This window comes from Azomonas agilis, from assembly GCF_007830255.1.
In the GTDB taxonomy this organism is placed as follows: domain Bacteria; phylum Pseudomonadota; class Gammaproteobacteria; order Pseudomonadales; family Pseudomonadaceae; genus Azomonas; species Azomonas agilis.
This window is the reverse complement of sequence record NZ_VLKG01000012.1, coordinates 1-91,523: the sequence shown is the minus strand read 5'-3', so window position 1 is coordinate 91,523 and position 91,523 is coordinate 1. Positions and strand designations below refer to the sequence as shown.

General features: G+C 56.3%; 52 protein-coding genes and 9 pseudogenes. 25 read left to right on the top strand and 36 right to left on the bottom strand.

Features of this window, described 5'->3' with window-relative positions:
- Window positions 1–76 precede the first annotated feature (76 nt).
- A complete protein-coding gene (locus LX59_RS16000; RefSeq protein WP_246118768.1) occupies window positions 77–217 on the bottom strand; it encodes a zinc ribbon domain-containing protein in 141 nt (46 codons plus the stop codon).
- Between the two features lie 336 nt (window positions 218–553).
- On the opposite strand from LX59_RS16000, the gene LX59_RS13645 reads away from it, so the two are divergent.
- The 8 genes from LX59_RS13645 to LX59_RS13610 all read left to right on the top strand — a co-directional run bounded on the left by LX59_RS13645 (window position 554) and on the right by LX59_RS13610 (window position 23,215).
- Window positions 554–1,918 carry a dipeptidase gene (locus tag LX59_RS13645; protein ID WP_211354868.1) on the top strand — a complete coding sequence of 455 codons (1,365 nt, stop codon included), beginning with the start codon at window positions 554–556 and terminating at the stop codon, window positions 1,916–1,918.
- 47 nt (window positions 1,919–1,965) lie between these two features.
- Entirely contained in the window at window positions 1,966–2,832 is an 867-nt protein-coding gene (gene pvdO, locus LX59_RS13640; protein ID WP_246118764.1) for a dihydropyoverdine dehydrogenase, read from the top strand.
- 206 nt (window positions 2,833–3,038) lie between these two features.
- Entirely contained in the window at window positions 3,039–4,115 is a 1,077-nt protein-coding gene (locus tag LX59_RS13635; RefSeq protein ID WP_144572778.1) for a GNAT family N-acetyltransferase, read from the top strand.
- Window positions 4,112–5,437 carry a lysine N(6)-hydroxylase/L-ornithine N(5)-oxygenase family protein gene (locus tag LX59_RS13630; RefSeq protein ID WP_144572776.1) on the top strand — a complete coding sequence of 442 codons (1,326 nt, stop codon included), beginning with the start codon at window positions 4,112–4,114 and terminating at the stop codon, window positions 5,435–5,437. Before LX59_RS13635 ends, LX59_RS13630 begins: the two co-directional genes overlap by 4 nt.
- Window positions 5,438–5,456: 19 nt before the next feature.
- Window positions 5,457–7,112 (top strand): cyclic peptide export ABC transporter, encoded by a 1,656-nt coding sequence (locus tag LX59_RS13625; protein ID WP_144572773.1) that lies wholly within the window; start codon window positions 5,457–5,459, stop codon window positions 7,110–7,112.
- A gap of 105 nt (window positions 7,113–7,217) precedes the next feature.
- Window positions 7,218–13,640, top strand: a complete 6,423-nt coding sequence (locus LX59_RS13620) for a non-ribosomal peptide synthetase (RefSeq protein ID WP_144572770.1) — start codon at window positions 7,218–7,220, stop codon at window positions 13,638–13,640.
- Window positions 13,640–22,183 (top strand): non-ribosomal peptide synthetase, encoded by an 8,544-nt coding sequence (locus tag LX59_RS13615; protein WP_144572767.1) that lies wholly within the window; start codon window positions 13,640–13,642, stop codon window positions 22,181–22,183. The genes LX59_RS13620 and LX59_RS13615 overlap by 1 nt, the downstream gene beginning before the upstream one ends.
- Before the next feature lie 63 nt (window positions 22,184–22,246).
- Entirely contained in the window at window positions 22,247–23,215 is a 969-nt protein-coding gene (locus LX59_RS13610; protein WP_144572764.1) for an alpha/beta hydrolase, read from the top strand.
- 79 nt (window positions 23,216–23,294) lie between these two features.
- Here LX59_RS13610 and LX59_RS13605 read toward each other — a convergent pair whose 3' ends face one another.
- The 5 genes from LX59_RS13605 to LX59_RS13585 form a co-directional block, all read right to left on the bottom strand.
- Window positions 23,295–25,841 carry a TonB-dependent siderophore receptor gene (locus LX59_RS13605; RefSeq protein ID WP_144572761.1) on the bottom strand — a complete coding sequence of 849 codons (2,547 nt, stop codon included), beginning with the start codon at window positions 25,839–25,841 and terminating at the stop codon, window positions 23,295–23,297.
- Window positions 25,842–26,172: 331 nt separating this feature from the next.
- Window positions 26,173–29,259, bottom strand: a complete 3,087-nt coding sequence (locus LX59_RS13600) for an amino acid adenylation domain-containing protein (protein WP_144572758.1) — start codon at window positions 29,257–29,259, stop codon at window positions 26,173–26,175.
- On the bottom strand, window positions 29,256–39,503 hold the full coding sequence (locus LX59_RS13595; protein ID WP_144572755.1) for a non-ribosomal peptide synthetase: 10,248 nt from the start codon (window positions 39,501–39,503) through the stop codon (window positions 29,256–29,258). The genes LX59_RS13600 and LX59_RS13595 overlap by 4 nt, the downstream gene beginning before the upstream one ends.
- A 289-nt stretch (window positions 39,504–39,792) precedes the next feature.
- Entirely contained in the window at window positions 39,793–40,533 is a 741-nt protein-coding gene (locus LX59_RS13590) for a thioesterase II family protein (protein ID WP_144572752.1), read from the bottom strand.
- 2 nt (window positions 40,534–40,535) lie between these two features.
- Window positions 40,536–40,766, bottom strand: coding sequence for an MbtH family protein (locus tag LX59_RS13585; protein ID WP_144572749.1), 231 nt, complete (start codon window positions 40,764–40,766; stop codon window positions 40,536–40,538).
- A gap of 355 nt (window positions 40,767–41,121) precedes the next feature.
- Here LX59_RS13585 and LX59_RS13580 point away from each other — a divergent pair.
- A pseudogene (locus LX59_RS13580) lies at window positions 41,122–41,886 on the top strand (AAA family ATPase); the annotation flags it as partial.
- Between the two features lie 235 nt (window positions 41,887–42,121).
- Here LX59_RS13580 and LX59_RS13575 read toward each other — a convergent pair.
- Window positions 42,122–42,586 (bottom strand): RES family NAD+ phosphorylase, encoded by a 465-nt coding sequence (locus LX59_RS13575; RefSeq protein WP_170234384.1) that lies wholly within the window; start codon window positions 42,584–42,586, stop codon window positions 42,122–42,124.
- 14 nt (window positions 42,587–42,600) lie between these two features.
- Entirely contained in the window at window positions 42,601–43,026 is a 426-nt protein-coding gene (locus LX59_RS13570) for an antitoxin Xre/MbcA/ParS toxin-binding domain-containing protein (protein WP_170234383.1), read from the bottom strand.
- A gap of 366 nt (window positions 43,027–43,392) precedes the next feature.
- Here LX59_RS13570 and LX59_RS13565 point away from each other — a divergent pair, with 366 nt between their 5' ends.
- The 3 genes and pseudogenes from LX59_RS13565 to LX59_RS16200 all read left to right on the top strand — a co-directional run.
- Window positions 43,393–43,755, top strand: coding sequence for a hypothetical protein (locus tag LX59_RS13565; RefSeq protein ID WP_246118762.1), 363 nt, complete (start codon window positions 43,393–43,395; stop codon window positions 43,753–43,755).
- A gap of 68 nt (window positions 43,756–43,823) precedes the next feature.
- Window positions 43,824–43,992, top strand: a pseudogene (locus LX59_RS16205) (transposase); the annotation flags it as partial.
- 28 nt (window positions 43,993–44,020) lie between these two features.
- Window positions 44,021–44,155, top strand: a pseudogene (locus tag LX59_RS16200) (IS5/IS1182 family transposase); the annotation flags it as partial.
- A 2-nt stretch (window positions 44,156–44,157) separates the two neighbouring features.
- On the opposite strand, the gene LX59_RS13555 reads toward LX59_RS16200, so the two are convergent.
- Window positions 44,158–46,452 carry an OsmC domain/YcaO domain-containing protein gene (locus LX59_RS13555; RefSeq protein ID WP_144572741.1) on the bottom strand — a complete coding sequence of 765 codons (2,295 nt, stop codon included), beginning with the start codon at window positions 46,450–46,452 and terminating at the stop codon, window positions 44,158–44,160.
- A gap of 245 nt (window positions 46,453–46,697) precedes the next feature.
- Between LX59_RS13555 and LX59_RS16195 the strand changes: the two are divergent.
- Window positions 46,698–46,891 (top strand): annotated as a pseudogene (locus LX59_RS16195) (transposase); the annotation flags it as partial.
- Window positions 46,892–46,981: 90 nt separating this feature from the next.
- Here LX59_RS16195 and LX59_RS13550 read toward each other — a convergent pair.
- On the bottom strand, window positions 46,982–47,506 hold the full coding sequence (locus tag LX59_RS13550) for an RNA polymerase factor sigma-70 (protein ID WP_144572738.1): 525 nt from the start codon (window positions 47,504–47,506) through the stop codon (window positions 46,982–46,984).
- A 404-nt stretch (window positions 47,507–47,910) separates the two neighbouring features.
- Between LX59_RS13550 and LX59_RS13545 the strand changes: the two genes are divergently transcribed.
- Entirely contained in the window at window positions 47,911–60,936 is a 13,026-nt protein-coding gene (locus tag LX59_RS13545) for a non-ribosomal peptide synthetase (protein WP_144572735.1), read from the top strand.
- Between the two features lie 144 nt (window positions 60,937–61,080).
- Complete coding sequence (locus tag LX59_RS13540; RefSeq protein WP_144572732.1) at window positions 61,081–62,475, top strand: aspartate aminotransferase family protein; 1,395 nt, start codon at window positions 61,081–61,083, stop codon at window positions 62,473–62,475.
- A gap of 755 nt (window positions 62,476–63,230) precedes the next feature.
- Here the strand turns inward: LX59_RS13540 and LX59_RS15995 are convergent.
- The 12 genes and pseudogenes from LX59_RS15995 to LX59_RS13485 all read right to left on the bottom strand — a co-directional run bounded on the left by LX59_RS15995 (window position 63,231) and on the right by LX59_RS13485 (window position 70,961).
- On the bottom strand, window positions 63,231–63,953 hold the full coding sequence (locus LX59_RS15995) for a restriction endonuclease subunit S (protein ID WP_246118761.1): 723 nt from the start codon (window positions 63,951–63,953) through the stop codon (window positions 63,231–63,233).
- On the bottom strand, window positions 63,943–64,194 hold the full coding sequence (locus tag LX59_RS15990) for a hypothetical protein (protein ID WP_342779691.1): 252 nt from the start codon (window positions 64,192–64,194) through the stop codon (window positions 63,943–63,945). Before LX59_RS15990 ends, LX59_RS15995 begins: the two co-directional genes overlap by 11 nt.
- On the bottom strand, window positions 64,112–64,663 hold the full coding sequence (locus LX59_RS13525) for a Fic family protein (protein ID WP_246118759.1): 552 nt from the start codon (window positions 64,661–64,663) through the stop codon (window positions 64,112–64,114). Before LX59_RS13525 ends, LX59_RS15990 begins: the two co-directional genes overlap by 83 nt.
- A pseudogene (locus LX59_RS13520) lies at window positions 64,591–65,354 on the bottom strand (HsdM family class I SAM-dependent methyltransferase). Before LX59_RS13520 ends, LX59_RS13525 begins: the two are co-directional and overlap by 73 nt.
- Before the next feature lie 162 nt (window positions 65,355–65,516).
- Window positions 65,517–65,954, bottom strand: coding sequence for an RES family NAD+ phosphorylase (locus tag LX59_RS13515; protein ID WP_144572730.1), 438 nt, complete (start codon window positions 65,952–65,954; stop codon window positions 65,517–65,519).
- Window positions 65,951–66,400 (bottom strand): antitoxin Xre/MbcA/ParS toxin-binding domain-containing protein, encoded by a 450-nt coding sequence (locus tag LX59_RS13510; RefSeq protein WP_144572727.1) that lies wholly within the window; start codon window positions 66,398–66,400, stop codon window positions 65,951–65,953. The genes LX59_RS13515 and LX59_RS13510 overlap by 4 nt, the downstream gene beginning before the upstream one ends.
- A gap of 102 nt (window positions 66,401–66,502) precedes the next feature.
- On the bottom strand, window positions 66,503–66,736 hold the full coding sequence (locus LX59_RS13505) for a hypothetical protein (protein WP_144572724.1): 234 nt from the start codon (window positions 66,734–66,736) through the stop codon (window positions 66,503–66,505).
- Window positions 66,737–66,903: 167 nt separating this feature from the next.
- Window positions 66,904–67,110, bottom strand: a pseudogene (locus LX59_RS16105) (DUF86 domain-containing protein); the annotation flags it as partial.
- A gap of 204 nt (window positions 67,111–67,314) precedes the next feature.
- Window positions 67,315–67,560 (bottom strand): nucleotidyltransferase domain-containing protein, encoded by a 246-nt coding sequence (locus tag LX59_RS15775; RefSeq protein ID WP_211354864.1) that lies wholly within the window; start codon window positions 67,558–67,560, stop codon window positions 67,315–67,317.
- 94 nt (window positions 67,561–67,654) lie between these two features.
- Window positions 67,655–67,804, bottom strand: a complete 150-nt coding sequence (locus LX59_RS15635; protein WP_170234381.1) for a hypothetical protein — start codon at window positions 67,802–67,804, stop codon at window positions 67,655–67,657.
- 609 nt (window positions 67,805–68,413) lie between these two features.
- Entirely contained in the window at window positions 68,414–69,793 is a 1,380-nt protein-coding gene (gene dbpA / locus LX59_RS13490) for an ATP-dependent RNA helicase DbpA (protein WP_144572721.1), read from the bottom strand.
- Window positions 69,794–70,181: 388 nt separating this feature from the next.
- Window positions 70,182–70,961 carry an acetoin reductase gene (locus tag LX59_RS13485; protein WP_144572718.1) on the bottom strand — a complete coding sequence of 260 codons (780 nt, stop codon included), beginning with the start codon at window positions 70,959–70,961 and terminating at the stop codon, window positions 70,182–70,184.
- A 247-nt stretch (window positions 70,962–71,208) separates the two neighbouring features.
- Here LX59_RS13485 and LX59_RS15980 point away from each other — a divergent pair.
- From LX59_RS15980 to LX59_RS13475, 4 genes and pseudogenes are all read left to right on the top strand, one after another.
- Window positions 71,209–71,973 (top strand): annotated as a pseudogene (locus LX59_RS15980) (NAD(P)/FAD-dependent oxidoreductase); the annotation flags it as partial.
- Between the two features lie 60 nt (window positions 71,974–72,033).
- The gene (locus LX59_RS15975; protein ID WP_246118767.1) at window positions 72,034–72,390 is read left to right on the top strand and encodes an NAD(P)/FAD-dependent oxidoreductase; all 357 of its coding nucleotides are present in this window, start codon (window positions 72,034–72,036) and stop codon (window positions 72,388–72,390) included.
- 52 nt (window positions 72,391–72,442) lie between these two features.
- Entirely contained in the window at window positions 72,443–72,748 is a 306-nt protein-coding gene (locus LX59_RS15760; protein ID WP_211354861.1) for a rhodanese-like domain-containing protein, read from the top strand.
- A gap of 129 nt (window positions 72,749–72,877) precedes the next feature.
- Complete coding sequence (locus tag LX59_RS13475) at window positions 72,878–73,546, top strand: FAD-dependent oxidoreductase (RefSeq protein WP_211354860.1); 669 nt, start codon at window positions 72,878–72,880, stop codon at window positions 73,544–73,546.
- A gap of 319 nt (window positions 73,547–73,865) precedes the next feature.
- Here the strand turns inward: LX59_RS13475 and LX59_RS13470 are convergent, their stop codons facing one another.
- Together LX59_RS13470 and LX59_RS13465 are read right to left on the bottom strand one after the other, a co-directional pair.
- Window positions 73,866–74,411 carry a cytochrome b gene (locus LX59_RS13470; RefSeq protein WP_144572715.1) on the bottom strand — a complete coding sequence of 182 codons (546 nt, stop codon included), beginning with the start codon at window positions 74,409–74,411 and terminating at the stop codon, window positions 73,866–73,868.
- The gene (locus LX59_RS13465; RefSeq protein ID WP_144572712.1) at window positions 74,404–75,462 is read right to left on the bottom strand and encodes a catalase family peroxidase; all 1,059 of its coding nucleotides are present in this window, start codon (window positions 75,460–75,462) and stop codon (window positions 74,404–74,406) included. The genes LX59_RS13470 and LX59_RS13465 overlap by 8 nt, the downstream gene beginning before the upstream one ends.
- A gap of 136 nt (window positions 75,463–75,598) precedes the next feature.
- Here LX59_RS13465 and LX59_RS13460 point away from each other — a divergent pair, with 136 nt between their 5' ends.
- Both LX59_RS13460 and LX59_RS13455 read left to right on the top strand, forming a co-directional pair.
- Window positions 75,599–76,117, top strand: coding sequence for a sigma-70 family RNA polymerase sigma factor (locus tag LX59_RS13460; RefSeq protein WP_144572709.1), 519 nt, complete (start codon window positions 75,599–75,601; stop codon window positions 76,115–76,117).
- Complete coding sequence (locus tag LX59_RS13455) at window positions 76,114–76,818, top strand: anti-sigma factor family protein (protein ID WP_144572706.1); 705 nt, start codon at window positions 76,114–76,116, stop codon at window positions 76,816–76,818. Before LX59_RS13460 ends, LX59_RS13455 begins: the two co-directional genes overlap by 4 nt.
- A gap of 134 nt (window positions 76,819–76,952) precedes the next feature.
- Here the strand turns inward: LX59_RS13455 and LX59_RS13450 are convergent, their stop codons facing one another.
- A complete protein-coding gene (locus LX59_RS13450; RefSeq protein WP_246118766.1) occupies window positions 76,953–77,270 on the bottom strand; it encodes a TonB-dependent receptor in 318 nt (105 codons plus the stop codon).
- A gap of 180 nt (window positions 77,271–77,450) precedes the next feature.
- On the bottom strand, window positions 77,451–77,636 hold the full coding sequence (locus tag LX59_RS15755; RefSeq protein ID WP_211354859.1) for a hypothetical protein: 186 nt from the start codon (window positions 77,634–77,636) through the stop codon (window positions 77,451–77,453).
- Between the two features lie 455 nt (window positions 77,637–78,091).
- On the opposite strand from LX59_RS15755, the gene LX59_RS13440 reads away from it, so the two are divergent.
- Complete coding sequence (locus tag LX59_RS13440) at window positions 78,092–78,496, top strand: 5-fold beta-flower protein (protein WP_144572703.1); 405 nt, start codon at window positions 78,092–78,094, stop codon at window positions 78,494–78,496.
- A gap of 140 nt (window positions 78,497–78,636) precedes the next feature.
- A complete protein-coding gene (locus LX59_RS13435) occupies window positions 78,637–79,287 on the top strand; it encodes a hypothetical protein (protein WP_144572701.1) in 651 nt (216 codons plus the stop codon).
- On the opposite strand, the gene LX59_RS16190 is transcribed toward LX59_RS13435, so the two are convergent.
- The 7 genes and pseudogenes from LX59_RS16190 to LX59_RS13400 all read right to left on the bottom strand — a co-directional run bounded on the left by LX59_RS16190 (window position 79,237) and on the right by LX59_RS13400 (window position 86,049).
- Window positions 79,237–79,671 (bottom strand): metallophosphoesterase family protein, encoded by a 435-nt coding sequence (locus tag LX59_RS16190; RefSeq protein WP_170234382.1) that lies wholly within the window; start codon window positions 79,669–79,671, stop codon window positions 79,237–79,239. The genes LX59_RS13435 and LX59_RS16190 overlap by 51 nt on opposite strands.
- A 157-nt stretch (window positions 79,672–79,828) precedes the next feature.
- A pseudogene (locus LX59_RS13425) lies at window positions 79,829–79,948 on the bottom strand (transposase); the annotation flags it as partial.
- A 125-nt stretch (window positions 79,949–80,073) separates the two neighbouring features.
- The gene (locus tag LX59_RS13420; protein WP_246118765.1) at window positions 80,074–81,135 is read right to left on the bottom strand and encodes an AbrB family transcriptional regulator; all 1,062 of its coding nucleotides are present in this window, start codon (window positions 81,133–81,135) and stop codon (window positions 80,074–80,076) included.
- A gap of 133 nt (window positions 81,136–81,268) precedes the next feature.
- The gene (locus tag LX59_RS13415) at window positions 81,269–82,612 is read right to left on the bottom strand and encodes an OprD family porin (RefSeq protein WP_144572695.1); all 1,344 of its coding nucleotides are present in this window, start codon (window positions 82,610–82,612) and stop codon (window positions 81,269–81,271) included.
- Window positions 82,613–82,698: 86 nt separating this feature from the next.
- Window positions 82,699–83,445: a TerC family protein gene (locus tag LX59_RS13410; protein ID WP_144572692.1), complete on the bottom strand. Its 747-nt coding sequence runs from the start codon at window positions 83,443–83,445 to the stop codon at window positions 82,699–82,701.
- 54 nt (window positions 83,446–83,499) lie between these two features.
- A complete protein-coding gene (locus tag LX59_RS13405; RefSeq protein ID WP_144572689.1) occupies window positions 83,500–84,804 on the bottom strand; it encodes a CitMHS family transporter in 1,305 nt (434 codons plus the stop codon).
- A gap of 159 nt (window positions 84,805–84,963) precedes the next feature.
- Window positions 84,964–86,049 carry a 4-oxalomesaconate tautomerase gene (locus LX59_RS13400; protein WP_144572686.1) on the bottom strand — a complete coding sequence of 362 codons (1,086 nt, stop codon included), beginning with the start codon at window positions 86,047–86,049 and terminating at the stop codon, window positions 84,964–84,966.
- A 168-nt stretch (window positions 86,050–86,217) separates the two neighbouring features.
- On the opposite strand from LX59_RS13400, the gene LX59_RS13395 reads away from it, so the two are divergent.
- Window positions 86,218–87,108 carry a LysR family transcriptional regulator gene (locus LX59_RS13395; RefSeq protein WP_144572684.1) on the top strand — a complete coding sequence of 297 codons (891 nt, stop codon included), beginning with the start codon at window positions 86,218–86,220 and terminating at the stop codon, window positions 87,106–87,108.
- Window positions 87,109–87,128: 20 nt separating this feature from the next.
- Here LX59_RS13395 and tcuB read toward each other — a convergent pair whose 3' ends face one another.
- The 3 genes from tcuB to LX59_RS13380 form a co-directional block, all read right to left on the bottom strand.
- Entirely contained in the window at window positions 87,129–88,310 is a 1,182-nt protein-coding gene (gene tcuB, locus LX59_RS13390; protein WP_144572682.1) for a tricarballylate utilization 4Fe-4S protein TcuB, read from the bottom strand.
- Entirely contained in the window at window positions 88,297–89,751 is a 1,455-nt protein-coding gene (gene tcuA / locus LX59_RS13385; protein WP_144572679.1) for an FAD-dependent tricarballylate dehydrogenase TcuA, read from the bottom strand. Before tcuA ends, tcuB begins: the two co-directional genes overlap by 14 nt.
- 130 nt (window positions 89,752–89,881) lie before the next feature.
- Window positions 89,882–90,805, bottom strand: a complete 924-nt coding sequence (locus tag LX59_RS13380) for a LysR family transcriptional regulator (protein ID WP_144572676.1) — start codon at window positions 90,803–90,805, stop codon at window positions 89,882–89,884.
- Window positions 90,806–91,225: 420 nt separating this feature from the next.
- Here LX59_RS13380 and LX59_RS13375 point away from each other — a divergent pair.
- Window positions 91,226–91,523 (top strand): annotated as a pseudogene (locus LX59_RS13375) (bifunctional aconitate hydratase 2/2-methylisocitrate dehydratase); the annotation flags it as partial.

Genomic DNA, 91,523 nt, shown 5'->3' with positions numbered 1-91,523 from the left:
GGCCATGCCCGACCGCAAGCATGTTCTTAGCCGCGTTAATATCGCGGTCGTGCCTGACACCACAGGCATTGCAGGTTCATTCTCTTATTCCAAGCCCTGCGCTACCGTTCGGCCTCGAATCCGGCAAACAGCCGCAATTCAAGCAGGTTTGGGGGGTGTACGCCTCATTAACCGCTTTAAAAACAATGCCTGCGCTATCGCATTTATATTCCAGCATTGTCTTCAACATAGCCCATCCCGCATTCAATACGGATTTGGCGATCTTAGCTTTGGCTAACGAGGAGGATTTGATGTTTCCTACAATAGAGTTCACCGGTACGTTTTACAAGCTGTCGTGTGCATTTCGGCGGTGCCCCTCTTGCAGTGATCAAGTGATATATTGAGCAACAGATAAGGCAACTATCAGGGAGGCTACGCCTCCCGTGCTATCCATCCCTGCACTATAAGGTACGGGGTTTTTCGCGCAAAACTGATAAATTTCGTTTCCTTCCGCTCGTTCTCCCAACAATCGCCGGCGCTTCTGTCGGCGAAGCATCATCTACTGGGGAGTTCCATGAGTACGAGTCGCACCCTCTGGAAATGGCTGCTATTGATCCTACTGCCATTACTAGTGGCAGGAGCTGCATTGCTAGTCTGGTGGTTTCTGATCCGCGAGACGGCCCTTTACCCAAAGGAGATCATCGCACGAGCTAACGCACTACAGGAGCGTATCCTCTCCTTTGACGCTCACCTCGATATACCCCCCCAATTTGGAACTGAAGGCGCAGAAGCCAACCGTGAGGGCTCTGGCCAATTCGACCTTGTCAAAGCTGAGCGAGGCCGCTTGAGCGGAGCTGCATTGACCATTTTTGCTTGGCCTGAGTTCTGGACCGGTGCCAACAGTCCGCACCGCCCAACCGCTGGCTTCGTTGAAGCAGCACGCCATGAGCAGGAAACCCGTTACCGTGCCATTATCGGCATCGCCCGCGACTTTCCCGAACGTGCGGGTATTGCCTACACCCCCGCAGACTTTCGTCACTTAGCCCACGAAGGCAAGTTCGCTATTGTTATCAGCATGCTTAACGCTTACCCGCTGGGCGATGAGGTATCCCGGCTGGACGATTGGGCCGCGCGAGGCGTGCGTATCTTCGGCTTTAACTATGTCGCCAATAATGCTTGGTCTGATTCGTCGCGACCCATGCCCTTTTTCGGTGACTCGCCCGACGAACAGGGCGGTCTCTCGGAGCTAGGTCGCCAAGCAGTGCGCCGCCTCAATGAGCTGGGCGTAGTCATTGACGTATCACAAATGTCCACTGCTGCGCTGGAACAAACCGCTAAGCTGAGCCGTGCCCCCATCATTGCCTCCCACTCTGGGGTACGCAGTCTGGTAGATCTGCAACGCAACCTCACTGACAAGGAGATGCGCCTGATTCGGGATTCGGGTGGTGTGGTGCACATCGTCGGTTTTACCTCTCAGCTCAAGGCCTTCTCCAAAGAAACCTTGGATAAGGTTAACCGCATGCGCGCCGAATTCGACTTGCCCGCGGTACAGAACCTATCCCAAGCCAGCATGCCCGCTGACCCGGTTTTCTCCATCTGGCCGGAAAAACGCTTCGGCGAATACGCCAGCCGTCTCTATCCGATCTTAGAAGCCGACCCACGCGCTTCACTGAAGGAGCTCGGAGACAGCATTGACTACGCGGTGCAGAAAATCGGCATCGACCACGTGGGCATCAGTTCGGACTTTAACGACGGCGGCGGCTTGATCGGCTGGGAAAGCGTTGCCGATACACGCAACGTTACCGCCGAACTCATACAGCGCGGCTACTCGGATGAGGACATCGCCAAGCTGTGGGGCGGCAACTTCTTACGAGTCTGGGAAGTGGTGCAACAACAAGCTAAGCCGCAGACACCCCAGATAGGTAAGAACGGTAAGTAGGCTACATAGACCTTCTAACCCACTACTTTAATGAAAGGCCAAGCAAGATGCGCTGCACATATCGCCTTGGAAACCTCCTATTACTCTGCCTAGCTGCGGTCTCTACCGTCCAAGCATCAGATAAACCCGTAATGCCTGGAACCGTTTTTAAAGATTGCAAGGATTGTCCCGAAATGGTCGTACTGCCTGCTGGCAGCTACGTCATGGGTACTCCCGATGATGAACTGGGGCGCCAACCGGATGAAGGCCCACAGCACACTGTGACCTTTGCCAAGCCTTTTGCGATCAGCCGCTTTCAGGTGACTGCTGGGGAGCTAGATGCCTATATCAAAGCTACGGGTGTCGTCATTAAAAGTGGCGATGAACGTCCCGGCCGTTGGTGCGAAGCCAGCAAGCCAACCTACAAGCAAGAACCGAGACAACCGGCCGTTTGTGTCGATTACTACGAAGTTCAGGCCTATACGAGATGGCTGTCGGAAAAAACCGGGCAAACCTATCGGATGCTCAGTGAAGCTGAACGCGAGTACGGTGCACGAGCCGGTTCCACCGGCCCCTTCCCTTTTCCGTTCGATAAAGAAGGTGAGTACCAGATCAGCAAGCACGCCAATACCTATGGCCCCAAGGATGGCTTTAGTTACAGCTCTCCGGTAGGCAGCTACCCAGCCAATGCCTTTGGTGTCTACGACATGCATGGGAATGTGTATGAGTGGGTGGCTGATTGCCGGCATAACCACTACCAAGGTGCACCGACTGATGGCAGTCCGTGGATTGATGATGAGCAGTGCGAAGTGGCACAGATCCGTGGCAACGACTGGGGAGAACCACCGATTTTCTCCCGGTCGGGCAACCGTAACGCTTCACTCAAACGCAACCGAGGAGATTGGATAGGGTTTAGGGTTGCCCGCGAACTCTGACATCAAACAATCGTACGATTCATTGCCTTGTCGCCCATTTCTTTGGGCGGCTATGGGTTTAGCGCCCAAAGGCCCAGCATCTCAATGGATTTTACCCCGCCTATAGGAGATCTCATCGCCTCGCATCAGAAAGCTTGAGGAACTTACTAAATCCAAGGGCTCCATCCTCGTCTGACAGCTAAAGCCTTCTTAGTGTGGAAGCCCAGATGAACGGCCATGCAAATATCCCAGTACTCAACAGCCTTTACCCTGACCGTCAGTTGCGGGCACGCTGCACAAACGAGCAAATCACGATCTCGCTAAACGACCAGCCTCAGTTGGAGCTCTTCGTACAGCCAGCGTTTACACAAAAGTTGCTGGGCAGCATTAACCACTTGATAGGCGACGATGATTGGCAGGCGCGCTGTGTTCTAGCTGCATGCGAGGCAGCATTCACTCACACTCCAAATCTGGATGAGCTACGGCTTGTAACAACAACGCCCCACGCGGCGATCAATCCTTTGCTGGCCACAGGTCTATTGCATCAGATTGCGCCAGATACACTCATCTGCTCAGCTCATTCGTTGTGGCAACAATCCCTGCCTTGGCTGCACAAAGGCTACGCCACAGCATTCCCTCAGCATCACGTCAAGACGGGCTCCAGCCAACACCCTCTGCGCCCTACAGCACCAAATGGGGTGCTCTACAGCCGCTTTATTCCTTGGTTGGGTCAGACACTGACGCTGGAGCAGGCCGATCCCGATCACGACCTGCCCGCCTTTCACCGCTGGATGAACAGCCCCCGCGTCGCTCAATTCTGGGAAGAAGAAGGCAGCCTAGAACAGCATCGTGCCTACCTGCAAAAACAGCAGGATGATCCCCACACACTGCCTCTAATTGGTCGTTTCGACGGCCAAGCTTTTGGTTACTTCGAAGTTTACTGGGCCAAAGAAGACCGCATCGCCCCTTTCTACGATGCGGATGACTATGACAGAGGCCTGCATTTATTGGTGGGCGAAGAAGGCTTCCGTGGCAAAGCTTTTTACACCGCCTGGTTTTCTTCAATCTGCCACTACCTATTTCTCGACGATCCCCGCACCCAACGCATCGTTTGCGAACCCCGATACGACAATCATCGGCAGATCGCCAACTTCGACCGCAGCGGGTTTGCCAAGGTCAAGCACTTCGACTTCCCCCACAAACGTGCGCTGCTGGTGATGCTGTCTCGCGAGCGCTTCTTTTTCGATCGTTTGTATAACCCTCTGGACATTGTCCAACCCTCGCATGAAGGAACCATCGTATGAGCACTAGCAAGATTCATGATCTCATTGGCGTGGGCTTTGGCCCCTCCAATATCGCATTGGCCATCGCCCTCGAAGAGCTTGCACAGCACAGCGGCAGAGATCTGGATGCGCTGTTCATCGACAAGCAACTTCATTACCGCTGGCATGGTGATACGCTCTCCTCCCAGAGTGAGCTACAGATTTCCTTTCTCAAGGATCTGGTTTCTCTGCGTAACCCCACCAGCCCTTACAGCTTCATCAACTACCTGAAGCAACAGGATCGCCTGATCGACTTCATCAACCTCGGTACTTTCTACCCCTGTCGCTTGGAATTTAACGACTACCTAGGCTGGGTCGCCGAACACTTCGCCGACAAAGTCCTCTACGGCGAAGAGGTGGTGCGGGTTGAGCCAGAACTCGACAATGGCCACATTGATCATCTGAAACTGGTTTCCCGCACCGCCCAAGGTCAGGAACAGATACGCCGTGCGCGCTCAGTAGTCGTCAGTACCGGCAGTTGCCCGAAAATTCCTGAACTGTTCGCCCCGTTTAAAGACGACGCACGCGTCTTCCATCATTCCCAATATTTGACAGCCCTCAAGAATTTACCCTGCAGCGCAGGTCAACCCATGCGCATCGCCATCATTGGCTCTGGCCAAAGTGCTGCTGAAGCCTTTATCGACCTCAACGACAGTTACCCCTCGGTCAAGGTCGATATGATCTCACGTAGCAGCGCCCTTAAACCGGCCGACGATACGCCCTTCGTCAATGAAATTTTTGCGCCTAAATACACCGATATAGTGTTCCAACAAACGGCCCATGACCGCGAGCAGTTAATCAAGGAATACCACAACACGAACTATGCAGTGGTCGATCCAGAACTGATTGAGCGCATTTATCGCGTTATCTATCGTCAGAAAGTCGCCCGCCAATTCCGCCATGCCGTACTTTGTCGGCAACAGGTTGAAGCCGCATTGGCCACTGAACAGGGTATCGAACTCACCCTACAGGATCTGGCCACCCAGCAACGCCGTACCCATCGCTACGATGCGGTGATACTGGCCACCGGCTACGAGCGTTTCAGCCATCAGCGTCTACTGGCTCCCTTGCAGGCTTACCTGCCGGGTCTTGAGGTCGATCGCAACTACCGCGCCCTTGCCACTGCGCAATTGCGAGCGCCCGTTTTCCTTCAGGGGTTCTGTGAAGCAACCCATGGCCTCAGCGACACTCTGTTGTCGGTACTGCCCATGCGCAGCGAAGAAATTGGCCGAGCACTGTATCGAGCCCTAGATATCCCTACATCCGCCAAACAACCCAAAGTCAGTGTACTGGCCAGTGCCTGATAGGAAATAAGGATCAATCATGTCCCAGCCCGTAAAAGGCCCGCTGCACGAATTGTTCATTCTACTGCGACCGTTCAAGCTCATTGTGGCAGGCTCCATCGTACTGGGCATGGTCGGTGGCCTGAGCATTACCCTGTTGCTGGCCACCATCAACGATGCCTTGCACACTGAGAGCGGCCTGAACCAAGGGGTGATATGGGGATTTGCTGGGCTGTGTCTGCTGGCATTGTCCTGCTCAATCCTGTCTGACATCAGTACCAACCGAGTTGGCCAGAGCATCATCGCGGCGCTGCGCAAGGAGCTGGGCGAGAAGGTTCTATCCGCCCCAATCGAACAAATTGAGCGCTATCGCAGTCATCGGCTTATCCCCGTGCTGACCCATGACGTGGATACCATCAGCGATTTTGCTTTTGCTTTTGCCCCGCTGGCGATTTCACTGACGATCACCTTGGGCTGTCTTGGCTATCTGGCCGTACTGTCTTGGCCGATGTTCCTGCTGACACTGGTGGCAATAGGCATTGGCGCAGTAGTCCAGTACATTGCACGAGTCCGTGGCATACAGGGATTTATAAAAGCCCGGGATGCGGAAGACCAGTTGCAAAAGTACTACAACGCCATCGCCGAAGGCGCAAAGGAACTGCGCATCCATAGGCCACGACGCCAACGCATGTTTAGCAAGGGCATATGCCAGACAGCCGAGCTTATTCGAGACACTCAGATTCGCTCAATCAATACCTTTGTGATCGCCAAGAGCCTCGGCTCAATGCTGTTTTTCGTGGTCATCGGACTGACCCTCGCCCTGCATGCGCTGTGGCCAAGTACGAATCCGACAGCAATGAGCGGTTTCGTACTGGTACTGCTCTACATGAAAGGCCCGCTTGAACACCTGATCGGCACACTGCCAGTCGTCAGCCGTGCCCAAATTGCGTTTCGCCGTATTGCACAGTTATCGGAACAATTTTCTTCGCCAGAGCCACATTTGCTTCTTAGCGGAAAACCGATAGTCCCCTCTGAAGTTCACGACCTAACACTGAACAATGTCAGCTATACCTTCCCAGCAGTGGGTGATGCTCCACCGTTCCGGCTAGGCCCAGTGAACCTCAAAATTCAGCAAGGCGACATCCTTTTCATCGTCGGAGAGAATGGCTGTGGCAAGACGACTCTGATCAAGCTGTTGCTGGGTCTATACCCACCGCAACAGGGGCAAATCCTGCTCAACGGTCGAGCCATAGACGCCGAAGGCTACGACGACTACCGCCAGTTGTTCACTACAGTGTTTGCCGACTACTACCTGTTTGACGACATAGTACAGGGCGATACGCACATCCCGGACGATGCCAACCGCTACCTCAAGCGGTTGGAGATCGCCCATAAGGTCAGCGTCCAAGACGGCACCTTTACCACCACTGATCTATCTACCGGCCAGCGCAAGCGTTTAGCGCTGATTAATGCATGGTTGGAGGAGCGCCCAGTGCTGGTGTTCGACGAATGGGCCGCCGACCAAGATCCGACTTTCCGGCGCATCTTCTATACCGAGCTGCTACCCGACCTCAAGCGCTTAGGTAAAACCATCATCGTCATCTCCCACGATGACCGCTACTTCGACATCGCCGACCAGTTGGTACTCCTACAGGCTGGCAAGGTAGTGGTTGAGCAAGCCTCCGCCCTAGCCTGAACCCTAAATCCGCCTAGCGCGGCAGCTTCGCCGCGCGCCTAAATCGCACCTATGTCCTTTCGTCTCTCTCAGGACGCTTAATTTTCTAGTGATGGCGAGACCGAGATGACACCCCAGAACCAATCCATCGATGACGCGCTTCTGGCCCTGCTCTGCGAGCTTGACGAGGAAGTCGCCGCTCCTTCATGCATCGTCCCGCACTACGCCGATGACGCACCGTTGTCCTTCGCTCAAGAGCAGCTATGGCTGCTCAATCAGCTCGACACTGATGCCACCACCTACAATCAGCCGCGCGCCTTCCTAGTTCACGGCCTGTTACGGGCACAGGATCTGCAAAACGCCCTAGACCGGGTCGTCGACCGTCATGACATCCTGCGCACCCGCATCACTGAGGTGCAGGGCCAGCCCCGTCAGATCGTTGACCGCGAAGCGCGGCTGAACCTGCGTAGCGTTGATTTGCGCGGCCAGTCGTCTGAGGCGTTACACCGAGCACTAGGCCACGAAGCGGCCACCCCGTTCGACCTCGGCCAAGCACCACTGCTACGGGCTTGCCTGTATCAACTGGACGAACAGCGCCACGTCCTAGCACTAACCAACCACCACATCGTTAGCGATGCGTGGTCCAATCCGGTGCTGTTGCGTGACCTATGCCTAGCCTACAGCAACGCCTGCACCGGCCTCGACCGACACTTGCAACGTCCAGCCGTACAGTACACCGACTTCGCCCAGTGGCAACGCGGTGCCTACCTAGCCAGTCCAGCCCATGAGCGAGCCAAAGCCTACTGGCGCGACTACCTGCACGGTGGTATGCCGCTGCTCGAACTACCAACCGACTACCCACGCGGCAGCCGCCCAGCTACCACCGCTGGAACCTGTACCTTCGAGCTACCGGTAGCACTGTTCGAGCAGCTACAGGTCACCTGCCGCTCTAACGGCCTGACCCCCTTCATGGTGTTGCTAGCAGCTTGGCAATTGACGCTAGGCCGTTACAGCCGCCAAGACGATTTCATCCTTGGGGTGCCCAATGCCGGGCGTAACCAAGAACAGGTTCAAGATCTCATTGGTTTCTTCGTCAACAGCCAGATCCATCGAGCACGCCTAGACCCCCGCCAATCAGTGGCCGAGCTGCTCAATCAAGTGCGCCGCCATACTTTGGCCTGTTTGGAGCACGCTGATCATCCGCTGGAACAGGTCGTTGCTGAGCATCGCCAAGGCACGGGTAGCGCGCTGTTCCACTGCCTGTTCAACTGGACTAATGACCACACCGAACAAGCTGCACCAAGCTTCGCTAACCTGCGTATCGAATCACTTCCGAGCGCAGCTGCACCCGCCAAGTTCGACCTCAGCCTCAATGTCCAAGCGGGATATGAGCGACTTTACATCAGCCTCGACTACGACACCGCACTATTCGAAGTAGCCACGGCACAACGCCTAGGCCAAGACTGGCTGGCCGTCCTTCAAGCCATGCTCGACAATCCACAATGCGCGATTGGAGCCTTGCAGGTACAGTCTACCGAGCAGTGCGATCAATGGCTGGCCACCCACCAAGGCCCCGAAGGTGATGCTCTGGCCGGTCTAGCCGTACACCAGCAATTTACCCGCATGGCCCGCAGCCAAGGCGAGGCCATAGCCCTAGTCGCTGGTGACACACGCCTAAGCTACCAAGCCCTAGACGCTGCGGCCGAACGCCTCGCCTACCGCCTGCGAGCCGAGGGCATCCGCCCCGGCGATCGGGTGGCAGTGGCCCTCGAACGTGGCGCACCAATGATCATCACTCTGTTGGCCACGCTCAAGGCGGGCGGTGCTTACATACCACTGGATCCGCAATTTCCCGCCGAACGCCTGGCCTACATGCTCAAGGACTGTGGCGCTCTGCTGTTGGTAACTCAAACCTCAGTGCTGGCAACCCTACCCGCGCCGAGCCAAAATATACTGCTGCTTGATAGCCTCGACCTGCAAGCTGATGACCAGCCTGTGATACCGCTGGAGCTTGATTGCTTGCCGCAGCAGTTGGCTTACGTGCTCTATACCTCGGGTTCTACGGGCAATCCCAAGGGGGTAATGGTACCCCACGGTGCGTTATCCAACTTCATCGCTAGCATGGCCAAAGCTCCCGGTCTGAAGCCCGGGCAACGCCTGCTGAGTATTACCACCTGCTCATTCGATATCTTCGGCCTAGAACTGTACCTACCGCTGTGTACCGGTGCCTGTATGGTTTTGGCCAACAAGGACAGCGTACAAGACCCGGCAGCGATCATTGATCTATTGGTCAGTGAAGCCATTGATGTGCTACAGGCCACTCCCTCAACCTGGCGTATGCTGCTGGACAACGACCCTAACCAGCGCTTACCCGCACTGACCGCACTATGCGGCGGTGAAGCACTGAGCGATGAATTGACCACTCGCCTGCTGGCTCGCTGCAAGACGCTGTGGAACCTGTACGGCCCCACCGAGACCACCATCTGGTCAGCGCGCCACGCCCTCACCCGTAACAGCCCCCGCCCCGAACTGGGCCAGCCGATTGAGCGTACCGGCCTACTACTACTCGACAGCAATTTGCTACCTAGCCCGCTCGGCGTACCCGCCGACCTGTACATCAGCGGCGACGGCCTAGCCCAAGGCTACCACCAACGCCCCGGCCTGACGGCTGAGCGCTTCGTGCCCCACCCTTACGGCCAATCCGGCGAGCGCTTATACCGCACCGGCGACCTGACACGCCGTCACTTCAGCGGTAGCCTAGATTTCCTCGGTCGGGTCGATCACCAAGTGAAGATCCGTGGTTTCCGCATCGAACTGGGCGAGATTGAGTCCGGCTTACTGGCTCAGGATGCCGTGCGCGAAGCCGTAGTGATCGCCCGCGAAGGCATTGATGGCGCTCAGCTCATTGCCTACGTGGTTCCCATTACCTGGCCTGCTGACGCCCAAGCATTCACCGAGCACTGTTTGGCCCCTCTACGCGAGTATCTGCCGAACTACATGGTACCGGCGCGTCTGCAATTGCTGCATGCCATGCCACTAACACCTAACGGCAAGCTCGACCGCAAGGCTCTACCAGCAGTTGACGACATTCAGCCCCACCAAACCCAGTACCTAGCGCCAACCAACGATCTACAACGCCAAGTTGCGGCCATTTGGGCTGAATTACTCAAAGCCGAACGCGTGGGCCTAGCTGACGATTTCTTCGTCTTGGGCGGACATTCGCTGCTGGTGGCGCGTGTTGTCTCGCGCTTGCGTCATGAGCTAGGACTAGATTTTCCTCTACGCCTGCTGTTTGAGCAGCCACGTCTGAGCGATTTCTGTCAGGCCTTAGCCCACATCAAAAGCACTACACCGATAGTTCCACAGGCCCAAGCTACGGTTGCGCGAAACCAATTACCACTGTCCTTCGCCCAAGAGCGTCAGTGGCTACTGTGGAAACTAGCACCCACCAGTAGCGCCTACCATATTCCCAGCGTGCTACGTCTACGCGGCCCGCTAAACATCACCGCACTGAACCATGCCTTTGACCAGCTCATTGCCCGCCACGAATCGCTGCGCACCTGCTTCACCCTCGACAATGAGCAACTACACCAAAATATCCTCGCCCCCTGGTCACTGAACCTGCAAAGCCAAGAGCTTGATGAAAGCCAGATTGACACCTTTGTCGCTGAGCTGCGTGGCCAACCCTTCGACCTAGCCAGCGGCTTGCTACTGCGCGTGGGATTGGCACGCTTGGGGGCCAACGACCACCTACTGGTATTGGTGCAGCACCACATTGTCTCCGATGCTTGGTCGATGCAAGTGATGATCCGCGAGCTGTGTGCGCTGTACCAAGGCCAAGCACTGCCGCCGCTAACCCTGCAATATGCCGATTTCGCGAGCTGGCAACGCCGCTGGCTTGAGGCTGGCGAACGTGAGCGCCAGCTAACCTACTGGCGTTCACGCCTAGCCGGTGAGCCACCGGTGCTCGAACTGCCCTACGATCATCCGCGCCGTGATCACTCGCAGCGCCCGGCCGGTCGCCTATACCTAGTGTTACCCGAGACAACCGCTCAAGCCTTGCAAGACTTTGCTACGGCCTACCGAGCCACCATTCCTATGGTTTTGCTGAGTGCTTGGCAGGCCTTGCTGCACCGTTACACCGGCCAGTCAGATATCCGCATCGGCGTGCCGGTGGCCAATCGTAATCGGCTGGAAACCGAGCCACTGATTGGCTTTTTCGTCAATACCCTAGTACTACGCGCTGAGTGCAGCGCCGACCTGTCGTTCGAGGGGCTGCTGGCACAGACCCGCCAAGCCATGATAGAAGCCCAAGATCATCAAGACCTACCCTACGAGCAACTGCTCGAAGAGCTGCTACCCCGGCGAGACCCGCAACAGACGCTATTCCAAGTGCTCTATAACCACCATCAAGAAGCCGATACCGTGCACGTCGGCGAGCTGCATGTGCAAGCGCTGGACAGCCCACCGCTGGATGCCCAATTCGACCTAGCCCTGAGCACTGCCCAAGGTGAACACGGCCTGAGCGCCAGTTTCACCTACGACCGTGACCTATTCGATACCATCACCTTGCAACGCTTAACCCAGCACTGGCTTAACCTGCTCGAACAAGGCCTAGCACAACCTCAGTGGCCCCTCACTCGCCTAGCCTTGATGAACCCGGTCAAGCAACTCAAAGTGCAGGAGGCTTGGAACGGCCCGCTGATCTGCTACCCACAAACGCAAGCGCTCGCAGCCCGCATTGAGGCCCAAGCGCAACGCCAGCCACAAGCCATTGCGCTACGCTATCAAGGGCAGAGCCTCAGTTATGCCGAACTCAACCGACGCGCCAACCGCCTAGCCCACCGTCTGATCGCCGTGGGTGTCAATGCCGATGTTCCGGTTGGCCTAGTGGCCGAGCGCGGCTTCGAGATGATCCTTGGCCTGCTGGCTATTCTTAAAGCCGGTGGTGCCTATGTACCGCTTGATCCGGCACACCCAGTCGAGCGCTTGGCCTTCATGATTCGCGACAGCGGCATCAAGGTGCTCCTTGACCAACCTGGCCTGCTTGCCGAGCTGCCTGCCCAAGACAACCTACTGCGTCTGAATCTAAATGCCGATTATGACGACCAACCAATGGGCAACCCACCCGCCCGTAGTAGCGTTGATAACCTTGCCTACATTATCTACACCTCTGGCTCTACAGGTCTGCCCAAAGGCACGCTGCTCAGCCAACGCAATGTATTGCGGCTGTTCAGTGCCTGCGACCGCTGGTTCAGCTTCGACCACCAAGATGTCTGGACTCTTTTCCACTCTTTCGCCTTCGACTTTTCTGTGTGGGAGATCTTCGGTGCCTTGCTCCACGGTGGCCGTCTCGTCATTGTGCCTCAGGTGCTGAGCCGCGACCCCCAAAGCTTCCTGCAACTGTTGATGGATGAGCGCGTAACGGTGCTTAACCAGACACCATCGGCATTCAAGCCACTGATCCAAATGGCCTGTACCGCGTCTTCGGTGGATCTAGCCTTGCGCCTAGTCATCTTCGGAGGTGAAGCCCTTGACGTAGCGGCTTTACGCCCGTGGTTTGAGCGCTTCGGCGAGTACCGCCCACAGCTAGTAAATATGTACGGCATCACCGAGACCACCGTGCATGTCACGTACCGACCCATTGCTCTAAGCGACCTGAGCCGCTCTGTCAGTCCGATCGGTGAGTTGATCGACGACCTCAGCGGCTACCTGCTCGACGGCGAACTCAATCCGGTTCCGGTTGGCTGCATTGGCGAGTTGTACATCGGCCAAGCCGGCCTTGCCCGAGGCTATCTAAACCAAGCGGGGCTGACTGCCACACGCTTTATCGCCAACCCATACAGCCGCCAGCCCGGTAGCCGCTTGTACCGCACCGGCGACTTGGCACGCTACCGCAGCGATGGCTCCGTCGAATACATCGGTCGGATCGACCAGCAGGTGAAAATTCGCGGATTCCGCATTGAACTGGGTGAGATCAAAGCCAGACTGCTAGCACAACCGACAGTGGCCCAAGCGGTGGTAATCGCTGACCAAGAGCAGGCCGAAACCCGCTTGCTTGCCTACCTAGTGGCTAACCCCGGCCAGACTCCTGACACCGCCGCACTGCGCGCTTCACTCAAGACACAGATGCCCGACTATATGATTCCAACCCACTGTGTCTGGCTTGACCAGCTACCACTGACCCTCAACGGTAAGCTCGATTACAAGGCTCTACCGACACCCGCCGATACCAACGCTGAACGCCCATTCCGCTCCCCTCAATCACCATTGCAACAACAGCTAGCCGACCTCTGGCAGCAAGTACTAAAGGTGCGGGCCGTCGGCTTAGATGATGATTTCTTCGAATTGGGTGGCCATTCATTGCTGGTGATCAACGCCGTTTCGCGTATCCAACTGGAACTAGGCCGCGCACTGGCTCCACAGGACTTATTCCAGCACCCAACCCTCGAAGCCTTAGCACTTCACCTAGATACCCGTACAACGGCGATCGACGAGAGCAAGCTAGATACCCTCGAAGCTTGGCTCGACGAAATGGAGGAACATTGATGGACAGCACTACCGCTTCGAGAATCGCCAAGCGCTTTATCCTGCTGCCACTGGAAAAGCGTCGGCAATACCTGTTGAAGATGCGTGAGGAAGGTCTATCAGTCGCCAGCCTGCCGATCCCCCGTGTGCGCGACGAATTCCCCCGCCTACCGCTGTCATTCGCCCAGCAGCGCCAGTGGTTCCTTTGGCAATTCGACCGCCAGTCCACGGCTTACCATATCCCCTGTGCCCTGCGTCTACGCGGGCCGCTGGATCAAGCGGCGCTACAGGCTAGCTTGAACGAACTGGTGCGCCGTCACGACAGCCTGCGTACCCGTTTCGTCGAGGATGAGCAAGGTGTCGCGCAACAGGTCGATGCCGTCGCACCCCAGCCACTAACCCTGATAGCCCTCGACGAGCAGGCGCTGTATGCCTATATCCAAGCCCGAATCCATGACCCCTTCAACCTAGCCAGCGGTGCGTTGCTGCGTGCTGAATTGCTGCAACTGGGCCCCGAGGATCATGTGCTGCTGCTGGTACAGCACCATATCGTCAGCGACGGCCGTTCGATGCAGGTGATGATCCAAGAGCTGACCCATTGTTACACCCGCTTCAGCCAAGGCCTACCCAGCCAACTGCCCGAACCGCAACTGCAATATGCCGACTACGCTATCTGGCAACGCCACTGGATGGAGGCCGGTGAACAGGAACGTCAGCTCAACTACTGGTGCCAGCGTCTAGGCAGCCAAGAATCCGTGCTAGAGTTGCCGCTAAACCGCCCACGTCCGAGCGTGCAGCACTTTGAGGGTGCTCGCGTACCACTGGCGATCCCGCCCACCTTGAGCCATGCCATCCACCAGCTAGCCCAAGTACAGCAAGCCACGGTGTTTATGGTACTGCTGGCATCGTTCATGGTTCTGCTGCACCGCTACACCCGCCAGCAGGACATCCGCGTTGGCGTGCCCAGTGCTAACCGCAACCGAGTCGAGGCCGAAAACCTAATCGGCTTTTTCGTCAACACTCTGGTTATTGATGCTCAATGCCAGCCCAGCCTAGCTTTCACCCAACTGCTTGACCAAATCAAGGCCACGACTCTACAAGCCCAAGCCTACCAAGATCTGCCCTTTGAGCAATTGGTCGAAGCCTTGCAACCGGAGCGAAATCTCAGCCACAACCCGCTGTTCCAAGTGATGTTCAACCATCAGCTCAGTGCCCCGCCACAAAGCAAATCTACCCTTGGCCACGGTTTGGATATTGAGCCACTGGAGCTTGCCAGCGAGACCGCACAGTTGGATTTGACCCTCAACACCTACGAGGATGCCCAAGGTCTGGGCGCGAGCCTAATCTATGCCACTGCCCTATTTGATCATACCTTCATTGAGCGCTTGGGCGAGCACTGGCTCAGCCTGCTGGAGCAACTGGTCAATGCACCACAACAAGCCATCGGTGAGGCAAGGCTGTTAGCGGCTGATGAACGCCAGCAACTGTTAGAGCAATGGAACGCTACCGCCCAGACTTACCCCGCAGCACCGTCGATCCACGCCTTGGTCGAAGCTCAGGTACGTCGCACGCCTGATGCCATCGCCCTAGTGTTTGGCGATACACAGCTAAGCTACGCTCAGCTTAACCGCCAAGCCAACCAGTTAGCCCATGCCCTGATCGCCCAAGGCGTGCGCCAAGACACTCCGGTCGGTATTGCCGCCGAGCGCAGCTTGGAGCTAGTCATCGGGTTATTGGCTATCCTCAAGGCCGGGGGTGCCTATGTACCACTTGATCCAGAATACCCCAGCGAGCGTCTAAGCTACATGATTGAGGACAGTGGCATTAGCCTACTGCTGACCCAATCGCACCTAGTTGAACGCCTGCCAGTGCTGACCCACCTGTCCGTGCATCTGCTTGATACAGTGCAAGCAGCGCACCCCGAGCAGGATCCGCAACTGCCATGCTTGCCTGAACAACAGGCCTACGTTATTTACACCTCCGGCTCCACTGGCCGCCCTAAGGGAGCCGGTAACAGCCACCGTGCCCTAGCTAACCGCCTACAGTGGATGCAGGCTGAATATGGCCTAGATGCCCATGATACGGTCTTGCAAAAGACTCCATTCAGCTTCGATGTATCGGTATGGGAATTCTTCTGGCCACTGATTACCGGTGCCCGCTTAGCCATCGCCGCACCGGGCGACCACCGTGACCCTGAGCGTCTGGTACACCTGATCGGCCAACACCAAGTCACCACCCTCCATTTTGTTCCGTCGATGTTGCAGGCGTTCCTGCTCAACGACCAGATTACAAATTGCACTAGCCTGCAACGCATCCTTTGCAGTGGCGAAGCCCTCCCGGTGGAGGCTCAGCAGCAAGTGTTTATGCGCCTGCCGAGAGTACATTTATACAATCTATACGGCCCCACTGAAGCAGCTATTGATGTCACCCACTGGATCTGCCGTGACGAAGGTAAGACCTGCGTGCCGATTGGCACACCCATCGCTAACCTAGCTTGCTGGATCCTCGATGCCGGCCTACAACCTCAGCCCGTCGGAGTCATTGGTGAGCTGTACCTGAGCGGCGAAGGCTTGGCCCGTGGCTACCACCAACGCCCAGCGCTGACCGCCGAGCGTTTCGTCGCCTGTCCGTTTCAATCCGGGGCGCGCATGTACCGTACTGGTGATTTAGCACGCTACCGTGCCGATGGAGTGATCGAATACTGCGGGCGCATCGACCATCAAGTGAAAATTCGCGGCCTGCGCATCGAACTCGGCGAGATTGAAGCACGGTTGATGGAACAGCCAACAATCCACGAAGCAGCAGTACAGGTTGTGGACAACCAGTTGGTTGCCTATCTGGTGGCCAAGGCCGGACAGCCAGTACCGGAGCGCCAGCAACTGAGTCGAGCGCTACAAGCCCATCTGCCCGATTACATGCTGCCCAACCATTGGTTATTCCTCGACAGCATGCCGCTAAGCCCCAATGGCAAACTCGACCGTAAGGCCCTACCGCACCCCGGGGCAGCTCAGGCCCAAGCCGACTACTGCGTGGCTGAGGATGAGCTGCAAGCACGTTTAGTGCAGATTTGGCAGCGAGTACTCAAGCTTGAGCGCGTGGGTATCGACGACAACTTCTTTGAGCTAGGGGGCGACTCCATCGTCTCCATCCAACTAGTCAGCCAAGCGCGCCGCGATGGTCTGCACTTCACCCCCAAGGATCTGTTCAGCCATCAGACTGTGCGCACGCTGGCGCGCGTTACCCAAAGCCAGACCGAGCAGGCACAGACTGTATACCCGCCGGCCAGCGGTACAACCTTGCTACTGCCGATGCAACACCAATTTTTTAACCAAGCCATACCTGAGATGCAGCGCTGGAATCAGTCGGTGATGCTCAAGGCCAACCAAGCGCTGAATCCGACCCATCTGCGTCAAGCGCTGGCAGCTTTGGTGGCTAAGCATGATGCCTTACGCTTGCGCTTCAATGAGGTACAGGGCCAGTGGCAGGCGCACTTTACCGCGCAACCGGCACCTGCTGATCTGCTCTGGCAGTACGAAGCAAGCCAAGACGAAAACTGGCAAGCGCTGTGCGATCGAGCCCAAGGCAGCCTTGATTTAGCCAAGGGGCCACTGCTGCGTGCAGTACATGGCATGGTTGAAGGCGAGCAGCGCCTGTTACTGATAGTCCACCACCTCGCGGTTGACGGTGTATCTTGGCGCATCCTGCTCGAAGACCTGCACACGGCCTTCACCCAAGCCGCCGCCGGCCAAGTTTGTAACCTACCACCGCGCACCCTATCGGTACAGGACTGGGCCCTGCGCCTACAGGCCCACGCCCAGAGCCCTGCCGGTGAAGATGAAGCGCGCTTCTGGCTACAACAATGCGCCGGTATCGACGGCACACTGCCGGCTATCGACACTGAGACCGCCCTGCGTCTGCGCGACAGCCACAGCGTCACCACCCATCTGAATGCCGAAACCACGTCACGCCTACTTAAGGATTGCCCGGCGGCCTACCGTACCCAAATCAATGATCTACTGCTGGCTGCGTTGGCTCGCGTATTACAACGTTGGACGGGTACCCGCGACTACTTGGTGGAACTCGAAGGTCATGGCCGCGAAGCCTTTACTGACAACGAAGCCGATCTGACTCGTACCCTTGGCTGGCTGACCAGCCTTTACCCAGCACGTATCAGCGCCGGCAGTTCGCTGGCCGAGGCCATTATGCTTACTAAGGAGCACCTGCGTGCTCTACCGGCTAAGGGAGCCTTTTTCAGTGCCCTGCGCTGCTATGCCAGCCCAGCCGTGCGTCAGGCCTTAGCCGCTCTGCCAAAAGCACGTATCACCTTCAACTACCTAGGCCAGTTCGACAGTGGCAATGACGACACTGCCGTCTTGTTCCGGCCAATCCCGGCAGACAAGGGCCGTGAGCACAGCCTTGACGCACCACTACAGAACTGGCTGGCCATCAACGGTCAAGTGTTCGACGGCGAGCTGCGTCTGAACTGGAGCTTCAGCCGCCTGATGTTCGAGCCAGCGCACCTGCAACACCTAGCCGACGACTATGCCGATGAGCTACGCCAAGTTGTGGCTCTGTGCAGCCAAGGTATACGCCTTGGCCTAACCCCTTCAGACGTGCCGCTGGCCCGTTTGACCCAAGCTCAGTTGGATTTACTGCCATTTTCCTGCGATCAAGTTGAGGATATTTACCCGTTGTCTACGGTGCAGCAGGGCATGCTGTTCCACACCCAAGACACCGGTAGCGCGGATTTTTACATCAACCAGACCAGCGTCGAGGTACAGGGCCTTGAAGCTTCACGCTTCATCGCTGCTTGGGGCCAATTAGTACAGCGCCACGAGATGCTGCGTAGCGCCTTCTGGCAAGCGCCGCAACTGAGTGAACCGCTGCAAGTGGTATTACGTCAGGGCCAGCTCGATGCCCGTGAACAGGACTGGCGTGGCCAAGCTGTTGACTCCATGCGTCTGGCCACCACTGCCGAGGCCGAGCGCCGCCGACCCTTCGACCTACTCGCCCCGCCGCTGTTGCGTCTGCTGCTGGTACGCCTAGAGGATGATCGCCACCAACTGATCCTGACCAGTCATCACATCCTCATGGACGGCTGGAGCCAGTCGCGCCTGCTCGGTGAGCTATTCCAGTGCTACGCTGGCCAGCCACTGCCGCCCCTGCAAGGTCGTTACAGCGACTACATCCGCTGGTTGCAGGCACCGGCGCAACAAGCCAGCGAGGCTTTTTGGCGGCCACGCTTGGCCGAGTTACAAGGCCCGACCCAGCTAGCCGGTGCCATCGGTGCCCGACTCGTAACCGGCCAAGAAGGCCATAACGCGCTATATCTGCACTGGGACGAGCAGCGTACCGCTTGGCTACGCAAGCAAGCTCAGCGCCTACGCATCACCCCTAATACCTTGGTGCAGGCGGCTTGGTTGCTGTTATTACAGCGCTATACGGGCCAGCAGACTCTGTGCTTCGGTGCTACGGTGTCTGGCCGCCCAGCCAGCCTAGCGAATGCCGACAGCCTATTGGGACTGTTCATCAATACCTTGCCGATTATTCAGACACTGCACCCAGCACAAACAGTGCAGGACTGGCTGCAACAATTGCAGGCCTACAACCTAGAGGTGCGCAACCACGAGCACACGCCACTGGTGGATATCCAGCGCTGGGCTGAGAGCAACGGCCAAGCCTTGTTCGATAGCATCATCGTGTTTGAAAACTACCCCATTGACGAACGTCTACAGTCAGCCAGTACTACAGGCTTGCGCTTCGGCGATGCGCAGCTGCGGGACGTTACCAACTACCCAATGGACTTGGCTGTACACTTGAATACGCGCCTGCGTATCGAATTTCTCTACCGCTTAGACCACTTTGCAGCACATCAGGTCGAGGCTATTCGCGACCACTTCGAGACACTACTCGAACGTCTGCTAGACAGCCCAGAGGCCGCCATAGGTACTCTCGGCCTACTGGCTAATACACCACTCCTTCAAGTACAAGCCAGCCTTAATACACCGCCAGATATTGCGGCGCTGATCAGCCGCCACGCCCAAGAACGCCCACACCAAGTCGCAGTACGCTGCGATGGCATTGAGCTAACCTACGCGCAATTGGAGCAGCAAGCCAACCGTCTGGCTTGGACTTTAATCGAACGCGGCATCAGCCGTGAGCATCGGGTTGGCATTGCCCTAGAGCGCTCGGTGCGCACCATCGTCGCCTTCTACGCGGTCATGAAGGCCGGTGCTGCCTATGTACCACTGGACATCGACTACCCTGCCGAACGCCTACAGTGGATCATCGGCGATGCTGATGTAGCCCTACTGTTGACCGAGCGCGCCATCGGCGAGCGCCTAGGCATCGAACCGGCACAGCGCTTAGATTTAGACCTGTGCGTGCTGTCACAGCATGAACATGCTCCGAATCGCCAAGCTCTGGACGACCAGCTTAGCTACATGATCTACACCTCTGGCTCTACCGGCACCCCTAAGGGTGTGGCCGTAACCCGCGGCCCACTGCGCATGCATTGTCAAGCGATCATTGAATGCTACGAGATGAGCCCATCGACCCGCGAGCTGCTGTTTATGTCGTTCGCCTTCGACGGTGCCCAAGAGCGCTGGCTGTCTACTCTGATCAGTGGCGGCCAGTTGGTAATCCGTGGCAATACTCTGTGGACTCCACAGGAAACTTGGGATGTACTGCATGCCGAGGCAATTACCATCGCCTGTTTCCCGCCAGCCTACCTACAACAACTGGCCGAATATGGCCAAACTCAACCCAGCCCACCACCTGTACACACCTACTGCTTCGGCGGCGATGCGGTAGCCGATGCCCACTTCGAACGGGTCAAACAAGTGCTCAAGCCAAGGTTTTTTACCAACGGCTATGGCCCTACCGAGACGGTAGTCACTCCGTTGCTGTGGAGGGTGCCGGTGAATGCCCGTTGTGAAGCAGTGTATGCACCGATTGGCGTAGCGGTCGGCAACCGCACCCTGTACATTCTCGATGACTGCCTCAATCCACTGCCCGTAGGTTTGGCTGGGGAGCTGTACATCGGTGGCGAAGGCTTGGCACGCGGCTACCACCGCCGCCCCAGCTTAAGCGCTGAACACTTCATCGCTGATCCATTTAGCACCACGGGCGGACGGCTGTACCGCACCGGCGATTTGGTGCGCCAACGCTCAGACGGAATATTTGACTACTTAGGCCGTTTGGACAACCAAGTGAAGATCCGTGGCTTTCGTATCGAACTGGGTGAGATTGAGGCGCGCCTACGCGATATCGCCGGTGTACTTGATGCTGTGGTAGTGGCCCGAGAGGGTTGCAGTGGCAAGCGGCTGATTGGCTATGTGGTGCTTGAGGATAGCGCGGGCAACACCACGCCCATGCTTGAATATCTGCGTCAGGTGCTGCCGGACTATATGATTCCGACCCAACTGATGGTACTCGATGCCCTACCACTAACCCCCAACGGTAAGATCGACCGCCGTGCCCTGCCTGAGCCTGAATTGGCTCAGCGCCAGTACCAAGCACCCGTGGATCAGCGCCAACGTGCTCTAGCGGCGATCTGGGCCGAAGTGCTAGGAGTGGAGCAAGTCGGCGTGACCGATCACTTCTTCGAACTGGGCGGCGATTCGCTGGGCGTACTCAAGGTGCTCTCGCGCCTACGCAGCCAACCTGAACTGGGCCTGAACCTAAAACTGCGTGACCTGATCGCTCGACCAACCATCGCCGAGCTGTGTCCAGCCCAAGACCAAGAACAGACCAGGCTCAATCCACTGCTGTTGCTCAACTCTAAGGTCGAGCGCCAAGCCCCGCTATTTTGCCTACACGCTGGCTTCGGTACCGTGTTCGACTACCGGCCGTTAGCCCAACGCTTGGATGGTCTGTGCAGTGTCTATGGCTTGCAGAACCGCATGCTACTCGACCGTCACTGGCAAGATGAGTCGCTTGAGGCTATGGCCATCGACTATGCCCAGTACATTCGCCAGAAGCAGCCCCAAGGCCCATATCGCCTGCTGGGATGGTCACTGGGCGGCACCCTAGCGGTATTGGTGGCCCGCGAGCTAGAAAGCCAAGGCCAGCAGATTGAGCAACTGACTCTCGTCGATCCGTACCTACCCAGTGCGACCCATGAGCAATTAGAAAACGACTGTGGTAGCGATCTGCGCGCTTTCTTAGCCGTGGTCAGCGGCTGTCCCGCTGCTAGCCTGCCGTTGCTGTCAGTACCGGCCAACGCCGATACCACGCAGGTACTCGCTGTGATTGAACAAAGCCTAGCCAATATCGCCTCCGATGAGATACCGCCGAGCGAGGAGCTGGCACGAACCTTCAGCGTAGCCATGACCCTTAAGGCTCTCTCGCTCCAACTGCACACCCTGCCTAGGGTAGCCGCACGCCTAGATTGCTGGTGGGCTAAGGGTAGTGAAACTGGCCTCAGCCAAACCTTCGAAGCGAGCCAAGCCATACGCTCTAGCCAGCATCTAGCGGCAGACCACTACGCTATCGTTGGCCATGCCGAGCTGCTTAACGCCCTGCACCAACGCCTGCACACAGTGGCTGTGCAAACCGTCTAAGTCCGCGCTCGGCTGTCTGATGCAGCCGGGCTCTTTTTCTTCGACCTGTTAAGGAATACCTGAATGTCCCTAGATTGTGACCTAGAAGCCTTCCTAGAGCTGGCCGAGTTTGGCCGCTTGACCGGTAAGAGCCAGCCTATGCATCAACTGAGCGTCGCGCAAGCGCGTAAGGAGTTCGAAAATACTTCGCGTCTGCTTGACCCTGATCCCCCTGCCCAGGTCAAGCTCCGCGAGCTGCTGGTCGATTGCCGCGATGGTGCACGGTTGCCTGCCCGCCTTTACCAGCGCCCGGATATTACGCCCAAAGCCACGCTACTCTATCTGCATGGTGGAGGCTATGTAGTCGGCAGTCTCAACTCCCACGACTGTGTATGCCGCCGCCTAGCCTGTCTGGGAGACTATGCCGTCTTCGCCCCAGAGTACCGGCTGGCTCCAGAATATCCTTTCCCGACTGCGGTGCACGACGCTCAGGATGCCGTTAACTGGCTACGGTACAACGCCCTAGAACTGGGTTTGGACACCACGGTTCTGGTATTGGCTGGCGATAGTGTCGGCGCAACCCTAGCCACAGTGCTGGCAATTGAAGAAGCGGCTGGACAAACGCACATCCTGACACTCAAGGCACAGTTGCTGTTCTACCCAGTGACCGAAAGCAACACCCGGCGCACCTCACATCAGCATTATGCTGAGGGCTACCTGCTGGAGAGCAAGACTCTGGACTGGTTCTACGAACATTACCTAGGCCGCGCACAAGCGCGTGACGACTGGCGGGCCTCACCACTGCTGCATCCAGCGCTGCCAGCTATGACCCCGGCCTACGTCAACCTAGCTCAGTACGATCCATTATTCGACGAAGGGCTAGACTATGCAGGCAAACTTGAGGCCAGCGGCACCCCGACTACGTTACGTATTGAAGCGGGATTAACCCATGATTTTCTACGCATGTCGGGTATTACGGGGGCTACCGTTGAGGTGTACGCTGCTGCCGGGCGTTGGTTGGAGCAAACCTTAGGTCGTGAGTATTTAAAATAGCCCCCCATTCAGCACAGAACCGCCCGCCTGAAACGAAAAAACCGAGGCAAGCCCCGGTTTTTCAGACAATCCTCACCAATCAGTAGGTGGCCCGCACCGTCATCATGAAGTTTTTCGGATCGCCATAGTAGTTACAGCAGGTTGAGGTTCCGACCGTCTGATAGTATTTCTTATCAAACAAGTTGTTAGCGTTGAACGCCACGTTCCAATGCTCATCAATGCGATAGTCGACGAACGCATTCCAGACTGCATACCCACCTTGGGTGAACTCAAACGGCACGCCACTTTGAATCACGTTGCCCGCATTGTCGTAGGTGGATGCAGTGCCACTGACGTGTGTGTCGCTCTGGATATCAACACCACCTCCCACGCGGAAGTTTCTCAGCGCGCCCGGCAAGCGATAAGTGCTGAAGAACTTGGCCAAGTGTTTAGGTGTGATGGTGCTCAATGCTGAACCGCTGTCATGGTTCTTGTTAATGTTGAAGGTATAGCTAGCCATCGCCATCCAATCCGGCAGAACCTCGCCGGAGATTTCCATATCAATGCCTCTACTGACGGTTTCGCCACCGTTGAAGTAGCAGCAGTTACCGCCGAAGAGAACCGTGGTGGCATCGTAATTGGGATCTTGCACCGCTTGGTCTTCGCGCTTGGTGTAGTAGAACGCAAGGCTGGTGTTAACCGCACCACCAAACAGCTCGCCCTTAATACCAAACTCATAGGTTTTACCAATCATGGGATCAAGGGGGGTTCCTGAACCAATGGGGCCAGATAGCAGGTTCTGTTGTGGTTTGAAGATTTCAGCATAACTGGCATAGAGTGCCCATTCATCCGTCAGGTCATAGACAATACCGCCAAATGGGGTGACTTTGGTTGGCTCACGCATATCTACACGCGACTGCTCCGTCCAAACGGTGCCTGTAGCATTGGAGGTTTTATAAGTCTGGTCGAACTTATAGCGCTGCGCCCGTGCCCCCAGAACCAGATGCAGTGGCTCGGCCAGTTGCAGACGCAAGTTTGCGTACAAGCCATACTGAATCTGACTGTTGGGGCTGTAGTTACGGCTGAAGACTGGTCGGGTACCGGGATCGTTCCAAGCGGTAGAGTTAGGATCAAATACGTTAACCGTACCACCCGCAGTGGTAAAACGACCCGTACCGCGCCAACGGCTGTCAATCTCTTGGTAGTCACCACCGACCACCAAGCGATGCCTGAGTCCAAATAGATTGAAATCACCCGAAAGGTTGACGTCCCAGAGATCCTGTTCGCTCCATTGAGTTACATAGGTACCATAGCGGGTCACACCAGCGCCGGTTACTGGGTTAACCGAGCCTAGGGTGGTGGCGTTGTTGGTATTAATGGTGTCGTAGATGTTGGTGTAGGTGAAATTGAGCTTCCAATCGTCGTTTAAGCGATGGTCGATCTTGGCAAAGTATTCACGGGCGAAGCCATCGGCATAGGCCCATTTAGTAGACAATCCTGTGCTGCGTGACAGACCGAGGTCAGCGCCGTTACTGTAGCGCGGCACAGCCGAAGTAGTGCCGTTCTCGTGGATCTTATTGAAGCGTATGCCGGCAGTAAGCATGGTGTTGGCACTGACATCAGCCTCAAGCACACCATAAACTAAGGGTTTATCGGTAGCGCGGTTATCAACAAAGTATTGACGGTCTGTATAAGCCAGTACCAAGCGGCCCCGTAGTTTGCCATCAAAGCCTAGTGGGCCCGTCACGTCCAGCTCACTACGGTAATTATCCCAACTACCTGCCGAGGCGGTAAATTTGATCTGATAGAAGTCCAGAGGACGCTTGCGCACCAAGTTGATGATGCCCCCCGGATCACCGGTACCGCCAAATAACGCACTAGCACCTCGCAGCACTTCGACATGGTCGAACTCGGAGGTATCGTAAATGTTCGAAGAATAGAAGCTACCAGCGGTAGTGCCCAAAGCCATAGGCGCGGCACCGTCGAGCTGGATATTTTGAATCTGAAAGCCGCGCGAATAGAAGTCTTGGATACGGTATGTAGAGCTCTGCACGGTCACGCCGGGCACGGCTTTCATCGCATCGTTAAGGTCAGCAAACTGGCGATCCTCAATGACTTGGCGGGTGATCACCGATACGGACTGCGGGGTTTCCTTTAGTGAGGTCGGGGTTTTAGAGCCGACGCTGATTTTGCCTGGAGTGTAGGAGCCGGTGTTCTCGGTAGCTTGGCCCATCCCCTGCCCCATGATATTGGTTTCACCGATCACCATGGTATCGGCATCTATATCAATATCAGTGTCGCCGGTACGGGTGCTGATCAGCAGCACCGTGTTGTTCTCGATACGGAAGGTCAGGCCAGCACCGATCAGCAGTTGTGTCAGGGCTTGGTCAGGTTCCATAGTGCCATTAACTTTGGGTGCCCACTTGCCATTGACTAAATCTGCTGAGTAGACCATTTGTAGGCCGGTCTGCTGGCCAAGGGTAACCAGTGCCTGAGCCAACGACTGGGCCGGAATGTCCACGGCTATCGGCTTGGCGTAGGCATGAGCCACAACCAAACTCAGCACCAGTGCCGAAACTTGCTGGCTCCACCTCGCTGGCTTGACCTCTATGGCTGCTCCTTTGCTTCGCGTACGTTTGGACTTCATGAGTGCAACTAACTCCAACTATTCTGTAAATGTTTAGGTAACGGTCTCTAAGCACCGTTTTTGTGTGGAACCTAGCGCGTTCAGCCAACACGTTTATTGCGGTTCTTTAGTGAGACGTTTGAACTTGAAAAAAACTGATAACTTTTTTCATTTACACTTCAAAGAGGTATTTACGCAGGGGGATATCTTGGGTTTTTTGGTGTTCTGGAGGTCTTGCACGACCTAACACAGACCTTGCGGCTGGATGCACCTTGTGAGCCCTGATGCATGCCGCAATGAAGAAGGCAGCCTTAAGGGCTGCCTTCTTGTCTTGCCATACCCTCTACCTCGTTTACACCGTGGCGTTCTTCACCCTAGCGAGCATTTCGGCTTTCTCCTCCGGGCTCATCTGCTCTAGTTGCAGGCGCGCTTGGGCGATCTTGAGCAACTGCCCCTTGATCGCCTCACCTGCCTGCAACCTCTTGGCTAGCCCGGCTACGGTCGGATGCTCGAACACCAGAGCAGGTGTTACCTCGCAATTGAGCAACTTGCGGATACCTGCTACTAGCTTGATGATCAGCAATGAATGGCCACCTGCGGCAAAAAAGTCAGTGTGGATGCCAATACGTTCACGTCCAAGTAACTGTGCCATACGTTGGGCGAGCAAGGTCTGTAGGGCATCCTGTGGCTCGTCCTCTTGTCCGGCCTGCTCTGGTAATTGTGCCAAGGCACGGCGGTCGAGTTTGCCATTGGCTAGCCGTGGCAAACTCTGGAGGCGGCGCAGGTACGCCGGAACCATAGCCGCAGGCAAACACTCAGCCAAGCGCGCGCGCACCGAGGCCTCATCGAGATTCTGAGCATCACCCTGTACGGTATAGCAGGCCAGTAATTCCAACTGCCCCAGTTGGGGCTCGGTCGTCACTACCGCTACTTGGGCGATATCCTTGATCTCCAACAGGCGGGCCTCTACTTCAGCCAACTCAATGCGGAAACCTCGGATTTTCACCTGATGATCCTGACGTCCCTGCAACTGGATGCTGCCGTCGGGCTGGTAGCGAGCCAAGTCGCCGGTACGGTACAGACGCTCGCCCGGTTGTAGCGGGTTGTCAATGAAGCGTGGCGCGCCGGTGTCGCTACCAAGGTAGCCGCGACACAGCTGGCGACCTGCTAGGTAGATTTCGCCCAGCTCACCCACCGCCGCTAACTGGCGCTCGGCTGTCAGCAGATAGACACGGTTGCCCGCTAAAACCTCACCGAAGTTCAGCGCGGGTGCCTCAGTCCGCAGTGGTTGAACCAACACGCCAACGGTGGCTTCGGTCGGGCCATAGTGGTTGAACACCTGAATCTGCGGTGCCAACTGAACAATACGCTCAAGTAGCTGCACGCTCGGTGCCTCACCACCCAAGACTAGGGTTGTTGGCAGATAAGCTTCAGCAGAGTCAAGCAGTGCTGCCAGATGTGACGGCACGATCTTCAGGCAGTCGATACCCTCACCTCGTATAAAAGCGGCGAAAGCCGCTGGATTTTGCATTACCGCATCGCTGGCTACATGCAAGGTGGCACCAGTCTGTAAGGCACCAAATAAACTAGTGTGACCGAGATCCGCCGCTACCGTGCCACTGAAGGCAAAGTGTTTGCAGGTGGAGAGCTCAAGGGCTTGCTCGACCGCCTCCAAGTAACCGGCCAGTTGACCATGCTCAGTGACTACGCCCTTGGGCTCGCCGGTTGAGCCTGAGGTGAATAACACGTAAGCGGCGTTATTGGCTGCTAGTGGCCGAGCTTCAAAGGGGTGTGACAGGGTGCCAAGTTGGTCGAATAAGCTGGCATCAATTTGTACCTGCACACCTGCCAGACGGCTAACCTGCTCGCGCCGGGCGGCGGGCCAAGCCGGGTCTAAGGGCAAGTAGGCCGCCGCGCACTTCCAGCATGCCAGTACTGCCGCCAGCCAGTGCGCCGAACGCGGTAGAACCAGACCAACCACGCTGGCACTATCCACACCTTTAGCCTGTAGATAACCAGCCAGGGTACAAGCCAACTGGTCAAGCTGCTGCCAACTCCAACCTCGATCTTCTTCGACAATGGCCAGCGATTGTGGCCGCTCACGCACCCAGCGGTTAATCCGCTCGGGTAACAGCTCACGGGCTGGTACTAGTGCGCTTTCGGCATTGCGCCCAAGTACCAGACGACGCTGCCACTCGCCCACCAGCGGCAAGCTAGCCAACGCCGCATCAGGCGCTTGGGCGATACTCGCCAGCAGTGTGAGATATTGTTCAAGCAGTGATTGCACCAACAGCGGGCTATACGGAGAGGCCCAGTGATGCAGCAGCACCTGTGGCTTTACTGGGTCAGGATCAACCTGTAGCAATAGGTCGGGGCCAAATACCGGTGGTTGCCAGCCCAATACCTGCCAGCCACTCGCCAGTATCGGACGAGCAGGCGCTAAACTGAAACCAATGGCGGCTGGTACGAGTGCTGGGGTTAAGTCGGGGGTGAAGTATTCTTGCCAAGTGATGTGCTGCTCCAATTGCTCAACTAGATCTTGCAGCCAAGCACGCACAGGCTGCTCAGCTTGATAGTTGATAACCAGCGGTAACTGTTTTTGATAGACCCCTACGCTATTGGCGAAGTAGCCATAGTCACTGCGGCTGTCATGCCACCAGTTCAGTACCTGAGTCGACTGGCCATCGAGCCGTGCTAACAGCAGCCACCAGGCAGCCTGTAACACCGTCTCCAGCGGTAAGCCAAGACCTGCCAAAGGCTGTAGTACTGCCGGATCCAGTGCAGTGCTAGCGCACTCACGTTCGCTACGCGGGCCGCTCTGCGCTACACGCCAAGGCAGTTTTTGGGCGCTCGCTGCGGTGGCATTGAGCGTAGTCCAGTAAGCACGCGCGACAGCCGCGTCCTCGTCAACCAGTACCTCGTTACGCCATTGCACGTATTGCTCGAAATCACCCTGCTCAGCCTGCTCTAACTGGCCTTGGTAAGCCGCTGCGAGACTCATCGCCAACAGGGGCAGGCTGGCCTCATCAGCCTGCGCCGCAAGCACGCCCAGTACCAACTGGCAGCGGCCTTCGGCCTGTTCGCAGAGCAAAAGCGCCACTGAGGTATCGGCCTGCACATCCACCACCTGTTCGAACCAAGCTTGGTAGCCAGACTGATCCCCGACCACCAAGTGCGTCACAGCAATCGCCTCCCGCTCAGCATCGAAGAACTGGCGCAAGCCGCGATAGCCTACCGCTTGGCCAATGCGCACACGCAGAGCGTCATGGTGTGCCTGCCATTGCTGTAGCGCGGCCTGCAATAGCTCAGGTATCGGCATACTATCTAGCTGCAAGGTGATGAAACGTGCCACATCCTGCCAGCGGGCTGGCGCCTCCGGCAGGCTTAGCACCTGCATTGGCAACAAGGGCAGGCCGCTTGATTCGAAGGTTATGCTCATGCTTGCACTCCTGTGCGGTTTAAGGTGAAGGCTTCGAGATCCGCGCGCTCCATCATGTCGCCCATAGCAACGACGATCTTACGCGGCCCTTGAAATGGATCGCGGGCGTGGGCGGTAAGCATGTTGTCGACCAAAACCACATCACCGATCTGCCAGTCAAAACGCACGGCACAAGCCTCGTACAGTTCGCCAATCAAGGCCATATCAGCATCTTCGATTGGGCTACCATCACCGTAGTACACATGGCGCGGCATACGCTGCAAACCGTAGAGCGCTAGCAAGTCTTCGCGCACGTCGGCATCTAGGCAGTACACATGGTGTAGCTGCACTTGGTTGAAGAAGCTCTTTTGGCCAGTGATCGGGTGCTCAATCACCGCGGGACACCTTGTGCGGATCTGTAGCTCATCGTTATCCAACCAACGCCACTGAATTCCAGCCACTTGGCAACGGTACTCAACCTCAGCGCGCGACTCAGTCTTGAAAAAATGTTGCCAAGATACGTCCAGCTTGTCGGTAAAGGTGCGCACGTACAGCAAGCCCTTCTCCTCAAGGCGCTGACGTAGCGCGTCGGGCAGGCGTTGGTACATCATCCGGCAATCGACCACTGGGGTGGTGCCACCAATCGGCGACGGCAACTCGCAGAAGAATAGTTGTTTACGCGGCCAGCGATCTTGGTGGGCACCCTCGTTGTGGAATAGGATCATCTTCTGCTCTGGATACGGCGTGGAGCGGTAGGTGTTCTTACCGCCCTCCTTCTTCGGCAAGTCGCCATACTGACCGTATAACCCCGGCTGCACCGCCTCAGCAAAAGCCTCAAAATCCTGCGGAGTCTTAAGCCCAAAACCCCGGAAGATGATGCCGCCGTGCACCAGTAGCTTGCGCTCAAGATCGGCGCGATTGGCCGCCACCCAGTCGATCAGGTTCAGGCCAACATCAGCCGGTTCAATCATCAGTGGGAAGACTTGCCCCGGCACCATCGCAGTCTCGCGCACTGCATTGGCCGGTTTAGCCACCGTTACAGCGGCACTGCGTTTAAGAAAATTGGCCAACTTGTCCTTCTTAGGTTGCCCGCCGACAGCGGCAGGTGCCGCTACAATTTCGCTATGAACCGACATAGTGATCTCTCTCAGTTGAATGTGTGGGTTGCCCACCACTTGGTCTAGGATGTCCAGCCAACCACGCAGCAGCGCCTGTATGCGTTCGGCCTTGAACAGCTCTGTGGCGTATTGCCAAGTGACACGCCAGCCGTCCGCGACCGGATCAATGAACAGCGCCATGTCGAATTTCGAATAACCCCCCGCTTGGGGCAGCACTTGCACCTGTAAGCCGCCCAAGTCTGTGGGCGCTACGGGCATGTCGTTCATCACGAACAGCACCTGTACCAATGGGTTCATACCTAGATGGCGCGATGCCCCGACAGCCTCAACGATCAGGTCGAAGGGCAGCGCTTGGTGTTCACTGGCATCAAGTACGGTGGTGCGGGTGCGTGCCACCCAAGCGGCGAAGTCCAGTTGCTCGTCTAGCTGCGAACGTAACGGCAGAACATTGACAAAGAAGCCAATCAGCGCCTCCAAATCAGGATGCTCGCGACCGGCAACGTCAGCACCGAGTAACAGGTCTTGCTGGCCACTGACGCGGTGCATCAGTAACTGAAACGCAGCCAACAGCAACATGTAAGGTGTCACGCCCCATTGCACAGAACACTCGCGCACCGCCTTGACCGTAGCTTGGGGGAGATCAAATGTAAGGTTCTCACCGGCTTGAGAAGCTTGAGCCGGACGCGGTTGGTCGGTGGGTAACGCCAGCCGCCCGCTACTACCGTGCAAGGCTATCCGCCACCATTGCGCTGAAGCCTGTAGTAGCCCAGCCCGCTCGCGCTCGACTTGCCAGATGGCATAGTCAGAGTACTGCACCGCCAATGATTCCAGCTTGGGCACTTGGCCATGAACTAGGGCGCTGTAGCTGGCGATCAGTTCGTTGACCATCAGCGCCATCGACCAACCGTCAGAGATGATGTGATGCACATTCAGCAACAGTACATGGGCTTCGCCCGATAGACGCAGTAGGCGTGCACGCAACATCGGTGCCTGATCCAAGGCAATCGGCTGGTGTAGGTTGCCCAGTTGCGCTTCAAGCACGCGCAACTGCTGCTCGGCGGCATCCAAGGCTCTTAGATCCTCAAACGGTAGGTTGATGTCTACTGATGTTTGGATTAGCAGCAGCGGCTCACCCTCGTCATCGCAGTCCACGGCGCTGCGCAGTACCTCGTGGCGCTGCCCCAACATTTGTAGCGCTTGATGCAAACATTCAGCCCGCAAGGGGCCATCCAAGCGCAGGGCCAGTGGCATACCGTAGGCACCACTGCCTTGGGAAAATTGTTCCGCGATCCACAGCCGGCGCTGAGCTAGCGACAGTGGGGCACTAGACTTGTCGCCCAAGGCACGCAGTTGCGGCCCGTTATCGGTTACTGGCTGCACCTGACGTAGACGCGCTGCAAAATCGCATAGGCGTGGGTGATTAAACAAATCACGTACGCCAATACCGGTATGGCCGTCACCATTGAGCCGCGCCACTACTTGGGTAGCCAATAGCGAGTGACCGCCCATCTCGAAGAAATGCTCAAGACGCCCGACTTCAGCCACACCAAGTACATTAGCCCAAATCCGAGCAACCTGATGTTCGAGGGCATCCTGCGGCGCACTGAAAGCCACTGCTGTGTCAGCCTCAATCACGGGCAGGGCCTTACGATCGACCTTGCCATTGGGGTTTAGCGGCAAGCGGTCAAGTAATTGCAAACGCGCCGGTACCATGTAGGGCGGTAGGCGGGCGCGCAAGTCGTCAAGGATGTGTTGACCTAATCCAGCATCCGCCTCAAAGCCCTGAGCCGGAACCAACCAAGCCGCTAGGTGTAGATCGGCTCCTTGCCCACGCGGCATTACCACGGCCTCGCTTACATCCGGCCGAGCCCGTAGACAAGCTTCGACTTCACCGGGCTCAACGCGGAAACCGCGAATCTTCACCTGATGATCGAGGCGACCGAGGAATTCCAGCTCACCATTGACCTGCTGACGTACCAGATCCCCACTACGGTACAAACGCCCGCCACCGACTGGATCGAACGGATCGGGGACGAAACGTTCGGCAGTCAACGCCGCCTGACCAAAGTAGCCACGAGCCAAGCAGGGGCCGCCGATGTACAACTCGCCGGCACTACCAGCATCCAGTAGCTGTAGGGCTGAATCGAGCAGGTAGGCAGTGCGCCCCGGCACTGGGGTTCCGATGGGCGCATAGTTGGTATTGATGTGCGTGTTTCCATTAGCCTGCCACAACAGTGGCGTGATCACGGTCTCGGTCGGGCCATAACCGTTAACGATGCGTTGCGGCCGCACATAGGCCTGAAGCTGCTCAAAGCCCTCCCGTGGCAGTGCTTCACCCGCTACATTCAGGCAGCGTACCGATGATAACCACCGACCCTCTTGGCGTGCCCACTCAGCAAGCTGACAGGCGTATTGGGTGGGAAAGTAGACAACACTGGCGCGTTCACGCTCAATGACCTCAAAAGCTTGAGCGGCTGTCCATATCTCGTCGCCGCGCAGAATGCAGCAGGCACCTTGGCTCAGAGGCAGCAACCACTGTTCGGTGCCCCAGTCGAAGTTGATCGAGGCAAAGTGTACAAAGCGATCGTGCGCCGTGACCTGATACTGCTCGGCCATGGTGCGGATGTGGGCCGCGATGGTCCCCTGAGTTAAGGCCACGCCCTTGGGCCGGCCTGTAGAGCCTGAGGTGTAGATCAAGGCTAACAAGTTATCGGCGGTGGCCCGCAGTGTGGGGTTGTCCGCCACTGGTGCTAAGGGCTGATCCAGCCACAGCCACTGGGTCACACCCGCCAGATCCAGTGACTGAGCCGCTGTACAGGTACCTAAGACCAGCCTCACCCCACTGTCGTCAAGAATATCCTGCAAGCGTTGGCGCGGGTATTGCGGATCCAGCGGTACGTAGCCAGCCCCGGCTTTGAGGATTGCCAGCAAGCCGACGACCATTAGCAAACCGCGCTCGCTGCACAAGCCTACCAGGGTGTCAGGGCCTGCGCCCTGATCAATGAGTCTCTGCGCCCAAGCGTTAGCCAAACTGTTAAGTTCGCCATAGTCAAGGCGGCCCTCTTGGGAAAGCACTGCGGGAGCCCTTGGGGTAGATGCCGCCCGTTGTTCAATTAACCGATGCACCGCTACATAGGCTGTATCACCCTGGTTATTGGGCCATTGCTTAAGGGCTAACAGTCGCTGCGCCCCTGAGATCAAACTTAACTCACCCAGAGCAGTTGACTGTCCCTTACGAATGAAGGCCTCGAATACATTACCGAAATGTTGAGCAAGCCTTTGAACTGCCTCATGGCTCCAGTAAGCTCGGTCATATTTATAGTGGATCGACAAAACATCCCCGAGTCCGACTACTAAAGTCAGCGGATAGTTGGTCTGCTCATGACTCACTACTCTGCCGAACTTTAATCCACTCGGCCTACTTCTTTGCTGAAAAACCTCCGCGACCGGGTAGTTCTCAAACACAATAATGCTGTCGAACAGCGCTGCGCCCCCGAGCCCCGCCCAGCGTTGAATTTCGAACAGCGGCGTATACTCGTGCTCGCGCAGTACCAAATTCTGGCTCTGCACCGCTTGCAACCAATCCCCCAGCCGAATGTCTGGGCGCGGTGTGGCGATTATCGGTAATGTGTTGATGAACAGGCCGACCTGTTGCTCAATGCCCGGTAGATGTGCCGGACGGCCGGCTACTGTGGCACCAAACGCCACCCTTTCTTGCCCGGTGTAGCGTTGCAGCAACAGCAACCACGCGGCCTGCACTAGGGTATTCAGTGTTACTTTCTGCGACCGTGCAAACTCGCCTAGTCGGTGCGTCTGTTCAGTATCCAGCACCTGCAGGTGTTCGCCGTGACCTTCGCCCTCGCGCCGCTCGGCCCTGATGGCTTGGGCTAGGCGCGTCGGCTCGTCCAGCTCGGCCAATTGCGCCCGCCAAAACGTCTCGCTGGCTGCCTTATCCTGACTCTGTAGCCAAGCGATGTAGTCACGATAGCGGCCCACGGGAGCTTGGGGTGTCTGCCCTGCGTAGCGTTGCAACACTTCGCCCAACAGTTGCGCGTTGCTCCAGCCGTCCATCAGGATATGGTGGTGGGTATAGATCAGGTGATAGCGCTGCTCATCCGTACGCACGAGTACCAGACGCAGCAAGGGTGCTTGGGATAACTCGAAACGCTGGCCGCGCTCAGCCTCGGCCAGAGTATCCAGCGCCTGAGCCTGTAGAGGTTGGCCGCGCCAGTCATGGATGGCGAACGGTACCTCCACAGGCTGGCGCACCATCTGAACCGGGATTTCAAGTCCCTGCCAAACAAAGCCAGTACGCAAGATATCGTGGTTGGCGACCGTCGATTCCCAAGCGGCCCGGAAACGCTGTACATCCAACCCATCTATATCGACTCGCATTTGGTTGATATAGTCGCCACTGCCTCCTTCTTGTCCATAAAGGGTATGGAACAACATCCCCTGCTGCATCGGTGACAGAGGGTAGAGGTCTTCAATGTTTTGGGCAGAAACCGGCAGAGCGTCTAGTTGCGCTTGGGTCAATATCGCTAACGGGAAGTCGGAAGGCGTAACAGCAAAAGTATCCGTACTCGTGCAGTGCTCAATGACGGCATACAGCTCAGTCAGCAGCCCATCAGCCAGTTGTTGGATGGTTTCTCGCCGATACATCTCTGAGCTGTATCCCCACCGCAAGGACAACTCACCGCCATACACCCGACCCTCTACCGTCAACCAGTTGGCCAGCGGCGCATCATCGGCTTGCGCCTTACCACCCCCTTGGCCTGCCGGAACGAACAGCGCTTTTTCGTCGAACTGGCTGTCGAACTGGCCCAGATAGTTAAAGGTGACACGCGGTTGCGGCAATCCTGCTAGGAGCTGTTGCGTTTTAGGTGTACCGAGATAACGCAATACGCCATAGCCCAAGCCCTTATTAGGTACGCCCCGCAATTGCTCTTTTACGGCCTTAAGTGAGGCGGTGAGGTCATTGGCTGGAGTCAATTTCACCGGATAGAGGCTGGTAAACCAGCCCAGGGTTCGAGTCAGGTCGATGCCTTCGAACAGGTCTTCGCGGCCATGCCCTTCCATCTGTACCAGCACCGATTCATGGCCGCTCCAACGACACAGTACTCGTGCCAAGGCGCTCAGTAACAGGTCATTGACTTGAGTACGGTAGGCAGCAGGCGCATCTTTGAGCAGGCGCTCGGTATGCTCGGCATCCAGACGAGTTTCCAGCGCTGCGCCATGCCTGTTCAGCAAACCACCCTGTGGATTATCACGCGGTAGCTCCTGCACGGAGCCCTCTAGGCGGGACAGCCAGTCGCTTAGTTCAAACTGACGCTGCTCGACTTGGGCGTACTTCTCCAAACGCGCCGCCCAAGCTTGATAGGAGCTAGTCTTAGCGGGCAATAGGGGAACTTGGCCGGTTGCTAGGCTTTGATAAGCTACCTGCAAATCTTCGAGCAGAATTCGCCAAGATACGCCGTCCACCACTCCGTGATGGATAGCCAGCAATAAACGCTGGCCACCTTCTGGGCGTTGTAAAAGCGCGGCTCGTAGCAGTGGGCCTTGGGCAAGATCCAAGCTGCGCTGTACCTCATCGTAGAAAGCTGTGCTATCAGGCCCGTGCCAGAGCAGGTTCTGCTCGGCGGCCACATCGGCATACCACTGACGCCACTCACCCCTTTCTGACACAAAACGCAGCCGCAGAGCGTCATGGTGCCTCACCACTGATTGCACAGCCTTTTCCAGTATCTCTGGCACTATTGGCTGCTGTGCATCAAGCAACAGCGACTGATTCCAGTGACTCCGTCTGGACATCGGCAAGTCAAAAAACCAGCGCTGTATCGGAGTTAACACCACCTCACCTACCACCGGCCCTTGGGCGATGTGACTTTCATTACCAACCTTAGCCACCGCCGCCAGGCTGCGCACCGTCTGGTAACGGAACAGATCCTTGGGGGTGAAGCGGATACCGGCCTGGCGCGCCCGGCTGACCACCTGGATGGAGACGATGGAGTCGCCACCCAGCTCGAAGAAGTTGTCGTCGCGGCCGATGCGCTCGCGGCCCAGCACGTCTTGCCAGATCGCCGCGAGGCGCTGCTCGATTTCGTTCTGCGGCGCCACGTATTCGTGCTGCGCCATGCTGGCGTCGGGCCGTGGCAGCGCCTTGCGCTCCAGTTTGCCGTTGGCACTCAGCGGCATCCGCTCAAGTGCCAGCCACTGCGTCGGCACCATGTATTCCGGCAGATTGACCGCCAGGTGCGTGGCCAGGGTTTCGCGCCAGCCTTGGCTTTCCTCGGCCAGCACCACATAGCCGACCAGTTGCTTGCCATCCACCGCCAGCACCGCCGCTTCACGCACCTGCGGATGCTCCAGCAGACGCGCCTCGATCTCGCCCAGCTCGATACGCAAGCCATGCAGCTTGACCTGATGGTCGATACGCCCGGCGTATTCGATCACCCCGTCAGCCCGATAACGGGCCAGGTCGCCGCTGCGGTACAGGCGCTCGCCGGCGACGAACGGGCTGGCGACGAAGCGTTCGGCGGTCAGCGCCGGACGTTGGTGATAACCACGGGCCAGGCCCTGGCCGGCCAGGTACAGCTCGCCCAGCACACCCACCGGCACTGGCTCAAGGTTGCCGTCGAGGATGTAGCAGGCCAGGTTGGCAATCGGTTTGCCGATCGGCACCGCGTCCTTGCCCTCTTCCACGCAGGTCCAGTGGGTGACGTCGATGGCCGCTTCGGTGGGGCCGTAGAGGTTGTACAGCGCCGCCTGCGGCAGCCTGGCGAACACCTGCTGCTGGGCGTCGGTTGGCAGCGCCTCACCACTGCAGACGATGCGTTGCAGGCTGCTGCAGGAGGCGACGTTTTCGTCCTGCAGGAAGGCCTGCAGCATCGACGGCACGAAGTGCAGCGTGGTGACGCTTTCGCGGTTGATGGTTTCCACCAGTTTCGCCGGGTCGCGATGATCGCCCGGTGCGGCCACCACCAGGCGCGCACCGGTCATCAGCGGCCAGAAGAACTCCCAGACCGAGACGTCGAAGCTGAACGGCGTCTTCTGCAACACCGTGTCGCCAGCGCCCAGCGCGTAGGCCTGCTGCATCCAGCACAGGCGGTTGGTCAGTGCCGAGTGGCGGTTGCCGGCGCCTTTGGGCTTGCCGGTGGAACCGGAGGTGTAGATGACGTAGGCGAGGTTTTCGCCATCCAGTTCGATACCCGGATTGTCTTCGCCATAGCCGCGCAGCCAGTCGCCGGCCTGATCCAAGTCGATACGCTGCACGCCCTCGGCCAGCGGCAGTTGCAGGTGCGACTGGCTCAGCAGCAGCTTCACGCCGCTGTCTTCGAGCATATAGGCCTGGCGCTCGATGGGGTACTCGGGATCAACCGGCACGTAGGCACCGCCGGCCTTGAGGATGGCCAGCAGGGCGACGACCATCTCCACGGAACGCTCCATGGCCACGCCGACCAGGCTATCCGGGCTGACGCCACGCTCGATCAGGGCATGGGCCAGGCGGTTGGCCTGACGGTTCAGCGCGGCGTAATCCAGGCGTTGCTCACCGAAGGCCAAGGCCGGCGCCGTCGGTGTGCGTGCAGCCTGTTCCTCGAACAACTGGTGCACGCCGCGTTGCAGCGGGTAGTCGCTGGTGGTGGCGTTCCAGCCCTCGACCAGCAGATGGCGCTCGCCGTCGTCAAGCATCGGCAGGTCGGCGAGGCTGCGCGCGGGCTGCGCGACCATGGCCCGCCATAGGTTGCCCAGGTGGTGCGCCATACGCTCGATGCTGGCGGCATCGAACAGATCCTCGGCGTAGGTCAGCGCCGCGTGCAGCTTGCCGCCGCGCTCGTAGGTATCCAGGGTCAGGTCGAACTGGGTGGTGCGGCTGCGCCAGTCGATCTGGCTGAAGGTGAGCCCGGCTGCGGTTTGCAGCGCGCTGATATCGGCCACCTGCGGCTGGTGGTTGTACATCACCTGGAACAACGGGTTGTGGCTGAGGCTGCGCGCCAGGTCGAAAGTCTCGACCAGGCGCTCGAAGGGCAGTTCCTGATGATCCTGCGCGCCCAGAGTGATCTCGCGGATGCGCTGCAGGTAGGCATCCATTCCGAGCTGCTGATCCAGACGCAGGCGCAGCACCTGGGTGTTGACGAAGAAGCCGATCAGCCCTTCGGTTTCGCTGCGAGTGCGGTTGGCGATGGGCACGCCGACGCGGATGTCCGCCTGCCCGCTGTAGCGTTGCAGGAGGATGCCGAAGCTGCCCAGCAACAGCATGAACAGGCTGATGCCCTGCGCCCGGGCCAGGCCACGCAGGCCCTCGGCTAGCTCGGCATCGACGGCGAACTCATGGCGTGTGCCGCGATGGCTGGCCACAGCCGGGCGTGGGCGGTCGGCCGGCAGTGCCAGCGGGGTGTGATCATCGCCCAGGTGTACGCGCCAGTAGTCCAGTTGCCGCGTCTGCTCGCCGGCCTCCAGCCAGCGGCGCTGCCAGAGGGCGTAGTCGGCGTACTGGATCGGCAGCGCCGGCAACTCCACCGCCGCGCCCAGGGCATGGCCGTCGTAGAGGCGCGCCAGCTCGTCGATCAACAGGTTCATCGACCAGCCATCGGCGACGATGTGGTGCAAGGTCAGCAGCAGTACGTGCTCGTCATCGGCTAGGCGCAACAGGCGAATGCGCAGCAGCGGCCCGTGCTCCAGATCGAAGGGCAGCCAGGACTGGCACTCGGCCTCCTCACGCACACGCACCTCGCGCGCAGCCACCTCCAGTGCGCTCAGATCCTCGTGCTCGATCAGTGGCGCGTCCGCCAGTGGCGCCAGGTACAGGCTGTCGTCGGCACGCTGGCGGAATACCGTGCGCAGGGTTTCATGGCGCGCCACCAGGTCGGCGAAGGCGCGCTGCAGCGTGGCCTCGTCCAGCGCCCCGTGCAGGCGTACCGCGCACGGCAGGTTGTAGGCACCGCTCTGCGGCTCCAGTTGCCAGAGGAACCACATGCGGCGCTGGGCGTAGGACGGTGCGTCACGATCCTCGGCGGCGACACCGGCCGGAATCGGCAGCAGGGAGAACTCGACCCCCTCCTCGCGCAGGCCTTCGAGAAACAGCCTGCGTTTTTCCAGCGGCAGCTCGATAAAACGGCGGGCCAGCATCAGGGACTGTTGTGCATTCATCTCGTGTCATCCGTATTCGTGCGGCGTGAAGCCGGTTCGCGTCATACTCAGCAATACGAACGAATAACGGCAGGAATTAGCCGAGATTTGGCCCAGTATGTCAGGCACACCTAACCCAACGCCCTTGCACCTGGCGGCCTATGAGGTTGAGGTGAATTTCGCTCGGTATGGCAAGAACAGCTAAGCACCACAAGATCAAATGGACATCGACCGAAGGTAGCCCTGAGCGCTGGCTAGCCCCGTTGCCACGCCATTGAGCCGGGGCTAACGGGGTAATTGGATGCGGTATTCAGTAGTGAGTGGCAACACAGGCCCGAGTGCGATCCCAATGGGTAGACAAGCCGTCGCCAATGGTTTCCAGCACCTGCCGCTCATGCTCATGGATGAAGAAATGCCCACCCTCGAACATGTCCAGCGAAAAGTCCGAGGCAGTTTCCTCACCCCAAGCCCGCAACTGCTCCAGGCTGCTTCGATCCTCAGTCCCCCCTAAAACACGGATCGGCAGATCCAAGCGTGATCGCTGCTGGTAGCGGTAGCGGCCGCACATCAGGAAGTCGGCGCGCAGGATGGGTAGGGTCAGGGTCATTAGCTCATGGTTGGCCAGCACCTCTTCCGAAGTGCCCTGCAACTCACGCAGCTCGGTGATCAGCTCGGCATCGCTCTTGGCCTGCGCATAGCCCTTCTCGTAGTCCTCGCGCCGCGTCGGCGCCGCCGTGCCGGAGGCGAACAGCATCAGCGGCGGCGCACAAGCCAGCTCGCGCAGCGCATGCGTCAGCTCGAAAGCCAGCAAGGCACCCAGGCTATGGCCGAAGATGGCGTAGGGGCGACGCAGCTCCGGCCTCAGTTCTTTCGCCAGTTGCCGGGCCAGGGCGCACAGGTCGGTTTGCAGCGACTCATCGAGACGGGAACCCCGCCCCGGTAGCTCGACCGGTCGCACTGTCAACCAGTCCGGCAGCTTGCGCCGCCAGCGGCTGTAGACCATGGCGCTGGCGCCGGAGTAAGGCAGGCAATAGAGATTCACGACGCCCACGCTCAGTTCGTGGACGCGCTGGCCATTTCGTCCATCTTCTTGCGCAGGCTCAAGGGGCGCATGTCGGTCCACACCTCTTCGATGTATTCCAGGCATTCCTTCTTGAAGCCACTCTTGCCGGCGGCGCGCCAACCGGCGGGGATTTCCTTGTAGTCCGGCCAGATCGAGTATTGCTCCTCGTGGTTGACCACTACCTGAAAGATGATGTCGTCGCGATCGAATACCGAAGTCATGTTGTTCTCCATGAAGAGGCCCGTATGGGCGGTCAGTTTCAAGACGGGTGGAGAGGGGGGAAAATTAGTGGGGCGTGTTTTTGTGGGGGATGATTGCGTGATACTGGACTGGCAAGTTGGTGTGAGTGCTTGGTTACCTTCGGTGCTCAGGTTGCTTATCGAGTTCTGCTGATCGCTTCCGTTTCGCCCTCCCAGGCGAGTCACTTTTGCGGGCAAAAGCAACGCCATTGAGGCCTTTCGCTTGCTGTGTTGGTTGGCCCAAGGGCAAAAGCTGGATGTTCTGCGCCATCAGGTACAGGATTTTGCTCGAGTGCTCCGTCATTGCCCGGCTCTTACTGGCTTCAGGTTGTAATCCATGGAAATTAAATCATTCTGCCTCAGTAATCTTGGGCGTTTTACAGAGCTCGAAGCAGCACTTGCCCCCACACAAGACGCGCCGGGTAATGTCACGGTCTTTATTGGCAACAACGGGGCCGGTAAAACCTCGATTCTTAAAGCAATTGCCACCAGTTTAAGCTGGTTTGTGTCGAGGCTACACAGTGATAAAGGCAGTGGCAGCCCGATACCAGAGGGCGTGATTTTAAACAGCTCCGCTTCGGCAAAGATCGACATAGCCGTATTCGATGACCAGTGCTGGAAAAGCTGCAAGAGATGTTGGGCGTCCAACATGAGTTATGGTCAAAGCTGTCCAACCTTGAAGCTTCCTCCCGCGATCGTCAATTGACGGCGGTTCGAACGGCCATCAGTAATTTCATGCCCGGCTTTACTGAACTCCGTGTTAAGCGCAAACCCCGTCTGCATATGTCGATTAAGAAGGATGGGCAAACGCTGAATGTGCTGCAACTGTCCCAAGGCGAGAAATCCCTCATGGCATTGGTCGGCGATATTGCCCGACGTTTAGCCATGATGAATCCTGCACTGGAAAACCCATTGGAAGGCGATGGCATTGTGTTGATTGATGAGGTGGACATGCACCTGCATCCCAGTTGGCAACGCAGCAGCATCCAGCTGCCTGAGCCAGACCTTTCCCAATTGCCAGTTTGTACTGACCACCCATTCCCCTTTGGTGATCAGTGAATGCAGGGATGTACTGGTGTATTCCTTGGATGAGGGTGAGCTGATGCAGGTGCCCTGAATCTCCCCGCTTTTAGCGGTCACCAAAAATAGAATTGCGTGGTTAAAGCCAAGTTTGCATAGGGGTGATACCACCCAGCGCTATACTTAACCGTTCATGGTTATACGTCCATAGCCAACGTGTAGCTGAATCTTGCACCATGATACTTTGGGACTACCCACCTAATTTTAGGGGGAGGTTACGGAAGGTAGTAAAAACAGCCTAACTAAATATAGTTTTCTTAATAAATTCCCTTGAACATTCTTTCTGCATAAACTGGCTGCTCTGTTTCGAGCAATGTTATTGTGGCTATTTCTGGATGGTTCGGATTGGCAACAGCAATAACGTGCCCCCCACCGATACTCAGCGCCACACTCGGTACGAGTAAAAGTAAGGTCTCGCCACCATCTAAAAAACGATCTCCAATTTCCTGTGTACTTACAGGGTACGGGAAGCTTTGCCAGTCTTCTGGGAGAGACTTCAAGTCCAAAATAGTGATCGATGGATCTTTAACTTCATAGATCGCTTTACAGAATGCAGCAGGCACAAGCCTAGGTGAGGGCAGATAGTTTGCTGCCTCAACTAATGCCGTTGCCATATCTAGGGCAAAGTAGATAACAGGATGGCCGCTGCTATTCCATCGAGCACCGTCTTCGAAACTGGCACCTCGTCCGTTGAATACCCCAGCGAAATTTTTATGGGTCACCCTAAAAAGCCGCATCAGCTAAATTCACCAAATTGAATCTTGCGCAATGCAACTCTCACCATTTCTCTCCCCGCGTTACTGTCTAGCAATGAAGCTGGAATTTCACCACCCAAAGCAGGAATAGGAGTGTTCATCCAATCTCTCGCCAACTCTAGTGACCCAAAAATATCAGCGGCTAACATATAAACGCGGACGGTATCCAACATACTGTCTGCAATAAATCCAGGTAAAACCTTTAGCCTGAAAAGCTTGCTGAAATTGGTGGCATCTTTTCCTGTAACCCGACTGAACAGTTCCCGATCATTGATCGTAGCTACCGCTGCCTTTAAAGCAGTTCCTGTCACACCAGAACGTAGTGCTTTTAAGTATCCAACTGGAGTCCTGATATCGAACTCAGGAACGATTGAACTGAGTTGATCCGATGGTCTCAAGGTACTCATTGGGTGTCTCCGTACAAGTAGTTTCATCCGTTGAATCATATACTTGAAGGCAGGATTAGTCAAAATAACTATTTAATTAAGTAATTTGTACTATTTTAGCGGATTTACTGATCAATTTTGCGCGAAAAACCCCGTACTTCTAGTGCAGGGATGGATAGCGCGGGCGGTGTAGCCTCCCTAAAGTGGCCTTAATTCAGTTAGCATTGCCCCATGAAGCAGACCAAGAGCCTTAAGGTTCGGGTTCAAGATAAACACGCTATGCTCCTGCAACAGATGGCTCGCAGCCTGAACTTTGTCTGGAACTACCTAAACGAACTCAGCACTTGATCCATTCGGAAGCGCGGTCGTTTTCTGTCTGCCTTTGATATGCCCCCTTATACCAAGGGCGCTAATAAAGACTTGGGACTGCATGCTCAAACTCTGCAAGAAATCGCCTGCGAATACGTCACAAGCTGTAAGCAGTTTAAAAAGTCACCCCTGAACTGGCGTAAATCAGGAGGTGTTCGGCGTTCACTCGGTTGGATACCCGTTAACACTGGAGCAGCAAGCTGGAGGAATGGTCAGGTTTACCACAATAGCCATTACTTCAAAATGTGGGACAGCTACGGCCTGAGTCAGTACCGTTTTCGTTCAGGCAGCTACGAAGATGCCCATGCTTTAGAGGTCATCGCCCATTGCCTGTCAGAACGCCCCGTGATGAGCCTCGGGCCTGTTGACGTTTTGTCGTAAAGGCATTGAGGAACAAGAGCAAACCCGCAGAATCGAGGCTCCTACACCCATAACCCTGCGGATTTGCAATGCCCCGATTACTGCTCAGCGACGAGTTTTGGTCGAAGCTCGAAAAAATTCTGCTTCAGCACGCGATTTACCACAAGCCCAACCTGCGAAGGACGGTTGAAAGTATGCTCTACCGAATGCGCGTCGGCTGCCGTTGGAGGGATTTGCCCAATACCTTTGGAGACTGGAGCTCCATCTACACTGATCAACCTGCCCTGCCGAAGTGATTGTCGCGGACAAAGGCTATGACAGTGAATGCCTCCGAGATCAGATCCCGCAGCAGGGAGGCCGCTCTGTCATTCCACGCAAGCGCCGCTCAAGGGTGAATAGAGGCTTATACCGCTATAGGCATTGTCAGGTCTTCGGTTGCCCCCATGCTGTATTCGGTTTGCGAATGGCTAAACGCCGGGGCTTGAGGCCATTCCCTGTGGCGTTTGGCTCGTTGTTGCTCTGGATGGGGCTTCGTTGGGCCCGCGCGGTATGCAGCTTTTTGTAGCTGTCGATCAAACGCAGATGCCGGTCGAGTCCTTCCAACTTCATGCTGGTGGGTGTCAGGCCGTAAAAACGCACGCGGCCCTCCAGCGAGCCCAAAGCGGCGTCCATGCGCTCATCGCCAAACATGCGCCGGAAATTGGCCTCGTAGTGAAGCATATCCAGCTCGCTGTCCAACGCCACTTCCAATACGACATTCAGGGCCTGATAGAAGAGGCCGCGCTCGGCGGTGTTGTCGTTGTACTGGAGGAGCATTTCTACAAAGTCCTTCGCGTCCTCAAAACGCTTGAGCGCAAGGCAGATCAGCAGCTTCAGTTCAAGAATGGTCAGTTTGCCCCATACCGTGTTGTCGTCAAATTCGATACCAATCAAGGTCGTGATGTCGGTGTAATCGTCGGCATCGCAATCTTCTAGGCGCTCGAGCAAGGCCTTTAGTGGCTCATCCTCCAGACGGTGCAGGTTGAGGATGTCTTCACGAAAGGCCAGTGCCTTGTTGGTGTTATCCCAGATCAAATCCTCTACCGGATAGATCTCTGAGTAGCCGGGCACCAGGATGCGGCAAGCCGGTGCGCCCAGTTGCTCGTACACCATCATGTAGCTTTCTTTGCCCAGTACCTTGAGGATGCCAAACAGGGTGGCGGCCTCTTCGGCGTTGGAGCATGTGCCTTGGCCAGAGAAGTCCCACTCGACAAACGCAAAGTCCGCTTTAGCACTGAAGAAGCGCCAAGACACCACCCCGCTGGAGTCAATAAAGTGTTCGACAAAGTTGTTGGGTTCAGTCAGCGCATGGCTGTCAAAGGTTGGCTGAGGTAGATCGTTCAGACCTTCAAAGCTGCGCCCTTGCAGCAACTCCGTCAGGCTGCGTTCCAGTGCGACCTCAAGGCTTGGGTGCGCACCGAAGGAAGCAAAAACACCGCCGGTACGCGGGTTCATCAGAGTGACGCACATCACCGGAAATTGTCCGCCCAAAGAGGCATCCTTCACAATCACCGGGAAGCCTTGGGCTTCTAAGCCCTGAATACCGGTAAGGATACTGGGATACTTGGCCAGCACTTCTGGAGGTACATCCGGGAGGGCCAGTTCGTTTTCCAGAATTTCGCGCTTTACTGCCCGCTCAAAGATTTCGGACAGGCACTGCACCTGCGCTTCGGCCAGGGTATTGCCCGCACTCATGCCGTTGCTCAGAAATAGGTTTTCAATCAGGTTAGACGGAAAATACACCGTCTTACCGTCCGATTGGCGAACAAAGGGTAGGGAGCAGATGCCGCGCGCGGTATTACCTGAATTGGTGTCGTACAGATGGGAGCTGCGCAGCTCGCCATCCGGGTTGTAAATCTTTAAACAGTAGGCATCCAAGATTTCTCGGGGTAAGGCATCGTTGCGGCCCGGTTTAAACCAGCGCTCTTCGGGATAATGCACGAAGGCGGCGTTGGCGATTTCCTCTCCCCAATACTGGTCGTTATAGAAGAAGTTGCAATTCAGCCGCTCAATGAACTCCCCCAGCGCCGAGGCCAAGGCACTTTCTTTAGTGGCCCCCTTGCCGTTGGTGAAGCACAGAGGAGACTGGGCATCGCGGATATGCAACGACCAGACATTGGGCACAATGTTGCGCCACGAAGCGATCTCAATCTTCATCCCCAAATCCGCGATAATGCCCGACAGATTGGCGATGGTTTGCTCCAGTGGCAAATCCTTGCCCGGAATGTAGGTCGCCTGATCGGCCGTTCCATTGGGTATCAACAGCGCTTGGGCATCGGCATCTAGGTTTTCCACTTCCTCGATTACAAACTCTGGCCCAGTCTGTACCACCCTCTTTACCGTACAACGCTCTATGGAGCGCAGGATGCCTTGGCGATCCTTCTCCGAGATATCCGCCGGTAACTCCACTTGAATCTTGAAGACCTGTTTGTAGCGATCCTCTGGATCAACAATATTGTTCTGCGACAGGCGGATATTGTCGGTGGGGATGTTTCGCGTCTCACAGTAGAGCTTTACGAAGTAGGCGGCGCACAGGGCTGACGACGCCAAAAAGTAGTCGAAGGGGCCGGGAGCCGAACCCTCGCCTTTATAGCGAATCGGCTGATCAGCGATCACAGTGAAATCGTCGAACTTGGCTTCGAGACGGAGTTTATCGAGAAAGTTGACCTTGATTTCCATGCGAGAAATACCACGTATGTCTTTGATCTGGCTTATCTGCTGATCAGTTGAATGCTGTAGGGATACGGATTAAAGATCATTCTTCGGCGGGCTAATCTGCGGAAAACCGTCATTTAAAAACCGATGGGTAAAAATACCAGATTTTTGATGATCTTTGAGCGCGTCCTCGACAGACCTATCCGCCAAAATTAGCACCATGAGCTTGGTGAGATTTCCATTTAACCCGTGAGCGATGGAGATCTCGAATGAACAAGCGTTATAGCGAAGGACAAATCATCAAAGCGATTCATCAAGGCGATGAAAGTGCATGAAGTAGGGGCTAAGGTTGACAACCTCTGTCGCAGGCTCGGAATTGCCTGCGCACATTTACAACGGGTACCGCAAGTACGCAGGACTGGAAGTTAATGAGGCCAAACCTTTGAAAAACCTCGAAGCCGAAAGAGGATGAGCCGTTAATGACTAACTATCCGAGGGGCACAGCTTCCGTCTGGTTTAACCTAATTGACGACTTCAACCGTGAAGCCTTGGCTTATGCTTTAGTGGTCTTACGACAGTGTACCAGTGCGTCACGGATCATGAAGTTGACCAAGGTAGGGGAAACCCCAAGTTCCTTAGCAATGTCCTTCTGGGGTACGCCATGTAGGCGATACATCTCGAAGGCATAGCGCGTGCGTGCCGGTAGCTCTTGTAAGGCCGCATCGATAGCAGCCAGAGCGTGTTGGTTGATATGGGTGGTTTCGGGAGAGGCACCGGGGATCGAAACATTTAGGCCTTCTTCCTCGCTGCCGTTATAGCGCAACTCCATGGCTTGCCTGCGGTAGTGGTCGATGGCTAGGTTGCGGACGATCTGAAACAGGTAGCCGAGCTGGGCCTTCAGTGAGGACTGGATCCGCGGCGCATTATGTAGTCTGAAAAAAGCATCCTGAACGACGTCTTCAGCCCTAGAAGGGCAGCCAGTAATGCGTGCTGCGACCTTAACTAAGATCAAGCGATTGTCAACAAACGCCTGAAGTAGGGGTGAATTACACGTACTTGTGAGAAGTTGTTCCGGCATGGAGGTCACCTTGCGGCCTGTAGGAGCATGCATAACTGGGACGCATATTCAGAAACAAAGTATTTCTAATGATAAGGATTGTCAATATCAATTAGATTTTGTCATCAGCCTAGGCTTTTAAGCGCTTCTTCTCCTAATTATCCCCGCTTTTTATCCGTTCTCTAGTCGATGTTCTGGCCCGTCGGAGTTCTCGTAGAGGATCAAGCTCATGCGTTTCATGTTCGAACACTTGTGTTAGCAGCGTTGCACATGAGCGCCCTGTAATTGATCTACCTACTGTACTCAGGGGATAGCACCATGCTCTATCAGCTTTCCAGTTGACTGGTGGCTGGGCAGTGCCCCCGGCTGCTCTTGTATTTCCCCTTTCAACCGACCGCAAGCCTTGAATCGGCTCAGGTGAAGACATGATGGATGCATTCGAAACCCCCACCACTCTGGTTCAGGCCCTGCGCCGTCGTGCCGAACAGATGCCCGAGCGCCTGGCGCTGCGTTTTCTCGAGGAGGATGACGGTGAGGGCGTGCTGCTCAGCTACGCCGACCTCGACCGGCGTGCACGCGCCATTGCTGCAGCCCTGCAAACGCACGCTGATCTGGGTGACCGTGCGGTGCTGCTGTTCCCCAGTGGGCCCAACTATGTCGCGGCATTCTTCGGCTGCCTGTACGCCGGCGTGATCGCCGTGCCGGCCTACCCGCCGGAGTCGGCGCGCCGTCACCACCAGCAGCGTTTGCAGTCGATCATCGCCGATGCCGAGCCGCGCCTGATCCTGACCACTGCGGATCTGCGCGGGCCGCTGTTGCAGATGAACGACCAGTTGTCTTCTTCCGATGCCCCGCACCTGCTCTGCGTCGATCAGCTCGACCTGGCCGGCGCCGACGCCTGGCGCGAGCCAACGCTGCGTGGCGAGCACATCGCTTTTCTCCAGTACACCTCGGGCTCTACTGCATTGCCCAAGGGGGTGCAGGTCAGTCATGGCAATCTGGTCGCCAACGAGGTGCTGATCCGTCGAGGCTTCGGTATCGGCGACGATGACGTGATCGTCAGTTGGCTGCCGCTGTATCACGATATGGGTCTGATCGGTGGTCTGCTGCAACCGATTTTCAGCGGCATTCCCTGCGTGTTGATGTCGCCGCAGTATTTCCTCGCCAGGCCGCTGCGCTGGCTGGAGGCGGTCAGCCGTTATGGCGGCACCATCAGCGGTGGGCCGGACTTCGCCTACCGCCTGTGCAGCGAGCGTGTAGCCGAGTCCGCGCTGGAACGTCTCGACCTGAGCCGCTGGCGCGTAGCGTTCTCGGGCTCCGAGCCGATCCGCCAGGACAGCCTGGAGCACTTCGCCGGGAAGTTCGCCGCCAGTCGTTTCGATGCCTCCAGTTTCTTCGCCTGCTACGGCCTGGCCGAGGCGACGCTGTTCGTCACCGGCGGGCAGCGCGGGCAGGGGATCGCGGCGCTGCCGGTGGATGGCGAGGCACTGGCGCGCAACCGCATAGCCGTGGGCGAGGACAGCGTGCTGATGTGCTGTGGTCGCAGCCAGCCGGAGCACGCAGTATCGATCGTCGACGCGGCCAGCGGCGAGACGCTGGGTGATGACCAGGTCGGTGAAATCTGGGCCACAGGGCCGAGCATCGCCCAGGGCTACTGGCGCAATCCCGAGGCCACGGCCAAGACCTTCGTCGAGCGCGATGGCCGTACCTGGCTGCGCACGGGCGACCTGGGTTTCGTCAGAAGTGGTGAGCTGTACGTCACCGGTCGCCTGAAGGACATGCTCATCGTCCGTGGCCACAACCTCTATCCGCAGGACATCGAGCGCACCGTGGAGACCGAGGTCGCAGCGGTGCGCAAGGGACGGGTCGCGGCGTTCGCGGTCAAGGTCGACGGCGAAGAGGGGATTGGCATCGCCGCCGAAATCGGTCGTGGCGTGCAGAAGTCGGTACCGGCCCGCGAACTGATCGACTCGATTCGCCAGGCCGTGGCGGAGGCCTATCAGCAAGCACCACAGGTCGTTGTGCTGCTCAACCCCGGCGCCTTGCCCAAGACCTCCAGTGGCAAGTTGCAGCGTTCGGCCTGTCGGCTGCGTCTGGAGGACGGCACACTGGACAGCTACGCCGTGTTCCCCGGCCCGGACAGCACCGCGGAAGCGCCCCCTGCGGCGAGCGACGACGAACTGCTGGCGCGCATCGGCGCGATCTGGCAGGCACAACTCGCTGTGCCTGCGGTCGCGCCACGCGATCATTTCTTCCTGCTCGGCGGCAACTCAATTGCCGCCGCCCAGGTGGTCGCCCAGGTGCGCGACAGCCTCGGCGTCGCCATCGAGCTGCGCCAGTTGTTCGAGGCACCGACCCTGCAGGCCTTCGCCGCTGCCGTAGCCTGCCAACTGGCCGAGGGTAAGCCTGCGCAGGCGCCGATGGCGCACCTGCCGCGCGGCGTCGACCTGCCGCAGTCGGCGGCGCAGCAGCGCCTGTGGCTGACCTGGCAGATCGATCCGCAGAGCGCCGCCTACAACATTCCCGGTGGCCTGCGTCTGCGCGGTGAACTGGACGAGTCGGCTCTGCGCGGCAGCTTTCAGCGTCTGATCGAGCGTCACGAGTCGCTGCGCACGCGCTTCCTCGAGCGCGATGGTGTGGCGCTGCAGCGCATCGATGCCCAGGGGGAGCTCGCCTGGCAAACGATCGATCTTTGCGGGTTGCCCGAGGCTGAGCGTGCCGCCATTGCTGCCAGGCAGCGCGAGGCCGAGGCGCAGCAACCGTTCGATCTGGAGCAGGGGCCGCTGCTGCGGGTCAGCCTGGTGCGCCTGGATGAGCAGGAGCATCAGCTCTGGGTCACCCTGCACCACATCGTCGCCGATGGCTGGTCGCTGAACCTGCTGCTTGACGAGTTCTCGCGCCTGTATGCCGAGGCCTGTGGTGGCCAGCCGGCGAACCTGGCGCCGCTGACGCTGCACTACGCGGAGTTCGCCAGTTGGCAGCGGCAGTGGCTGGAGGCGGGCGAAGGGGCTCGCCAACTGGCCTACTGGCGCAACCAGCTGGGCAGCGAAGCGCCGGTGCTCGAACTGAGTACCGACCATCCGCGTCGGGCCAACCAGGCATCCCCGGCTGCACGCTACAGCCCGCGGCTCGACGACGCCCTGGCGCGCGCCATCCGCGACGCCGCGCTGGATCATGACGCCAGTGTCTTCATGTGGTTGCTGGCGGCATTCCAGGCGCTGCTGCACCGTCACAGCGGGCAGGGCGAGATCCGTATCGGCGTGCCCAGTGCCAACCGTCAGCGCCTGGAAACCCAGGGTCTGGTTGGCTTCTTCATCAATACCCTGGTGCTGCGCGGGGCGCCGCAGGCGCGCCAGCCATTCGCCGCGCTGCTCGGTGAGGCACGCGAAGCGACCCTGGCGGCGCAGGCCAACCAGGATCTGCCGTTCGACCAGGTGCTTGAAGCCTGCGGTGAGGGTGGCCAGCTGTTCCAGGTGTTGTTCAACCATCAGCAGCGCGATCTGTCCGTATTGCGCCGGCTGCCCGGACTGCTGGCCGACGAGTTGCCCTGGCACAGCCGCGAAGCCAAGTTCGACCTGCAACTGCAGAGCGAAGAGGACGCCCGTGGCCGCCTGACCCTCAACTTCGACTACGCCGCCGACCTGTTCGACGAAGCCAGCATCCAGCGCTTCGCTGGGCAATACCTGGAGCTGCTGCGTCAGGTGGTGGACGATCCTCAGCGTTGCCTGGGCGATGTCGCTCTGGTCGATGCCGGGCAGGCCACGCAGTTGCAGGCCTGGGGCAGTGCACCCTGCGAGCCGGCGCGCGTCTGGTTGCCGGAGCTGCTGGAGCTGCAACTGGCGTCATCCGCCGATTGCGTGGCCCTGGAGTGGGACGGCGGCAGCCTCGACTATGCCGAACTGCATGCGCGATCCAACCGCCTGGCCCACTACCTGCGTGACAAGGGCGTTGGCCCCGACGTGCGTGTGGCGATCTGCGCCGAGCGTTCGCCACAGTTGCTGATCGGCCTGCTGGCGATCATCAAGGCAGGCGGCGCCTACGTGCCGCTGGATCCGGACTATCCCGCCGAACGTCTGGCCTACATGCTGGCCGACAGCGGCGCCGAACTGTTGCTGACCCAGAGTTGGCTGTTCGAACGTCTGCCGGCCGTCGATGGCGTCACCTCGATCTGCCTGGACAATCTGCACCTCGATGGCTGGCCCAGTGCTGCTCCCGGCCTGCGACTGCACGGCGACAACCTCGCCTACGTGATCTACACCTCCGGCTCCACCGGTCAGCCCAAGGGCGTCGGCAATACCCATGCGGCCCTGGCCGAACGCCTGCAATGGATGGAGGCGACCTACGCGCTTGGCCGCGACGACGTGCTGTTGCAGAAGGCGCCGGTGAGCTTCGACGTGTCCGTGTGGGAGTGCTTCTGGCCACTGATCAGCGGCTGCCGGCTGGTGCTCGCTGCGCCCGGCGAGCACCGCGATCCGGCACGTCTGGTCGAGCTGGTGCGGCAGTTCGGGGTGACCACGCTGCATTTCGTGCCGCCGCTGTTGCAACTGTTCATCGACGAGCCTGGCGTCGCCGAAGGCACCCGTCTGCGTCGTCTGTTCTCCGGTGGCGAGGCGTTGCCAGCAGCCCTGCGCAATCGCGTGTTGCAACGCCTGCCGGGCGTGGCCCTGCACAACCGTTACGGGCCGACGGAAACGGCGATCAACGTTACCCACTGGCACTGCCGGGAGCAGGATGGCGAGCGTTCGCCGATCGGTCGTCCGCTGGGCAACGTGATCTGCCGGGTGCTGGATGGCGAATTGAGTCCGCTGCCGGTCGGTGTGCCCGGCGAGTTGTGCATCGGTGGCCTGGGGCTGGCCCGTGGCTACCTGGGGCGTCCCGGTCTGAGTGCCGAACGCTTCGTCGCCGACCCGTTCTCGGCCGATGGTGAACGCCTCTATCGCACTGGCGACCGAGCACGCTGGAGCGCCGATGGCGTGCTGGAGTACCTGGGTCGCCTCGACCGCCAGGTGAAGCTGCGCGGCTTTCGTATCGAACCCGAGGAAATCCAGGCGCGTCTGCTGGCCCAGCCGGGTGTGGCGCAGGCAGTGGTGCTGATCCGCGAGGGCGTGGCCGGCAGTCAGCTGGTGGGCTACTACACCAGCCAGGCGGGTGCCGAGACGGAAGTCGAGCAGAATGCGCGCCTGCGCAGCGCCTTGCAGGGCGAATTGCCGGATTACATGGTGCCGGCGCAACTGATGCGCCTGGCGCAAATGCCTCTGGGGCCCAGCGGCAAGCTCGACCTGCGGGCGCTGCCCGAGCCGGTGTGGCAGCAGCGTGAGCATGTCGAGCCACGCAGTGAACTGCAGCGCCGCATCGCCGCGATCTGGAGCGAGGTGCTCGGCTTGCCGCAGATTGGCCTGCGCGACGACTTCTTTGAACTCGGCGGGCATTCCCTGCTGGCCACCCAGATCGTCTCGCGCACGCGCCAGGCCTGCGACGTCGATCTGCCGCTGCGCGTGCTGTTCGAGGCCAGTGAGCTGGAGGCTTTCGCCGAACGGGTGCGCCTGCTCCAGGCCAGCGGCCAGGGTGACAGCCAGGGCGCGATCCGTCGTATCGACCGCGAACGGCCGGTACCTCTGTCCTATTCGCAGCAACGCATGTGGTTCCTCTGGCAGTTGGAGCCGGACAGTCCGGCTTACAACGTCGGTGGTCTGGCGCGTTTGAGCGGGCCGCTGGACGTGGCGCGTTTCGAGGCCGCGCTACAGGCCCTGGTGCAGCGCCACGAGACCCTGCGCACCACCTTCCCCAGCCTCGACGGTGTACCGGTACAGCGCGTGCACGGCGACGGCGGGGTGCGCATGGACTGGCAGGACTTCTCCGCACTGGATCGCGTCAACCGCCAGCAGCGCTTGCAGGCGCTCGCCGACAGCGAGGCGCATCGCCCCTTCGACCTGGAAAGCGGGCCGCTGCTGCGGGTGTGCCTGGTGAAGATGGCCGAGCGCGAACACTACCTGGTGCTGACCCTGCACCATATCGTCACCGAAGGCTGGGCGATGGACATCTTCGCCCGCGAGCTGGGTGCGCTCTACGAAGCCTTCCTCGACGAGCGCGATTCGCCACTGCCACCCTTGCCGGTGCAGTACCTGGACTACAGCGTGTGGCAGCGTGAGTGGCTGGAGGCAGGCGAAGGCCAGCGTCAGCTCGACTACTGGAAGGCCCAGCTGGGCCATGAACATCCGTTGCTGGAGTTGCCGAGCGACCGTCCACGACCGCCGGTGCAAAGCCATCAGGGCGATCTCTATCGCTTCGACCTGAGTCCCGAGCTGGCCGAGCGGGTGCGCCGCTTCAACGCCGCCCGTGGGCTGACTCTGTTCATGACCATGACCGCGACCCTGGCGACTTTGCTCTATCGCTACAGCGGCCAGCAGGATCTGCGCATCGGCGCGCCTGTGGCGGGGCGAATCCGTCCGGAGAGCGAGGGGCTGATCGGTGCCTTCCTCAACACCCAGGTGCTACGTTGCCAGCTCGACGGGCAGATGCGCGTCGACGAACTGCTGGAGCAGGTGCGGCAGACCGTGATCGACGGCCAGTCGCATCAGGATCTGCCTTTCGACCATCTGGTGGAGGCGCTGCAACCGCCGCGCAGCGCAGCCTACAACCCGCTGTTCCAGGTGATGTGCAATGTGCAGCGCTGGGAGTTCCAGCAGACCCGACAACTGGCCGGAATGACCGTCGAGTACATCGCCAACGATGCGCGAGCGACCAAGTTCGACCTCAACCTGGAGGTCACCGACCTCGACCAGCGCTTGGGCTGCTGTCTGACCTACAGCACCGACCTGTTCGACGAGCCGCGTATCGCGCGTATGGCCAGGCATTGGCAGAACCTGCTGGCGGCGATGGTCGATGAGCCACAGCATCGTCTGGCCGACTTGCCGTTGCTGGATCGCGACGAGCAACGTGGATTGCTTGCCAGCCTGGGCGGGGAGAGCGGTGAGGCGGTGTTGCAGAACACCATTCACGGTTTGTTCGCCGCCCGTGCTGCCGCCACGCCGCAGGCACCGGCCCTGACCTTCGCCGGGCAGACCCTCAGCTACGCCGAACTCGATGCCCGTGCCAACCGTCTGGCGCGCGTGCTGCGCCGCCAGGGTGTCGGCCCGGAAGTACGGGTCGGCCTGGCCCTGGAGCGCTCGCTGGAGATGGTGGTCGGCCTGCTGGCGATCCTCAAGGCCGGCGGCGCCTATGTGCCGCTCGACCCCGAGTACCCGCTCGAACGCCTGCAATACATGATCGAGGACAGTGGCGTGCGTTTGCTGCTCAGCCACGCGCAGTTGCTGGAGGCACTCGGTGAACTGCCGGCAGGCGTTGTGCGTTGGTGCCTGGAGGACGACGGCCCGGCACTGGAGGAAGAGGACGCCGCGCCACTGCCTGCTTTCAGCGGCCCGCAGCATCAGGCCTACCTGATCTACACCTCCGGTTCCACCGGCAAGCCCAAGGGCGTGGTGGTGTCTCACGGCGAAATCGCCATGCATTGCCAGGCGGTGATCGAGCGCTTCGGCATGCAGGCTTCCGACTGCGAGCTGCACTTCTATTCGATCAACTTCGACGCCGCCAGCGAACGCCTGCTGGCGCCGCTGCTGTGTGGCGCGCGTGTGGTGTTGCGTGCGCAGGGGCAGTGGGGCGCTGAAGACATCTGCGGACTGATCCGCGAACAGGGCGTGACCGTGCTCGGCTTCACGCCAAGCTACGGCAGCCAGCTCGCACAGTGGTTGCAGGGGCAGAACCGGCAACTGCCAGTGCGCATGTGCATCACCGGCGGCGAAGCGCTGACCGCTGAGCACCTGCAGCGAATTCGTCAGGCCTTCACGCCTGCGCAGTTCTTCAATGCCTACGGGCCGACCGAGACGGTGGTGATGCCGCTGGCTTGCCTGGCTCCCGAACAACTGGCAGAGGGCGCGGCCAGCGTGCCCATCGGCAGCGTGGTCGGCGCGCGTGTCGCCTACATCCTCGATGCCGACCTGGCATTGCTGCCCCAGGGCGCGACTGGCGAACTGTACGTCGGCGGTGCCGGCCTGGCGCGTGGTTATCACCAGCGCCCTGGGCTGACGGCCGAACGCTTCGTGCCCGATCCGTTCGGCACGGGTCGCCTGTACCGCACGGGCGACCTGGCACGCCAGCACGACGATGGCCTGGTGGAATACGCCGGTCGCATCGACCATCAGGTGAAGATTCGTGGTTTCCGTATCGAACTGGGTGAGATCGAGGCGCGCCTGCAGGAACATCCGCAGGTTCGCGAGGCGGCGGTGCTGGCCCTGGACAGCCCGAGCGGCAAACAACTGGCGGGCTATGTCGCCAGCGCCGTGGCCGAGCAGGACGAGAAGGCCCAGGCCGAGCTGCGCGAGGCGCTGAAGGCGCATCTCAGGCAGCAACTGCCGGACTATATGGTGCCGACCCACCTGCTGCTGCTCGCCAGCCTGCCGCTGACCGCCAACGGCAAGCTCGACCGCCGCGCGCTGCCGGCGCCCGATCCGGCGCAGGGTCGCCAGGCCTACGAGGCACCACGCAGCCTGCTGGAGCAGCAACTGGCCGACGTCTGGCGCGAGGTGCTCAACGTCGAGCGGGTCGGTCTCGGCGACAACTTCTTCGAGCTGGGCGGCGACTCGATCCTGTCGATCCAGGTGGTCAGCCGCGCGCGCCAACTGGGCATCCATTTCAGTCCGCGCGACCTGTTCCAGCACCAGACCGTGCAGAGCCTTGCCGCCGTGGCCCGCCACAGCCAGGCCAGCCAGGCGGAGCAGGGCCTGGTGCAGGGTGACAGCGCGCTGACGCCGATCCAGCACTGGTTTTTCGACCTGCCGCTGGCGCGCCGCGAGCACTGGAACCAGTCCGTGCTGCTGCAGCCGCAACAGGCGCTCGATCCCGATCTGCTGCGCCAGGCGCTGCAACGGCTGATCGAACAGCATGATGCCCTGCGCCTGAGTTTCCGGCTCGGCGACGAGGGCTGGCAGGCAACCCATCGTCCGCCGCAGGAAGAGGCGCTGCTCTGGCATGAGCGGGTGCAGTCCTTCGACGATTGCATCGAGCTGTTCGCCAAGGCCCAGCGCAGCCTCGACCTCGAACGCGGGCCGCTGCTGCGCGCGCTACTGGTGGCCGACGACACAAGCGGCGAGCAACGCCTGCTGCTGGCGATTCACCACCTGGTGGTGGACGGGGTGTCCTGGCGCATCCTGCTGGAAGACCTGCAGCAGGTCTATCGCCAGCTCGCCGCTGGCCAGCTGCTGGCGCTGCCGGCCAAGACCAGTGCCTTGTGCGACTGGGCGGCACGCTTGCAGGCCTACGCCGGCAGCGAATCGCTGCGCGAGGAACTGCTCTGGTGGCAGACCCAGCTGGGTAGCGAACAGGGCGACTGGCCTTGCGATCATCCTCAGGGCGGCAACCGCGAGGCGCTGGCGGCAAGCGTCAGCCTGCGCCTCGATGCCCAGCGCACCCGGCAATTGCTGCAACAGGCGCCGGCGGCCTACCGCACCCAGGTCGGCGATCTGCTGCTGACTGCCCTGGCACGGGTGATGTGCCGCTGGACGGGGCAGTCCTCGGCGCTGGTACAACTGGAAGGCCATGGCCGCGAGGCACTGTTCGACGACATCGACCTGACCCGCAGCGTCGGTTGGTTCACCAGCGTCTATCCGCTGCGCCTGACCCCGGCACAGGCACCGGGCGAATCGATCAAGGCAATCAAGGAGCAACTGCGTGCGGTGCCGCACAAGGGGCTCGGTCATGGTGTGCTGCGCCATCTGGCCGACCCTGTGCTGCGTGAGGCAATGGCTGCGCTGGCGCAGGCCAGGATCACCTTCAACTACCTCGGCCAGTTCGACCAGAGCTTCACCGATGCCCTGTTCCAGCCGCTGGATCAGCCCACCGGGCCGATCCATGACCAGCAGGCACCACTGCCCAACGAGCTGAGCGTCGACGGCCAGGTCTATGGCGGAGAGCTGCTGTTGCGCTGGACGTACAGTCGCGAGCGTTATGAGGAGAGCACGGTGAGTGCGCTGGCGCAGGCCTACCTCGACGAGTTGCAGACGCTGATCGCGCATTGCCTGGAGGACGGCGCCGGAGGTCTGACCCCGTCCGACTTCCCGTTGGCGCAGCTCACCCAGGCGCAGCTGGACGCACTGCCGGTAGCCGCCAGCGAGATCGAGGATGTCTACCCGCTGACGCCGATGCAGGAAGGGCTGCTGCTGCACACCCTGCTGGAGCCAGGTACCGGTATCTACTACATGCAGGATCGCTACCGGATCAACAGCGAACTCGACCCCGAGCGTTTCGCCGCTGCCTGGCAGGCGGTGGTCGCCCGCCACGAGGCGCTGCGAGCGTCCTTCGTGTGGAACGCTGGCGAGACCATGCTGCAGGTGATCCACAAACCGGGTCGGGTGCGCATCGAGTTCCTCGACTGGAGCGAGCTGCCCGAGGAGGGCCACGAAGCGCGTCTGCAAAGCCTGCACAAGCGCGAGCGCGAGGCCGGTTTCGAGCTGCTCAAGGAGCCGCCGTTCCACCTGCGCCTGATCCGCCTGGGCCAGGCGCGCTACTGGTTCATGATGAGCAACCACCACATCCTCATCGATGCCTGGTGCCGTGGCCTGCTGATGAACGACTTCTTCGAGGTCTACACTGCCCTCGGCGAAGGACGCGCGGCCAACCTGGCGACGCCGCCACGCTACCGCGACTACATCGCCTGGCTGCAGCGTCAGGATCTGCAGCAGTCGCGGCACTGGTGGGGCGAGACGCTGCGTGGCTTCGCGCGTCCGACCCCGATCCCCAGCGACCGCCCGTTGCTGCGCGAGCATGCCGGCGACAGCGGCGGGATGATAGTCGGCGACCACTATACGCGCCTGGATGCCAGCGAGGGCGCACGTTTGCGTGAACTGGCGCAGCGCCATCAGCTCACCGTCAACACCTTCGCCCAAGCCGCCTGGGCGCTGACCCTGCACCGTTACAGCGGCGAGCGTGACGTGCTGTTCGGCGTCACCGTGGCCGGGCGTCCGCTGGACATGCCGCAGATGCAGCGCACCGTCGGCCTGTTCATCAACAGCATCCCGCTGCGCGTGCAATTGCCCGCTGCCGGCCAGCCCTGCACGGTGCGCGAGTGGCTCACGCACTTGTTCGAGCGCAACCTGCAACTGCGCGAGCACGAACACCTGCCGCTGGTGATGATCCAGGAAAGCAGCGAGCTGCCCAAGGGCCAGCCGCTGTTCGACAGCCTGTTCGTGTTCGAGAACGCGCCCGTGGAGGTGTCGGTGCTGGATCGTGCGCAGAGCCTGAACGCCAGTTCCGACTCCGGGCGAACCCACACCAACTTCCCACTCACCGTGGTCTGCTACCCGGGCGACGACCTCGGCCTGCACCTGTCCTATGACCAGCGCTACTTCGAGGCGGCCACCATCGAGCGCCTGCTCGGCGAGTTCAAACGCCTGCTGCTGGCGCTGGCCGATGGTCTGCATGGCGATGTACGCGAGTTGCCGGTGTTGGGCGAGGCAGAACGCGCTTTCCTGCTCGAAGGCTGCAACCGCAGCGAAGCTGAATATCCGCTGCAGCAGGGCTATGTGCGGCTGTTCGAGGCGCAGGTGGCGGCGCATCCCGAGCGTATCGCCGCCAGTTGCCTGGAGCGTCAGTGGAGCTATGCCGAGCTGAACCGCAGGGCCAACCGTCTTGGCCATGCTTTGCTCGCTGCCGGAGTCGGCATCGACCAGCCGGTGGCACTGCTGGCCGAACGCGGTCTCGACCTGCTGGGCATGATCGTCGGCAGCTTCAAGGCCGGTGCCGGCTATCTGCCGCTCGACCCCACTCATCCGACTTCACGCCTGACCCGTATCGTCGAGCTGAGCCGTACCCCACTGCTGGTCTGCACCCAGGCCAGCCGTGAACAGGCACTGGCGTTGTTCGACGAACTGGGCTGCGCCTGTCGCCCGCGTTTGCTGGTGTGGGACGAAATCCAGCAGGGCGAGACGCCTGAGTATGATCCGCAGGTGTACAGCGGGCCGCAGAACCTTGCCTACGTGATCTACACCTCAGGCTCCACCGGCCTACCCAAGGGCGTGATGGTGGAGCAGGCGGGGATGCTCAACAACCAGTTGAGCAAGGTGCCCTACCTGGCGCTGGACGAGCGTGACGTGATCGCCCAGACCGCCTCGCAGAGCTTCGACATTTCGGTCTGGCAGTTCCTCGCCGCCCCGTTGTTCGGTGGCCGTGTGGTGATCGTGCCGAACGCCATCGCCCATGATCCACAGGGCTTGCTGACGCATGTGCGCGAACAGGGCATCACGCTGCTGGAAAGCGTGCCGTCGCTGATCCAGGGCATGCTCGCCGAGGAGCCGCAGGCACTGGGCGGGCTGCGCTGGATGCTGCCCACCGGTGAGGCCATGGCACCGGAGCTGGCACGGCAGTGGCTTTCGCGCTATCCGCAGGTCGGCCTGGTCAATGCCTATGGCCCGGCGGAATGCTCCGATGATGTAGCGTTCTTCCGCGTCGACCTGGCTTCCACCCAGGGCATCTACCTGCCGATCGGCAGCCCCACCGATAACAACCGGCTGTATCTGCTCAGCCCCGACGATGCCTTCGAATTGGTGCCGCTGGGTGCGGTGGGTGAGCTGTGCGTGGCGGGCAGTGGGGTGGGCCGTGGCTATGTCGGCGACCCGCGGCGTACCGCTCAGGCTTTCGTGCCGCATCCGTTCGGAGCAGCGGGCGAGCGCCTGTACCGCACCGGCGACCTGGCGCGGCGACGCAGCGATGGCGTGCTGGAGTACGTCGGGCGTATCGATCACCAGGTGAAGATCCGTGGTTTCCGTATCGAGCTGGGCGAGATCGAGGCGCGCCTGCACGAGCGAGCCGACGTGCGCGAGGCGGCGGTTGCCGTTCAGGAAGGGCCGAGTGGCAGTTACCTGGTGGGGTATCTGGTGCCTGCCGATGCGCAGCGTTTCGCCGATGCCTTGTCAGCCAGCCTGGTGGTGGCGCAGGGCGAGTGGTTCGAAGCGATCAAGCAGCAACTGCGCAGCGAACTCCCTGACTACATGGTGCCGCTGCACTGGATGGTACTGGAACGGATGCCGCTCAACGCCAATGGCAAGCTCGACCGCAAGGCGCTGCCGGCCCTGGATATCGGTCAGGTGCAGAGCCAGGCCTACCAGGCGCCACGCAACGAACTGGAACAGACCCTGGCGCAGATCTGGGCCGAGGTGCTGAAGCTGGAGCGGGTCGGGGTGTTCGACAACTTCTTCGAGCTGGGCGGGCATTCGCTGCTGGCCACGCAGATCGCCTCGCGGGTGCAGAAGGCCCTGCAGCGCAACGTGCCGCTGCGGGCGATGTTCGAGTGCAGCACGGTGGAGGAACTGGCGAGCTATATCGAGTCGCTGGAAAACAGCGCGATCAGCGAGCAGAAGGCCAGCCGCCTGAGCGACCTGATGGCGCGTCTTGAAGCCCTGTAGCAGGTGAGAGAGAGGCGGTACCGACGGGGTAAATCCGCCTCTCTCTCCTGCGTTTCCATAGCAGTTCCAGCCGAAACGCAGCGCATGCGTCCAGGCCATCCATCTGCCGTGGCCAAGGCCACATCACCGAGGGTTCGAGACATCATGAATGTCGCCGCCAGCGTTATCGAGCAACAACTGTCCCAGGAGTCCGAAGCGCTCTACCAGTTCACCGAGTCGCCGCTGCTGGAGCGACAGGCACGTCAGGAGTCCAATGCGCGCAGTTATCCACGGCGTATTCCGCTGGCACTCAAGCGTGCCCGTGGCATCCATGTGGAAGACGTGGAAGGGCGTACCTTCATCGACTGCCTGGCCGGCGCCGGCACCCTGGCGCTGGGGCACAATCACCCGGTAGTGATCGAGGCGATCCGTCAGGTGCTGGCGGATGAGCTGCCGCTGCATACCCTGGATCTCACCACGCCGGTCAAGGATCGATTCGTCCAGGATCTGTTCGCGGCCTTGCCGCAATCCTTTGCCAGGCAGGCAAAGATTCAGTTTTGCGGGCCCACCGGCACCGATGCGGTGGAAGCGGCGCTGAAACTCGCACGTATCGCCACTGGGCGCAGCACGGTGCTGGCCTTCCAGGGCGGCTATCACGGCATGAGTCAGGGGGCGCTGAGTCTGATGGGCAACCTCAAGGCCAAGACGCCGCTGGGCGCCTTGCTGGGTCATGGCGTGCAGTTCCTGCCGTACCCCTACGATTACCGTTGCCCATTCGGTCTGTCCGGCAAGGCCGGCGTGCAGGCCAATCTGCGCTATCTGGAAAACCTCCTGAGCGATCCGGAGAGCGGCGTGCAAGCGCCGGCCGCCGTGGTGGTCGAGGCGGTGCAGGGCGAGGGCGGGGTGATCCCTGCTGACCTGGAATGGCTGCGCGGCCTGCGCGAGATCACCGCCAAGGCCGGCATCCCGCTGATCCTCGACGAAATTCAAAGCGGTTTCGCCCGCACCGGGCGCATGTTCGCCTTCGAGCACGCCAGCATCGTGCCGGATGTGGTGGTGCTGTCCAAGGCCATCGGTGGCAGCCTGCCGCTGTCGGTGGTGGTCTATCGAGACTGGCTGGACAAATGGCAGCCCGGTGCCCATGCTGGCACTTTCCGCGGCAACCAGATGGCCATGGCGGCCGGCTCGGCGGTGATGCGCTACCTGACCGAGGAGGATATGGCCAGCCATGCGGCGGCCATGGGTGAGCGCCTGGCCGGGCATCTGCGCGAGTTGCAACGGCAGTATCCGCAGTTGGGCGATATCCGTGGACGCGGGCTGATGCTTGGCGTCGAAATCGTCGACCCTGATGGCACGCCGGATGCCTTGGGCCATCCACCTGCCGACGGGCAACTGGCTTCGCGCGTGCAGCGCGAGTGCCTGCGTCGTGGCTTGATTCTCGAACTGGGCGGGCGGCATGGCGCGGTGGTGCGCTTCCTGCCGCCGCTGATCATCAGCGCCGAGCAGATCGACGAGGTGGCGGAGATCTTCGCGCGGGCGGTGGGGGCGGCGTTGGGGTGAAGTAGGTGTGGCCTGTGGCGGCCTGGTTGGTCGTCACTGGGTTGACTACTGTTGCATGTCTGGGAGGTTGGTTTTTGTATTGATATCGGACTAGCAAGTTTGTGTGTTTGTTGTTCCGGACGCCGCTTCGGTGTTTTCAGATATTCCGGGTTTCGCCCCCTCGGGCGACTGACTTTTCTTTGAAGTGCGCAAAGAAAAGTAAGCAAAAGAAACGCCCCCTGCGCACTGCCTACGTTCGGCCTCCCGAAGGGGGCATTCGCGCACCTGAACGGACGGGCATTCCAGAGTATGCCCGGCATGTTCTGGTAGCGGTTAAGTAGCGATGTTGCCGCCGAGTTAAACCAATAGTTTCGTTCGCGTCTTTTCATCCGTGGGGCCTGCCGTCCTGGTCAGCCCTAAGGCTGACCTGATGTTCAAACACGCAGAGTCCCAGTGAGTCACTGCAGGTTAAGGCGCGTGCAGAGCCCGCCCAGGAGGGTGAAGAAGTAATGTCGAGTCTTTTACATAGAAAATAAGTAGTTTAGAAAGGCACCATCAACATAACTGCCAAACGGCCGAATAATAGCTAGGTGATATCCGCATACGACTCCATTCAAATCTTCTGAAACTAGTGCTGGTACTGCTATATCGCCCGGAGTCTTTGGTGATAATGACATCACCTTTTTTAAGGTATATCTTTCGATTTCAGATCTAGTGGCTGTTGCCCTCATAAAACTAATATTTTTTGTAATTAGATTGTTGTAATAAATATCTGTTTAATTACAAAGCTCTACCGGAATTTCATTTGATTCGGTCTTTTTATCAACGGGACTGACGATGACTTCCGCCATCTTATTTAAGGGAAAATCCTTCCAATCCCCCTCAAACCTCACCCCATTCTGATCCAGCAGGCGTTTTTGCCGATGAGCAGTTGTTGCATCAGGGCTTTTTTCTGCTGCTGGCTGTTGGCAAGCAGTTGCTCGGTGGTGGTGATGGCCTTGTCCCAAGTGGAAAGAGTCTGGGCGATTTTCTTTTGTTCGGGGAGGGGGGGGAGTTTTGATTCTTGTGTTCTTAATAGACTTAATTGACAAGTTTAGAATGGTCGTTCTGGTTAGTTCTGATTCATAAAATGCTTGCGTTTTCGAGCTAGATAAAACGTAGTAGACAAAGTCTAAATCAGACCTTATACCTATACTTATGTAAGCCGTACTCTTTCCTAAAACAACGTTTTCCCCTTTGTAGTACGCTAGATTCCCAATAGTTCCATTTATAGACATTAGAATAGTACGATCACCTAGTTTCTTGCGGTGATTAATAGCATCGTTTTTATCTACACACTTTGTAGACTCTTGAATAATAATTGAGCCGTTTTTCAGGTTGTTGCCATTAATAAAGTAAATGTCCGAAGCATCGGCATAAACTGGAGTCTTATGGATACCATCGCTGACCTTACTAGCCAGCTCAGATAAATACTTCACTTCCCAACCTTCAGGCACCATAACCCAAGTCCCCCAAATACTTTGTCACTTCCGCTTCAATGTCCAGCGCCCACCAATAGGGTGCAAAGCTGTATTCCACAGCACGGCCTACCAAGGCCATAAAATCGCTGTAATCACCTGTGCAATGGGCTTTGTAGTATTCCAGCCGTTGCGCCACTTCAATCACCGTTGCAGGAAATCCGGCTTTTTTCATCAGTTCGAGGTTCATCAGCAAGCGAGAGGTGTGGCCATTGCCGTCCACAAAGGGGTGCAGCGCCTGTGCTTGAGTGCGGCACCACTCTGGTTTCCATCTGTTCCGGCACCTGCACAGCTTGCGGCGGGCGGTGTTCGGCACCGGAGATCAGCACGTTAACGCTTCGGTAACGTCCGGCGTTGTCTGCATCAATGTTTTTTAATACTAATTGGTGCAGGGTTTTAATCGTCCACTCATCCAGTGGCTGCTGCTGGCTCACGGGTTCTTCCACCCGCAGGATGGCATCTCGATGGTTGATGGCCTCAAAGTGTTCACGCAGAGTTTTACCGCCAATGGTGATGCCTTCCAGCGCCACCTTGGTTTCTTTTAGGGTGAGGGTGTTTCCCTCAATGGCGTTGCTGTGATACGTCCATTGCAGCACCAAGCTCTCATGCAGGCTGGCAGTCACGGCGGCATCGAGCGGGCGATGCTCATCCAGCTTGGCCTTGAGCGCGTCCAGCTTTGTGAGGTCATACATAGCCGAGTTCCTTTGTCCAAACTGAACGGCGGGTTGGCGGTCACGATGTCGAACAGCATCAGGTCGCCGTTTTTATCCAGCAGCTTAGGGTTGCGGATGGTGTCGCCCCATTCGATTTTGTGGTTGTCCTCGCCATGCAGAAACATATTCATTTTAGCCAGTGACCAGGTAGAGCCAATGGCCTCTTGGCCGTAGAGAGCGTATTGCTTGCTGCCGTGGTTGGCGACGACTTTGCGGCCACACTTCATCAGCAAGAAGCCGGAACCACAGCCGGATCACAAATACTGTCGCCCGGTTGTGGGTCAAGCAGCTCGGCAATCAGATCAGAGACTTCGGGCGGGGTATAGAACTCACCAGCTTTTTGTCCACCACTGGCGGCGAAGTTTTTGATCAGGTATTCGTAGGCGTTGCCGATCACATCCAGCGTACCCACGCGGCTGGGCTTGAGGTTGAGGTCTTCCTTAGCAAAGTCTTCCAGCAGGTGGCGCAGGATGGTGTTTTTTTGCTTCTCCTCGCCCAGCTTGTCGGTGTTGAAGGAGATGTCTTGGAACACGCTTTTGCCCGCATCTTTGAGCTTGGTGCCGTTGGCTTCTTCAATGAGCTCTGGCTCGTCACCGTATTCGGCCTTATAGCCATCGTAGTGATCCTGCCAAACATCGGAGATGTATTTGAGAAACAGCATGGTGAGGATGAAGTCTTTGTAGGTATCGGCGCTGATGGTGCCCCGAAAGGTGTCACAGGCAGCCTACAAGGCTTTGTTGATACTGTCTTGGTGATTTGATTTGTTGGCTGATCCTTGAGTAAGGAGCGTGTGAGGTGCTGTTGTGGTTTTCGGAGCTGATGAGGCGCTGACTTAAATCAGGCGTAAATCCAACGGGAAGCGTTCAACCTCAAGGCAGACTCCGTTAGCCTCTATATGCAAGGGGTTGAATAAATAGTTGGTGGTATAGGGGATAATGGCGCTTGGCACAGGTAACAGCAGGGTGCTTCGGCTTTCTAAAAAACGATCCCCCACGCTGCGGGTAAACGCCAGATTTGTGCGCCAGTCTTCTGGTAAGGTTGGGGCTTCTGCAAGGGATGCAGGGTCTGGCAATTCGATACGAATTAACTGCAAGGTGCTGGGGAGGTCTTCCGGATCAATTTCCAGATGCACCAGAATCTCCAGGAGAGCACTGGCGGGGCTATCAGCCGCATAGACCACAGGTCGCCCGCGATGATGCCAACGCCCACCTGCTCGGAGTCCACCAATGCCTATCAAATCGGCATAGGCGCTGATCCGCCACAGAATCACAAAGCCAACCCTTCTGCCACCTGCAACAGCATTTCCTCTACCTGCCCTGTGCCTTGTTGGGTGGTAAGCATCTGTATTGGAGTTTGTCCGGCAAAGCGCTCTTTGGGTTTGGACAACCAACGCTTGGCTTTTTCCCAACTGCCGAATACCACTTCAGCCATAGCGGTAATGTGGGCTACTCGAAAAAAACGATCGCTTTCTTCAACCGTCAAGGGTTGTGCCCGCTCAATGCGGGTTTTTAGGGTGCGTAGGGGAATAATTTGATCGCGTTCTAAAGGCGTAACGACCCCTTCTTCGGCCAATTGCATCAAGCGGTTAGCTGAAAAGCCACGGCTGATTTGGGTATGGATTTCTAGGTCTGTGGCTTCAACGGGAATATCCAACAAGCGCTGTAAGCGGGCGCGATAAGCCGCATAACTGGGTTCACGCAGAATTTCAGCCAGCATACAAAAGCCCTCATTCGGTGTTTACCGCATTATACAAGGTATATACCGAGTGAGGTACTGCTGCATCAAAGACACAACTCTAGCTTGGGAGGTGTCTAAGTTTCACATCTGATTGTAAAGCTGATAAGCAATGGCTGGATTATGGCTTGTTGGGATTATCTCAGGAAGAGCGGGCATTGGAGCCGATTCGCCCAGCAGAAGTGTAGGTTTCATGAAAAAGGGCTCAAGGGCTGTTTCGCATTCGGTTGTTGGGTTGGTTTTCCACAAAAACAGTGCATAAGTTTGTTGAAAAAGTGCTGTAAGCCTTTCATGACGGGCCGATGCAGGATTGGTCATTATTTGTTCATCCTACATATGAGCAGAAAGAGTTTGTCAGCGATTTCAGAGAGTCTGAATTGAGCATTTTAAATATTCGCTCAGTCAGATACCCGCTGTAGTCGATTTCCATGCCAACAGAACGCCCCACCCGTTTTTGAAATTTCCAAAACACCTGCGTGGCTGCATCAATCGGTATGGGCTGCCAACCAGTCGAGTCCTTGATTTGCAAAAGCGAATAGTTGATCGCTGTAGCCCTGAGCAATCACGCTGCGGATGATTTCAGGGTCAATATTGAGATAATCGTGAACCAGTGCATTGCGTAAGCCAATAATTTTGCGCCATCCGCTCAGGGAGTCGACTGCCAAGGCTCCACGTTGAACCAAAATTTCAAACGCTTGATAGGCATATGTTGTGCCAAGGCTCTAGCCCAGTGTTTTGCCACACCGATACATGCCTCGATTGAAACCTGAAGAATCCGCTCTGCTGCACGGTACTCCAGATTGGAAAGTACCCGTTGTTGCAAGTATGAATTTCAAACAACTCCGCTCGGTAGCGTGACAGGCTGATGCGCAGAGCACTAATGTATGCATTATCGCTCATATCGACTTCTCTTTATTACTAATGCTCAGGGGGCGATGAGTGTAATTAATCTCCATCTGAGACATGATGCGGGCTTCCTCTCCTAACCGCCGACCCTCATCCCGACAGTAGAGTAGGTGATTGGCATCCACAACAGCAAAAGCTAATGGGATAGGCGCTTGGTTGATATCAATAATGGAGATTTTTCCTTCCGCTAATCCCAAGGCGCGCTGCCAGTCTAGGGCTAGCAACTCCGGGCGCAACCGATTCTCCAGAATAGAACCGAATGGCCCAGTCAATTTAACAGGGTCAAAGGCGACCGCTAAATCTTAGTCACTGTTTGGCCTAGCAGTTCCTTTAGACTGGGAGCCATAGAGCCATAGAGCCATAGAGCCATAGAGCCATAGAGCCATAGAGCCAGAGTACCTGTACCTCGGTATTTGCCTTGGCAAGGCTGATCAAGTGCGCAGGGATATCAATACTAGGGTTCATCTTTGAGGCTGTCATTGGCTCATCTTGGATAAAGGTTAGGGTGCTGGGGTTAACCTTTGTTTTGCAGTCTCGCTAAGCTGATCCGCTCACAGCGGAAGCGACTGTTGGAGGTCTATTTTCAAGAGTTAAAACAGTCACTCACAGCCTGAATGTGCCACAGTAAAACAAAACACTCCAAAATTTTCACTAGTATACGGTTGCCATGTGGGTAAGATGATCCCCTTGGTTACCAAGAACATTTCGGGACTACACACCTAGTACATTTCTTCACACGCTTATGTGACCAAAACTGAGGCGATAAACGCTTTCTGGTTTTAATTAGATTTATTCCTTCCATATACCACCAGTGCGTTACATACCTTGCTCAACCTCAGCTCTCTCGGATAAAACTACGAGAAAACTCCACTTCTGGCATCGGCTAATTTTTTAGGGGATTACCAGATTTGATAGCTTAACAACGGATGGGGAAATATTTGAGCATGGAAGGTATCAAAGCCATCGATACCGCCTTGCTACGAAATGCAACCGGATACTGCGGCAGCAGCAACTAGGAGCTGTCGTATTAAGAATATAAAAACCGTTACGCGATGTAAGTTCTGCGCAACGGTGGGCAAGCCAAGATGTTTAGAGAATACGCCCACGCACACTGCGGCCTTTTACTTTGCGCTCAGTGAGGCGACTTAGAGCTGTACGAGCGTGCTCGCGTTGAATAGCAACATAAGCACAGTGATCAAATAAACTGATCTTACCGATCACTTCACTGGGCAAGCCATCAGTGCCGGTGAGTGCACCAAGAATATCGCCGGGTCGCATTTTATCCTTGCGACCCACACTGATACAGATGGATGTCATTGGCGGAAGTAGGCGCTGGTCAGCAGTATCAGATAGACTGTCGAGGTTAGCCCAAGTCAATTCTCGTTCTTGTAGCGCTTCAATAGCAGTGGCACGGGCCATTTCATTCGGCGCGACTAGCGAGAAAGCTTGGCCAGTAGCTCCTGCGCGACCAGTACGTCCGATACGATGGATATGTACTTGTGGGTCGCGAGCTAGTTCTAGATTAATGACTACTTCCAGATTATCAATATCCAAGCCTCGCGCGGCCACATCGGTGGCAATCAATACGCTGCAACTGCGATTAGCAAACAACGTTAATACTTGATCCCGTTCACGTTGTTCAAGATCGCCATGCAGTGCCACGCTGGAAATCTTACGAAGATTGAGCCAATCTGCCAGTTCTTGGCACTGTTGTCGGGTTTGGCAAAACACGATACTGGAGGTTGGGCGGTAGTGCAGCAGCAGACGGGCCACTGCCGCATGACGGCTAAGTGGGTCGACTCGGTAGAAGCGCTGGCGGATTTCACTGTCACCGTGTAACGATTCTACAATGATGCGTTGAGGCGTGCGTAGAAAGCGTTCGGCCAGTTGCTCGATACTTGCCGGATAAGTTGCGGAGAACAGTAAAGTCTGGCGGCGCTCTGGGGTTTGCTCAATAATCTCGCGAATTGGCTCGATAAAGCCCATTTCAAGCATGCGGTCAGCTTCATCCAGAACCAATTGGCTAAGCCCTTTGAGACGTAGCGTGTCTTTACGCAAGTGCTCCTGAATCCGTCCTGGTGTACCCACCACAATATGTGCGCCATGTTCCAGCGAGCCAATTTGTGGACCAAGCGGCACACCACCACACAGCGTCAGCACTTTAATATTACCAATGGCACGGGCTAACTGCCGAAATTCTCGAGCCACTTGCTCAGCCAATTCACGCGTGGGACAGAGAACTAACGCTTGGCAACCTAAATAGCGTGGATTGAGTTGCGCCAATACGCTCAATGCAAAAGCCGCTGTCTTACCGCTACCTGTACGAGCTTGGGCAATCAGGTCATGTCCGGCAAGTGCCAGCGGTAAGGCCTGCTGCTGAATGGGTGTCATACTGTGGTAGCCCAGACTGTCGAGACTGGCTAGCAGCGGTGCGGGTAATGGCAAGGAGGAAAATGCAAGGGTCACGATTTAGGCCTAGCTGGGAAAGGGCGACCTATTATCCATCAGCCTGTAGCATTCTTGCATGTTAGTATACTCACCCCTATTACAGGAGATGGCCTATCAAGTTGCTCTTACGTTGAACTTGAGCAAAAAGTGGCCACGAAAAAAGTCTAGGCGTAAGTTTCCGATTTCAGGGCTGTCGAAATTTTTGCGGATAAAGTCTAGAAAATGCAAGGGATAGCTTAAAAAGTAATGGCTACCCCTTTTCATACCCATCAGTAAGTAAATAATTTTGGATTCAAAGGCAATAAGATTGGCAGCTAGTGAAGCTCGATGGATTAAAATTCCCACCTCGCGGCGAAACTAGATACCTTTTCGTCTTCGTCACTGTGAACTGCACCGCCTAGAATTACACTTAACGGTAAACCAATCCGCCATCAATGATGATGGATTGACCCGTCATGTAATCGGAGTCAGGCCCCGCTAGGTAGCTGACAAATGCCGCAACGTCTTCCGGTGTTTGTGCACGGCCTAACGCAATGTTATTTACGAACTTATCGTAAGTTTCACCAACTTTTGCTCCAGTCACTTCGGCCATGCGCTTGTCAATTTCCACCCACATATCGGTGCCAACCACGCCCGGACAATAGGAATTTACAGTAATACCATCAGATGCCAGTTCTTTAGCAGCTGCTTGTGTGAGCGCGCGTACCGCAAATTTGGTTGCAGAATACACACCTAGTAGCGCATAACCCTCGTGACCTGCGATTGAGCAGCCACTAATGATCTTGCCGGGTATGCTGCGTGCTTTGAAGCTACGAGCAGCTGCTTGAATGCCCCAGAGTACGCCGTTAACGTTGACACGCATGACGCGCTCTACTGCAGCAGGTTCAGTATCAATTAGTGGACCGATCAATGCGATACCTGCGTTATTGATCATGATATCCATGCCGCCCAGTTCATGTACTGTGCTTTCTACTGCGGCGGTAATCTGTTGTGGATCACTTACATCAGCTGTAAATGTGATTGCACGACCGCCTAGGGCTTTAATTTCATTTGCTACTGCGCTAATACCATCAGGCATCATGTCTACTAGTGCTAGATTGGCACCGTCTTGAGCAAGGCGTAGAGCAATGCTACGCCCAATGCCACGTCCAGAACCAGTGACTAAAACTGTTTTTCCTTTTATTTTCATGTGGTTGCTCCAGTTTATTTTTGTAGTATGGATACATGGTTTGGGTTTTGATCCTCTTATTAGGATTGGCTTAATTTCTGTAAAGCACCACTACCCATTAAGGTAGGTGTTTGTCTTAATTCCGTATTAACCCAAACTGGGTAAGATCAGGCATGGGCCACGATTCGTTTACCGATGAGATCCTAGGCGTACCGTAGTCAGTACTTAGACATTTGCCGCACCCTAAACTTTTAATTAGGAGCTTCTTTTGCAGCACGCGCTAGGCAGCTCTTTTGCTAACTGCGGTTTGCCCTATCACATTGGCGGTGAGATTCCCAACCGAGACGTTCTGGCCACTCAAACGCCTGAATCCTTAAAGGCACTACTCAATTTGGATGTGCGGACTGGCTGTGAAGTGGTTGCTATTGATCGTCAGGCCAAGCAGGTTCATGTAAGGCGTGCTCTCACTGGGGAACTTGAAATTTTCCCCTACGACAAGTTGATGTTGGCACCTGGTGCTATGCCGATTCGTCCTCAGCTACCGGGTATGGATGATCCTCGCATTTTTACCCTCCATACGCTCCAAAATATGGATGCCATCCTCGCGGCCACTAATGAAGGCATGCGAGCGGTGGTCATCGGAGCCGGTTTTATTGGTTTAGAAATGACCGAACAATTGCACCGCAAAGGTTTAAGTGTGCATCTGGTGGAGCAGTAAGCACAGGTGCTCCCACTGCTGGATGAGCCTATGACGGCTTTATTAGATACTGAACTACGCCATCAGGGTATTCATCTGCATTTGGGCGATCAACTGACGCACTGTGAGGGTGATATAGAGCATGTGCGTTGTCATTTAGCATCGGGACAAATACTAGAAGCAGATCAGGTGATTCTCTCCGTGGGGGTACGTCCAGATACACAGGTGGCAAAGGCTGCTGGATTAGCCTTAGGTCAGGCTGGACACATTCAGGTTAATGCTTATCAACAAACCTCTGACCCTGATATTTATGCTGCTGGAGATGCTGTGGAAACCTTGGATCAGGTTTTTGCAGAGAGTTCCAATGGGTCCGGCAAGGACGTGTGGCTGCCGACCATGTGTTTTAGGGCTCGCCCTTATCCTGGGTCTTTGGGCACCGGCATCGTCCGAGCTTTTGAAGTTGCGGGTATTACCGGATGGAGCGAAAAACGCCTGCAAGCACAGGGGCGGATTTATGAGACAGTGACGGTCAATGACAGCCATCATGCCGGTTACTATCCCGGAGCCAAACCGCTTACCCTAAAAATTCTTTGGGAGCCAGAAACCGGTCGTTTATTAGGCGCTCAGGTCACAGGTTTTGAAGGTATCGACAAGCGTTTAGATATCCTAGCCTCCGCGCTAGCCGCTGAAATGACCGTCGAAGATCTCTGCCATATTAGAGTTGGCCTATGCGCCGCCTTTTGGAGCCGCTAAAGATATTGTGAATTTGGCGGGATTCGCGGCTTGCAATCGTCAGGATGGATTGGTGAAACATACCATTCATATTCCTGATGATGCTCAGGTACAGGTCATTGATGTCCGAGGAAAACCCCTTGCTGAAGCCTTTCCTGCACCTTTTTCTCAAGTCACAAATATTCCCTTCCCGTTGTTACGGTCTCAGTTAGCACAGTTAGATCCTTCGCGGCCTGTTATTACGCTCTGTGCCTTTGGCAAAATGAGCTACTTTGCCGCACGGGTATTGCAACAGCATGGGTTTGATGTAGCCAGTTTCAGCGGTGGATTGAAAGCGAATGTAGACCCTCGCTCCCCAGCTAAGTTACCTACCCCCTGATGGGGTGAAGGCTTTCAAAACCTTCTCGGCTGTCTTGCATAGACAGCCTCTTCCCAGGAGAGAGTGGATTTATGGGTTCCGAAATTACTATTGATGTAGCCATCATTGGTGCGGGTACTGCGGGCTTGTATGCGCTGCGAGAATTTTGTATTGATTGACCACTGCCCTTTGGGTACAACCTGCGCGCGCGTTGGGTGTATGCCATCCAAAGCGGCTTTGCATGCGGCCAAGTTGTGGCAGTCTCGCCAAGAAATGGCCCGTATAGGGGTTTCAGGCTGGGATAGCCTATCCTTAGACTCCGCGCAAACTTGGCAGTATGTACGTCAACAACGTGATCATTTTACTGAAAGTGCTACTAAAAAAACGCGTGCAGCCACCGGTAACCACTTGATTCAAGGCAGCGCTCGTTTTGTAGAGCCGACGCTTCTTGAGGTTGATACCCAAGAAGGCGTTGTGCGCATCAGAGCCTCAGCAGTGGTGATTGCCACAGGTTCCAAAGCCTATGTACCTGATTGGCTGGCTCCTGTGCGGGATCGTAGTCTCACGACAGATGAGTTGTTTGAATTAGCCGATCTGCCAAAACGACTGGCGGTATTGGGGTTAGGCGCTGTAGGTCTGGAAATAGGTCTTGTTTTAGCACGGCTAGGGGTTGAGGTGACGGGGGCGGGTAATAGTCTGGCAGGCATTGATGATCCTGTCATTTATGAACGCGCCGCCCAAGCATTTGGGCGTGATATGACGCTGTGGTCAGGACAGCCAGCGCAGGCTATACCCTGTCCCCAAGGTTGGGCAATCTAACGAAAAGAAACCGCATACAGTCTGTTAGAGCATCCTTTCTATCATCCTGTTGTTGAGGAAATGCTAGCCACTGCTCTTCAATCCATTGTGTCGTAGCTCAAGACAAACCTAAATACTTCAGGTCAGTCCTAACCGGTTACTGCAGCGCTCATTAAAGAGCTCCTAATATTGAGGGTAAAGTTTCGATATTGGGAGCTCCTTGGTGTTGCTGTAACCGATCCTCTTCGTCTAAATAAAAAATAGCAGGTGTCGACATGCTGCCTAATTGCTCCATTAAGGATTCGTTTGCATCTAACTGTTTTTAGTGGCTATGAGGCCGCTATTTAGATTCTGAGGGTGCTGCCTTTAACATACGCTCCAATACCCCATCTCGCCGAATCAGCCCATGCACCAGAGCCGCGCCTACATGCAGCAATACGAGGGCAAACAGCAGGTAGGCCAACAGGCCATGCAGCGCGCGCAACAGGACATATAAGCCGGAATCCGCGCTGATAAGGGACGGCACTACCCAGCCCCAAAAGGTCAAAGGCTGCCCCGCTGCGGACAACATCAACCAGCCGCACAGGGGTTGAGCCAGCATCAGTAGATACAGCAGTCCGTGTAGACCGTGGGCGGCTCCGCGTTGCCATTGCGGCATACTGCTTGGCAACGCGGGGGCCGTGGTGATCAATCGGGCTCCCAAACGCAGACAAACTAAGCCCAACAAGATTAACCCCAAAGCTTTATGCAGCACTATGAGGATGGCATAGCTGTCTACCCGCGCCACCATTGTCGCACCGATAAAAATTTGGCTGAATAACAGAAACGCCATCAGCCAATGGAGTCCGCGTACGGAGCTGGAGTAATGCTGTTGAGTGTCAGTCATGTTGGAGGGCTCCGGTAGTGCTGTGGTTTTCCTGAAGGCGGCGGTAAAGAGCGGTGGCATACACTGCTGAGCGAGCACTGAGCAGAGGATCATCCGATCCTTCAATGCCTTTAGGTAAAACGAGGGGATCGTAATTGATGTCTCGGCATGGCCCTGTGGCTTGAGGCTGGCTGTGTTCCAGCACGACCAAACCGGCCGTAATCTGAGGACGATCAGCGGGCCAAGCCTGCGTCGCATCATGGGTTGGGTCTTCGAGCTGAGCCAGAGTCAAGCGCAGTTGCCAACGCAGCGGCCCTTGCTGTAAGCGCTGTTCAAGGTCATGGCTGAGGGTGTTTGGGTTATCCCGCTGAACGGCTGCCAAGGGTTCATAGGGTTGTTCAGGCACCAAGCTCCAGCGCACGGCTTGGCGCTGGCCCTGCTCTTGAACCAAGACAAAGGCGTTTAAGCCGTAGTAATGGGTATTGGCCCAGCTAGAGGAAGGCGTAAAGCCCTTCAACCAAGCCCGAAAGGCGGCTGTTTCTGGGTGGCTGTCAAAAAAGTCCTTCAGGCGGGCGGGATCGGGTTTGCCAGTTTTTGGGTCTGGCTGTGAGGCCTGCAATTGCTCGTAGAAACTTTGAGGGGAGGCAACGGGAAACACCGCGTTGCTGTTCATCGCCGTGCGCCATTGCTCACCATTGGCGAGATTAAACTGCAGCGCCAGACTGCGAATAGGAACCGAATCATCTGCTGCCTGTGGGTTACTGCCCCCGATGGCAAAACGACCAATGACTGGCGTTTGCCCCGCTTGAAATAGGGCAGCGGTTGAGTAGATTGAGGCCTCACCCTGAGCCTCAAAATAGCCCGTCACACACAGGCCTTTGCTGTGATTGCGACGAAAACCGGGTTGAAACCCTGCATTACGCTCAAACTGATCGGTGATTTGTTGGGGGCTGGCTTGAGATGAGTTAAATCCGTGAGCGGCCCAAACCAGTGCTAAAGCCGTACTGCCGAGTAATGCACCAATACCGAGGTAACGTCCAGCGCGGGCCCTTGGCGTTAAAGAGGTCTGCATAACAAAATTCCAAAGAACAGGATGTATGCAGGACGTCTGATTCTGTTGTTTATTCCCAAATATATTTTTTAAGCACTTGGGAATAAAGCATTGGATAAAAGCGTCTTTCCCGCAGCAGCCTTTGAGATGCCTTGCCATGAGCCAAGACCTAACCGATGCACAGTTGCGAGAGTTACTGCCTCGTTTGCGCCGTTTCGCCTACTGGTTGACCCGCAATGCCAGTGCTGCGGATGATTTAGTGCAAAATACGCTGGAGCGCGCCCTCCGCAAAGCTCACAGTAAACGCCCAGAAACCCAGTGGCAGGCTTGGATGTTCCGCATTCTGTATCGGCAGTTTTTAGACAGCCAACGTTGGGCCAAACGCTATGCACGCCTGTTAGCCTTGTTTGGTGAGCAGGCTCAAACAGAGACGGATAACTCTCCTGAGGCTCAGTGGATGGCGCAATCCACCCTAGAGGCTTTTGGAACCCTGAAACCTGAGCAACGGGCATTGCTCTTGCTGGTGACGGTGGAGGGCTTCAGCTACCAGCAGGCCAGCGAGGCTTTGGATATTCCGCTGGGTACGGTCATGTCCCGACTGTCCCGTGCCCGTCAAGCGCTGCGTCAGTTAGAGGAAGGCTCGGCCCCGTCAATCGCGCTGAGGAAACATCAATGACCCTTCCTATTGATGACCTTGAGCTCCATGCTTACGTAGACAATCAACTTGACCCTGACTCGCGCCAGCGACTGGAGCAAGTTTTGGCTCAGACCCCGGCCTTAGCCCAAGAGGTGGAGTATCTGCGCCAAGAACAGCGGCGCTTGCGGGCGGCCTTAGCCGGTTCAGCCAGTCCTCTATTTAATGATCCCCTGGAACCGCGCCGTATACGGCATGCCTTACAGCGCCGCCGTTGGCAGCGGCAGGCACAAACGGCCGTGTTACTGATACTCATGGTAAGCACGGTTTGGTTTGGCTGGCTGTCTCCAACGCCTGAGCATGGTTTGCCAATGGACGATGCGGTGCAAGCCTACCGAGTGTTTGCTAATGCAGACACTGTTCCTGATATTCGCTTTCAACAGGCTTCGGATATTCTTGTTTGGCTGAACAGCCGTTTAACTAGTCCGCCTGAACTTCCGAATTTTGCAGCGCAAGGCATTAAACCGGTGTTGGGACGCTGGCTGGTTACTGAGGCAGGGCCAGCGGCACTTGTCCTTTATCAAAATGCCCAAGGTCAACCACTGATGTTGTACATCCGTCCACCGGGACAGCGGATGAAAACAGCAGGTGAGCGTCACGATGGAGCGCTCGTCACACGCTATTGGCCGGGTCAGTCTTACCACTATGCGTTAACAGGATTAGCGGAGGCTTGGCCACGTTAAAGAAAGGCATGGGCAGGATAAGCAGCCACCCCAAGCTCAGAATCTCTATTTGGAGTTATTTACCTGCAGAGGTAGGCACGATGCATTATTAAATTATCGTTTACAGGAGTGTAAACGATAATCCGTACTCACTTTTAGAGACTCACATCAAACCTTAGCCACCACAAGCGACCAGCTTCGTTAATGCGCTCATCAGCAGCTAGATCAAAACCTGCATTACCGGCCAAGTTCAGGTGTTCACTGTAAGTTTTATCTAATACGTTATCTACGCCAGTACTCACTTTGAAATGGGTATTTAGACGATAGGCAGCATTTAGCGATAGAACGCCAAAGCCATCACTATCCCCAAAATCCCGCCCTACTACGTTGCCTTGGCCTTCAGCTGTGCGACTTTGTCGGGCTACTATTCGCCAAAGTGCACCTGTACTCCAAGTTTGTTGCTCATAATTGATGCCTAAGCAAGCCTCTAAGGGGGGGAATTTGTGGGAGTGGACGATCTCCGTGCTGTTTTGCCTCGAGCCTAAGCTAGGCTGGCATGCTGTAAACTCTCAAAGCGTTGGCGATGCACGCATTGCTCCTTGAGTGTACGGATGACCCGCATTCTGCTGCGGACAGTGCGGAGTAATGAACTCCTACCTCAAGCCATAGCTACGCACCAAGCTGGTGTAGTGGCGTGAAGTGAAGACCAGCCCATTGTCAGAACGCAGCAAAAAGCTGGCCGGAACACACTCCAGTGTACCGAAACAGGCTATCAGAGCATGCTCCAGAGTACTTGCCGCTGTGGTGGCCTTACCGGTACGTGACAGATGCCAACTCATGAGCTGGATACCCGCTGTACGGTGTTCTTATTGAAGCCCAGTAGGTGGGCGCCAAACGAAGGCGAGGTCTCGATTAGGGCTTTGATAGGGGCAGCACACTTCGAATCTACTTGGGGAGCTCCCTTGATCGGCCGGTAATAAACCGTGCGGCGAGGGATAGATTGATCTCGTCTTCCATCTTCATGCTCATCGTCTGCTCCCTTGATTATGACGTGAGCAGGTTTTCAGTGGGTCATTACAGTGCTCCTCACCCAATTAAAGTGGGAAGCAGCCACCTAAAAATTGTTAACTCTCATGAAAACTTATGCATGGGATGTTGTCTAATACAGGGTGATATGAGAAATATCTGGGTTTCATTGTTAAGATTGACAATATTTACGTTAGTAGTGTGGATAGTTAAGTATTTTGCTTATATGAAGATAGGCAGCTGGTAGCGCTATTTTAAAAGGTTTATCATGAAAAAATTTATATCTATCGTAAGCTTGCTGTTGCTTAATATCCCTATGGTATCTGCCGACTCAAATATCTACGATCAGTATGGTAATAGCAGCGGAAGAATATACGGCGAAAATGCTCGTTATCTGGGACGTATTGATGATAATGGCAGAAGATACGATGCAAACGGACGTTATCTAGGACGTCTCGACAGTAGTGGAAGAATTTATGATGAGAATGCCCGCTATTTAGGGCGTATCGATGAAAACGGCAAGAGATACAATGAAAATGGGGGCTATGAGGGACGTACCGACAGTGGCGGAAGAATATACGATGAAAATTCCCGTTATTTAGGACGTATTGACGAGAAGGGTAGAAGATATGGCAAAAACGGAGGGTTAGAGGGACATATCGACAGTAACTAAAACTTGATTCTGTAACGTACCATATAATGATAATATTCCCTGTGAGAGCATTTGTCTCTGAATGAAATTCCTCTTTTCCGAAAAATTAAATTGTACAGCAAAAAGTTACTTTTATACTAACTAGTGGAAACGGAAGCCAAATGTTGGATTTAATTATCCTCTTTAGTTCTATCGCATTATGTGCATTAATTTGGTGGTGGATCACCAATCGTTTAAAAAATAATGGGCGAGGTTGGTTACTTAGAAATTTTGTAGGATTTAGTTTTGGCAGCTTCGCAGGAATAACTTTATTGGTTACAGCTTTATCAAAAGATAATATAGAACCATCATCTGAAGAAATAATAAATAAAAAAGCTATTGCAGCGGTATCCGCTATATCAGAGAAGTCTCTCGAAATGGATGCCGACACCTATTTTTATCGGCTAGACAAAATACTTCAGCCATTTAGTCAACACCATCGGATAATGGATAAAAAACTTACAACAGGAGCATCAAAAAATAGCTTCAGTGCGAATATTGATCAAAATGTATTTATAACAGGAACAATATCAAAAACGACAGGAAATTTATTCGATCTAAATATTCTTAGCAAACATAACCTACCTCCTCTTGAGTTTGCTGTCATGGTGAGCGCTGCATTAACAGCAGCTAATATAAGTGTCGAACAAAAGGTTGTTTTTGAAAAAATACCCGATCTTCTCAAGGGTCAAGAGTTAACTTATGGAAAGATAAAGTTTTCATCAATAATTGATAAAAATATTGGAATTTGGGTTTTCGCTAAACCAATTTGAGTATTTCTTATCCGTCATTGAGTTTGAGGTCGCGCGTAGCTCGTGTCCTTTCGGGTGGCAGTAAGTTGCAGAAAAACTGCAGCGCAAATTGATTGTAATTATCCAGTCCTTCATAAAGTAGGCGTCTTGCATCTGGGTCTCCCAATTGATTTGAAATCTCAGAGAACGGGTATCCGACTGCTTGATTTGACGGTAGATCAGTTGGACAAGATTACGCCCTGCCCGCTCCCGTACTACGTCATGGTTACCAGGAACAACGAAAACGGACTCCAATGAACATCTGCAGGCTTCACAGAGCTTAGTGAGCCACTCCGTAGCAAAGGCGAACTCATCTGGGGCGCCAGCGAAAGCAATGTCACCTGATACGATGATTGCATCCGGCACTCCCAGCTGTTGGCATTGACGCTCTACGTCTCAGACCAACTCGTTCCTCAGGTGGAAATTCGGGTCTTGTGTTGTGCCGATCTCGGATTTGCGGAAGTGAATATCTGACAAATGAACTATAAGCAAAGCCAACTCCTTGGTTTTGCCAATATCCTAATTTATAGAAGGTTGCAGAGCTCATGGTGTGCTCACGACATAGCTTTGGCACGGGCGTGCCTTCTTCAGCTTGTTTGAGCACTGCAATGATCTGGCTATCAGTGAAACGAGATTTCTTCATAGAACCTCCTCAAATAAGATTACGAGAAAATTCCACTTTTGGCGTCTGCTAATTTTTGGGGGATTACCCGGAGCTTGTCTTCCAGTAATTGGGAGATTAACCGATCGTTGTAACTAACCTAGTTACTATTTCTCTCTTAAGCAACTTTGCCAAAAGCGAAACACAGGCTCTGCTAAAAATAGTACTAGCAGCAAACGTAGCACCTGCATAGCAGTGACTAAAGGTACTAATAAGCCAAGTGCTTCAGCGATAAGACTCATCTCAGCGATCCCGCCGGGCACCATACCAAGTACCAAAGTTCTCATGTCCAAACTAGAAATCCAGCTCATTAACAGAGCAATAGGAACCACCAGAAAAACTGCTGCGACTGTCGCCAGCAAGGTACGCAACATAAACGCTGGAGCACGACGAAAAAACGAACGCTCGAAGTGACAGCCTAAGCTACTGCCCAACAACCATTGGCCAACTTCGCCAGCGCCGTCTGGCAAACTGATGTGCAAATTGAAGTTAATACTAAATAGGCTGCTGACTAGGAGGGCACCAAGTTGCCAAGCATTGGGTAGTCGCCAGTGCTGAAAGACCAGTGCAACTAGACCGCCACAAACGAATAGTAGAACTAACCACCCAACATCGGGATTAGACAAAGGGGCGATAATCGCCTGCTCACCAGCGAATAGCCAAGTATAGACGCTAGGAATACCCACCAACACTAGCATCATACGCAAGCTATGGCTGGCCGCTACATGCTGTAACTCTGCGCCATGGGGTCGGCCTAAATTGACCATCTCGCTAGCACCACCAGGCATACTGGCAAAGTAGGCAGTAGCAAAACTTTCTCCGTAATGCCGATGCAAAATAATGCCAATGACGCAGGTGAACACGGTCAGCAAAGTACCGACCAGCACTAAGCCAAGATGGCCAAGAATCTGCTCAAGCACTGTTTGGTTGAAGTGCAGACCGATCCCAGTGGCTATAATCCACTGACCGACCTTAATGCCATAGGGCATAGGAGAGGTCAGGCAGCCCAAGCAGCGCAGTGCAGCCACGCTGACTAGTGCACCGATCATCCAAGGTAGTGGCCAGCCAAGCAATTGAGCGCAACCACCACCGAGGGCTCCCACTAACGGGCTAAGTATCCAGGGTTTACAGCGTGCAAGCAGATTTTTTGGAGTCAGAGAAGATTTAATGGTCACATAACGGCCTTGTAGAGAATGGAATCCCCCCATTAAACAACTGGATAGGATCTGCTACTTGGAAGATCAGCGCTGAGACTGTTGAAACAGCCTCAGCGCGGCGGCCTCAGCTACTTATTTCTGCTCCTCAAAGTAAAGGAACACTGTAGTTGACGATCAAACGGTTCTCATCCTGATCCCGCTGACCTTCATCGTTACCCCGCCACATGGCGTTACGCCAAGTCAGGCCCACTCCCTTAAACAAGCCCGACTGTAGTACGTAGTCAACTCGAAAGTCGCGTTCCCACTCACGGCGGTCGCTACGGGCGGCATCAATATTGTCACCGCTGTAGTAAGTCAGACTGGCTTTCAAGCCTGGAATGCCAACTCTAGCAAAGTCATAGGCGTAGCCAGCTACCCAAGTATTCTCTCCTGCGCTGGTAAACTTATTCATCTGCGCATTAGTAATTAGGTACGGCACACGTCCATTGCCCTGGTTTATATGGGGGAAATCGCTGTTACCCGTAATCTTCTGATAACCAGCACTCAGTGCATGGCCGTTCAAGCTGTAGGTAAACAGAGCACTCCATAGACGATTGTCGACCTCACCTCTGCTTGAAGAGCCGCTCCCCCAGTAGCCACTGCTGACGTAGCCTTCAGCCCGTCCCGACGCACTGGAGTTTTTACCGTCAGAATCACTATCAAAGTAACGTAGGTCAGTCTTCAACGTGCCAACCGGTAGTTGCCAAGTGTGTACTAAACCGAGGAAGTGCTGCTTATAAAAGTCGCGTAGATTGCCGTAATAGTACTGTAATAATAAATTCTTACTGACTTTGTAATCGGCGCCACCGTAGTAGAATTCGTTGCTGAACTGAGCCTTACTACCACTGTTAGCTCCGGCGATGGATAAGCTATCACTATTGCTGGAGTTACGATCTGTGGAATGCTCCAGCTTACCGGCGATAAGAGTTAAGTTCTTAATTTCATTAGAGGTAATCTGTGCCCCCTCAAAGGTTTGTGGTAACAGGCGGCCATCGCTATAAGTTACCACCGGTAACTTGGGTAATAGTGTGCCAACATGCGCGACCGTCTCAGAGAAGCGAAGTTTGGCAGTCACCCCGAGACGACCGAAGTCGCGCCTTGCCTTACCGTTGCTTTCCAGCGGAAAGACCGAACCTGGGCGGCGATCAATCTCACTAATCGGTTTGTCTGCATCACCACCGGCATCTAAACGAAGAGCATACTGGCCCAGCAGATCAAGGCCAAAGCCGACCGGCCCCTCGGTGAAGCCGGACTTATAGTCCAAGATGAAAGCTTGGCCCCATTCCTCCACCCGCCCGCGATCCTCATTGCGGACATCTTGGTTAATGTAGAAATTGCGCAGATTAAGTGAGGCTTTACTATCCTCGAAAAAACCTTGCGCAAAAGCGGAGCCAACAGGTAATAGGCTCAGACAGGATGCAGCTAAACCACTGGAAAGATACTTGTACATAACAACACTACCTCTTATTTTTATGGGGTGCCACGGGGTTGCCGTGCGCCTCCATAATCGAGTGCACGGCTGATAATGCTTCTTACCTACTGGCCGGGGATATCTCGGCTCAAGTGCACTGGCTCCGCCCGCGCACGACGTAGACGAATGTTCAGTGCCTCCACCGCCAGTGAAAAAGCCATAGCAAAGTAGACATAGCCCTTAGGCACATGCACTCCAAAGCTCTCGGCGATCAGTACGGTACCGACCACGATTAGGAACGATAGAGCCAACAGCTTGAGGCTAGGATGCTTGTCGATGAATTCGCTGATAGTGCCAGAGGCAAGCATCATCACCAGCACGGCGACAATAATCGCAGCGACCATTACAGGCACTTGAGAGACCATACCGACAGCAGTGATCACTGAGTCCAGAGAAAACACGATATCGATGATGGCGATCTGGATGATGGTGCCGATAAACTGACCACCACCACTAGGTGTTTCGTTTGTTTCGTCCACACCTTCTAAGCTGTAGTAGATCTCGCTACTACTCTTCCACAGCAGAAACAAGCCACCAAAAAATAGGATCAAATCACGCCCAGAGATACCTTGGCCGAACAGTTGGAAAAGATCAGCGGTCAGGCCCATCACCCAGGAGATCGACAACAGCAGGAGAATACGAGTGACCATCGCGAGTGCTAGGCCGAACAGTCGGGTACGAGACTGCATCTCCTTCGGCATACGACTGACAAGAATAGAGATCATAATGATGTTGTCGATGCCAAGCACAATCTCTAGCGCAGTCAGGGTAAAAAAGGCAACCCAGATCTCTGGGTTCGTCAGCCAATCCATAAGAAGATCCTTACATTGTAGGTTAAGCGGCCGGATGTTCCGGCCGCTCAGAGGTTAGGCGATGAAGCTCATGGCTCCAGTGATCAGAGCGAGGACTGTGATCACCAGCGAAGTAAGAACGGCCCATTTAACGGTAGCCTTCTGGAACTCGCCGATATCGCGGCCAACCATGCCTACCAGCAGCAGAGTTGAAGCTACCAACGGGCTCATCAGATGTACCGGTTGGCCAAGCACCGAGGCACGGGCAATTTCCACTGGATCAATACCGTAAGCGGCGGCGGCATTGGCGAGGATTGGTACTACACCGAAGTAATAAGCATCATTAGAGAGTACAAAGGTCAGCGGCATACTAGTGATAGCTACTACCAGCGGGAAGAAGCTCCCCCATTCTGCTGGAATCATGTCTACCATCCCTTTAGCTAGGGCATCGACCATATTGGTGCCGGAGAAGATGCCGGCGAACACCCCAGCGGCAAATACCAGTAATACCACCGTCATGGCATTGCCCGCATGGGCCAAAATCCGCTCCCTCTGCTGTTCTAAATTAGGGTAGTTGAGCATCAGCGCAACTACGAAACCGATCAAAAACAGCACAGCCGAGTGCATTACTCCCATCACCAAAGCCACCATAACGGCAGCCACCAACAGTAGATTCAACCAAGCCAAGTGAGGTCGCTTATGAGCACTATCGCCAAGGATTTTCTCGATATAGCAATTACTACCGCCAGACTCTAGGACAACACTGCCGACCCGCTTGCGTTCGCCGCGCCCAAGCATCCAAGCCACGAATACCACCCAAACCGCCCCACCAAGAACAGTGGGCAGCAGTGGTACAAAAAACTCACCAGCATCAAGACCAAGTACAGCGATAGCTCGGGTGGCGGGGCCACCCCAGGGTGACATACCACTCATGATGCTTAAAGAAAGCATGGCAAGGGTTGCCAGAATCATCGGATTCATGCCAATACGCTTGTACAGTGGCAGCATGGCAGCGCAGGTGATCATGTAGGTGGTGGTACCATCACCGTCTAGGGCAACCAGTAGCGAGAGCAGTGCAGTACCCATGGCAATCTTTACTGGATCGCCGTTAACCACTTTAAGAATGCGGCGGATCAGCGGGTCAAATAGGCCAGCATCAATGAGGATGCCGAAGAACAGAATGGCGAACAGTAGTAGGGCAGCCGAGGGGGCTACCATCTTAAGTCCATCTAACATCATCTTGCCAAGACTGCCTCCAAAACCACCGATCAGAGCAAAGATGATGGGTACTACAGTCAGTGCAACAATGGGAGACAAACGTTTGGTCATGATGAGGACGGTGAATACAATCACCATTGCAAGACCGAGCAGAGCGAGCATAAGTGGATTCTCTTGTAGTTGTTTTTAGGTCGATATTTGCGCAATACGAATGCGGAAACTCCATTTCCTGCTGGGTGGTACAACTATCCTAGTGCCAGAGCGGCTGTCCGAATGATGTCTATAGGCTGGCAGATCGCCTGCGTGTGTAAGGCCTCCTTATCAACTGGCTAGCCGTTGCACAGCGGGCACACAAACTTCACCGAAGAACAGCCGGCGTGCAGTACGGATCACTGCGGCGCGGATAGTCTTGCCATCGGCACCAGTACGCGTTAATGCAACCTCAATAGCACCGCTCGGGTGTTCTAAACGCACTTGATCCAACGCAAGCAAGCACTCACCCTCACCCAGCATCTGAGCAATCACACTACCCTCGCTGACACAAGCAGTTGCCAACCCAATTGACCCTGTGATGGCCAATGATCGATGGCAGGAGCTGGGCATGAAATAACGAACCTGAAGAGTGCCACCCGCCTTGGGCGGTGAAACGAGCACCGGCTTAGGAATTACTTTATCGCTTACATCACCAAGCCCCATGGCCATACCAGCCCGCAGGCGCAAAACCTCCAGACGACGCAGGAAATCTTGATCAGCATCCAGTTCAGCGGGACTCTCATCACCTTGCTTGCCCAGCCAGCGGGCCTCAACGATCAGCATGGGCATGGCCATGTCAATGCAAGTCACCGGGATATCGTCAAACCAGTCGAGTACTTGGCCGGTGGGGAATAGCTTGCCGGTCTTACTGCCCGCAGCATTAAGAAAGGTCAGTTTGACCGGTGCGGCCGTACCAGGCACACCATCAATGGAGGTATCACCCTCGTAGCAAACTTTACCGTCAGGGGTTTGTACTTCTGAATCCACAAAGGTGTTGGTGTTAAGGTTGCGAATGCGTACCCGAGTTACTGCGCCAGTGACTGGAACAAGCCCTTGCTCTACAGCAAAGGGGCCTACAGCACAGAGCATATTGCCGCAGTTGGGCGCAGTATCCACGCGGCGTTGGGACACCATCACTTGGACGAATAGGTAATCCACATCAGCATCAGGATGCTCAGAAGAGCTGACAATGGCAACCTTACTCGTTTGTGGACTTCCACCACCGATACCATCAATTTCCAGCTCGTGGCCGGAGCCCATAATCGTCAACAATAGCTCATCACGTTCTTGGGGCGAGCTAGGCAAGTCACTAGCTAGAAATACCGGACCTTTGGAAGTACCACCACGCATTAGTACGCAGGGAATATGCTGCATAATTACTAACTCCTGTTTATCAATTACTTCTATTGATGCTTTTGATAAAAGATTCACACGAAAATAAAAATGTTTCCAATGCAAAAATCAGAGTAATTATTCCTTTTTTGTTATTAAACTGAGCGATCATTCACAACAGCACTCACAGCACATGAGTACCGATAAATCATGGAATATGATCTCCAAGACATCAGATCTTTCGTTAAAATCGCCGAACTAGGTAGCTTTCATGAGGCTGCCGAAGTCCTGCATCTATCCCAGCCAGCGCTAACGCGACGGATCAAAAAACTTGAGCAAGGGCTGGGCACCCCGTTGCTCGACCGCACTACTCGACGGGTTAGCCTGACAAGCGTAGGACGTGACTTCCTACCCAAAGCACGGCGGGTTCTGGATGATCTTGATGACTCCATCATGAGCATCCGTGAACTCGCCGAACGTCAGACCGGCCAAGTCACCCTAGCCTGTATCCCTACCGCCGCCTTCTACTTCCTACCCTCGGTCATCCGTCTGTACAACAAACAGTACCCAAAGATTCGCATCCGTCTGCTTGACCTCAGCGCCAACGAAGGGCTTGAAGCTGTTTTGCGTGGTGAAGCTGACTTCGGTATCAACATGATGAGCGGACAGCATCCCGACATCGAATTCTTATCCTTGGTCAACGAGCCTTTTGTCTTGGCTTGCCGCCGTGACCATCCCTTAGCAATGCGAGAGTCGATACGCTGGGCTGAACTGGCCGACTATCGCTTGATCGGCGTGGGCCGCCTAAGTGGCAACCGTATGCTGCTCGACCATGCTTTAGCTGGCTTGGGCTGGCGACCCAAGTGGTTTTACGAAGTCCAGCATCTATCGACCTCACTTGGTATGGTTGAGGCTGGATTGGGGGTTTCTGCTGTCCCCAGTCTGGCCATGCCTACCGCCGATCACCCAACCTTAGTCAGCGTTCCACTGATTGAGCCCGTCGTGAATCGCAGCTTGGGCTTAGTTCGCCGTCGCGGCGCTTCACTGTCACCAGCGGCAGATAAGTTTGTCTCCATTCTGCTGCAACAGTGGCCACAATGACTCGTCACAACAGGCTGTACTTATTCGCCGCCCATCCGCACTCGGTCGGGCTGGCGTCTCTCGGAGGCGAACTTCAACAAGGCAGCACTGCGAAAGAATCCATGAATAAACTTGCTGTAGGGCATCGTTAGGAAAAAGGCCATGACCGCACCCAAGTGCAACGCCAGTAGCAACGCCATACTGCCAGTATCTCGACCCGCCAACAGGGCTAAACCACTAAGGCTAACCAGCAGCAAGAGCGCGATGAAGCCATAATCCATAGGACGCTGATCGCTATCACCATGCTTTGGATGGCGACGCCAGTGCAGCCATAAGAGGCCGGTGGGGCCAACCAGTAGCCCAAGACCACCGGCCGTCCCTAACAGAACTGGTAGACTCGTTAGGGGATAAGGTGCCTCCAACTTCAGTATGAAGTGGTACAGCGTAGCGACAGAAGTAGCAGCAAAGCACAGCAGGAAACCGTAGAAAGTACAGTGATGGAAGTACCGTCGCCAAAGGGTGAAGCGGTCGCTTTCCTCATTGCAGCCCTCGCCATGTCCGCCATCAAGGTACTTCAGGCGTAACACAGCCTCCGAAGCCTCAAGCGCGGCTGCTCCCATTTGTATCGGCTCTTCTGAAGGCGGCGAAACCTCCCGCCAGAAACGCCACACAGCCATGCCGAGCGCTAAAACGACGAAGGCAAAGACTACGCCAAACATCAGTGCTAGCAGGTCATGAGGAAAGATTGCGTAGAAGTTACCTGCCAGCGGGCCGGGAAACAAAGTGCCTTTGATAGCCAATACCAGTACTAAGAAAAATCCTAGACCCGCCGCAGTGGCCAGTGCCAGCGTCAGCCCATTGCGTCGATAGAGCTGCCCTAGTGCCGGCGGCCAAGTATATTCAGCATAAGTATCTCGACGTACCTTGGCCATTGCCTGTGGAATATTCACGGCAAATTCGTGAGGTTCGGCGTACTGACAAGCATGTAGGCAGGCACCGCAGTTATGGCAGAGATTAGCTAGGTAATGGATATCGGCTTGATTGAACTCAAGGCGCCGAGTCATGGCTGGGAACACGGCACAAAACCCTTCGCAATAGCGGCAGGCGTTGCAAATGTGCAGCTGCCGATCAACTTCCACTGTGGCGATATTAAGTACCGGGATCGACTGATGGGCACAGTTGGCAGAAATGGGCACTTGTACCTCTGGATTAAGCGATTGCATGATCTTGTCCTACCGTCATGGAAGTTGGTTGATGGCCGGATGCGGCGGCAGCCTGACTACCAGCAATCCGGCCAAATGCTGTGCCGATACTCATGCCAACCCCTGCGGTGTAGCCCTTGCCAAGCACATTGCCCGCCATCATTTCTCCGGCGACGAAAAGGTTCGGGCTGGGTTTTCCGGAGAAATGCACAGCGGCTGTCTCGTCTGTCCTGAGACCAAGGTAGGTGAAAGTTACGCCGGGTCGCAGCGGATAGCCGTAGAAGGGAGGCGTGTCGATTGGCCGAGCCCAGTGAGTCTTAGCCGGTACAAGGCCCTCGGTACGGCAGTCATCCAGCGCCGTATGGTCGAAAGTACCGACTCGACAGGCTTGGTTATAAGCTTCAACCGTCTCGACAAATGCAGCTTCAGGCAAGCCCAGCCGGTGAGCCAGTTCGCTGAGGCTATTCGCAGAAGTGCCGGGAAATACGGGTGGCATGAAGCGCCCGACGGCCTTGCGGTCGATGATGGAGTAACCTACTTGGCCGGGTTGCTGTGCCACTAAGCGCCCCCAGATCGCATAACGCTTGGGCCAGAAATCCTCGCCTTCATCGTAGAAACGACGACCCTCACGATTAACCACCACGCCCAGAGATACGCAATCAATACGGGTGCAAATCCCACCGTCGTAGAGTGGCGCACGGGCATCAATAGCAACCATATGAGCTTGGGTTGGATCGCCGACGGTATCGGCTCCTGCATCAATCAGGGCACGCAGCAAGACTCCTGTATTAAAGCGAGTTCCTCGGATCAGGAAATTATCTGCCGCCCAATCACCATTCTCGCTTTGTCCCCAAGCCTCGCGTAGCCAATCGCGGTTGGATTCAAAACCCCCGGCGGCTAAAACACAGCTACGCGCCTCAATGCGTTCCGCTGGCCAATGCACACCATCAATCTCTCGGGCGGCCAAATGTGCGGCGATAAAGCGATTATCCTTTAGTTCAATCCCCGTCACTGGACTGTTGTAGCGAATCTGTACACCCAGTGCTTCAGCGCTACGGTAGTAGGCATTGATCAAGGCTTTGCCGCCACCGGTGAAAAAAGCATTGGTGCGCGCTAGCTGCAACGTACCCGACAGGGATGGCTGAAAACGCACGCCGTGGTGGCGCATCCAGTCCCGACAATGAGATGAGTCACGGATGACACGCCGCGCAAGACCTTCATCAGTCACCCCCCCCGTCACCTTTAGCAGATCCTGCCAGAACTCCTCTTCGGTATAGGCATCGACCAGTACGTCTTGTGGTGACTCATGCATACAACGCAAATTTCGAGTGTGTTGAGAGTTCCCACCACGCCAGCAACGTGGTGCAGCCTCTAGCAAAACGACTTGGGCACCTGCTTCGCGGGCCATAAGTGCAGCGCACAGAGCGGCGTTTCCACCACCGATTACTAGAACATCAATCATCTTGTTTTCTCCTCGGAGAGTAAGCAAAACAAAAGAGCTTCTCTCCACTGGAGGGCACAGTAATCAGATAGGGATAGCCTCGATAGGCCAGTTTACGCGGTAGGTGTTTAGCAAAACTAAACACCTAGAACTAAGAAGCCAGTAGGCTAGCCCCTGGCCAACTTCCAGCGCGTACTAGTTCGCGAGCAATATGGGAGACCGTTACCCGTGTCGCTAAAGCTGCTGGTGATAGTTCATCATCTGACAAACTGACGAGCCAATTACGCCGACTTACATGAGCATCAACAATGGGTGTAAAACAGAGTCCAACCTTACCTGAGTATGCCGCCGCCGCTCCCGGCTGTATGGTTGCTGCGTATCCAGCCCGAACAACATCCATAAGGGTCGCAAGGCCATCTATTTCCATGATCACATTGGGGATAACTTTGGCACTTTCAAAAGCAGCCATCAAACGAGTGCGCAAGCCATGCTGCACACTTGGTAAGACCAGTGGCAAATCTCTAAGATCGGCCAGCCTTAAGTTCTCGTTCGATGGGGCAAGGTATGTTTTGGAATGAATGAGGAACAGTTGTTCGTCAAGCAGTGGCATCACACTCCAACGCTTAGCTATGTCGCTCTGAAATACCACTGCGAGATCTAATTGCCGGGTATTGAGTTGACTGGCCAGATGACCAGATAACATCTCCACTAAGTGCAGTTGGATATCTGGATAACGCTCTCGCATTGCCTCTATAAGCGGAAGCGCTAGAACACTAGCGGTAGTCGGTGCCAACCCTAAACTAACATAACCGCTCATACGATCACGGAGCGCAGCCTGCACAGCATTCTCAGCATGGCGTAGAGTCAGCTGTGCATGATGAAAGAAAGCCAGCCCCGCATTCGTTGGAGTCACACCCGTGGAGCTGCGATTCAATAGCCGAGTACATAGCTCACTTTCTAGTTTGGCAATCTGTTGGCTCAGAGCTGAAGTACCAACATCTAACTCCAATGCGGCCCGTCCCAAACTTCTCAATTCAACTACTTTAACGAAATAACGTAACTGCCTGAGCTCCATTGAGCATCCTGCTGGGTAAGTTGTTGTGAATAGAAGCAACATAGGGCTATAAGCTAGCCTCAGTTACCCCCCCCAATTAATAACACCAAAGAAATAATAGTAATAATTTTTGCATTTGAAACATTTTTATTTCTGTGTGATTCTTTTACCAAAAATTAACCATTCGTAATAAAAACTACAGCTCACTAGCTTATTTCTTATATGACTGCATTACCTAATCGAGGCTACTTTCAAAGTAGGTTTAATCCGATAGAACGCTCCAGAAATCTCATGTCCTAAAACTTTGAAAATAGCTTCTGGAGTGGCAGCGCCTTCACTGTGGCTAGGTTGCTAATAAAAAATGGCCAAAGTGTTTGCGTGTGAAAACTCCTAAGAAAGAGTCCTTGCCTCTTGCATGGGACCATTGATGAGGGAAAAACTGTGCTTGAAGCCTACCGCAAACACGTAGAAGAACGTGCCGCACTGGGTATCGTGCCCCAGCCGCTGAACGCCGAACAAACCGCTGGCCTAGTCGATCTGTTGAAAAACCCGCCGGCCGGCGAAGAAAACTTCCTAGTTGACCTGATTACTAACCGCGTACCCCCGGGGGTTGATGAGGCTGCCTACGTTAAGGCCGGTTTCCTGACCGCCATCGTTAAAGGCGAAGCCACCTCTCCTCTAATCACCAAAGCGCGTGCCACTGAGCTGCTGGGTAGCATGCAAGGTGGTTACAACATTG

Bases quoted from the DNA above. Each gene is read 5' to 3' on its own strand.
- LX59_RS13380 (WP_144572676.1), bottom strand. From the start codon at position 90,805: ATGGAGCTCAGGCAGTTACGTTATTTCGTTAAAGTAGTTGAATTGAGA.
- LX59_RS13415 (WP_144572695.1), bottom strand. From the start codon at position 82,612: ATGTACAAGTATCTTTCCAGTGGTTTAGCTGCATCCTGTCTGAGCCTA.
- LX59_RS13510 (WP_144572727.1), bottom strand. From the start codon at position 66,400: ATGCTGGCTGAAATTCTGCGTGAACCCAGTTATGCGGCTTATCGCGCC.
- LX59_RS13625 (WP_144572773.1), top strand. From the start codon at position 5,457: ATGTCCCAGCCCGTAAAAGGCCCGCTGCACGAATTGTTCATTCTACTG.
- LX59_RS13645 (WP_211354868.1), top strand. From the start codon at position 554: ATGAGTACGAGTCGCACCCTCTGGAAATGGCTGCTATTGATCCTACTG.
- LX59_RS13440 (WP_144572703.1), top strand. From the start codon at position 78,092: ATGAAAAAATTTATATCTATCGTAAGCTTGCTGTTGCTTAATATCCCT.
- LX59_RS13435 (WP_144572701.1), top strand. From the start codon at position 78,637: ATGTTGGATTTAATTATCCTCTTTAGTTCTATCGCATTATGTGCATTA.
- LX59_RS13605 (WP_144572761.1), bottom strand. From the start codon at position 25,841: ATGAAGTCCAAACGTACGCGAAGCAAAGGAGCAGCCATAGAGGTCAAG.
- LX59_RS13600 (WP_144572758.1), bottom strand. From the start codon at position 29,259: ATGAGCATAACCTTCGAATCAAGCGGCCTGCCCTTGTTGCCAATGCAG.
- pvdO (WP_246118764.1), top strand. From the start codon at position 1,966: ATGCGCTGCACATATCGCCTTGGAAACCTCCTATTACTCTGCCTAGCT.
- LX59_RS13405 (WP_144572689.1), bottom strand. From the start codon at position 84,804: ATGCTCGCTCTGCTCGGTCTTGCAATGGTGATTGTATTCACCGTCCTC.
- LX59_RS13400 (WP_144572686.1), bottom strand. From the start codon at position 86,049: ATGCAGCATATTCCCTGCGTACTAATGCGTGGTGGTACTTCCAAAGGT.
- LX59_RS13610 (WP_144572764.1), top strand. From the start codon at position 22,247: ATGTCCCTAGATTGTGACCTAGAAGCCTTCCTAGAGCTGGCCGAGTTT.
- LX59_RS13475 (WP_211354860.1), top strand. From the start codon at position 72,878: ATGCGCTGCGAGAATTTTGTATTGATTGACCACTGCCCTTTGGGTACA.
- LX59_RS13410 (WP_144572692.1), bottom strand. From the start codon at position 83,445: ATGGATTGGCTGACGAACCCAGAGATCTGGGTTGCCTTTTTTACCCTG.
- LX59_RS13540 (WP_144572732.1), top strand. From the start codon at position 61,081: ATGAATGTCGCCGCCAGCGTTATCGAGCAACAACTGTCCCAGGAGTCC.
- LX59_RS13615 (WP_144572767.1), top strand. From the start codon at position 13,640: ATGGACAGCACTACCGCTTCGAGAATCGCCAAGCGCTTTATCCTGCTG.
- LX59_RS16000 (WP_246118768.1), bottom strand. From the start codon at position 217: ATGCTGGAATATAAATGCGATAGCGCAGGCATTGTTTTTAAAGCGGTT.
- LX59_RS13485 (WP_144572718.1), bottom strand. From the start codon at position 70,961: ATGAAAATAAAAGGAAAAACAGTTTTAGTCACTGGTTCTGGACGTGGC.
- LX59_RS13505 (WP_144572724.1), bottom strand. From the start codon at position 66,736: ATGACCAATCCTGCATCGGCCCGTCATGAAAGGCTTACAGCACTTTTT.
- LX59_RS13565 (WP_246118762.1), top strand. From the start codon at position 43,393: ATGCCCCCTTATACCAAGGGCGCTAATAAAGACTTGGGACTGCATGCT.
- LX59_RS13455 (WP_144572706.1), top strand. From the start codon at position 76,114: ATGACCCTTCCTATTGATGACCTTGAGCTCCATGCTTACGTAGACAAT.
- LX59_RS13465 (WP_144572712.1), bottom strand. From the start codon at position 75,462: ATGCAGACCTCTTTAACGCCAAGGGCCCGCGCTGGACGTTACCTCGGT.
- LX59_RS13460 (WP_144572709.1), top strand. From the start codon at position 75,599: ATGAGCCAAGACCTAACCGATGCACAGTTGCGAGAGTTACTGCCTCGT.
- LX59_RS13630 (WP_144572776.1), top strand. From the start codon at position 4,112: ATGAGCACTAGCAAGATTCATGATCTCATTGGCGTGGGCTTTGGCCCC.
- LX59_RS13555 (WP_144572741.1), bottom strand. From the start codon at position 46,452: ATGGAAATCAAGGTCAACTTTCTCGATAAACTCCGTCTCGAAGCCAAG.
- LX59_RS13585 (WP_144572749.1), bottom strand. From the start codon at position 40,766: ATGACTTCGGTATTCGATCGCGACGACATCATCTTTCAGGTAGTGGTC.
- LX59_RS13550 (WP_144572738.1), bottom strand. From the start codon at position 47,506: ATGCCGGAACAACTTCTCACAAGTACGTGTAATTCACCCCTACTTCAG.
- LX59_RS13470 (WP_144572715.1), bottom strand. From the start codon at position 74,411: ATGACTGACACTCAACAGCATTACTCCAGCTCCGTACGCGGACTCCAT.
- LX59_RS13595 (WP_144572755.1), bottom strand. From the start codon at position 39,503: ATGAATGCACAACAGTCCCTGATGCTGGCCCGCCGTTTTATCGAGCTG.
- LX59_RS13570 (WP_170234383.1), bottom strand. From the start codon at position 43,026: ATGAGTACCTTGAGACCATCGGATCAACTCAGTTCAATCGTTCCTGAG.
- tcuA (WP_144572679.1), bottom strand. From the start codon at position 89,751: ATGATTGATGTTCTAGTAATCGGTGGTGGAAACGCCGCTCTGTGCGCT.
- LX59_RS13525 (WP_246118759.1), bottom strand. From the start codon at position 64,663: ATGTATGACCTCACAAAGCTGGACGCGCTCAAGGCCAAGCTGGATGAG.
- LX59_RS15755 (WP_211354859.1), bottom strand. From the start codon at position 77,636: ATGAGTTGGCATCTGTCACGTACCGGTAAGGCCACCACAGCGGCAAGT.
- LX59_RS13395 (WP_144572684.1), top strand. From the start codon at position 86,218: ATGGAATATGATCTCCAAGACATCAGATCTTTCGTTAAAATCGCCGAA.
- LX59_RS15635 (WP_170234381.1), bottom strand. From the start codon at position 67,804: ATGACAGCCTCAAAGATGAACCCTAGTATTGATATCCCTGCGCACTTG.
- LX59_RS15975 (WP_246118767.1), top strand. From the start codon at position 72,034: ATGTGTTTTAGGGCTCGCCCTTATCCTGGGTCTTTGGGCACCGGCATC.
- LX59_RS13620 (WP_144572770.1), top strand. From the start codon at position 7,218: ATGACACCCCAGAACCAATCCATCGATGACGCGCTTCTGGCCCTGCTC.
- tcuB (WP_144572682.1), bottom strand. From the start codon at position 88,310: ATGCAATCGCTTAATCCAGAGGTACAAGTGCCCATTTCTGCCAACTGT.
- LX59_RS13545 (WP_144572735.1), top strand. From the start codon at position 47,911: ATGATGGATGCATTCGAAACCCCCACCACTCTGGTTCAGGCCCTGCGC.
- LX59_RS15995 (WP_246118761.1), bottom strand. From the start codon at position 63,953: ATGGTGCCTGAAGGTTGGGAAGTGAAGTATTTATCTGAGCTGGCTAGT.
- LX59_RS13635 (WP_144572778.1), top strand. From the start codon at position 3,039: ATGAACGGCCATGCAAATATCCCAGTACTCAACAGCCTTTACCCTGAC.